The organism is Proteus faecis (assembly GCF_030286765.1).
GTDB classification, from domain to species: Bacteria; Pseudomonadota; Gammaproteobacteria; order Enterobacterales; family Enterobacteriaceae; genus Proteus; species Proteus faecis.
The window spans coordinates 57,672-173,014 of record NZ_JASVWV010000005.1 but is presented as its reverse complement, the minus strand read 5'-3'; the positions used below and the strand labels follow the sequence as shown (position 1 = coordinate 173,014).

Genomic DNA, 115,343 nt, shown 5'->3' with positions numbered 1-115,343 from the left:
CTGAAGTTGCCCGTAAGCAAAGTGCGAATATGTTAGTGTCTATTCATGCAGACTCTGCACCAAATCGTAGCGCAAGAGGTGCTTCTGTGTGGGTGCTTTCTAATCGACGAGCAAACAGTGAATTAGGTAAGTGGCTTGAACAAAGTGAGAAACAATCTGAATTACTCGGTGGTGCAGGTGATGCATTAGATGGCGCGGATCCTTATTTAAGTCAAACCGTGCTTGATTTGCAGTTTGGTAATTCACAGCGAGTCGGTTATGACGTTGCCGTTGCTGTATTGTCCGAATTAAGAAAAGTGGGGTCATTACATAAGAAAACACCAGAGCATGCGAGCTTAGGTGTTTTACGTTCACCTGATATCCCTTCAATTTTAGTTGAAACTGGCTTTATCAGTCATGCGTCAGAAGAGCAGTTACTGATTTCTGATGTTTATCAAGAGAAACTTGCGGCATCTATTCACGCGGGTTTAAGAAATTATTTTCTGGCTCATCCTTTACAAAACGCGCCTAATTGATTGAGTAGAATGGAATAAAGGTAATGGCAATAAATTTATTACCTCCTCAGCTTGCAAACCAAATTGCCGCAGGGGAAGTTGTTGAAAGACCTGCCTCTGTTGTTAAAGAGTTGCTGGAAAATAGTTTAGATGCAGGCGCGACCTCAATTGATATTGATATCGATAAAGGTGGTGCAAAGCTTATTCGTATTCGTGATAATGGATGTGGTATCAATCGTGATGATTTGAAGTTAGCACTTGCTCGCCATGCAACTAGCAAAATATCAAGTCTTGACGATCTCGAAGCCATAATGAGTATGGGGTTTCGTGGAGAAGCATTAGCGAGCATTAGTTCTGTTTCCCGTTTAATTCTGACATCGCGTACTCAAGATCAAGAAGAAGCATGGCAAGCTTATGCAGAAGGCAGAGATATGGCAGTCACCGTTAAACCTGCCGCTCATCCAGTAGGAAGTACTGTTGAAGTGCTTGATCTCTTTTATAACACGCCGGCAAGACGTAAATTTTTACGGACTGAAAAAACAGAATTTGCACATATCGATGAAGTAGTGCGCCGCATTGCGTTATCGCGTTTTGATGTCACTATCAATCTTACTCATAATGGCAAACGTGTTCGGCAATACCGTGCGGTAAAAGATGAAAGTCAGCAAAATCGCCGTTTGAGTGCGATTTGTGGTAATAATTTTGTTAATCAATCAATGCAGTTATCGTGGGAACATGGTGATTTAGCAATAAAAGGGTGGGTAGAACATCCTTTATCGCCAGTGCAAAGTAGTGAAATTCAGTATTGTTATGTGAATGGACGAATGATGCGTGATAGATTAATTAATCATGCTATTCGCCAAGCTTACGAAGGTTATTTGCAAGGAGAACAGCAACCTTCTTACATTTTGTATTTAAGTGTTGATCCTCACCAAGTCGATGTTAATGTCCATCCAGCTAAACATGAAGTTCGCTTTCATGAATCTCGCTTGGTTCATGATTTTATCTATCAAGGTGTGTTGAGTGTTTTAAGACAAGCAACCCAAGAGCCTTTATCATTAACGTCAGATGATGAAGAAGAACACGAAACAGCGTTAAACTTCCCTGAAAATCGTCAAGTTGCAGGTGAAAACGTATTTTCTCAGCCTTATCAAGCACCAATAGCTCAAACTCCGCTAAATACATCATCACACCAATACAGCGAACGAGAGCAAAACAATAATTCACATCAAAAGCAAGCCTCTCACTTTGGAGGTCGCCATCAGTTTGGTGAAAGTTATCAGCGGACACAAGGCGCGCTTTATCAAAAAATGGTGCAAGAAAGTGTAGCAGCATCAAAAGATAAAGAGAAAATACCACTATTTCCTGAGCGTGCCCCATTGAATTTAGGTGAAATCGTTCATACAACTAATAATACTAAAAAAGATGCCATTTCGGTGATGCCTCGTTCTGTCAATGTGAAAGAGGGACAAAATGATTATACTTTTGGGCGAGTATTGGCAATTTATCAGCACAAATATGCGTTAATAGAATCTTCACAAGGTCTTGGGTTGTTATCATTGGAAGAAGCTGATTTTCTGTTAAAATGTGCACAATTACTGCCTAAAGATGAAACATTGAAGCCACAACCTTTGTTAGTGCCTTTAAAGTTAGCATTGAGTAAAGAGGAGATTAGTGTATTCAATCAGTTTCAATCACTAATCAGTCATTTCGGGATCGTTATCGAAATTTCTCACGGTAAAGCAACAATACATGCAGTATCGTTACCTTTGCGCCAGCAAAATTTACCCGTGTTATTGACAGCATTATTAACCTATTTGTCAGCAGAACAATCTTGTACCAAGCAACAATTAGGACAGTGGTTTGCAAAACAATTAGGAGCCGAGCAGGCGCAATGGACACAAGCTCAAGCAGTAGGGCTATTGGCTGATATTGAAAGATTTTGTCCTCAGTATGTCAGACAGCCAGCAAAAAACTTATTACAATTAATAGATTTACAACCGGTGGTAGTGGCATTAAATAATGAGCGATGTGAATACGCAAATAAAACCTAAAGCAATTTTTCTAATGGGACCTACAGCGTCAGGTAAAACAGCATTAGCAATTGCACTGAGACAGAAACTGCCTGTAGATATTATTAGCGTGGATTCAGCTCTTATCTATCGTGGTATGGATATCGGTACAGCAAAGCCGGATGCGAATGAGCAATCGCTTGCTCCACATCGATTAATTGATATTCTAGACCCAGCATTTCCCTATTCTGCTGCAGATTTTCGACGAGATGCATTAAAGGCAATGGAAGAAATTACTGCAGTTGGACGAATTCCACTATTAGTGGGTGGGACTATGCTATATTTTAAAGCGTTACTTGAAGGTCTATCGCCTTTGCCCAGTGCCAATTCGGATGTTCGTGCTGAAATAGAAAAAAAAGCAGCAGAGCAAGGGTGGGAGGCAATACATAAAGAGTTAGCATTAGTTGATCCTGTTGCAGCACAACGGATCCATCCTAATGATCCTCAACGGCTTTCTCGTGCGTTAGAAGTTTACCTGATTTCAGGTAAGACAATGACGGAATTGACAAAAATATCAGGCGAGTCTTTGCCTTATGATGTTTATCAATTTGCGATTGCTCCGAAAGATAGAAATGTTCTTCACCAACGCATTGAAGCTCGTTTTAAACAGATGTTAACGTGTGGATTTGAAGATGAAGTAAAATCATTGTATGAACGGGGCGATTTGCATGAAGATCTACCTTCTGTACGTTGTGTCGGTTATCGCCAGATGTGGTCATATTTATCAGGCGAAATAGATTATGATGAGATGGTTTATCGAGGGATCTGCGCGACCCGGCAATTAGCGAAGCGACAAATCACCTGGTTAAGGGGTTGGAATAACATTCACTGGCTTGACAGTGAAGATCCAAAACAATCTCTTGACACTGTTTTGCAGGTAGTTAGTGCATAGATGGTAGGTTTGTGTAAAATTGATAGTTGCCAAAGCGCAATTTTTGAGTAGTTCATTTTTCGAACCAATTAGGTTCTAATATAAAACAACAAAATAAGGAAAACATAGAATGGCTAAGGGGCAATCTTTGCAAGATCCTTTCCTGAACGCATTACGTCGTGAAAGGGTTCCCGTTTCTATCTATTTGGTAAACGGCATTAAATTGCAGGGTCAGATCGAATCTTTTGACCAATTTGTTATTTTGCTGAAAAACACAGTAAGTCAGATGGTATATAAACATGCTATCTCTACCGTGGTACCTTCGCGTCCTGTTTCTCATCATAGCAACACAGGCACGAACCAAACGGGTACAGGCTACAATGGTGGCACTGCTCAGCAGGATGAAGTTGCAGAATAATAAGCCAATATTATTCTTGATATAAGAAAAACATAGGTAGGGAGACTTTACCTATGTTTTTTCCTGTTTTTATAAAGTCTAAGAGGTTTCGCCTTTGTTTGATCGTTATGAAGGTGGCGAATTAGCCGTTTTAGTGCACGTATTCTTTTCTCAAGAAAAGGACGTTGAGGATTTGCAAGAATTTGAATCTTTGGTGACATCTGCGGGTGTTAAACCAGTTCAAATTATTACAGGAAATCGTAAAGCACCTCATCCTAAATATTATGTGGGTGAAGGTAAGGCAGAAGAAATTGCCGAAGCTGTAAAAGCAAGTGGTGCAGATGTTGTTTTATTTAATCATGCACTGACACCTGCACAAGAACGAAATCTGGAAAGACTTTGTGAATGCCGAGTGGTTGATCGCACGGGAGTTATCCTTGATATTTTTGCTCAAAGAGCAAGAACCCATGAAGGAAAATTACAGGTAGAACTCGCCCAGTTACGTCACTTATCAACCCGTTTAGTCAGAGGGTGGACTCACCTTGAAAGACAAAAAGGGGGGATCGGGTTACGAGGACCAGGTGAAACTCAGCTAGAAACAGACCGTCGCTTACTCCGAGGTAAAATTAGTCAAATTCTAATGCGATTGGGTAGGGTTGAGCGTCAGCGTGAACAAGGACGACAAGCGCGGAGTAAAGCTGATATTCCAACATTATCTCTTGTTGGTTACACGAATGCGGGGAAATCGAGTTTATTTAATCATATTACCTGCTCTGATGTATATGCAGCAGATCAGCTCTTTGCAACATTAGATCCGACACTAAGACGTATTCAAGTCGAGGACGTGGGAACGGTTGTATTAGCCGATACTGTTGGATTTATTCGACATTTACCTCATGATCTTGTTGCTGCTTTTAAAGCCACTTTGCAAGAAACACGAGAAGCAACCTTACTTCTTCATGTTATTGATGCAGCAGATAGCCGTTTTGAGGAAAATATTCATGCAGTTGAACATGTATTAGAAGAGATTGATGCTCAAGAAATACCAACACTGCATGTTATGAACAAAATTGATCTTCTTGAAGACTTCACTCCAAGAATTGATCGAAATGAAGAAAACTTACCCGTTAGGGTTTGGGTTTCTGCACAAACAGGTGAAGGCATTCCTCTGTTGTATCAGGCGTTGACAGAACGTCTTTCAGGTGAGATCGCACACTTTGAATTACGTTTACCGCCAGAAGATACAGGGCGATTACGTAGTCGTTTTTATCAATTACAGTCAATAGAACGTGAATGGATTGAAAAAGACGGTAAAGTTGGGCTAATCATACGTATGCCTATGGTAGACTGGCGCCGCCTTTGCAAGCAGGAACCAAATTTATTGGATTACGTGGTCTAATATTCGGCCATAATAAAGAACATTAACTGAGAGCTGGCGACGAAATCGGCTCTTAAGCCTGATAAATCTAATCATAATAATGGAGCTAGAACATGGCGTGGAATCAGCCCGGTAACAACGGACAAGACCGCGACCCGTGGGGTAACCGAAACAGCGGCAATAATAATGGCGATGGCAACGGTAACTCTAACGGTAATCAAGGAGGTCGGAATCGTGGAGCATCAGATCTCGATGATATGTTCCGTAAACTGAGTGAAAAGCTTGGTGGTTTCGGCGGTAAAAAAGGTGGAAACTCCTCTTCTGGGCAAAATGGCGGTCCTCGTAGCAATGCTGGAAATCTTTTGATTTCTCTTGCGTTAGGTGCGGTTGTCGTGGTTTGGGCTGCGAGTGGTTTTTATACCATCAAAGAGGCAGAGCAAGGCGTAGTGACGCGTTTTGGTAAATTTTACCAAATCGTTGAACCTGGTCTGAACTGGAAACCAACTTTTATTGATGAAGTTCAGCCTGTTAACGTAAAAACTATCCGTGATTTAACCACGGGTGGCATGATGTTAACGTCAGATGAAAACATGGTTCAAGTTGAGATAAACGTGCAGTATGTTGTCTCCGATCCAGAAACATTTCTGTTTAACCTGACAACACCAATTAACAGCTTAGGTCAGGCGACTGACAGTGCAGTACGTGGTGTTATTGGTCGTTCAGAAATGGAAAAAATTCTGACTTCTAACCGCTCAGAAATTCGTGACCAGACACGTCAAGAATTAGAAGAGACGATTCGCCCTTATAACATGGGTATTTCGATTGTGGACGTCAACTTCCAAGTTGCTCGCCCACCAGAAGCGGTAAAGGCAGCATTTGATGACGTTATCGCTGCGCGTGAAGAAGAACAAAAAACAATTCGTCAAGCTGAAGCTTATAAAAACGAAGTGTTACCGTTAGCAAAAGGTAACGCACAACGTATGATTGAAGAAGCGACTGCTTATAAAACCAGTGTGGTAATGAAAGCAGAAGGTGAGGTAGCAAGCTTTGCTAAAATCTTACCTGAATATCGTGCTGCTCCTGAAATTACTCGCGAACGTCTTTACATTGAAACGATGGAAAAAGTGCTATCAAAAACACGTAAAGTCATCGCTAATGATAAAGGTAATAGCATGTTAGTGCTGCCTTTAGAGCAAATGTTACGTCAACAATCTCAAGCGACTACACCATCAAATAAGTTTGAGGCGCCTGCTCGTATCAACACACCCGCTCCAACTGTAAATCCAGCACCGGCACAAAAACCAGCAACAACGACTTATGGTAATGGTGGATATGGTAGTAATAATGGCGGTTATGGTCAGCCTTATGGCAATAATCAAGGAGGACAATAATCATGCGTAAAGTTATCGCTGTTGTTGCAGTTATTATTTTAGCGTTGTTGTACTCTTCTGTATTTGTCGTTCAACAGTATGAGCGTGGCATTATTTTACGCTTTGCGAAAGTTGTGCGAGATGCTGAAAATAAACCCGTTGTTTATGAACCGGGTCTTCACTTTAAAATTCCATTTATTGAGAATGTGAAAAAACTGGATGCGCGTATTCAAACTATGAATATCCAGCAAGACCGTTTCTTATCAGGTGAGAATAAAGACTTATTAGTTGACTCTTATCTGAAATGGCGTATCAGTGATTTCAGCACCTACTATCTGGCAACAGGTGGTGGTAACACAATGCAGGCTGAAACTTTACTGCGTCGTAAATTCAGTGACCGTTTACGTTCTGAGATTGGTCGTATGAGCGTAAACCAAATTATTACGGATTCTCGTGGTCGTTTAACCATTGATGTTCGTAATGCGCTGAATGAAGGTACGCCATCTCGTGATTCAAGTGCTGCTGATGATGCAATCGCAATCGCTGCTAAAAAAGTCGCTGAGGAAACTAAAGGCCAAGCTCCAGCTATTAATATGAACAGTATGGCGGCTTTAGGTATTGAAGTGATTGATGTTCGAATCAAACAAATCAACTTACCTATGGAAGTTTCTGAAGCAATTTATCAGCGTATGCGTGCAGAGCGTGAAGCTGTTGCTCGTCGTCACCGCTCACAAGGTCAAGAGCAAGCTGTGAAAATTCGTGCAGCTGCGGATAAGACCGTAACAGAAACACTTGCGGAGTCTGAGCGTGAATCATTACGTCTTCGCGGTGAAGGTGATGCTCAGGCAACTAAACTGTTTGCTGATGCGTTTAGCCAAGATCCAGACTTCTATGCTTTCATTCGTAGCTTACGTGCTTATGAGAAAAGCTTTAACCAAGATGGTAATGACGTCATGGTATTAAGCCCAGATAGCGATTTCTTACGCTATATGAAAGCACCAACAAAAGCGCGGGCAATTGAAGAGTAATTTCCAAACGTATTAAACCGTTTGAGTAAATTATAAAATCCTCCACCTTAAAAAGTGGGGGATTTTTTTTGGGATATTAATAAGTTAATGCTAGTAATCAAGCTAAGAAATAAATAATTGTGCATAAAAAGATGAAAATTTACGCTTAATGGTTTCCAAAATGGTTTTAGCTGGGATAGTATAAAGTGAAAATTGCATTTCAAGATAAACCTTCGGCAATTCCGAAGCGTATTCTTCGCCATTTTCACTTTTATGTCACTCTGCTTCCTGTTTTTGCGATCAAAACTGTTGATAAAATTCACAATGCGTTTGTGATGCGGATTTTTGGGGCGAAAATATTGACAATGGCAAGATTATCTATTGCTTAAAGGCGGGGATGACATAATTAGATAAAATCTACTGTAACTCTTGAATTGAGATGGTAGAATCCTTTTTTAAGCAACCGAGTGTATTTTGAAATGAGTAATAACGTTGTCGTATTGGGCACCCAGTGGGGTGACGAAGGCAAAGGCAAGATAGTCGATTTGCTGACAGAACGCGCTAAATATGTTGTTCGCTACCAAGGTGGACATAACGCAGGCCACACTCTAGTCATTGACGGTGAAAAAACCGTTCTTCATTTGATCCCATCAGGCATTCTCCGTGAAAATGTTGTTAGCATCATAGCAAACGGTGTCGTGTTATCACCGGAAGCACTGATGAAGGAAATGACCCAACTTGAAGATCGTGGCATTCCTGTTCGCTCTCGTTTACTTCTGTCTGAAGCTTGCCCATTAATCCTTCCTTATCACATCGCATTAGACAATGCTCGTGAGAAAGCACGTGGCGAAAAAGCTATCGGTACAACAGGTCGTGGTATCGGTCCTGCATACGAAGATAAAGTTGCTCGTCGCGGTTTACGTGTTGGCGATCTGTTTGATAAAAAAGCGTTTGCACAAAAACTCAAAGAAATCATCGAATACCATAACTTCCAACTGGTGAACTACTACCAAGTTGAACCTGTTGATTACCAAAAAACCTTAGACGATATCATGGCAATCGCTGATATTCTGACAGGTATGGTTGTTGATGTTTCTGACTTACTGTACAAAGCAACACAAAACGGTGAGCTAGTGATGTTTGAGGGTGCACAAGGCACTTTATTAGACATCGACCACGGTACTTATCCGTATGTTACCTCTTCAAACACAACCGCTGGTGGTGTCGCAACAGGTTCAGGTTTAGGCCCTCGCTATGTTGGTTACGTATTAGGGATCATCAAAGCTTACTCTACTCGTGTAGGTGCAGGTCCATTCCCAACTGAATTGTTTGATGAAGTGGGTGACTTCTTACGTGAGAAAGGCCAAGAGTTTGGTGCAACAACAGGTCGTAGCCGTCGTACTGGTTGGTTAGATATCATCGCTATTCGTCGCGCGGTTCAAATCAACTCACTGTCCGGTTTCTGCATGACGAAACTGGATGTGTTAGATGGTTTGAAAGAAGTGAAACTGTGTGTAGGTTATCGTTTACCAAATGGTGAAGTGATTGATACAACACCTTTAGCTGCCGATAATTGGGAAGGTATCGAGCCTATCTATGAAGCAATGCCAGGTTGGAACGAAAGTACTTTTGGTGTGAAAGATTGTGCTCAATTGCCACAAGCAGCGCTGAACTACATCAAACGTGTAGAAGAGTTAACTGGCGTTCCTGTTGATATCGTTTCTACTGGTCCAGACCGTTCAGAAACCATCATTCTCCGTCATCCATTTGATGCTTAATCTGCATTAAATTGGTTTGATGTGAAAATCGTCCCTGAAAATGACAGGGGCGATTTTTTCGTATCTGTTTGCTGGTGAAATTAAGATAAAAATACGCGTTACACACATAAGATAAGACAGCTTTACACTCGGTTTTGCTTCTGTTTTATCCGTAATGAGTAGAAAACAATAAGACAATGTTATTGTTGTAATGTCAGAAATAGAAAAGCGATCTGTTGAAAATCGACAGTATCGCTTTTTCTTTGTCTGTGATGTCGCTATTATTTTGTTAATAACCAAGTGAGCGGTAGCAATAACTCACTTTTGAGTATATCTTTGATAAATGTCCAAAAATTAAACATAATATTGCTTAATAAAATGATATTCTCATTAATAATTACTTATCCCTTAACGATTTTAATAGGGAAAACCACTTTTCAGAGGTCATTGTGCAATTAACCAGTTTTACAGATTATGGATTGCGGGCATTGATATATATGGCTTCATTGCCAGAAGGCAAAATGACGAGTATCACTGAAGTGACTCAAGTTTATGGTGTCTCGCGTAACCATATGGTGAAAATTATTAATCAACTTAGTCATTTAGGTTTTGTTGAGGCTATTCGTGGTAAAAATGGAGGGATCCGTTTAGGTAAGCCTGCAACAGACATCATTGTGGGTGAGGTTGTTCGTGCTTTAGAGCCACTTTCATTAGTAAACTGTAGCGCTGAGTTTTGCCACATTACCCCTGCGTGTCGACTAAAACTGGTCTTGAATCAGGCAATTGAGCAGTTTTTGAAAGAGTTAGACCGTCACACACTCGCTGAGCTAGTTGAAAATAATAGCTCCTTATATAAATTGTTATTAGAAGATGTTTGAGTCTACTATTTCATCAAATCTGATAGCTTGGAGGTCATAATGTCAAAAGATCCTTTTCAGGATAGAGAAGCAGAAAAATACGCCTCTCCAATTGCTAGTCGCGAATATATTTTAGAAGAAATGAAAAAACGCACGGCACCAATGAGCCGTGAAGATTTAGCACAGGCGTTAAAAATTTCAGGTGAAGAAGACTTAGAAGCGTTACGTCGTCGTTTAAGAGCGATGGAGCGTGATGGTCAATTAGTTTTTACCCGTCGCCAGTGCTACGCATTACCTGAACGCCTTGATTTATGGAAAGGGAAGGTAATCGGTCACCGTGATGGTTATGGTTTTTTACGTGCAGAAGGCCAAAAAGATGACCTCTATCTTTCACAAGATGAAATGAAAAAAACTATGCATGGCGATGTTATCCTTGCTCAACCTTTAGGTATGGATAGAAAGGGACGCCGTGAAGGTCGTGTTGTTCGAGTGATAGAGCCACGAAATAACCAAATTGTAGGTCGCTATTTTATTGAGTCAGGTATGGGATTTGTTGTACCTGATGATAGCCGTTTAAGCTTTGATATTCTTATTCCTAAAGAAGATATCATGGGCGCACGAATGGGAAATGTGGTTGTTGTTGAAATCACAACAAGACCAACCCGTCGCACTCAAGCTGTAGGCCGTATTGTCGAGATTTTAGGTGAAACGATGGGAACGGGTATTGCGGTGGAAATCGCATTACGTACTCATGAAATTCCTTATACATGGCCTGCGAAAGTTACAAAAGAAGTGGCTGATTTAAAAGAAGAAGTACCAGAGTCAGCTAAAGAAGGACGTGTTGATTTACGAGACTTACCTTTAATTACGATTGACGGTGAAGATGCGCGAGACTTTGATGACGCTGTTTATTGTCAACGTAAAAAAGGGGGCGGCTGGCGTTTATGGGTTGCGATTGCTGATGTGAGCTATTATGTACGTCCACAAACAGCATTAGATACAGAAGCACGTAGCCGAGGAAACTCTGTTTATTTCCCTTCTCAAGTAGTACCGATGTTGCCAGAAGTTCTGTCTAATGGATTATGTTCATTAAATCCACAGGTTGACCGTTTGTGTATGGTCTGTGAGATGACGGTTTCTGAGCAAGGACGCCTTTCTTCTTATAGATTCTATGAAGCGGTGATGAGTTCTCATGCTCGAATGACTTACACCAAAGTGTGGAAAATCATTCAAGGTGATGAAGAACTGCGTGCGCACTATAAGCCTATCGTTAAAGATATTGAACATCTGTATGAGTTATACCAAGCGTTAGACAATGCACGTAAACAACGTGGTGCGATTGGTTTTGAATCAGAAGAAGCGAAGTTTATCTTTAATGCAGAGCGTCGTATTGAGCGTATTGAGCCAGTTATTCGCAATGATGCACACAAATTGATTGAAGAGTGTATGATCCTTGCTAATATCGCAGCTGCTCGCTTTGTTGAGAAAAACGAAGAACCTGCGCTTTACCGTATTCATGATAAACCTAAAGAAGATAGCGTTTTGAATCTACGCTCTGTCTTTAATGAATTAGGTTTAACGTTGCCAGGAGGCTTAACGCCAGAGCCAGCAGATTATGCACGAGTCATGAAAGAGGTTGAAGATAGACCTGATCGTGAAATGCTGCAAACCATGATTTTGCGCTCAATGAAACAGGCAATTTACGATCCTGAGAATCGTGGACACTTTGGTTTAGCATTAAAATCTTATGCGCACTTTACTTCACCAATTCGCCGTTATCCTGATTTAGCCCTTCATCGTGCAATTAAATATCTGATTGCTAAAGAAAAAGGCCATGGTTCACAACGTTGGACACCAACTGGTGGCTACCATAGTGATATGGACACCATGCTACAATTAGGTGAACACTGTTCTCTAACTGAACGTCGGGCTGATGAAGCTACACGAGATGTGGCTGATTGGCTGAAATGTGATTTTATGCTGGATCAAATTGGTCAACAGTTTACTGGTATAATCACCAGCGTAACGGGTTTTGGTTTCTTTGTTCGCTTAAATGATCTGTTTATTGATGGTCTGGTACATGTTTCTACATTAAATAATGATTACTATCAGTATGATAATGTAGGACAACGCTTAATTGGTGAGTCTTCTGGGCAAGTTTATCGCCTTGGTGATGAAGTGGAAGTAAAAGTTGAAGCAGTGAGTATGGATGAACGTACTATCGACTTTTCTTTAATTTCAACAACACGCACTGCACGTAATCCGGGTAAAACAGCCCGTGTTCGTGGTTTAAAAGGTGAAAAAGACAAGAAAAATGCAAGTTCTAGCAAGTCTCGTCGTCGTGATGCAAGCAAGGATAAAAACTTTGAGCCAGATAGTGCCTTCAAAAAAGGTAAATCATCAGGTCGAGGTAATGCGAGCAAAGATAAAGCCGTAAAAGACCAAGTTGCGAAAGATAAAGCAAGTAGCAAACGTAAGAAAGCATCATCACAAACCAAAAAGATAGAGGCAAAGCTTAAAGCTAAACGTGCAGCCAAACGTGATAATGCATAACGTTTTGTTCTTCTGATCTTTTTTAAAGGCGGCGATCCCGCCTTTTATCTGTTTTGTGCCTTTTATTTTTTAATGAGTAAGCACCGCTATGAGCGAAGAAATTATTTATGGTATTCACGCAGTAACCGCATTACTTGAGCGTGACCCTGTACGTTTTAAAGAAGTTTATGTATTAAAAGGGCGAGAAGATCGCCGTTTAACCCCTGTTATTCATGAATTAGAAGCTCAAGGTATTTTGGTTCAAGTGGCTAATCGTCAATGGTTAGATAGCCAAACAGAGGGGGCTGTTCACCAAGGTATTATTGCAAAAGTTAAACCTGGTCGTCAGTATCAAGAACAAGATTTACCTGACTTGTTAGCTAAAGTCGATACACCTTTCTTATTAGTGCTAGATGGTGTTACTGATCCCCATAATTTAGGGGCTTGTTTGCGTAGCGCAGATGCAGCCGGTGTACATGCTGTTATCGTGCCGAAAGATCGTTCTGCACAATTAAACGCAACAGCTAAAAAAGTGGCTTGTGGTGCAGCAGAAAGCGTGCCTTTAATTAAAGTGACTAACCTTGCTCGTACATTACGTTTCCTGCAAGAAGAGAATATTTGGATTGTTGGCACGGCAGGCGAAGCAGATCATACTTTATATCAAAGCAAACTTACAGGCCCAATGGCATTAGTGATGGGGGCTGAAGGTGAAGGTATGCGTCGTTTAACACGTGAGCATTGTGATGAACTGATCAGTATCCCGATGGCGGGTACAGTATCTTCACTCAACGTTTCTGTAGCAACTGGCGTTTGTTTATTTGAAGCGATGCGTCAGCGTATTACTGTGAAATGATTGCGTGAAATAATCTCTGAGTTTATTTTATTCTCTATACTCCCTTGAGTTTTATTGGCTGCGGGGGTATAGTTACGCGTCAATTTTTTCAGTCACAACTTAAACAAGTTCCTTGCCTCCATGGGTGGTGACTGACCCTGACAGGAGGCTGATAAATCCGTAAGGAGCAATATCAAATGCGTCATTACGAAATCGTTTTTATGGTTCATCCTGACCAGAGCGAACAAGTTCCGGGCATGATCGAGCGTTATAAAACCGCTATCACTAATGCAAATGGTCAGATCCACCGTCTAGAAGACTGGGGTCGTCGTCAATTAGCTTATCCAATCAACAAACTGCACAAAGCACACTACGTTCTGATGAACGTTGAAGCTCCGCAGGAAGTGATTGATGAACTGGAAACTACTTTCCGTTTCAACGATGCCGTTCTCCGCAACATGATTATGCGTACTAAACACGCAGTAACTGAAGCTTCTCCAATGGTTAAAGCAAAAGACGAACGCCGTCGTGATATCGCTGATGACCTCGATGAAGAAGAAGTTGATGATGTAGCAGAGGATTCTGAAGAGTAATTAGTGCTGTGACGGCTAATAATCATTTGGTGCTAACTGGCACAGTGTGCAAAGCATTAATTCGAAAAGTTAGCCCCGCTGGGATCCCGCACTGTCAATTTGTTATTGAACATCGTTCGATACAAGAAGAGGCGGGATTAAAAAGACAATCGTGGTGCCGAATGCCCATTATTGCTAGCGGGAAAGCGTTACAAGCAGTTACTCACAGTATAACGGTCGGCAGCCAAATCACCGTTTCTGGATTCATTAGTAGCCATCAGGCACGAAATGGATTGTTTAAATTGGTGCTTCATGCCGAGCAGATTGAATTGATAGATTCTGGAGACTAGCCATATGGCACGTTATTTCCGTCGTCGTAAGTTCTGCCGTTTCACAGCAGAAGGCGTACAAGAGATCGATTATAAAGATATCGCTACGCTGAAAAACTATATCACTGAAAGTGGTAAAATTGTACCAAGTCGTATCACCGGTACTCGTGCAAAATACCAGCGTCAGCTGGCTCGTGCTATCAAGCGCGCACGCTACCTGTCTTTATTACCTTATACTGATCGTCATCAGTAATAGGTATATAGTCCATTAATGACTTGTAGAGGATAAGGTAATGCAAATTATTCTGCTTGATAAAGTAGCGAATCTGGGTAGCCTGGGTGATCAGGTTAACGTAAAATCGGGCTATGCTCGTAACTATTTAATCCCACAGGGTAAAGCTGTTTCTGCGACTAAGAAAAACATCGAGTTTTTCGAAGCGCGTCGTGCTGAGTTAGAAGCTAAATTAGCTGAAACTTTAGCAGCAGCTGAAGCTCGTGCAGCGAAGATCAATGCACTGGGTTCTGTCACTATCAGCTCTAAAGCGGGTGACGAAGGTAAACTGTTTGGTTCAATCGGTACTCGTGACATCGCTGATGCAGTAACTGCAGCTGGCGTTGAAATGTGTAAGAGCGAAGTTCGCCTGCCAAATGGCGTTCTGCGTACTACTGGTGACCACGAAGTTCACTTCCAAGTTCACAGTGACGTATTCGCTGAACTGAATGTTATCATTGTTGCTGAATAATCTTCGATTAGACAGTTAATGTTGATAAAGAAAAACGCCAGCTTAGCTGGCGTTTTTTTTGATAAGTAAATGTTCTTCTTACTATGGTGTACGGTAATAACTTCCATCACTTAAACGAGTGTAAGTGATAACAGTACCGGCGCTATTTGTCACTTCTAGCATACTAACATCACCTTGCGGATTGCGCTGTAGACGAATAGTTTGCCCTGAGCGTAATTGACTTAATGATTTTTGTTGGTCTTCTGATTTCGCCATAGAAAATGCATCATTGACAGGAAGTTGATTGTCTCTAAAAAGTTGCGCTAAGGTTTGCCCTTCTTTGATAGTGTAGGTTTGCCATGTTTTTTGCTCAGGTGTTGATTGAGTGTCTTGTGGCGGTGTTGCTTGAGCAACATTTCCCACGGGAGCATTTTCCGTTGTTGGGTTATCTATTGATGGAGAAACCTCGGGATCGGCATTTAAGCTCTCTTGTGCTTGAGGGATCGGTGTTTGATACACTGGATCATTGGTAGACGCTATTGGTACAGGAAGATCATGCGTCGATGATGACGGTTGAGGTGGCTCACCATTATTTTCACTTGTAGGCCAAAAAAACACGACCAATAAAACAATAGCAATAACGAGTATTGCTCGACGATGTAAGCCTGGGAATTTGCCCATATTCACCTCATTATTGATCTGTGAATCAGTATTATGAATTGCTGTAACATCTTTTTTATTCCTTGTAGCCATACTAGCACGAACCATGATCCTAACCTGCTCCCTGAATTCTTTTCAGAATTATCTATTCGTTCTAACCGTTAATGTTCTTTATTCCCTTGATGGTTAACTAGAAATAGCTTCATTCGGTGATACACATTTTTATCAGTTTCTATGGTTAAAGCCTGCGTTAATTCCCCATAAAGGTCATGAGGTAATAATGTGTCAGACCATGTTGAAAGAACATTTAGTGCCATATTTCTATCACGCAATGTTGGACTGCGTAATTGTCTTTTGATAAGTGACCAGCCGATACCAGGAAAACCACCAAGATCTTGCATAATATATTCAACGGCATGATGAGATTGATATTCAGAGTAGGTAGTTATTAATGGATCATCTGTGCTATCTAATGCTGTTAATGCAATTTGTTGTTCTGCAAGTTTAACTACTCTTTCTATTTTGTGAGAAGCATCTGTTTGCATTAATTGGTGCCACCAATCCGCATTGGGATTATCTTTTTGTAGTGAAAAGAGCAACTCCCAAATATCAAGACGAAGAGATTTAGCGACAAGGCTTGCTTGGTAATTTTTTGAGCGAGAAGGGCTTTGTAATGCTTCGATGATGAGTGTTGACCACTCTGGCTTTTGAATAATATTTTGTGAAGTAGAGATAATTTGTTGTTGGCAATGATCGTTCCAGCCAAATGACTCGAGTAATAACCAATCCTCACCACTATTTTGCACAAAGTCGGCGATTTCACAGACGCAATAAAGAAGTTTTAATTCTTTTGGTGGCAAAGAATTGACCTGTGAAATAAAAGTATTACACGCTTGGGCACCCTCTACATAATCATAGATATCTTTTGCAGGGCCTCCATTAAGCAGTGCGCGTAAAAGATCACTACAACCAAGCAATAACTCATTATCTAAAGGATGCGTCTTCAACATCTCTAATAACGCGCCTTTTGTGGCACAGTCATAGGCCACATACTCTGTCATTACATTATTTTTATACCCTTCTGTCAGTAGCCAATAGCGATTATTAACAGACAGTGTTGACGGTAGATGTTCGATAAATTGGATGCGTCCCCAGCCTTTGGTTCGTTGACCAAGGGAATATAAAAAAGGCTCTAATTCTTCGCAAGAAAGACGCTGTTTTAGCGGACGGATAGCATAAAGTGTAAATTCAGGATGAAGAGCAAACAATAAAAGTAAACGTTGAGAAGTACTATCATTAAACGATCCTAATAGCCCTAAGGCAATTTTGATAGGATTCTTATCAGGACTTAGCTTCAAGATCCACAAGATTAATTGAAAATAGGTTTCATGATTAATCACTGTTTCATCTTGTTCTATTTTATCTATCAGATATGAAAGATAGGTAATAGGAGCGAGTTTATCTTGGCAGGCCATTGCATAAAAAGAATCGATATGCTCTTTATCAGGCAAAAGAATGACATGTTTTATTGCATGATAGAGTGATAATGCAAACTCTTCAGATACTTTTTGAGGTGGCAACTGTTCAATCGCTCGACCTATTCGTTGGTGTAAAATTATTCCTTCACGAGCGCCTGCTGACCAACTAAAAGGTATTGAATTATCAACAGGTTTTAGCTTTAGATGTGCCTCTGACAATAGATTTAATTCATCAGGTAAAGGTGTATCACCTATTTCATAAGGTGTTAATTGTGAAAGAATTGAAGGAGTAGAGGAATGACAAACGCTAGGAAAGTCTATTGTGAGGTCGATAGACAGAAGTGACTTACTGAAAAGCTTATCGCGCCAATTAGTCATAATAAATCCTATTTTTTTTGCCACCTTAGTATAACTTTAGCGGAAAATAGGAAAGCTGGATAAAAAAAGCCAGAAAATCCATTTAGATCACTTAAGAAATCCCTCTCAAAAGCATACTTTCTTTCTTGAAATAGAAAAACAAATCAAAAAAAAACTGGTCAATAAAATTAAAAAGCGGTACATTAGCAAAATTACAAATTGTTATATTATAACATATCAATAAATGGGGTTTATTATGAAACTAAACATTCACCCTCAATATCGAACAGTGATTTTCCATGACACTAGTGTAGATGCTTATTTTAAAGTGGGGTCAACCATTCAAACGGAAAAGACAATAGAGTATGAAGGGCAAATATACCCTTATGTGACATTAGATGTCTCTTCACAATCACACCCATTTTATACCGGTAAGCAAAAGACACATTCTCAAGAAGGTAATGTGGCACGCTTTAATAAACGTTTTGGTCAATTTATTAAGTAAGGAAAAGATAATGCAGGTATTAAGTTCATTGAAAAGTGCTAAGCAGCGTCATCCCGATTGCAAAGTGGTGCGTCGTCGTGGTCGGCTTTATGTGATTTGTAAGTCCAATCCACGTTTTAAAGCCGTTCAGGGGTAAAGTTATGCAAAAACCAGTTATTTCTTGTGTTTTGATTATGGGATTGTTGGGTAGTGCGATGTCTGTTTTAGCACATAGCCACCATCATGAAAAAGTGCAAACACAAGCCCAGAAAGATGCTGCTAATGGAATTTTTGAAAATAAGGATGTGCTTGATCGCCAACTCAGTGATTGGGAAGGGGTATGGCAATCTGTAGAGCCTTATCTTCTCAGTGGCGAGTTAGATGAAGTTTTACAAAAGAAAGCAGAAACAAAAAAAGATAAAACGGTTGAAGAGTACCGTGCTTACTATACACAAGGCTATAAAACTGATGTAGATATGATTGGTATTGAAAACAATATTATTGAGTTCCATCGAGGTGAGAAAGTAGATAGCTGCGAATATCACTATGATGGTTATCGTGTTCTACATTATGAGTCTGGTAAGAAAGGCGTACGTTATCTTTTTCGTTGTGATGATGCTAAAAGCCAAGCGCCTAAATTTATTCAATTTAGCGATCACATTATTGCACCAGAGAAAGCAGGGCACTTCCATTTATATATGGGCAACATATCGCAAGATGAATTACTTAAAGAACTAAGCAATTGGCCCACATATTACCCTTATTCAATGAAAGCAGATGATATTGTTCACGAAATGCTTTATCACTGATAACTTCTTGATAAGAATATTGAGCTGACACCTTATACCCTTGGTTATTATCGAGGGTATTTTTCTTTAAAAAGATAATGATAAAAAAAGAAAAAGCAGTAGCATCCATGCTGACTTACTTTTATAAATAGCGTTAAAGATTATTATAATCCTTGGCAGAGATACTTCATCTCCATATAGTCTTCAATGCCGTGCTCAGAGCCTTCACGACCTAAACCTGATTGTTTAATACCACCAAATGGTGCAACTTCATTAGAAATTAACCCTGTGTTAATACCTACCATGCCGTATTCTAAATTTTCAGCAACACGCCAAATACGCTGTGGATTTTCACTATAAAAATAAGCAGCTAAACCATAAATGGTGTTGTTGGCTAAATGCACCACTTCATCTTCATTTTCAAAAACCACTAAAGGTGCGACAGGGCCAAATATTTCTTCTTCAAGAATATGGCTATCAGTAGGTACATTACCAACAACGGTAGGTTGGAAAAAGTTTTCCCCTGCTTTATCACTTTCCCCACCACAAAGTAGTGTTGCGCCACGTTTTAGCGTGTCGGCAAGTAATGATTGTGATTTTTCAACGGCTTTGCGGTTAATGAGTGGTCCAATAGAGACACCTTCTTCAAAACCATTTCCCACTTTGAGCTTTTTAACTGCATCAACAAAGCGCTCACTAAATTTTTGATAAACATCTTTATGAATATAAAAACGGTTAGCGCAAACACAGGTTTGTCCTGCGTTACGGAATTTTGCTCCCATAGCCCCTTCAACCGCTCTATCAATATCAGCATCGTTAAACACGATAAAGGGTGCATTGCCACCTAATTCTAAAGAGACTTTTTTTACGCTATCTGAGCATTGGCGCATTAATAAACGTCCAACCCCCGTAGAGCCTGTAAAACTTAATTTGCGAACACGGTTATCAGAGGTAAAGACTTCTCCAATTTTAATGGCATCACCTGTGACAATATTAATAACACCCGCGGGGATACCAGCTTGAGCGGCTAATTCGGCTAAAGCCAATGCGGTATAAGGCGTTTCATTGGCAGGTTTAATCACCATCGTACAACCCGCAGCTAATGCTGGAGCAGCTTTGCGGGTGATCATAGCCGCAGGGAAGTTCCAAGGTGTAATAGCAGCACAAACACCAATACCTTGTTTAATCACCATCAAACGTTTATCAGCAGAAGGCGAGGGAATAATTTCACCGTTGACTCTCTTACCTTGCTCTGCAAACCACTCGATAAACGAAGCTGCATAAGTAATTTCACCTTCAGCTTCAGCAACGGGTTTGCCTTGCTCGAATGTCATTAATTCAGCAAGTTTTCTTTTGTTTTCAATAATTAATTTAAACCAATTTTGCAATAATGCTCCGCGCTGATGTGCTGTCAGTGCACGCCATTTTGGTAACGCTTTTTGTGCAGCATCAACAGCCATTATTGCTTCTTGTGTTGCCATATTCGGTACCGTACCAAGTAAAGCACCCGTGGCAGGATCGATAACATCAACAGTTTCGTTGTTTTTAGCATTACACCACAGACCATCAATATAGCCTTGTTCACGGAAATAGGGATTTGCAGTTATTTTCACTTAATACCTCTCTGAACATCTCTGTATATTGATATTTAGCTCTAGATTAACAGAGCTAGGCAGTTTTATGCCTATGTATAAGTATATGCCTGTGTTGCAGTGTTGTGAAAATAAGTATGACAAATACCAATAAAAAAACGTCAAAATATGGTGAATAAGGTCAATTGACTACGTTTTTAATGAATAATCCGCATTACTCAAGACTGAAGGTTTACGCTGTACCTTACCACTGTTATTCTTGGATCTAACTTTCATAAAAAACAGGTATTTTTTCATGTCAAAACCATCATTTGATTCTATCGAATCACAGGCAAGTTACGGTATTGGTCTGCAAGTCGGTCAACAACTGACTGAATCAGGTCTTCAAGGATTAGAGCCCGCAGCACTGTTAGCTGGCTTGACCGATGCATTAGAAGGTAATGCACCTTCTGTACCTGTTGAAACATTACACAATGCCTTACGTACTATGCACGAGCGTGCGGAAGCTGTGCGTCAAGAACGCCAAGCAGAGCTGGCTGAGGCTGGTAAAGTTTTCCTAGAAGAAAATGTGAAAAATGAAGGTGTTCAAGTTACAGAGTCGGGCTTACAGTACAAAGTACTGACAGCCGGTGAAGGTGCAATTCCTGCGCGTACAGATCATGTTCGCGTTCATTACACTGGTCGTTTAATTGATGGTACTGTGTTTGATAGCTCAGTTCAACGTGGGCAACCGGCTGAATTCCCAGTAAATGGCGTTATCGCTGGCTGGATTGAAGCATTAACATTAATGCCAGTTGGTTCAAAATGGGAATTATATATTCCTTACCAATTAGCTTATGGCGAACGTGGAGCTGGGGCGGCTATTCCTCCATTCGCAACATTAGTATTTGAAGTAGAATTATTAGAAATTTTATAATTTCTTATTCTGCTGTAAATCAGAGTAAAAAATAGCCGGTTTTGCCGGCTATTTTGGTCTCTGGACTAAAATAAATAGACAGTAGGGTAATTAATTTTTATAAGAGAAGTTATCTACTTATAGAAATAAGCGAGGTGCATGATGTTAGAACAAGTCAGCAAATTAGCCCGCCAAGCAGGTATGGCGATAATGCAAATTTACCAGCAATCAGAGCCTATTCAAGTACAGGAAAAAAGTGATCACTCACCTGTCACCGAGGCTGATTTGGCCGCTCATCAAATCATCAAACAAGGACTTGCTTCTATTGCCCCAGATATACCTCAATTATCTGAAGAAGATCCTCCTGAATGGGAAGTTCGTCGTTATTGGGATCGTTATTGGCTGATTGATCCTCTAGATGGAACAAAAGAATTTATCAGTAAAAATGGTGAATTTACGGTAAATATTGCCTTAATTGAAAAAGGTATTCCTGTTTTAGGGGTTGTCTATGCACCGGTTCAAAATGTGTTATATGCAGCGGCAAATAAGCAAGCGTGGAAAGAAGTATGTGGACAACGACTGCCTATCCATGCAAGTCGTGCTGAGCCACCCGTGATCGTGATTAGCCGTTCTCATCAAGATGATGAATTAAAAGAATATCTCTCACAGCTTGGTGCACATCAAACCGTTGCTGTTGGTTCCTCTTTGAAGTTTTGTTTAGTTGCTGAAGGTAAAGCACAGCTTTATCCTCGTTTTGGACCTACGCATACATGGGATACTGCAGCAGGCCATGCTATTGCGATTGCAGCGGGCGCACATGTTACAGATTGGAAAGGGGTAACGTTAGATTACTCTCCAAAAGAGTCGTTAATAAATCCAGGATTTCGAGTTTCTATCTTTTAGTTGTACTACTTTATTAAATTGGAGCCCTTTGTTTTAGAAGGGCTCTGATTTAGAAATTATTCTTTAATTAAGTCATTGATGAGATTGATAGCAGATGTAATTTCCGCACCGCTTAATACGCCTTCTTTGACGAAACGGACTTTGCCTTGTTTATCTAAAACAATAATCGCTGAACTCTCTTTTTCTAATCCCCAGCCTTTTAATGCGACGCCATCGGCATCAACAATAAACTGTGACCAAGGAAATTCTTTTTTACTGTCTTCAACGCTACCACGAACGAATGGGCCTGTGCCAAATACCGCATCATCAGTATTAATAATCGTAGTCGTTTGATAATTGGCATGTGGGAATTTAGCTAGTTTTACCGCTTCAATAAACGGTGCATTCATCTCCTTAGCTTTGCTACGTCCTGCTATATGTTGAACAGTACGTACTTTTCCACTGAGCAGACCACTATTCCAATTTTGGTAGCTAAACTTATCTTTGGTTGTGTCATAAAGTAGCTCACCTTTGTCATTGATTGTGACAGCAGGAAGGACTGTATTTTCAGTGATATTATGTGCGAATACCCATGTAGATGTGCTAAGTAAAAGAGCAGCTAAGGTTATTTTGTGCATAGCCATTGTCCTATTATTGAAATCGACGTTAGATTCTATCTAAGCATAGAAGCTAGTGAAGAATAATACCTCATCACTGATACATTTATTTAACATTGAGTGGGTAAGATAAGGCACATGCTATCTTTATTTATATTCTTTACTGTCAATAAATGTAAAAATAGATAAGAAAACTAAATAAGTGGAACCTAGTACTTATAATTAGGTCTTTAAATTTGATATATAAAGATTAGTCTTTATGACTTATTAAACTCAACAACGAGCATGGGAGACAACTGAAAGATGAAAATCTTCAATCGCTATAACCCTGAAAAAATTGCTCTCTACGTTAAGACGTTATTTCGTGGACGGTTTTATATCAAAGGAATGGGTGCATTTGAATTCGATTACGGTAAAATTTTATTACCAAAAATAAGAGATAAGCTACATTTTAATGTCATGAGTGAAGTGAATCAGCAGGTCATTTTATTGAAAGCAGAAATGGGCTAACTTTTATCTGATAGATAACTGAGTCTTTTTCTCTGATAAGTTAGATAAGACTCAGTTATTAATTGAGTTACGTTACTAATTAATCGGCTACTTTATTATTCTCATTTTTTTGAGTTTCAACTTCTGTTGTAGTCGTCTGTGTAACAGGAACATGTTCTTGTAAAACAGGTTTAACAGGAGGGATATCATCAATTTTTGTTACAAGCAATTGATCTATCTTGTAATTATCAATATCGACAACCTCAAACTTGTATCCCGAAAACTTCACATAATCAGTGCGTTTAGGAATTTTACGTAAACGATACATCATAAAACCAGCGATTGTTTCGTAGTTACTTGAATCAGGGAAATCGTCGATATCAAGTACACGCATCACATCATCAATTGGCGTACCGCCTTCAACTAACCATGAATGCTCATCACGGCTCACAATCTGCTCTTCTTGTCCCGGTCCAATCAAATCACCCATCAAGGTTGTCATCACGTCATTTAGTGTAATAACACCCATTACCATGGCGTATTCATTAAGGATAATGGCAAAGTCTTCACCGGATGTTTTAAAACTTTCCAACATATCTGAAAGTGTTAATGTGTCAGGAATAATCAGCGCTTTACGAATATGAACACCCTCATTGAGATTTAGGCTTTGTCCGTTAATAACGCGATTAAGAAGTTCTTTAGAGTCTACATAACCAATAATATGGTCAATATCCCCTTCACAAACTAAAAATTTAGAGTGGGGCTGAGTAGCAATTTTTTCTTTGATATCGCTTTCAGTCTCTTCACGATCAAAATAGACCACATCTTCTCGTGGTGTCATGGCGGATGGTACAGTACGAGATTCTAATTCAAAGACATTTTCAATCAACTCATGCTCTTGTTTACGTAAAACCCCAGCAACAGCACCTGCTTCTACAATGGCAAAAATATCATCAGAAGTAATGTCTTCATTTCTGACCATTGGGATTTTAAATAACTTGAAGATGAGATCTGCCATACCATTAAATAACCACACCAAAGGGCGGAAGAAGGCAAGGCAGAAACGCATTGGGTTCACAATTCTTAATGCGATAGCTTCAGGTTTTATCATACCAATGCGTTTTGGTGTTAAGTCAGCCAATAAAATGAACATGGATGTGACAATAATAAAGGAACAAACAGATCCAAGCTGTTGTGCTAACGGCTCTTCAAAAAATTGGAGGTAAAAGTTTTTCAACGAAGGAGAGAAGGCTGACTCACCAACGATACCCGCCAAGATTGCGACGGCATTTAATCCAATTTGTACCACGGTAAAAAACATGCCCGGCATTTCTTGCATTTTTAATACACGTGCGGCGTTAATATTGCCCTCATCAACAAGTTGTTTGAGTTTAATTCGACGAGAAGCAGCAAGAGAGATTTCAGACAGCGAAAAAAAGGCGCTGATAGCACAAAGCAAAAGCACAATGAGTAAACTATTAAGCATATAAGGCTCACACCACCCTAAGTATTTAATCCAAAGGGCAATACTAGAATGTTAAAAATAGAAGATAAATCAATATATTGTGATGTAATTATTCACAAAGAAAGATAAGAGGGCGTAATTATATCATCGCCCTGCTATTTTCTGCTAGTTTTACTTTTCAGGAGGATAACAGATACCTATCCCGCCTAATCCACAATAACCTTGTGGGTTTTTGTATAAATATTGCTGGTGGTAATCTTCTGCAAAGTAAAATGGGCCCGCTGGCTGAATTTCTGTGGTAATTGTTTCAGTCGCACCTTGGGTATTCATCGCTTGTTGATAACGTTTTTTGGACTCAATAGCTTGCGCATATTGCTCTGCATTGACAGTGTAAATGGCAGAACGATATTGGCTACCAATATCGTTACCTTGGCGCATACCTTGTGATGGATTGTGGTTTTCCCAGAAAAGTGCCAAAAGTTGTGAATAGCTAATGATCGAAGGATCAAAAACAATTCTCACCACCTCACTATGGCCAGTTAAACCTTGGCAAACTTGTTGGTAGGTTGGATTTTCTGTTACACCACCGCTATAACCCGCACTTGTCGAGTAAATCCCCTGTTGTTGCCAAAATAGACGTTCAACACCCCAAAAACAGCCCATCGCAAAATAAGCAATATCCATATTATCTGGAATATCATAAATAGAATGCCCATTTACTGCGTGATTAGCAGATATTTCTAATGGTATCGAAGTACCCCTTAAGGCATTCTCTGGTTGGTAAGCTTTGTGTTGCAAGGTAGACTCCAATTTTTATATTTGTAAACGCTTTACTATGGTAAAGGTTTAATATTGTTATAAACTAAATCTACAATAAAGCTTAAAACAGTTTGTCGTCAATTTATCTCATGGATTAAATAATATTGAGGAGAAAACGTGCCGAGATACTCCGTTATCTACGTTCTCTGTCTGTCTTTTATCGCACCTGTTGCTTATGGGGCAAATTTGCGTTTAAAAGTAGAAGGTTTAGAAGGGCAACTCGAAAAAAATGCACGAGTCCAGCTATCAAACATTACAACAGAAGAAGTTGCACCTGACGGGCGTTTTCGTGCGCGTGTTGAAAAGGCAATTCAAGAAGGCCTTCGCCCTTTAGGTTATTATCAGCCTAAAGTGACATTTTCTTATCAAGAAAATACCCCTCCTGCACGATCTGTATTAACCGCTAAAGTTGAACCCGGTATTCCTATTTTACTGAAAGGCGTCGATATTGTTCTCGAAGGTGGTGCTAAAACAGATAGCCAATATGCGAAAGTCATTAAAGAGAATACGCCTCCTCTTGATAGTGTTTTAAACCATGCGGAGTATGAGAAACTCAAAGGCTCATTAACAGGGCTTGCAATTCGTCGTGGCTATTTTGATGCTGAAATGCAAAAAAGTCAGTTGGGGGTTTCTTTAGATAATCATGCCTCATATTGGGATTTTGTTTTCGATAGTGGAGAACGCTATCGTTTCGGAAAAGTGAATTATACAGGATCTCAAATCCGTGAAGACTACCTACAAAATATCGTTCCTTTTAAAGAGGGACAATATTACTCTTCAGAAGATCTGGCTGAATTTAATCGCCGTTTAGCTGCAACAGGGTGGTTTAACTCTGCGGTTGTGACACCCGATATTGCTAAAGCGCGTGCAGAAGGCTCTTATCTGTTACCTATGAGTGCAGTTGTAACTCCTCGCTCTCGTAACTATGTTGAGCTTGGTGGTGGTTATGCTACTGATGTTGGCCCTCGCCTTAATATGCAGTGGGATAAGCCTTGGATGAATTCACGAGGTCATAGTTTAACCTCTAATATCAGTGTTTCTCAGCCTGAACAATCTATTGGTGCCAACTATAAAATTCCACTGAAGGTCAATCCATTAGAGCAGTACTATGGTGTTCAGGGAGGGTTTAAACGAACAGATTTAAATGATACTCGCTCGGATACCACAACACTAAATGTGTCTCGTAACTGGGATATGTCGACAGGCTGGCAATACAGTGTGAATACACGTTGGAGTCTCAGCCACTTTACCCAAGGTGAAGTCACAAATACAACCATGTTGCTTTATCCAGGGGTAACAGCCAGCCGTGTACGCCAACGTGGTGGTATGATGCCAACTTGGGGGGATAGCCAACGTTATACTTTAGATTACTCCAATAAAATATGGGGTTCTGATGTTGAGTTTGCTGCATTCCAAGCACAACATGTTTGGATACGTACACCATGGGATGGTCATCGCTTTGTGGTAAGAGGCAATTTTGGTTGGATTGAAACCAATGCGTTTGAGCAAGTACCGCCTGAATTACGTTTCTTTGCCGGTGGTGATAGAAGTGTTCGTGGTTTTAAATACCAAAGCATTTCTCCAGAAGATAGCAAAGGAAATTTAACAGGGGCATCAAGGATGCTAGTAGGCTCATTAGAATATCAATATAACGTTACGGGCAATTGGTGGGGGGCTGTCTTTATTGATAGTGGTGAAGCGGTTAACGACTTTACTCGTAGTGATTTTAAAACCGGTGCGGGTGCAGGTGTTCGTTGGGCATCCCCAGTGGGCCCAATTAAATTTGATTTAGCATTACCTGTGAGCGACGTTGATAAGCGTAGACTCCAGTTTTATATCGGGTTAGGAGCTGAGTTATGATAACAAAGTGGTTGAAATGGATTGCACTAACACTCCTTATCATTATTTTGCTTACATTCGGTGCAGTTGCTTGGATTTTAGGTACTCAATCAGGTTTACATTTCGCGGTTAATAGTGCAGCTCGTTGGGTTCCTGGCTTAGTTATCAAAGATGTTAATGGTGGTTGGCAAGACCTGCGTTTAACGGGGATTGAATATCAAATGCCCGGCGTTGATGTGAACGTGGGGGAGTTATCATTAGGATTACGTTTAGCATGTCTGACCGATAAACAAGTTTGTGTTGATACATTAGGCACACGAGATGTTGTTGTTAATGTTGATACTAGTGCTTTTCCCCCTTCTGAAGAAACACCTCCGTCAGCGCCTTTAACCGAGCTTAATGCACCATTACCTATCTATTTAAATTCTCTTTCATTAGAAAATACGCATGTGAAGATTGACGATATGGCAATCTCACTCGGTGAGTTTAAAACTGGCGCACAATGGGAAGGTCGTCAAGTTACATTAAACCCAACACTTATTAATGATTTGCTGGTGGCATTACCAAAGACACCAGAAGAAGGAACTATTGAAGCAACGGCTCAAGATGTAAAAGAAGCCGTAGCTGTCAAACCTCAAACGGAGATGACAACACAAGAAGAAAAAGAACAGGCTTTAGCTGAAACAATTAAAGCGATTTTTGCTAAACCATTATTGGCCGAATTACCTGAGATTATTATTCCTGTTGATATCAATATTGAAGGAATTGAAGGTAAGCAATTACAGATTAGCGGTGATGCACCCGTTACGATTAATCAATTATTGTTTGAAGCAAAGACTCAAGGTCAGCAAGTTAATCTCACTAAATTAAATGTTGATGCACCAGAAGGTGAAGTGAGTTTAAACGGGGGAATTACCCTAGATAAACAGTGGCCTGTTCATTTAGATGTGAATGCGACTATTCGCGATGTTGCAGGGCTTGAAGATTTTAAAGATCAAAAAGCGACGCTTTCTTTGCAAGGTGCATTACTTGAAGAACTGAAATTAGCACTCTCTTTAACAGGAACGGTTACAGCAACTTTAGACGCACAAGCTGAATTGGCAAAACCTCATCTTCCATTAAAATTGACACTCGAAAGCCAGAAAGTTCGTTGGCCATTAACGGGTGATGTTCAGTATCAACTTCGCGATACACGATTACGCTTGAATGGTCAGACGGATAATTATGATCTTTCATTACGCTCTGATATTGAAGGTCAGGAGATCCCGCCTGCAAAATTAACGCTAGATGCAAAAGGGAATGAAGAGAAAATAGAGCTAACGCGTTTACGTTTAGCTGCTTTGCAAGGTCATGCTGATATTACGGGGGTTGCTGATTGGAGTAAGGCAATTAGCTGGAATGCATTGCTCACTATTTCGGGAATTAATACGGCAAAACAGTACCCTGATGTGCCAGCAAAATTAGATGGGCGCATTGCAACAACAGGTAGTCTATATGGTGGAAGTTGGCAATTACGTGTTCCTGAAATTACCTTAGATGGCAATATCAAAAACAATCTTATTAAAGCGAGAGGTAATGCTTACGGTAATGATTCTGGCCAATGGAATATCCCTCAATTAAAACTTATTCTTGGTAAGAATAACCTCGATATTGAGGGGCATTTAGGTGATAAATGGGCATTGGATGCCAATATTAATGCTCCAGGATTAAATGGTTTAGTGCCAGGATTAGCGGGAGTAATTAAAGGTAAGGTGAATATTCGTGGTGATATGAACACACCTAAGATTATCGCTGATATCAATGCACAGGGTATTAAATGGCAAGATCAAGTCAGTGTTGAATCGATCACTATCAAAGGTGATGTTCAATCGGACAAAGAAATTGGTGGCAAGCTAGCTATTACTGCTCGTCAGCTAAAACAAGCCGATTTAGTTATTCGTAATTTAACGTTGGATGCTGCTGGCACCGAAAAACAGCATAAACTGACGTTAAAAATGGATGGTGAGCCTGTTTCTGGAGGACTGACATTAGCGGGTTCATTCGATAAAGAAAAACAGCAATGGAAAGGAACGCTAAATAATACAGCATTTGATACGCCGGTGGGTGAGTGGCGTTTAAATAAAGCCATAGCGTTGAATTTATTGGCAGAAAAGCAACAAGTCACCATTGGTTCTCATTGTTGGATAAACCCAAATGCACAAGTGTGTGTGCCTAAAGCGATAACGGTGGGGGAAAGCGGATCGGCGGCAATTACATTGACACGTTTTGATCTCGCTATGATAAAACCTTTCTTACCTTCAGAAACTTCTGTTCAAGGTGTATTTACTGGCGATGCGATGGCAACGTGGAACTCAAAAGGCGGTTTACCGAAAGCATCAGTCAACCTGAAAGGGCAAGGTGTTGCTGTAAAACAGAATATTGAAGGCACTATTTTACCGATTGATTTTGATGCTATCACCTTAAATGCAGGCGTTAACAATGGTAAAGCGACATTACAATGGCTGATTAGTATCGCGGGTAATGGTGATATTAAAGGTAATGTGCATGTCGCGGATCTTGAGAAGAAACGCCTGCTATCAGGTACGGTGGATATCGATAACTTGACATTAGATTTAATCAAGCCGTTTTTAGGTAAAGGTGAAATTGCTCAAGGTCGTGTCGGGGCGCAATTACGTTTAGGCGGAAACGCTCAATCTCCACTGTTATTGGGTCAATTTGGCATTAATCAATTAAAAGTGGTTGGGCATTGGATCCCGTTTGATATTACGAAAGGGAATGTTGATGTTCAATTTAATGGTGCGACGTCTGATCTAAGCGGTAGAATTGAAACTCCAGAAGGTTATTTAAATCTTACTGGTAATGCCGATTGGCGTAAGTTAGATGAATGGCACGCAGTAGTGGCAGCAAATGGTAACAAGCTACGTGTTGCATTACCTCCGATGGTACGTATTGATGTTAATCCTGATTTAGTGTTTGAGGCTAGCCCAAATTTACTGAAATTAGATGGGCGCATTGATATTCCTTGGGCACGTATTGTTGTTCAAGATTTACCAGAGTCTGCGGTCTCCGCTTCTTCTGATGAAGTGATGCTGGATAAAAACTTACAGCCAATTGCTCCAAAAGAGACATCGATTCCAATTCAAAGTGATTTAGCTATTAATATTGGCGATGATGTGACACTGGACGCATTTGGGCTTAAAGCTAGATTGACGGGAGCTCTCAAAGTCAATCAGAATAAACAAGGACTAGGTTTAAATGGCCAAATAGATATTCCAAAAGGCCAATTCAAAGCTTATGGGCAAGATCTACAAGTCCGTAAGGGACAAATTTTGTTCTCAGGGCCAGTTGATCAACCTTACTTGAATATTGAAGCTATTCGTAATCCTGAAAATACGGCAAATAATGTGATTGCTGGTGTCAGGGTTACAGGGCTTGCAGATAAACCTAAAGTTGATATTTTCTCTGAACCCGCATTTACACAGCAAGAAGCGTTATCTTACTTGCTAAGAGGTGAAGGGTTAGATAAAAGTGGTGATGCGGATTCATCACAAATGACAGCAATGCTGATAGGATTAGGCGTTGGTCAAAGTGGTCAGCTTGTAGGACGCATTGGTGAAACCTTTGGTGTTTCGGATTTAGCGCTTGATACACAAGGTGTGGGAGATAGCTCACAAGTTGTGGTCAGCGGTAAGATCACCAACGATCTACAAGTGAAGTATGGAGTGGGTATATTTGATTCGCTAGCGACGTTAACCTTACGTTATCGCTTGATGCCCAGGTTGTATTTACAAGCAGTGTCTGGTATGAATCAGGCAATAGATCTGCTTTATCAATTTGAGTTTTAAATTATATGCGAATTATTGTTTATGGTAGTTTACGGCAAAACCAAGGTAACCATCACTGGATGACCTATGCACAACTTTTGGGTGAGCATAAGTTAAAGGGATATAAACTCTATGATTTAGGGTTTTACCCTGCGGTTGTTGAAGGTGAGGGTGAAATAGAATGCGAAGTCTATCGGATAACGCCCTCTATCTTGACAGAGCTTGATGAACTGAAAAAGAACGATCAAGATTACAAGCGCCAACTGATTTCAACGCCTTATGGCAGTGCTTGGATCTATCTTTATCAAAAGCCTGTTGATGGCTTACGTGAAATAAAGTGTGGCGACTGGTTAAAACGTCACGAAGAAGAGTAATCAGTAACCTTCTGTTTTTAATTAAAATTAACTAAAAATGGCTCGATAATAATATCGAGCCATTTTTATATTTAGATAAGGTGACGTTTTTAATTCAATCTTGTATTTTGATAAGTTAATAAAAGTCTTATTTCCTGCATTAATAAAAAAATAATTAATTAAAATACTATTATTTTCACTTTAATTAATAACAAATACTTTCTTTATTTTTTATTTATATTGATATGAATTTTATTAATGGCTGAACCGTTGACAATAAAATTTAATTAATGCTAAAAAGATAAAAGAACATTTTAGTTAAATAATGAAACTTACTGTTATTATTTTTTAAATATTAAATTGAAAGGTGATCTTATGCGTAAATTTAATGATGTTTCATTGCTTTATAAAAGTCAGCCGGAAAGGGTTGAAAAAAATACAGAGAGTCATCCTTTTACTGATATGATATTACAAACAAAAACAACAGAGGTGTTAGATAAACTAGCTTATCTTGCTGGCATTAAAAATGCACCTGCTGATGATAAATATTTAAAATTGCATACATCTAATTTAAATGCTCTTATTGAAAGCGCTAAGTCATTAGGTTATGACATCGAATTAGTTAGTGTTTAATTAAAAAAAGCAGCCAAAAGGCTGCTTTATTCACTTAGGAGAAAATAGTGAATAAGGATATTATTGAGTTAAATAAAAATATTAATATAGCAGGATTACATTGGATTTCTCGTTGGCGAGTTAACAATGGAAAAAAGGATTCTTATGTTGTTCCTTTTGCTACAACCTATCCTATTAATATTATTTATCATGGAAAAAGTAAATTTAAATATGGGCAGTATGGTATTCATCTGGGTCAGAAAGATACACTAACTTTCTTAGGTAATAAAAATAAAAAGATACTTGCTAAATTTATTGATTGTCGAAAATACTCTCCGACCTTTAAATCAGTATTAACAACCCACACATCACACGCCAAAGTCCATTGTTTTATATGATAAAAATAATAAACCAATTAAAGTGTTAATTAAAGAAAAGGTCTAATTTTCATTATGCGCATTATCTTTTTTTATATGCTTCTGGGGGTATTAACTGCTGATGGATTAATGGTATTCCTTACTCCTGTTATTGTTTATCAATTAACAACAAGCATTGAATATGCAGGATTGACATATGCATTATGGTGGCTGCCTCGACTTTTTTTAATACCGCTTATTGGAAAATATATTGATGATCTTGGTGTTCGTCCTATCTCTATTATTTCTGATAGTTGTAAAATAATAGGATGTTTATTTTTATTACTCACATATTTTACATCTGATTTAATGATAGCGATAAGTTTTGGTTTAGTGGGGAGTTTGATTTCTATTGGAAATTCACAAACATTAATTTCTTATGAAAAAATTATTGCATTGATAAGTCATAATAGAGAACATCATATTAATATAATGTCTAGAATAGATTTTTTAGGAATGATTATAGGACCATTAATTGGGATTGTTTTTATTGATTTTGGCTATCAATATTTAATTATTATACCTTGTATGTTCTATTTTATTAATGCTATTTTCTTTTTGTTTTTTTATATAAGGACAGATATTAATAATAAAAGTAATCTAGAGGAAGGAGTGATTTTTACTAAAAAATTTATTTATATTATTTCTTCACCCATACTGCTATTTTCTATATTTATTGATATTGTGGCGGGTATCTTTGGTGTATTAGGAACATATTTATACAGCTATTTAAATCAATATATAAGTAGAATATTGTTAATTATTATTTCAATTTCCATTATTACGATAAGCTCTTCTTTACTTGTTTTTTTTCAAAGCTCAATAACTATATTTATCATTTGCTATGCTATTTCAATTATTGGAAAAGTCTTTTCAGGTAATATATTGAGATTATTAAGGATAGAAATTATTCCTATCAATCAACTTGCGAGTATTTCATCACTGATGATTTTATTAAATCAGATGATATTGCCCATTGTTGGTGGGCTTCTGTTTTTCTCTACTGGTGAAATCACCTTTATTTATACATTGATGATTATCGCGATAGGGATAACTTTGATAAATGGTATCTTGCTTGTCATATGCTTGAAAAGAAGCACAATATCATCATAAAAAAAGCCCTTCAATAAAATGAAGAGCTTATTTATCAGTAAATTATTAAGTAATAACTCACTTAGTTATTCTGAGTGGGTCAGAATTATTTTTTAGCGCGCTCGAAAGAAGAAAGAATTTCAGCTTTAGCTGCTTCTACGCCTTCCCAACCGTCAACTTTAACCCATTTGCCAGTTTCTAAATCTTTATAGTGCTCAAAGAAATGTTTGATCTGTGCTTTTAACAGCTCAGGCAAGTCGTTCACATCTTTAATGTGATCGTATTCTTTGCTCAGTTTTGTGTGTGGAACTGCAACCAGTTTCGCATCTTCACCTGATTCGTCAGTCATTTTCAGTACGCCAACAGGACGGCAACGAATAACTGAACCTGGTTGTAATGGATATGGAGTTGGAACCAGAACGTCTACTGGGTCACCATCTAAAGATAACGTGTTGTTAATGTAACCGTAGTTGCATGGGTAGAACATTGCAGTTGACATAAAACGGTCAACAAACAGTGCGCCACTTTCTTTATCAACTTCGTATTTGATAGGATCAGCGTTTGCTGGGATTTCAATAACAACATAGATATCTTCTGGTAGTTCTTTACCAGCAGGAACATGATTCAGGCTCATAAAAAATTTCCTATAAAAAATAATTTTACGTGGCCTTTAGTATAGCGAAAAGTTTTTAACAATACCCGTTTTTTGCCAAACCTGTTGCGTTATGATGCAAAAATAAGCAGTAAATAAAAAGAAGCTCTATTATTAAAGATGAAAAAACCGGACGAAAGAGAAGCCCGGTTTATCTATATGGCGACTAAGCCAATGAATTATTCTTCGTCAGGATATTGCGCCATAAAGCTTTCAGCTTGTTCAACCATCGATTTAGTACCTACAAAGAAAGGCATACGTTGGTGAAGTTCTTTGGGCTCGATATCAAGAATACGTTCTTTACCGTTACTTGCTTTACCGCCAGCCTGTTCAGCTAAGAATGCCATTGGATTGCATTCATACAGTAAACGTAATTTACCAGTAGGGTGGCTTGCTGTACTTGGGTAAATATAAATCCCACCTTTTAGTAAGTTGCGATGAAAATCAGCAACTAAAGAACCGATATAACGTGTGGTATAAGGGCGATTTGTTGCCGCGTCTTGTTCTTGGCAATACTTAATGTATTTTTTTACACCTAATGGGAATTTGATGTAATTACCTTCGTTGATTGAGTACATATTTCCTGTTGGTGGGAATTGTACACTTTCATGAGATAAACAGAATACACCTAAAGAAGGATCATAAGTAAAGGCATGAACACCACAACCTGTTGTATAAACTAACATGGTTGATGAGCCATAAACGACATAGCCTGCCGCTACTTGACGATGACCTGGTTGTAAGAAGTCATCTAAGGTTACTGATTGGCCAATAGGTGTAATACGGTGGTAAATAGAGAAAATAGTACCGACGGAAACGTTTACATCAATATTCGAAGAACCATCTAATGGATCCATTAACACGACGTACTTAGCATTTTCAGCACGATCACCTTCAAAGATAACAATATCATCTTCTTCTTCTGATCCGATACCCGCAACTTCACCACGTGCTTTTAATGCAGCTTTGAGTTTCTCATTCGCGTAAAGATCCAGTTTCATCTGGGCTTCACCTTGAACATTAGAAACACCGTTAGTACCAAGAATATCGACTAACCCTGCTTTGTTGATATCACGGTGAATAATTTTAGCCCCAAGCTTAATTGCTGAAAGTAATGCCGTAAGTTCGCCAGTTGCATGGGGAAAATCTTGTTGTTTCTCGACGATAAATTCGCCTAATGTTTTCATGACGCAGGTCCTGAATGTGAGTGGGTAAAGTAAAAAAGGAGGAAAAACTCCTTGGTGGTGGCAAGTTTAGCCAAAGAATCGGATGATTCAAAGGTTAATCCGTTTCTTATCTGCTTTTTGATCGTTAGAATAGTGACCAACTTCATGCTATTGGACAGAAATTCATGCACATTCATATTCTTGGTATTTGTGGCACCTTTATGGGAAGTCTTGCCATTCTAGCTAGAGCGAAGGGACATAAAGTCACTGGCTCTGATGCTAATGTCTATCCACCCATGAGTACTTTATTAGAAAATCAGGGAATTGAACTGATTGAGGGATATGACCCAAAACAATTAGAACCAGCTCCGGACATGGTGATTATTGGTAATGCGATGACACGAGGAAATCCTTGCGTTGAAGCTGTACTTGAAAAAGGTTTGCCTTATACTTCAGGTCCACAATGGTTACATGATTATATTTTACCAGAACGTTGGGTGTTAGCTGTTGCTGGAACCCATGGTAAAACGACAACAGCGGGAATGTTGGCTTGGGTTTTAGAAGATTGTGGTTATAAACCCGGCTTTTTAATTGGTGGTGTACCAGGTAATTTCCAAGTGTCAGCACAGTTAGGCGAAAGTCCCTTCTTTGTGATTGAAGCTGATGAGTATGACAGTGCTTTCTTTGATAAACGCTCTAAATTTGTTCATTATTCTCCACGCACGCTGATTTTAAATAACCTTGAGTTCGATCACGCCGATATTTTTGATGATTTAGCCGCAATTCAAAAACAATTCCATCATTTAGTTCGTATCGTCCCTGGCTCAGGGAAAATCATCATGCCTGACAATGATATGAATTTAAAACAGACCATCAGTATGGGATGTTGGAGTGAACAAGAATTCACGGGAGAAACTGGGGATTGGCAAGCTAAAAAACTCAGTAATGACAGTAGTCATTTTGAGGTATATCACAAAGATGAGCGAGTCGGAGAGGTGTGTTGGGGACTTTCTGGTGAACACAACATGCAAAATGGTTTAATGGCGATTGTTGCAGCGCACCACGTTGGCGTTTTACCTGCTGATGCTTGTGAGGCATTGAATAAGTTTATTAATGCGCGTCGTCGCTTAGAACTACGTGGTGAGGTTAACCAAGTCAGTGTTTATGATGACTTCGCACATCATCCCACAGCGATTTTGGCAACACTTGAAGCGTTACGTAGTAAAGTCGGCGGAACAGCTCGTATTATTGCGGTGTTAGAGCCTCGTTCAAATACCATGAAAATGGGCATTAGCAAGGATGATATCGCTCCAGCATTAGGTCGTGCTGACGAAGTCTTTTTATTCCAGCCACCTAATATTCAATGGTTAGTGAGTGATATTGCAGAGCATTGTATACAACCAGCCCGTTGGAGTTCTGATCTGGATGCGTTAGTTGATATGATTGCGAAGGAAGCTCAAGCGGGCGATCATATTTTGATTATGAGTAATGGCGGCTTTGGTGGTATTCATGAAAAGCTGCTTGCAAAATTAGCACAGCCTAAAGATCTTGATAACCCGTATTAAAAATAAGTAAGCCACTGAAAACTCAGTGGCTTACTTTTTGAAGCTGCAGAAAGACTAATTATAATTCCTGATCAAAAAGATTCAGAATAGCGTCTCGTAATTCTTCTGTGGAAAATCCCGGTGCTGGTGTTGAAAAAATAGTATCATCACCCGCAATACTGCCAAGGATCCCTTCTGCTTTGCCTAATGAATCGAGTAAACGTGCAATAAGTTGTGCCGCACCTGGACTCGTTCTTATCACCACAACAGAGTGGTTATGATCGATATCGAGTACCAGATTTTTTAATGGGCTACTTGCTGTTGGTACGCCAAGCTCAGTAGGAAGGCAATATACCATTTCCATTTTGGCATTACGGGTTCTTACTGCACCAAATTTTGTTAGCATACGAGAGATTTTGGACTGATTAATATTATCAAATCCAGCCTCTTGTAATGCAGTCACAATCTCGCCTTGTGAACTGAATTTTTCTTCTTTCAGCAGGGCTTTAAACGCTTTAACCAAGTCTTCTTGCTTAGAAGGAACGCGCATAGTTCACCTTTAGTGAGTTATCAATAACCTGTGTATTATGCAGAGAAGTGAATTTTTATGCAACATAAGACGAAAGAAGGTGAGTGATAGCCTCCTCAAAATTGTAAATCAGAATGTATTGCAAAAAAATTTTATTTACAGCGTGTGAATGTGATAATTTAAGTAAAGTAAAATATTTGTTAATCAAATGATAAGCTTAAATGATTATCACAAGGATGATGGTGTACTTAACACTTTATCATATTTATTGAAATTATTTATCAAAAGAGTGTCCGCTATCTCATTAACAGATAAGCAATTTGTTTAGAATAACCAAAGTATTATTTTTCACTGAAAATGCCTTATTATGCAATATTGCTGTTAAATAATTGTTTTTTAAAGGTGAATTGCGTAATAGTGAGTATCTCGAAGGCGTTCCACTATCTCGTAAACTAAGGAGTATCAGAATGAAAGTAGCAGTTCTCGGTGCAGCAGGCGGTATTGGTCAGGCACTGGCGCTTCTTCTTAAAAATCAGCTTCCCGCTGGTAGTGAACTCTCTTTATATGATATCGCTCCCGTCACACCGGGTGTTGCAGCTGACTTAAGCCATATCCCAACTCAAGTTACTGTAAAAGGTTTTGCGGGTGAAGATCCTTCCCCTGCGCTAAAAGGCGCTGATGTTGTTCTGATTTCTGCGGGCGTTGCTCGTAAACCAGGCATGGATCGTTCTGATCTTTTCAATGTTAACGCTGGTATCGTGCGTAACTTAATTGAAAAGGTTGCACAAAATTGCCCGAAAGCACTTATTGGTATCATTACTAACCCAGTGAATACAACGGTTGCTATCGCAGCAGAAGTGCTTAAGAAAGCAGGCGTTTACGATAAGAAACGTCTTTTCGGTATCACTACACTCGACATTATTCGCGCCAATACCTTTGTTGCAGAACTAAAAGGTAAAGATCCACAAAAAACCAATGTTCCTGTGATCGGTGGACACTCTGGTGTGACTATTCTTCCTCTACTCTCTCAAGTTGACGGTGTTTCATTTAGCGATGATGAAGTCGCGGCGTTGACTAAACGTATTCAAAACGCGGGTACTGAGGTTGTTGAAGCAAAAGCGGGTGGTGGATCTGCAACATTGTCTATGGGTCAAGCAGCCGCACGTTTTGGTCTTTCATTAATTCGCGCTTTAAATGGCGAGAAAAATATTATTGAATGTACCTATACAGAAGGTGACGGAGAATATGCCCGTTTCTTTGCACAACCTATTCTTTTAGGTAAAAACGGTGTAGAGGAATATTTATCTATTGGCAAATTAAGTGATTTTGAAAAGCAATCTCTAAATGGTATGTTAGATGTATTGAAAAAAGATATAATTCTTGGTGAAGAATTTATTAATAAATAAAGAAATACTTTTTTTGCTATAAAAATAATGCAAATTTAAATAAAAACCGCTGGTACTATATCAGCGGTTTTTTTTATTAATTATAATGTGTGTAATTATTAGTTAATTATTAGTTTTGGTACGAATCTTTCGTTCAAGTAATTCTCCTGTTTCAGGATGGAAATAACGGCTAGGCCAAATTTCACTAGGAGCAACACCAAGATAATCAGCAATGATTTTCTCTCCTTTAGGCCAAGGTCGTGACAGTGCATTAGCGAGAGTTGAAGAGCTTAACCCTGCTTTGCGAGATATGGCAGCAAGTGTTGTTCCTCGTTTTCTAAGTGCGGCAATAATATCGGCAGGATGCCAATCAGATTTCCTTGAAATCATTTTTAATCCTTTTTCTATAAAATTGATTGCTGTGTTAGTGGTATAAATAACAGTTTATTAGAAATGTCCTAAAGCATTTAAACTGATTATTTAGAAAATAAAATAACATTATTTTTCTAAAAAGATTTCTGATTTTTTTCTTAATAATTTCTTTTTTGAAGTTGATAACAATTTTAGAGAAACATAATGAAAAAAGAGTGGTATACGGCAAAGGAATTGACGGGTATAGGTGGATTACCTAAATCACCACAAGGGGTAAATTCAAAAGCGAGACGAGAGTCTTGGCAAAAACAGAATGTAAAAAATAAGCAAGGTAATGGTGTTGAATATCATTATTCTTGTTTACCAGAAGAAACATTAATTGCTCTAGAACTTTATGAGCCATTAGCACATTACAAACTAAATAAAAAAGAGGAGCCACTCGTTATCTGGGTGAAAGCATTCCAACAACTAAATGATGGTGAACAAAAAACATTAACAGAGCTGATATTGCGGGATGGTATTAGAAGTTTTTTAGAAAAAGTCGTCAATGATTAGGCGATTTTAAAGAATCTATTATTGCGTTATCCGCAACAGATATCTATCTGACTAACCTCTTAGTTGAATGTGAGATGAGATCATGAAAAAAGAATGGTATACAGCAAAAGAATTAGTGGGGCTTGCGGGGTTACCTAACTCCCCGCAGGGAGTTAACTTGATGGCGCGTCGTGAAGGATGGGAAAACCGTCGTAAACGTGGCGTTCAGGGTAAAGCTGTCGAATATTCCGTAAAAAGTCTGCCTGATGAGGTGATTAGTGTGCTCGCTGCACATGAACCCCCAGCAGAGTATTTATCTAAACGTCAGGATGCCTTTTTGATTTGGGTTGAAGCCTATTATCAACTGACTAAATCAGAACGAGAAAAGATTGTGAAATTCGTACTGCGCGAAGGGCTAGCAAAGCTCATTAGCTATATTGATGCGGATAATCAAGATGCTATCGAACGAGAAAATGAAGAAGTTCTCAATAAATTAAAAAGCCCACCAGAATCGATGTAGTCGCTCTAGCGGGCTTCTTTACATAACTAGTGTTTATGATACTAATGTTATGATTGACGTTGTACAGCGACGTGAGCAAGCCCAATAAGCGCATCTTTATACGGTGAGTTAGGTATAATTGATAAAGCTTCAATCGCTTTGTCTGCTTCTTCTTCTGCTTTTTGACGGGTATATTCCAAAGAGCCACACTGTTTCATCGTATTTAAAACAGTATCCAATAAATGGCGGCCATTACCTTGCTCAATGGCTTGGCGAATTAATTTGGATTCTTCTTCATTGCCATTATGCATAGCATGAAGTAATGGCAACGTAGGTTTACCTTCATCAAGATCATCACCAGTGTTTTTACCTAACTGGTTGTTATCTGCATCATAATCAAGCAAATCGTCGATGAGCTGGAAAGCAGTCCCAAGATAACGACCATAATCTTGGAATGCTTTTTCTTGCTCAGGCGTTGCACCCGAAAGGATTGCTGATGCATGAGAAGCTGCTTCAAAAAGACGAGCTGTTTTGCTGTAGATAACTTGCATATAGTCATCTTCAGAAATGTCAGGATCGTTACAATTCATTAACTGTAAAACTTCACCTTCAGCGATCACATTGGTGGCGCTAGACATTAATTTTAGTACACGCATCGAATCAAGATCCGTCATCATCTGAAAGGATCGTGTATAAATAAAGTCGCCAACAAGTACACTAGCAGCATTTCCAAAGACAGCATTTGCCGTTTGTTTTCCTCTACGCATATCAGATTCATCAACAACATCATCATGTAACAATGTTGCAGTATGAATAAATTCGATCAGCGCTGCGACCGAGATATGTTTGTCACCTTGATAGTCCAATGCTCTTCCAGTGAGCACTGCGATCATTGGTCGGATCCTTTTACCACCACCACTAATGATGTAGTAACCAAGTTGGTTTATCAAAGAAACATCTGAATTAAGCTGGTAAAGGATTGCCTCATTTACCGCAGTCATATCAGCGGATGTTAGTTTTATAATAGATTCTAAATTCATGTTTTTTCGACTTTGGCTCGCCAATGAGCGCGTTATTATTAATAAAAAATGATCAGGCCATAGATTTTACTCTTATATAATTTAGATTGTACTTTAAAAATGGCTGAAATAAATATCGTGTAAAAAACTCTTTTTTTTAACGCTAGTTTGCGATCTGTACTTGTCATCGGCACTAAATTTGCGTAGAATTCGCGCCCTATGTGAATATTTTAATTGTGCACTCAAATTATACATATTGGGAGTGTGCGGAAAGCGGAGTTTATATGTACGCGGTTTTCCAAAGTGGTGGTAAACAACACCGAGTCAGCGAAGGTCAAACTATTCGTTTAGAGAAGCTGGAAGTAGCTACTGGCGAAACAATCGAGTTTGATACTGTAATGATGGTCGCTAATGGCGATGACATTCAAATTGGCGCTCCAATCCTTGCGGGCGTTAAAGTTAAAGCGGAAGTGGTTGCTCACGGTCGCGGCGATAAAGTTAAGATTGTTAAGTTCCGTCGTCGTAAACACAGCCGTAAACAACAGGGCCACCGTCAGTGGTTTACTGATGTTAAAATCACTGGTATCGCTTAAGGTTTAGGAGAGTAGTTCAATGGCACATAAAAAGGCTGGCGGCTCGACTCGTAACGGTCGTGATTCCGAAGCAAAACGTCTGGGTGTTAAACGTTTCGGTGGTGAAGCTGTATTAGCAGGTAGCATCATCGTTCGTCAACGTGGTACTAAGTTCCATGCAGGTACTAACGTTGGTTGTGGTCGTGATCACACCCTGTTTGCATTAGCTGACGGAAAAATTAAGTTCGAAGTTAAAGGTCCAAACAACCGTAAATTTATCAGCATCGAAGCTGAATAATTACTGGTCCTTTAAGCACCGAGTCAAAAGCCCTGCAAATCTGTTGCGGGGCTTTTTATATTTAAAAAAGGCCATCTCTGGGTAATTTCGGCCATCCAGCACGTTAATGGCTACTATACGGAGTAAAATCATGAAATTTGTTGATGAGGCCAAGATCCTAATCGTCGCGGGCGATGGTGGTAACGGCTGTGTAAGCTTTCGTCGCGAAAAATATATCCCTAATGGCGGGCCAGACGGTGGTGATGGTGGTGATGGTGGTGATGTCTACATGATTGCAGACGAAAACCTTAACACCTTAATTGATTATCGTTTTACAAAATCTTATCGCGCAGAACGTGGTGAAAATGGCCACAGTCGTGATTGCACTGGTAAGCGTGGTCAAGATATTACTATCAGTGTTCCTGTCGGAACACGTGTCCGTGATTTAGCTACAAATGAAGTGATTGCTGACTTGACTGTCCATGGTCAAAAGCAAATGGTTGCTAAAGGTGGTTTCCACGGCTTAGGTAATACTCGTTTTAAATCGTCGGTTAACCGAGCTCCACGTCAACGCACAATGGGAACGCCGGGTGAATCTCGCGAAGTTCTATTAGAGCTTATGTTATTAGCTGATGTGGGTATGCTTGGTATGCCAAATGCAGGTAAATCTACATTTATTCGTGCAGTATCAGCAGCGAAACCTAAAGTTGCTGATTATCCATTTACCACGTTAGTACCAAGTTTAGGTGTGGTGCGTATGGATAATCACCAAAGCTTTGTGGTTGCAGATATTCCCGGATTAATCGAAGGCGCTGCTGATGGTGCAGGTCTTGGGATCCAATTCTTAAAACACTTAGAACGTTGCCGTGTTCTATTACACTTGATCGATATTGATCCTATTGATGGATCGGATCCTGTGGAGAATGCACAAATTATTGTCTCTGAATTAGAGAAATACAGCGAAAAATTAGCACAGAAGCCACGTTGGTTAGTGTTCAATAAAGTTGATCTTCTGGATGCTGAAGAAGCAAAAGAGAAGGCAAAAGCAATTGTTGAAGCACTGGGTTGGGATGAAAACTATTATATGATAGCAGCCATCAACCAAGAAGGTGTGAAAAAACTTTGCTGGAATATCATGGAATTCCTGAATGTGACTCCGCGTGAGCAAGATGTTATTGCAACAAATGCAGAGCCAGGAAAAGTTGACTTTATGTGGGATGATTACCACAAAGAACAGCTTGAAAACCCTGATTTCGAAGAAGATGATGACGATGATTGGGATGAAGAAGACGATGATGGTATTGAATTTATCTACCAACGTTAATGATCATTCTGATTATGATTAAAATAAAAAACGCCTGATTATTAGGCGTTTTTTATATCTGTTGCTTATATTGTGTAAATCTAGCGATTATTGTACATATCTTTATATAGATTCGTTTCAAAGCGCACTAAATAAGCGCGTCCAGCATTACGATTTTTTGTAGGAGGGGAATACGCTGAAACGTACTGTACAAACGCAACTTTTTGCCCATTTGCCGTGGTCATAAAGCCAGCAAGATTGTAAACTCCTTTTAATGACCCCGTTTTGGCAGAAACTTTGCCATCAACTCCCGCTTCATGAAAACCCCCTCGATATTGTAATGTACCGTCATGTCCAGCAAGGGGAAGCATAGTGATAAAATTTAATTCACTTTCATGTTGTCCAATATATTGAAGGACTTGCATCATGGTGGCAGGTGAAATGAGGTTATGGCGAGAAAGACCAGAACCATCAACCATAACGGTATTGCCTAAATCAATTCCGGCTTTTTGTTTTAAAATAGCACGGGTTGCCTCTGCGCCAGATCGCCAAGTACCTGCAACGCCATAATACTCACGACCAATAGTTCTAAAAACGGTGTCTGCAATCATATTATCAGACTCTTTTAGCATAGTAGTCAGTAAGTTATGTAACGGTTTTGATTGTGTCTGTGCAAGTATAGTAACAGGTGGCTTTAGTTGAGAGCGACGTTTGATATATCCATCAAGCTCAATATTGGCGCGCTGTAACTCTTCTTTCAAAATTGTACCGGCCCAATGAGCTCCATCTTGAATAGAAAACATTAAAGGTACAGCATCGTCACGTTTAGGAATACAACCTGTGATTACATAAGTATTTAAGTCACGAACAGTGACGTCTAATTCACAAAAACGGGTCCGCGTTGATCCTTTTTCATAAGTTTCAACTTCACTTAAAACAGTTACAGGATAGAAAGAAGCTTTACGTATTGTGGCAATATCACCTTCTTTGTTGCCACTTTGCAATAAAACGGAAAAGCAGTTCTTATCAACAATGGCGGCACTAGGAGGGGCACTAAAGCATTGTGTTAGATCATTCCAAACCCAACCTGGTGCTTTATCGTGGCTTGAAAAAGCAGAAGTATCAATAAGTAAATCACCCTGTACTTTTGTAACACCGGATTGCTTTAATACGGCAACCATTGCTCTTAATTGCTGGCGACTTAATGTAGGATCGCCGGTAAAACGAAAGATTAAATCACCATTAAGCTGATTGTCTTTTATTTTACCTTCTGTTTCCATTGTTGTGGTGAATTGATAATCTCCCCCTAATTGAAGTAATGCGGCAAGTGCAGTCACTACTTTCTGAGTACTTGCAGGAAGTGCTAATTGATCGGCATGATAGTTAAGATTAGGAGAAGCAGCGCCAACGGGTTGAGTTATTAAACCCACTTGTGTTCCTTCAGGAAGAAGGGATGTATAGTTTTCAACAGGTATCGCTTGGGTTGAAAAACTGATGATACTTAATGTGTAAAGTATCCGTCGAAATGTTGATAGTAAGCGCATAATTTCTCTATCTGTGACTATAGCGTGTAACGTTACAGTATTGATTGCCAGAGGCTAATACTAAAGGGCAATGAGGGCAAAAGTAAACGGTAACAAGCAGGATTAGCTCATTATCAGAAAAAGTCTGTTTATCTCTTCATAAAGAGAGATAAGGCGTGAAGCAATGCTTCTGTTGTGTTAGATTTAGTTTTAAGTATGGGTGGTTTAGTTTACGTCCCAATAGCACATGACTCGGGAATATAATAGCGCCCCTCATTCACCGAATATACGTAGAGACAGGCCCAATTTAAGGTTGCCTGTGTCTTTTTTTGTCTTGAGAAGAGTAAATAGATCCTTTTCTCTGTGTTGTTAGTATAAAAAATCAGGATGATACCTATTTTTTATTAGGAATAGTATTGAGGTATTAACACATGAATCAGATCCCTATGACAGTTCTAGGTGCAGAAAAATTACGCGAAGAGCTGGAATATTTAAAAAGTATTCGTCGTCCCGAGATTATTGCAGCTATTGCAGAAGCTCGTGAACATGGAGACTTAAAGGAAAACGCGGAATATCATGCTGCAAGAGAGCAACAAGGTTTCTGTGAAGGCCGTATACAAGAAATTGAAGCGAAATTATCAAATGCTCAAGTCATTGATATTACTAAGATGAATAACAATGGCCGTATTATTTTTGGTTCAACAGTTACGCTGTTAAATGTTGAAAATGAAGAAGAGCAAACTTACCGCATTGTTGGTGATGATGAAGCTAACATTAAAGAAAACTTAATTTCTGTTAATTCACCGATTGCACGTGGATTAATTGGTAAAGAGTTAGATGATGTTGTTGTTATTACTACACCTGGTGGACAAGTCGAGTATGAAGTTTTAAACGTAGAATATATTTAATTTATAATTTTACGTTTCTATAGAAAACTAGAGTGCCATCCTGTGGTAATATAAAAAAGGCCTTAAAAGGCCTTTTTTGCCATAGAGTTAGTTATGGCATTTTTATATAAAGATACGAGTTTTATTTCGGTAAAATAATCTTACGTGCTTCTGAAGGACGATAAAGAACAAGAATTTTTCCGATAACTTGTACATTCTGTGCACCGCTTTCGCGTACAATCGCTGCCACGATCAAGTTTTTAACATCTCGATCTTCGCCTGCGATTTTGACTTTGATAAGCTCATGGTGTGCCAGAGCGAGTTCAATTTCTGCAAGAACGCCTTCAGTCAACCCGTTGTTACCAATCATAACGACTGGATTTAGGTGATGAGCGAGCCCTTTCAGGTGTTGAATTTGTTTTTTGTTAAGAGTCATCATTAATTTTTGCTTTGTTGGGATTGAAAACGATCTATTCTAACGCCATCTCTCATTTATCACCATAAAATGTCGTTAATACGGGGTTAAATGAGTGAAAGAGTAAAAATATTGATAGCTAAGTGTATGATAGTTGGAAAACGCAATGGCCAATAAAAAACGTTCGGCAAGCTCTAGCCGCTGGTTACAAGAACATTTTAGTGATAAATATGTTCAGCAAGCACAGAAAAAAGGGTTTCGCTCTCGTGCTTGGTTTAAGCTGGAAGAAATTCAGCAAAGTGACAATATTTTTAAACCAGGTATGACCGTTGTCGATTTAGGGGCAGCCCCAGGAGGGTGGTCTCAATATGTTGTACAGAAGTTAGGAAGCAAAGGTCGAATCATCGCATGTGACCTTTTACCTATGGATCCTATAGTCGGGGTCGATTTCCTTCAAGGCGATTTTCGTGATGAACTTGTGTTGAAGGCATTGCTTGATAGAGTAGGTGAAAACAAAGTCCAGGTTGTCATGTCTGACATGGCTCCAAACATGAGCGGTACACCCGCGGTCGATATTCCTCGATCCATGTATTTAGTAGAGTTAGCGCTTGATATGTGTCGTGATGTACTGGCTCCCGGGGGAAGTTTTATTGTCAAAGTATTTCAGGGAGAAGGCTTTGATGAATACCTGGGGCAAATACGCTCCCTGTTTACGAAAGTGAAAGTTCGTAAACCAGACGCTTCGCGGTCTCGTTCTCGTGAGGTATATATTGTAGCCACAGGGCGTAAACTTTAGTACCCTAAAGCTATTTGTTAACACAGTTGTAATATGAGGTTAATCCCTTGAGTGACATGGCGAAAAACCTGATCCTCTGGCTAGTTATTGCAGTCGTTTTGATGTCATTATTCCAGAGCTTCGGACCCAGCGATTCGAATAGTCGTAAGGTGGATTACTCTACCTTTATCAATGAGTTAACTAATAACCAATTACGCGAGGTCAGCATAAGTGGTTATGATATTAATGTAACTAAAACAGATAACTCAAAGTACAGCACGTATATGCCTATGCGTGATGACAACCTGCTGACCACTTTAATGAACCGTAATGTAAAAGTAACGGGCGAACCACTTGAAGGCCAAAGTCTTCTGACTCAAATTTTTGTGTCTTGGTTCCCAATGCTATTACTAATTGGTCTTTGGATTTTCTTTATGCGCCAAATGCAAGGTGGTGGCGGTAAAGGTGCGATGTCTTTCGGTAAAAGCAAGGCACGCATGTTGACAGAAGACCAAATCAAAACAACCTTTGCTGATGTAGCGGGTTGTGATGAAGCGAAAGAAGAAGTAAGCGAATTAGTTGAGTATTTACGTGATCCCGGTCGTTTCCAGAAATTAGGGGGTAAAATCCCTAAAGGTATTCTGATGGTGGGGCCTCCAGGTACAGGTAAAACATTATTAGCAAAAGCCATCGCGGGTGAAGCGAAAGTTCCATTCTTTACCATTTCAGGTTCTGATTTCGTTGAAATGTTTGTGGGTGTGGGTGCTTCTCGTGTTCGTGATATGTTTGAACAAGCTAAAAAAGCAGCACCTTGTATCATCTTTATCGATGAAATCGATGCGGTTGGTCGCCAACGTGGTGCCGGTTTAGGTGGTGGTCATGATGAACGTGAACAAACACTGAACCAAATGCTTGTTGAGATGGATGGTTTCGAAGGTAATGAAGGTATTATTGTTATTGCGGCAACTAACCGTCCTGATGTGTTAGACCCAGCATTACTTCGTCCGGGTCGTTTTGACCGCCAAGTGGTTGTTGGTTTACCTGATGTGCGTGGACGTGAGCAAATCCTTAAAGTCCATATGCGCCGTGTGCCTTTATCACCAGATGTTGATCCAGCAATTTTAGCGCGTGGTACGCCAGGTTTCTCTGGTGCTGACTTAGCTAACTTAGTTAACGAGGCTGCTTTATTCGCTGCACGTGGTAATAAACGTGTTGTCTCAATGGTCGAGTTTGAGAAAGCGAAAGATAAGATAATGATGGGCGCAGAGCGCCGTTCAATGGTGATGACTGAAGAACAAAAAGCATCAACTGCTTATCATGAAGCGGGTCACGCAATTATTGGCCGGTTAGTACCTGAACATGATCCTGTGCATAAAGTGACGATTATTCCTCGTGGACGTGCATTAGGTGTGACTTTCTTCTTACCTGAAGGCGACCAAATTAGTGCGAGTCGCCAGAAGTTAGAGAGCCAAATTTCAACACTTTACGGTGGCCGTTTAGCTGAAGAAATTATCTATGGTGCAGAACATGTTTCTACGGGTGCTTCTAATGACATCAAAGTGGCAACCAATATTGCACGTAACATGGTGACACAATGGGGCTTCTCTGAAAAATTAGGGCCATTGCTGTACGCAGAAGAAGAAGGTGAAGTGTTCTTAGGTCGTTCTGTTGCTAAAGCGCAGCATATGTCTGATGAAACAGCTCGTACAATTGACGAAGAAATTAAAGCTATCGTTGATCGTAACTATGTTCGTGCTCGTCAGATCTTAATGGACAACCTTGATATTCTGCACTCAATGAAAGATGCACTGATGACTTATGAAACTATCGATGCGCCTCAAATTGATGATTTAATGAATCGTCGCGATGTTCGTCCACCTGCGGGTTGGGAAGGCAATAATGGCAATAGTGGTACAACTACTGCCCAGCCAGCACAAGCGCATGTAGCGAGTGAGCCAAAAGATAAGCCAGAGTCAGAAAGTGATACACCTTCTGATAAAAATACTCACTAATCCTTATTGGGTTATGCACATTGAGTAAGCTATAAATACAAACCCCAGGCTTCTGGGGTTTTTTTTTGAAGGTATCAATGAAATGAAATTAATGGCGAGAGGAACAGAACTTAACTTATCAACACCTCAAGTTATGGGGATTTTGAATGTTACTCCAGACTCTTTTTCTGATGGTGGCACTCATAATTCACTTAATGATGCAGTTGATCATGCGGCAAAATTAATCGCTGAAGGGGCTTCTATCATCGATATTGGTGGTGAGTCAACTCGACCTGGCGCAAGTGATGTTTCTATTGATGAAGAGTTGCAGCGTGTTGTTCCTGTTGTTGAGGCTATTCGTCAGCGTTTTGATATTTGGATCTCTGTTGATACATCCAAAGCTCAGGTCATTACTGAATCAGCAAACGTCGGTGCTTCAATTATCAATGATATTCGCTCTTTACAAGAGCCGGGAGCACTTGAAGCAGCAGCTAAAACAGGTTTGCCTGTGTGTATTATGCATATGCAGGGCAACCCTAAAACTATGCAACAATCGCCACATTATGAGAATGTGATGATGGATGTTGATCGTTTTTTACAAGAAAATATTCAGCGTTGTGTTGATGCAGGGATCGAAAAAAATCAAATTATTCTTGATCCAGGATTCGGCTTTGGTAAAAATTTAGCGCATAATTACCAATTATTAGCACACTTAAGTGAACTTCATCACTTTGGTCTACCTATACTTGCCGGAATGTCACGCAAATCAATGGTTGGACAACTATTGAATGTGCCACCACAAGAGCGTGTTGCTGGTAGCGTGGCATGCGCAGTTATTGCAGCGATGCAAGGCGCACAAATTATTCGTGTACACGATGTTAAAGAGACTGTTGATGCGATGAAAGTCGTACAAGCGACTCTTTCTGCAAAGGAAAATAATGAATGAGCGAACGTAAATACTTTGGAACAGATGGTATCCGTGGAAAAGTAGGTGATAGTCCAATTACACCTGATTTTGTATTAAAACTAGGTTGGGCTGCGGGCAAAGTATTAGCACGTCATGGCTCTCGCAAAATCATTATTGGTAAAGATACTCGTATTTCAGGCTATATGCTGGAATCAGCATTAGAAGCGGGTTTAGCGGCTGCAGGTTTATCAGCCTCATTTACTGGACCAATGCCAACACCGGCTGTTGCTTATTTAACGCGTACATTTCGTGCTGAAGCAGGGATTGTTATTTCAGCTTCTCATAACCCTTATTACGATAATGGGATTAAATTCTTCTCTATTGATGGTACAAAATTACCAGATGAAGTAGAAGAAGCTATTGAAGCTGAAATGGAAAAGCCAATTACTTGTGTTGAATCCGCAGAGCTTGGTCGTGCAAATCGTATCGTGGATGCGGCAGGTCGTTATATTGAATTCTGTAAAGGGACTTTCCCGAATGAAAACAATCTTAATGGTCTAAAAGTGGTTGTCGATTGTGCTCATGGTGCAACATACCATATCGCGCCAAACGTATTTCGTGAACTAGGTGCTGAAGTGATCACTATTGGTTGTGAACCAACGGGTATCAATATCAACGAAGAGTGTGGTGCAACAGATGTTCGTATGTTGCAAAAACGCGTATTAGAAGAAGGCGCTGATGTTGGTTTAGCTTTTGATGGTGACGGTGACCGTATCATCATGGTTGACCATCAAGGTCTAAAAGTTGATGGTGACCAAATTCTCTATATTATTGCGAGAGAAGCATTACGCCAAGGTCAATTACGCGGTGGTGCTGTTGGTACTCTAATGAGTAATATGGGATTAGAGATTGCACTTAAACAACTGGGTATTCCTTTTGTCAGAGCAAAAGTGGGTGACCGCTATGTGCTTGAAAAACTACAAGAGAAAGGCTGGCGTTTAGGTGCCGAAAACTCAGGCCATATTATTTTATTAGATAAAACAACGACAGGTGATGGTATTGTTGCAGGTTTACAAGTTTTAAGTGCAATGGTGCGTAACCATATGAGCCTACATGATCTATGTAGTGGCATGAAGCTATTACCGCAAGTGTTAGTGAATGTTCGCTTTACGGGTAGCCACGACCCGTTACAAACATCTGAAGTTCAGCAAGTCGCCAAAGCAGTTGAAGACGAGCTGGCTGGTAAAGGTCGTGTATTGTTGCGTAAATCAGGTACAGAACCTTTAATTCGTGTCATGGTTGAAGGTGAAAATGAAGAGCAAGTTACTGCGATGGCAAATCGTATTGCTGACGCAGTCAAGCACGTGGGTTAATTGATGATTTTTTCTTCAATCAATCACTTTGTAGTAAAATAACCTTGCTTGTCAGTTCAGCTTTGGTTAGTATTCACACCCGCTTAGTAAGGTCTTGAACTAAAGCGGGTGAAGCAATCGAAGGTTATCGTTAAGACGATAAGTTCCATAGAAAAGGTAACGCAAATGTATACGGCACTCATTGTTATTCTTATCATTGTAGCAACAGGGCTAGTTGGTCTGATCCTGTTACAGCAGGGTAAAGGTGCTGATATGGGCGCTTCTTTTGGTGCAGGTGCTTCCGGTACAGTATTTGGTTCAAGCGGTTCAGCTAACTTTATGACCCGTATGACCGCTGTTTTAGCAACAGCTTTTATTGTACTTGCCCTTATTTTAGGTAATCTAAGTGCCAATAAAACTGTGCGTGAAGACAGCAAATGGATGTCTATCGAGCAGACTACAGAAGAAGCTAAAAAAGCTGAGCAGTTAGCAGCGCCTGTAGCGCCAGCAAATACAGATATTCCGCAGTAAACTAAGTAAAGATTTAAATGAGATTGTTAATATTTACGCAGTAACAGTCTCATTAAGTGCCGAGGTGGTGAAATTGGTATACACGCTACCTTGAGGTGGTAGTGCCTATAAAACGGGCGTACGGGTTCAAGTCCCGTTCTCGGCACCATTATTCCAGATAGCTTGCGTTTTGCTTGTTATCAGCGTAAAATTTGCCACGTTTTTCGAACGCGGGGTGGAGCAGCTTGGTAGCTCGTCGGGCTCATAACCCGAAGGTCGTCGGTTCAAATCCGGCCCCCGCAACCACTTCTAACAATACAGCACTTTTCTCATTAATCATCTTGTTGAACCGATTATGATCCTGAGTGGAATGTGCCGTAAGAAGAGGTTATTCTCGAATGGCAAGTTACAGGGTCCAGTTGCATAAAGCCCCGAATTTCGGGGTTTTTTGTTATCAGAGAATAGAATACTGGGCTATAGGCCCTTTTTTTATGCCTTGGGGGTGGGTTTGTCCACATTAGAGCAAAAATTAACAGCGATGGTTTCAGCACCAGTAGAAGCATTAGGCTTTGAATTTGTCGGTCTTGAGTTTATTCGTGGCCGAGAATCAACATTGCGCATCTATATTGATAGTGAAGACGGTATCACTGTTGATGATTGTGCTGATGTTAGCCACCAGGTCAGTGCTGTGCTGGATGTTGAAGATCCAATTCAAACAGTTTATAACCTTGAGATTTCTTCTCCTGGTTTAGAACGACCTTTATTCACTGCAACGCATTATGAGCAATTTATCGGTGAAGAAGCCGCTATTGTATTACGAATTGCAATGCAAAACCGCCGTAAATGGCAGGGCATTATTAAGTCTGTCGCTGGCGAAATGATCACGGTTACTGTGGATGGTAAAGACGAAGTGTTCGCACTGAGCAACATCCAGAAAGCTAACCTGGTACCCCACTTTTAAGTTTTGAAGAGGCAACTAGGATGAACAAAGAGATTCTGGCTGTTGTGGAAGCGGTCTCTAACGAAAAATCTCTTCCTCGTGAAAAGATTTTTGAAGCACTGGAAACCGCACTAGCGACAGCAACTAAGAAGAAATACGAGCAAGAGATTGACGTTCGCGTTTGTATCGACCGTAAAACTGGTGACTTTGATACATTCCGTCGTTGGGTTGCTGTTGATGAAGTGACTCAACCAACTCGTGAAATCACACTTGAAGCAGCTCAATATGAAGATCCTAGCATTGAGCTAGGTGGTTATATTGAAGATCAGATTGAATCTGTCACTTTCGACCGTATTACGACACAAACCGCTAAACAAGTTATCGTACAAAAAGTACGTGAAGCTGAAAGAGCAATGGTTGTTGATCAATTCCGCGAACAATTAGGCGAAATTATCACGGGTGTTGTGAAGAAAGTGAACCGTGAAAATATCACTTTAGATTTAGGTAATAATGCTGAAGCGGTTATTTTACGCGAAGATATGTTACCGCGTGAAAACTTCCGTCCAGGTGACCGTTTACGTGGTGTTTTATACGATGTACGTACAGAAACCCGTGGTGCACAACTTTTCGTGACACGCTCTCGCCCTGAAATGCTGGTTGAACTTTTCCGTATTGAAGTACCAGAAATTGGCGAAGAAATCATTGAAATTAAAGCTGCAGCGCGTGATCCAGGTTCCCGTGCCAAAATCGCAGTAAAAACTAACGACAAGCGTATTGACCCTGTGGGTGCTTGTGTTGGTATGCGTGGTGCACGTGTACAAGCCGTTTCCAGCGAATTGGGCGGCGAGCGAATTGATATTGTTTTGTGGGATGATAATCCTGCACAATTCGTCATTAATGCAATGGCTCCGGCAGATGTTGCTTCTATTGTTGTCGATGAAGACAAATGCACAATGGATGTTGCAGTCGAAAGCAGTAACCTTGCACAGGCAATCGGCCGTAATGGTCAAAATGTTCGTCTGGCAGCACAGTTACTGAAAAAACATCGTGGTGATGACAAGTGGGAATTAAACGTCATGACTGCTGATGAACTGAATGCAAAACATCAGGCAGAAGCAAACGCAGCCATTGAAATATTTACTAAGCATCTCGACATTGATGAAGACTTCGCAACTGTTTTAGTTGAAGAAGGTTTCTCTACCCTTGAAGAGTTAGTTTATGTGCCAATCAGTGAACTGCTGGCTATTGACGGATTAGATGAAGACACCGTTGAAGCTCTACGTGAAAGAGCAAAAGCTGCACTAACAACGATTGAGTTGGCTCAAAAAGAAAGCCTAGGCGATAACCAGCCAGCCGAGGACTTATTAGCTCTCGAAGGCTTGGAGCGCTCTTTAGCATTTGATCTAGCTGCCCGTGGTATCTGCACACTGGAAGATCTTGCCGAACAGGGTATCGATGACCTAACTGATATTGAAGGTTTAAATAGTGAGCGCGCAGGCGAACTCATTATGGCCGCACGTAATATCTGCTGGTTTGGGAATGATGCGTAACAACTGAGCAGGAAGGAACAGAATGACAGATGAAACAGTAAAATCACTGGCAGAAGAGATTCAGACACCGGTTGAACGTTTGGTACAGCAGTTTGCTGATGCCGGTATTAAGAAGACCGTCTCTGATTCTGTCTCCCAAAAAGAGAAAGAAACCTTACTGGCTTGGTTGAATCGTGATAAAGGCGTATCAACCAACCAACCAGAAAAATTAACGTTACAACGCAAAGTGCGTAGTACGTTAAGTGTTCCTGGTACAGGTGGCAAAAGTAAATCAGTAGCCATCGAAGTCCGCAAAAAACGCACTTATGTGAACCGTGACGCCGTTGAAAAAGCGCAAGCGGATGAGCAAGCTCAGCGTGAAGCGGAAGAAAAGGCGCATCGCGAAGCCGAAGAAAAAGCCCAGCGCGAAGCACAAGAGAAAGCACAGCGCGAAGCTGAAGAAAAAGCAAAACGTGAAGCTGAAAAGGCGAAGAAAGACGCCGAAGAAAAAGCGAAACGTGAAGCTGAAGAAGCAAAACGTGAAGCAGCGGAATTAGCTAAGCGCGAAGCAGCGGAAAAAGATAAAGTGAAACAAAACGATAAACCAAAAGCTGATAAAGCAGCAGATCAGGAAAAAGCACGTCGCAATGCTGAACAGGCTGAACTGAAGCGTAAAACGGAAGAAGCACAGCGCCGTAAAGCGGAAGAAGAAGCACGCATAGCAGCAGAAAAAGCACGTCGTTTAGCTGAAGAAAATGCTGAAAAATGGACTGCTGAACCTAAAGCACCAGAAGCTGAAGGCTCAGACTATCATGTAACAACATCACGTTATGCTCGTGATGCAGAAGATGAAAGTGATGCTGAAGTTGAAGGTGGCCGCGGTCGTGGTCGTAATGCTAAGGCTCCTCGTCCTAAGAAAAACAACCGCCATTCTGAAAAAGCAGATCGTGAAGAAGCACGTGCTGCTGGCCGTACTAACAAGAAAGGTAAACGTAAAGGTAGCGCATTACAGCAAGGCTTTAATAAGCCAGCGGCTGTTGTAAACCGTGATGTTATTATCGGTGAGACTATTTCTGTTGCTGAACTGGCTAACAAAATGGCAGTAAAAGGGTCTGAAGTTATCAAAACTATGATGAAAATGGGTGCTATGGCGACCATTAATCAGGTTTTAGACCAAGAAACTGCGCAGCTTGTTGCTGAAGAAATGGGTCACAAAGTTATCTTACGTCGTGAAAACGAGTTAGAAGAACAAGTCATGAGCGATCGTGATACTGGCGAAGAAAGCGCAGTATCTCGTGCTCCAGTTGTGACTATCATGGGTCACGTTGACCATGGTAAAACATCATTACTGGACTACATTCGTTCAACGAAAGTAGCATCAGGCGAAGCGGGTGGTATCACCCAGCATATTGGTGCTTATCACGTTAAAACTGACAAAGGTGAAATCACCTTCCTAGATACTCCAGGTCACGCCGCGTTTACTTCAATGCGTGCTCGTGGTGCTCAGGTTACGGATATCGTTGTTCTGGTTGTTGCGGCAGATGATGGTGTAATGCCACAAACTATCGAAGCAATCCAACACGCAAAAGCAGCAAACGTACCGGTTGTTGTTGCAGTGAACAAAATTGATAAACACGAAGCTGATCCAGATCGCGTTAAAACTGAATTGTCTCAATATGGCATTCTGCCAGAAGATTGGGGTGGTGAAACTCAGTTTATCCATGTATCTGCAAAACAAGGTTTAGGTATTGACGAACTGCTAGATGCTATTCTTTTACAAGCTGAAGTTCTCGAACTGAAAGCAGTTAAAGAAGGTATGGCAAGCGGTGTTGTTATCGAATCTTACCTTGATAAAGGTCGTGGTCCAGTTGCAACTATTCTTGTCCGTGAAGGTACGCTAAATAAAGGTGACATCGTTCTGTGTGGTTTCGAATATGGTCGTATTCGTGCAATGCGTAACGAATTAGGTCAAGACGTTCAATCTGCTGGCCCATCAATGCCAGTTGAGATTTTAGGTCTGTCTAATGTTCCTTCTGCGGGTGATGAAGCAACGGTTGTTCGTGATGAGAAGAAAGCGCGTGAAGTTGCATTATACCGTCAAGGTAAATTCCGCGATGTTAAACTGGCTCGTCAGCAGAAATCTAAACTGGAAAACATGTTTGCTAACATGGAAGAAGGTAAAACTTCTGAACTGAATATCGTTCTGAAAACTGACGTTCAAGGTACTTGTGAAGCGATTACTGATGCATTAGTTAAACTTTCTACTAATGAAGTTAAACTGAAAATCATCGGTTCAGGTGTAGGTGGTATCACCGAAACTGACGCAACATTAGCGGCCGCTTCTAACGCAATCATTCTTGGTTTCAACGTTCGTGCTGATGCATCTGCTCGCCGTATCATTGAACAAGAAAGTGTTGATTTACGTTACTACTCCGTTATTTATAGTCTGATTGACGAAATCAAACTGGCAATGAGCGGCATGTTGGCACCTGAATATAAACAAGAAATCATGGGTCTTGCAGAAGTCCGTGATGTGTTTAAATCACCTAAATTCGGTGCGATTGCGGGCTGTATGGTGGTTGAAGGTAACATCAAACGTAATAACCCAATTCGTGTTCTACGTGATAACGTGGTTATCTATGAAGGCGAACTTGAGTCACTACGTCGCTTTAAAGATGACGTCAACGAAGTGCGTAATGGCATGGAATGTGGTATCGGTGTGAAAAACTACAACGATGTCCGTGTTGGCGACATGATTGAAGTCTTCCAAGTTATCGAAATCAAACGTTCTATTGATTAATTTAGTACGTCTTGTTTTAAAAGGGAGCTCAAGGGCTCCCTTCTTATTCCTTTCTTTGTTGTATTCTCCTCTTATTTTCTCTCCATTTTTCAATATAACCGAAATAGATTGCCTTTCAGTAATTTATGAAAGTGAAATAACAGGGTAAAATAGCACCAAAGAAACATTTTATTTCTAAAGAAAGAAATCAGAGAAAGCGGTTGTTAAATACCACTTCATGTATACTCTTTAGATATCATTGATTTTAGATTTGAATTAATAATGACAAGCAGGGCGATACCCTATTGTCAGGGAGAGATAAAATGGCAAGAGATTTTAGCCGTAGTCAGCGCGTTTCTCAGGAAATGCAAAAAGAAATCGCCATCATTTTACAACGTGAAGTCAAAGATCCACGCATTGGAATGGCCACGGTTTCTGGCGTTGAAATTTCTCGTGATTTGGCTTATGCCAAAGTGTTTGTCACCTTTTTAAACTTATCTGGTGGTGAAAAAAGCGAAGAAGAAATGGTTGCAGAGGGTTTAACTGCACTTAATGAAGCCGCTGGTTTTATTCGTTCTTTATTAGGCAAAGCGATGCGTTTACGCATTGTGCCTGAGCTGACATTTGCTTATGACAACTCATTAGTTGAAGGTATGCGTATGTCTAACTTAGTTTCTAACGTCGTTAAAAGCGATGAAGAGCGTCGTCATAAAGAGGACAAATAATGGGGCGTCGTCGTAAGGGGCGTGAGATTAACGGCGTATTGCTACTCGATAAACCCCAAGATATTTCATCTAACGATGCACTCCAAAAAGTCCGCCGTATGTTTAATGCCAGTAAGGCTGGGCATACAGGGGCACTGGATCCTTTAGCAACAGGTATGCTCCCTATTTGTTTAGGTGAAGCAACGAAATTTTCACAGTTTCTACTGGATTCTGATAAGCGTTATCGTGTTATTGCCCGTTTAGGGCAACGAACCGATACTTCTGATGCGCATGGCGAGGTTATTCAAGAGCGCCCTGTGCAATTTACACAGAAAGCTTTAGATGATGCCTTGGATAGTTTTCGTGGCGAAACATTGCAAGTCCCTTCAATGTACTCCGCCTTAAAACATCAAGGTAAACCGCTTTATGAATATGCCCGACAAGGTATTGAAGTTGAGCGTGAAGCAAGACCGATTACCGTTTATGAACTTCAGTTTATTCGCTGGGAAGGTGATGAATTAGAGCTGGAGATCCATTGTTCTAAAGGTACTTACATTCGAACAATTATTGATGATCTTGGTGAGAAATTACAATGTGGTGCTCACGTTATTTTCTTACGTCGACTAGAAGTTGCAGATTATCCTAAAGAGCGAATGGTAACGTTAGAGCAATTAAGCGCGATGATAGAGAAGGCTCAAACTGCACAAGAAGATCCTTTCTTGGCGCTTGATGCGCTGTTATTGCCTATGGATACTGCAGTTGCACATTTTCCTGTTGTGAATCTGACCACGATTATTGCGGGTTATCTTAAGTTGGGACAACCTGTTCGTGTGAATCATGACATCAGTGAAGGTGAATGGGTAAGAGTAACTGAGGGTGATGAAAAAAAATTCATTGGCCTTGCTATCATCAAAGATGGCTTAGTTGCACCGAAAAGAGTTGTTGTAGACTATAGCGCACAAGATAACACTTAATAGCAATCTTGCGCTAAAGGTGTTTGAAGCGTAGAATAATGCGGCTATCTGTTTAGGTGGCTGAGTTGGATAGCTGAATTAGAGATTGGCTATCTGAAAATTTTACTTAATTTGGAGTTTATTATGTCTCTAAGTACTGAAGCGAAAGCACAAATCGTTGCTGAATTTGGTCGTGATGCTAACGATACTGGCTCAAGCGAAGTTCAGATTGCACTGCTGACTGCAGAAATCAACCACCTGCAAGGTCACTTTTCAGAGCACAAAAAAGATCACCACAGCCGTCGTGGTCTGCTGCGTAAAGTTTCCAGCCGTCGTAATCTGCTGGACTACCTGAAACGTAAAGATGTTGCTCGTTACTCTGCACTGATTGAACGTTTAGGTCTGCGTCGCTAATCAAGAGAGTTTCACTGGAAAGGGGCCTGTTGGCCCCTTTTCTACTAGAAAGTGCTATTTTTAATATTAGTCGTTATGTTTTAATGTGGTGATTGTTATTTAGTCTCTCTAGTTACGACAATTCGCGCGGCTAATGAAAGTATTTCTCACTAAGTGGTTAATATTTTCATTAGTCGCGAGGGGACGTAGCGGAGAAAAGATCATTCATCGTCGCTAAACATCTGGCGACAATAAGATAAAGGATATTATTTTGCTGAATCCTACAGTTCGTAAATTTCAATACGGTCAACATACTGTTTCATTAGAAACAGGCATGATGGCTCGTCAAGCAACAGCTGCTGTTATGGTTGACATGGACGGCACCGCTGTTTTTGTCACTGTTGTTGCAAAGAAAAAAGTTAAAGCTGGACAAGATTTCTTCCCATTAACAGTTAACTATCAAGAGCGTTCATACGCTGCTGGCCGTATCCCTGGTAGCTTCTTCCGTCGTGAAGGCCGTCCTGGTGAAGGCGAAACGTTAATTGCACGTTTAATTGACCGTCCTTTACGCCCATTATTCCCAGAAGGTTTTTTAAACGAAATTCAGATCGTTGCTACTGTTGTTTCAGTTAACCCACAAGTTAACCCAGATATCGTTGCAATGATTGGTGCTTCTGCGGTATTAGCGCTGTCAGGTGTTCCATTCAATGGCCCTATTGGTGGTGCTCGTGTTGGTTTTATCGATGGACAATATGTTTTAAACCCAACTGTTGATGAGCTGAAAGTCAGTAAATTAGACTTAGTGGTTGCCGGTACGGCAGGCGCAGTCCTGATGGTAGAATCAGAAGCTGATTTACTATCAGAAGAAGAAATGTTAGGTGCAGTTGTATTTGGTCATGATCAACAACAAGTTGTTATCGAAAACATTAATGCATTAGTTGCAGAAGTGGGTAAAGAGAAATGGGATTGGGCGCCAGAAGCTATCAACCAAACTTTACATGACCGTATTGCACAATTAGCTCAAGCTCGTATTGGTGATGCATATCGTATCACTGAAAAACAAGAACGCTATGAACAAATCGAAGCTATCCGTGATGAAGTTATTGCGACGCTAGTCGCTGAAGATGAAACTTTAGATGAAGCCGAAATCAGTGAAATCTTCTCAGGTCTTGAGAAAAACATCGTTCGTGCTCGCGTATTAGCTGGTGAACCACGTATTGATGGCCGTGAAAAAGACATGGTACGTGCATTAGATATTCGCACTGGTTTATTACCACGTACTCACGGTTCAGCACTATTTACTCGTGGTGAAACTCAGGCTCTGGTAACGGCAACATTAGGTACTGCACGTGATGCTCAAACCATTGATGACATCATGGGTGAGCACACTGATACATTCTTACTGCATTATAACTTCCCTCCATACTCTGTTGGTGAAACAGGCATGATGGGTTCACCAAAACGTCGTGAAATCGGCCATGGCCGTTTAGCAAAACGTGGTGTGTTAGCTGTAATGCCAACAATTGAAGAATTCCCATATACTGTTCGTGTGGTTTCTGAAATCACTGAATCAAATGGTTCATCTTCAATGGCATCTGTTTGTGGTGCTTCTTTAGCGCTGATGGATGCAGGTGTGCCAATTAAAGAATCTGTTGCAGGTATTGCAATGGGTCTAGTCAAAGAAGGCGACAACTTTGTTGTTCTTTCCGATATCCTGGGTGATGAAGACCATTTAGGCGATATGGACTTTAAAGTTGCTGGTAGCCGTAACGGTGTCAGCGCATTACAGATGGATATCAAAATTGAAGGTATCACTCGCGAAATCATGCAGGTTGCATTAAACCAAGCGAAAAGCGCACGTCTACATATTTTAGGCGTAATGGAAGATGCAATTAGCAAACCTCGTGCTGATATTTCTGAATTCGCACCGCGCATTCATACAATCAAAATTAATCCAGACAAGATCAAAGACGTTATCGGTAAAGGCGGTTCTGTTATCCGTGCATTAACGGAAGAAACTGGTACAACTATCGAAATCGAAGATGATGGTACAGTGAAGATTGCTGCAACAAGTGGTGATCAAGCAAAACAAGCTATCGCTCGTATCGAAGAGATCACGGCAGAAGTTGAAGTGGGTCGTATCTACAACGGTAAAGTAACTCGTATCGTAGATTTCGGTGCATTCGTTGCTATCGGTGGCGGTAAAGAAGGTCTGGTTCATATTTCTCAAATCGCAGACAAACGCGTTGAGAAGGTGAGTGACTACTTGGAAATGGGTCAAGAAGTGCCAGTTAAAGTACTGGAAATTGACCGTCAAGGCCGTATTCGCTTAAGCATGAAAGAAGCTCAAGCTAATCAGCAGGAAGCAACAGAAACTTCTTCTGAAGATTCTGCTAATTAATGATACTCTACTACCGATATCTAGACATGGGTATCGGTAGAGACTTATTATGATTGACAAGTAGGACGTCTAGAACGCTTTTTGTTGAAAGGTCTGACTTTGGGAGTGAGAAATGAAAACATTTCTGCGCGGTTGTTCTATTGCTGTTTTCATCTTTATTTCCGGATGCAGCACTAGTCCAGAGTGGCGTCAGAATGCGATTTTTGCCACACCATTGCAGCCTTCTTTACAACAAGAAGTGATATTGGCTCGTATAGAACAAATCCTAGCGAGCCGCTCATTAACCGAAGATGAATACGCACAGCTTTTATATGAGCGTGGTGTGCTGTATGATAGCCTCGGTTTACGAGCTTTAGCGCGTAATGATTTTTCAATGGCGCTATCAATACGACCAGATATGCTAGAAATTTTTAATTTTCTAGGTATCTATTTTACGCAAGCAGCGAATTATGATGCTGCTTATGAAGCGTTTGATTCTGTTTTAGAGCTTGATCCAACTTACAATAATGCGCGTTTTAATCGTGGTATCGCTTCGTACTACGGTGGCCGATTGAAATTGGCGCAGGATGATCTGCAGGCGTTTTATCAGGTCGATCCAAATGATCCCATTCGTTCGCTTTGGTTATATCTTGTAGAAAAAGAGATAAACACTGATTTGGCTAAACAACAGCTAAAACAGCGATACCAGCAGGCGGATAAAACGGGACAATGGGGATGGAATATAGTTGAGTTTTATTTAGGCGACATTAATGAGAAAACATTAATGTTGAAACTAAATGAGGCTTCAACCGATAACACTTCGCTCGCTGAGCATCTTAGTGAAACTAACTTCTATTTAGGTAAGTATTACCTAAGTCTGGGGGATACGGATAGCGCAGAAGCGTTATTCAAGCTGACGGTTGCCAACAACGCACATAACTTTGTTGAGCACCGCTACGCATTGTTGGAATTAGCACTGTTAGGCCAACAAGAAGACCTAGCGGAATCGGACCAGCAATAGCTGACGAACATTTCTCTGATCAGTTTGAAAGCCATCATCTACACAGGATGAGGGCTTGTTTGTTCGTTTAATAATATAATTTGAGCCAGTTCACATTTTAGATGATAAAGACCGACAAACCATGCGGTATGTTATGTCAACTGGCTGCCATAATGAATGAGGCACAGTGACATGACTACTGAAACCGATATGACTTTTGCTGATCTAGGTTTATCAGCACCTATTTTGACTGCACTGAATGACTTAGGCTACGAGAAGCCTTCTCCAATTCAGCAACAATGTATTCCTTTCCTTTTAAACGGTAATGATGTTTTAGGTATGGCACAGACGGGTAGTGGTAAAACTGCCGCATTTAGCCTGCCGTTATTACATAATCTTGATGAATCATTAAAAGCACCACAAATTTTAGTTTTAGCACCAACTCGTGAACTTGCGGTTCAGGTTGCTGAAGCAATTGAAGATTTTTCTAAGCATTTACCAAAAGTAAATGTTGTTGCTCTGTATGGTGGTCAGCGTTACGACGTTCAATTACGTGCGTTACGTCAAGGGCCACAAGTGGTTGTAGGTACACCAGGTCGTTTATTAGACCATTTAAACCGTGGCACATTAGACTTATCTAAATTAAAAGGTTTAGTCTTAGATGAAGCTGATGAAATGTTACGTATGGGCTTTATTGAAGATGTTGAAAACATTTTAAGTAAGATCCCAGCAGAACACCAAACTGCACTGTTCTCTGCAACAATGCCAGAAGCTATTCGTCGAATTACTCGTCGTTTTATGAACGATCCGAAAGAAGTTCGCATCCAAAGTAGCGTAACAACACGTCCAGACATTAGCCAAAGCTATTGGATGACATTTGGCGCGCGTAAAAATGAAGCGTTAATTCGTTTCTTAGAAGCAGAAGATTTTGATGCGGCAATTATTTTCGTTCGTACTAAAAACGCAACATTAGAAGTAGCTGAAGCTTTAGAGCGTAATGGTTATAACAGCGCAGCGTTAAATGGTGATATGAACCAATCACTGCGTGAGCAAACATTAGAACGTCTGAAAAATGGTCGTTTAGACATTTTAATCGCGACTGACGTTGCTGCTCGTGGTCTTGACGTTGACCGTATCAGCCTTGTTGTGAACTATGATATCCCAATGGATTCAGAATCTTACGTTCACCGTATTGGCCGTACAGGTCGTGCAGGTCGTGCTGGCCGTGCAATTTTATTCGTTGATAACCGTGAGCGTCGTTTACTGCGCAATATCGAACGTACAATGAAGATGACTATTCCTGAAGTAGAGCTGCCAAATGCAGAACTTATCAGCCAACGTCGTCAGGAAAAATTTGCACAGCAAATTGCGCAACAATTAGAAACTAGCAACCTTGACCAGTATCGTGCTCTGTTACCTAAATTAGCTCCACAAGGTGAAGAAGCGCTGGATATGGAAACACTGGCTGCGGTATTGCTGAAGATGGCTCAAGGTGAGCGCGCACTTATTCTGCCACCTGATCCCGTTCGTCGTCCTCGTCGTGAATTTAACGATCGTGACGATCGTCGCCGTGATAACGATCGCGAGCGTTCTCCTCGTCGTGAACGTCGTGATGCTGGCGAAATGGATTTATACCGTATTGAAGTGGGTCGTGATGATGGTGTTGAAGTTCGTCATATTGTTGGTGCGATTGCTAACGAAGGCGATATCAGCAGCCGTTACATTGGTAATATCAAGCTGTATGGTTCTCACTCAACCATCGAATTACCAAAAGGTATGCCAACAGATTTATTAAGCCATTTCACACGTACGCGTATTATGAACAAACCACTGAATATGCAATTAGTGGGTGATGCACAATCTCAGCCTTTCCGTGAGCGTCGTAATAACAGTCGTCGTGATGGTCAGCCACAAGGTGGTCGTCGTTTTAGTAACGGTGATCAACCACAACGTCGTGGTAATAACGATCGTGGTGGTGAACGTGGTAACTTCCGTGGTCGCAATAACGAAGGCACACCTCGCCGTCGTAGCAGCACTCATAACCAATAAGAGTTGGTAATTAACTTAATTTTAAATTAAGTTGATGACAAAAATAAAACCAGTCAACGAAAGTTGGCTGGTTTTTTTATACTTATTTTAATGATATAAAATTTGTCACGACCGACTTCCATTAATCATAGGAAAGTTCATGCAAACCAATCAATTAGAATTACGTTGTATTCAGCAAGATGCTGATACTCAACGTACAGACTTCAATTTTTATATTGATGGTATAGCATTGGATAAATGGTTGGGGTTTGAGAAACAAACAGATTTACGCTTTTCAGATTTTGACTTGGATTTTTTCGTTGTTGATAAAGCTCGTTTCCCGAATTATGACCGTCATAAAATTATTCGCAGTAAAATAGAGCAATATTTAGGAAATAAACCTGTTTATACTCAATTAGATAATAATCGATTGGTGTTGTACCGCTGTCATTGTGGTAGCGATTATTGCTCTGTGATCGCTTGTGATTTAGAAATTACAGAAGATCAGGTGAAGTGGAATAATATTGCTTATGAAGATGGGTTAGATAAAGAAGACGCACTAGAACTTGATGAACATGGAATTACGCCTATTGAACAGCTTATTTTTGATCGTAAGCAGTATCAGCAAGTTTTTAATGAGTATTTAGAACAATACTTATGATTATCTAAATACCCATTTATTACAGAGCGTTATTAATTAGCTTAAACCAATCGCTTCTTTTAATGGTTTTAGATATCGGCGACTAACAGGAATTTGGCTATTATTGTGTAATATCAATTCTGCCTGCCCATTATCACCAAAAATAATCTCATTAACATAATCCATATTCACTAAATATTGGCGATGGCAACGAACTAATTGTGTACGTGTTTCTAATGTACGTAGTGTTAATTCAGTAAAGCCTTCCTGGCCTTGATTATTGGTAACATAAACACCACTGAGTCTTGATGTTGCAAATACAGCCTCATCAATGGGCATTAACCAAATACGGCTATGACCTGTACATGGAATGCACTTTAAACGCTCTTCAGGCGGTGTTAAGAGATCAATATTCTGTTTCTTACCTTGGCGTAAACGATTTAATGTTTTCGTTAATCGCTCTTGCTCTAATGGCTTGAGTAAATAATCAAAAGCGTGCTCTTCAAAAGCCTGAATTGCATACTCTTCAAATGCAGTTAAAAAGACAATATAAGGGCGATGTTCAGGATCAAGCATTGTGACCATTTCAAGGCCAGTAATACGAGGCATTTGAATATCCAGAAAAACAACATCAGGCTTTTTACGATGTATTTCTCCTATAGCTTCAATCGCATTACTGCATTCACCAACAATATGAATATCCTTTTCAGTTTCAAGTAAACAACGTACATTTTCACGAGCCAACGGCTCATCATCAACGATTAATATATTCATTGTTATGTAACTTTATCCATGCTTTTTTCCAGAGGTAAGCAAATTTTCACCTTTGTATATTTATCGGCTTGGCATTCAACTAAAACACCATAAAGCTCGCCATAGCGTAATTTTAATCGTTTATCCACTAGTCTCATGCCTAAACCTAATTGATGCGATGGGCATTGATGACGGTAAAGTCCGGCATTATCACAAATTTCGATAATGATTAAATGATGCTCTTGATATGCTCTAATTGTAATCTTTCCTGTGTCCAATAACTGTGATGTTCCATGTTTAATTGCATTCTCGACCATGGGTTGAAGAGAAAATGCTGGTAAGCGTGCATTAGCTAAGTTTTCGGGTATTTGAATATCAATCTGTAACCGTTCCTGAAAACGCGCTTTTTCGATTTGTAAATACGCATTCACATGTTCAATTTCGTCACTTAATGTCACCACTGCCTCGGGTCTTTTTAAATTCTTACGGAAGAAAGTAGAGAGAAATTGCACTAATTGCTTTGCTTGTTCGCTATCACGTCGAATAACCGCTTGTAATGTATTAAGTGCATTAAAAAGAAAGTGAGGATTAACTTGAGCATGTAAGAGTTTAATCTCAGATTCTAAAAGAGATTGCTTATTTCGCTCATATTGTCCTGCCAAAATTTGTGCAGATAATAGACTTGCGATACCTTCACCTAAGGTGCGATTAATAGAACTAAATAGGCGATTTTTAGCCTCATAAAGTTTAATTGTGCCAATGACTTGGTTATTTTCACCTCTTAGTGGAATAACTAAGGTTGAGCCTAGTTTGCAATGGGGAGAAAGGGTGCAACGATAGGGCGTTTCATTGCCATCAGCATAGACTACTTCATTATTATTAATGGCTTGTTTGGATTGAATGGATGAAATAGGGGTTCCTGGTAAATGGTGATCAGCGCCAATACCAATAAAAGCCAGCAGCTTTTCTCTATCTGTAATAGCAACCGCACTGACTCTTAATTCCTGATAAATGACTTTTGCTACACGGGTACTGTTATCTTGGTTAAATCCTTTACGCAAAATACCTTCAGTACAGACAGCGATTTTTAATGCTTGTGTTGAGAATGCACTGGTATATTTTTCAAATATAGCGCGTCTATCTTGTAATATTCGAATAAACATTGCAGCGCCAATGGTATTAGCTACGATCATAGGGGCAGCAATATCTTTAACTAAAGAAAGTGCTTCATTAAACGGACGTGCCAATAATAAGATGATGCTCATCTGTATTATTTCAGCAAAGAAGGTCACTGTTGCTGCCGTCCATGGGTTAAATATTCGATGCATCTGCCCATGTTTTACGTAATAACGATGAACTAACCCACCAATTAATCCCTCTGCAATAGTCGATACCATACAGCTAAATGCAGTCATACCACCTAGTGAATAGCGGTGTAAGCCTCCTGTAAAACCCACAAGAAAACCGACGTAAGGGCCTCCTAGCAATCCACCTAAGACAGAGCCAATAGCACGCGTATTAGCAATAGAATCATTAATATGTAGTCCAAAATAGGTACCCATAATGCAGAAAATAGAGAATATGACGTAGCACATCAATTTATGTGGTAGTTTTATCGTGACCTGTAAAAGTGGCGTAAATAGAGGTGTTTTACTTAAAAACCAAGCAATAATTAAATAAACGCACATTTGCTGTAATAACAGCAAAATAAGATCAAATTCATACATAAGTATTGAGTACCGTTCTCTTTTCTATCTGATATATATAAAAAGTTCAGATAAAACGGGGATATTAATTAGACGATAAAGTTTGATATAAGAATAACTTAATCGCACTATCAAAGAAAATATTCCTTTGCGTCAGTGATCTGGCGCACAAAATTCTTAAAGAAATTCTGAGTTATTGTGTAATATAACTCTGTCAGTGAGTGTTCTACTTCACTATTAAGGTCTAATCGTTATATGAAAAAAAGAGCCATTTATCTTATTTTATTAATGCTAATACTAATTGCATTAGCCGTACTTTTCCGCGCGCATAATCAATATTTATTATTGCAAGGAGAAGTCGATGCGCCAGAAGTGATTGTTGCCTCTAAAGCAAAAGGTCGTGTTATAGAACGTCATATAGAGCGAGGTGATGATGTCAAAAAAGGGCAATTGATGATCACATTAGAAAGCCCCGAACTTAACGCACAAGTTGCAGCACTTGAGGCTGCTAAAGCACAATCTCAAGCTCAATTAGATTTGTCATTACATGGCACAAGAGAAGAGAGCATTCGTAATCTAGAAGCGGTGCTATCTCAAGCTAAAGTAGAAGCAGCAAATTCAGCAAGAGACTATCAGCGCATTAGTGCCGTTGCCAATAAAGGCTATGTTTCTGCAACAGAATTGGATAATGCGCGTCGTAGCCGTGACGTTGCTTCACAACGTGTAAGAGCGGCGCAAGCCGAATTAGATGAAGCCAAAAATGGCGATCGCATTGAGTTACGCCATAAATATATGGCAGCAGTACAACAAGCTGAACAACAATTAATTGAACTAAAAATTCAGCAAGATGACTTACAGGTGAAAGCCCCTGTTGATGGTGAAGTTGGTCCTATTCCTGCGGAAATAGGTGAACTTTTTAATGCCAATAGTCCGCTCGCTACCCTTATTCGTATTCCTGAAGCCTATTTTGTTTATAACCTTCGTGAAGATATTTTAGCGGATATTCGCAAAGGTGATCGCATTACGATCACGGTTCCTGCATTAGGTAATAAAGAGGTAGAAGCTGAAATTCGTTATATCGCTCCAATGGGTGACTACGCAACCAAAAGAGCGACAAGAGCAACGGGTGATTTCGATTTAAAAACGTTTGAGATCCGACTGTATCCTGTGACGCCAATTGAAGGGCTTCGCCCTGGCATGAGTGCATTATGGCGTTGGGATAAATAAGGATAAATAATGAGAGTAAAGGCAGCTTGGCGTGGCTTTAGTAGCGCATTTTCACGAGAAACTCATATGGCAGTTCGTAGCCCGGTTTTTCACTGGCTAAGCTGGTTATTTCCATTAATGTTGTTCACGTTAATTAGTGCTAACTTTTCTGAAGGTACATTGCTGAATTTGCCAGTTTCAGTGATCAATAATGATAATAGCCCATTATCGCGAACACTGGTTAGAGACTTAAATGCAGGCTCTCATGCGCAATTAAATACGCTAGATGGTAATCCTCGTACCGCAATGGAACGGCTTGGTAGCGCAAAAGATTACGCAATACTCACTATTCCTCGACACTTTGAAAGTAAGGTATTAGCAGGAAAACAACCTACTACACGTATGTATTACAACGGGTTGTATTATGCTGCAGGGAGCTATGCAATACAGGATTTTAGTGGACTAATTGCAGAACTTAATGCGCAATATCGCACGGTTTTAGCGCAAGAAATGAATAAACCTGTTCCCCCATTGGCAAAAGTGACCTTCTCTTATGACAGTTTGTTTAATGCCAGTGGTAGTTATATTTATTATCAGCAATTTGCGGCTACGATCCATATGCTCCAACTATTTGTCGTGACCTGTACGATTTATTCATTGTCGCGCGGTAATATGCTATTGAATATTAAGCCCTTCACATTTGCACTTATTGGTAAGCTCACGCCTTACACGCTGTTTTTCTTAACCTTATTAATTGTTGAATTAGCAGCATTAGTGCATTTTTCGGGGGCGAAAGTGAATGGTAATCCGCTCTATATGGTGTTAGTGGGATTCTTCTATATTATTGCAGCTCAAAGTGTGGGGTTGCTACTTTTTGCATTTACCAATAGTGCGATAACGGCATACAGTATGATAGGTATGTTGGTGAGTATAGCATTGGCATTTTCAGGCATGGCTGTACCTGAACTTTCGATGATCTTACCTGCAAGGATCATCTCTAACTTAGAGCCATTAACCCACGCCTTAAATGCGATGTTTGATATCTTCTTAAGAGAAGTATCACTACAAGGTATTTTATATGTTTGTTCACTCTTGCTGATTTATCCTTTTGCTATCGCCTTATTAGTTCGCAAACGTATTTTTAAACGGTTGGAATTACAGGTAGGTGTGGCATGATGCAGATGTACTTCCAAACCTTTAAGCGTGTTCTATTGGGTATGTTAGAAAAACCCATGTGGATGTTACTTATCGTTTCCCTATGCATTATGAGTTTGGTATATGCTAAACCTGTTTTATGGGATTTACCTGTAGCAGTGATTAATCAAGATCATAGCCCCGCAAGTTATTCACTGATCCGAGCATTAAACTCGACACCTAAATTAAGCATTAAGAACTACGATAATTTGGATGAAGCTCGACACGATATGATTATGCGTGAGCTTTTTGCCATTATTATTATTCCGACTGATTTTGAAAAGAAATTACTCAATGGTAAAGATGTCACCGTGCCGGTTTTTGGTGATGCAACAAACCGTCTTGCCAGCGGGCAAATTCAGCAGGAATTAATGTTGGCTTATCAACAGTTATTAGACTCTTACAATGGGCGCATTTTACAAAATGCAGGCTTTAGTGTTGAGCAATCAAAAATCCTATTAAAGCCTATTCAGGGTGAAACCATTGCGATGTATAACCCCGGAGTAAGTTTTGCTGCGATTATTTTCCCAGGCTTATTAGTGATGTTATTACAACATTCCCTTTTAATTGCCTGTGTGCGTGTCAGTATTGCCGTGAGAAGTACACCAAAAGGAAAGCCACCATTAGCGGTTTATTTAGGGGCGTTATCGGCACTTATTCCTATCTGGTTATTTTTATCTGCCGTCTTCTTTGCATTATGGCCTTGGGTATTAGGTTATCGACAAGAGGCTCCGCTTTACCAAATATGGATGCTCACTTTCCCATTCCTATTGGCAGTATTAGGTCTTGGTAAGCTAATTACAGAATGCTTACGCAGTGTTGAGATGATTTATCTGACCCTAGCATTTGTCACCACACCCGTGTTCTATATTTCTGGCACGATCTGGCCATTACAAGCAATGCCTGACTGGGTATTTGCCATTTCATCTGCATTACCTTCTACATGGGCAGTAAATGCTATGGCAGGCATAAATCAAATGGGATTATCATTCCAAAGTATATTGGGTGATATCGTGATGATGTTAGTTTTAGGCGTGATTTACACCGTGTTAGGTGTGCTGGTGGGGATGTTGCGTAATGGTGAGTTAAGACATATTACACACCAACTTAAGCAATGGTTACATTATCGTGGTGAGTCAAAATAAAAAGCCCTGATGGGCTTTCTATTTCATTACATTATGATTTGCTAAAATATTTTTACTCTACCAATTCCAATCCAGCTAGCTTACGCCAATAGCCATTACAGTCATGGTGATGAACGGTTATCAGTGGCTGTTGACCTTGTTCATTTTGGCGAAATTGTTTCAAGGTATCAAAAATTGCATCAGATTCAGGCGAAAGGCGAATAATGTCTACTAACCCTGTCATTGATGTTTGATCGTTACCCAAGTTATAACAGTAGCCACTTTGTGTTTGAATACCATTGAGCACAAATACTTGTTGGTTCTCTTGTGATAATACTTCACGACCTTGAGGGTATTTTTGACAGCAGGTTTCACAATCATCTTTAGAACGATTTTCAGAACGGGCAGTAAAACAACGAGCAGAATAGGCTAAAGGAAGATGTCCATAAGCCAATACTTCAACTTCAAATTTATTGCGAATGCCTAATTCTTCACATTGATTTAAAAGATTATTTAACCACTCACGAGAAAGCTCAACAGGCATACACCAACGTATCATGCCTTGCTTATACAATAAACGTAGTGCATAAGCGTTGTAGCAATTTAATCCGTGACCTGCGACAAAAGGAAGATGGCGCTCATAAAGCATATTGATCACGCCAAAATCATGTGCTTCAACTAAAAATTCACCGTTATCAACTAACTTAGCAATTTCTTTTAATTCAGAAGGTGCTTGTAATAACGCTAAGGTAGAAAGAACTACTTGTTTACCGCTTTTAGCGACTTCTTTGGCTAGACTTATCCAATCTTGAGGCTTGATTTCTCTGCGCTTACTACAAACTGTTTCACCTAAATAGATAATATCAGCATCACACTGTGTTGCTTTTTCATAGAACGCTTCAAGTGTCTCTTTTTGCCAATAATAAAGTACAGAACCTAATGCATATTTCATTTTTATATCCTTATTATTGCCATTTGCGGTGATAAGCACCTAAAGTTGTTTGCGTTCCTTCTGATATTTTTCCTAATGCATTCATCCAACGTGGGTTGGTACTAAAACCTTGAGGATCTTTCTTGCATTGATCAATTGCAGCGCGCCAAACTCTTGCGACCTCTGTTACATAAGCTGGGCTACGTTGACGGCCTTCAATTTTGACTGATGCAATATTCATCGCCATGAGTTCAGGTAATAGAGACAGTGTATTGAGACTTGTTGGCTCTTCTAATGCATGATAACAGTGGTTATCAACAAAATAGCGCCCCTTGCATAATGTTGGGTAACCTGCATTTTCATTGGGTGAATAGCGGTCGATAAGTACATCATTAAGACGAGATTCCATACCTTGTGGTGTCTGCTGCCAACGTACAAAACGAGCAGGAGAACACGCACCAACGGTATTAGGAGATTCACCTGTTAAATAAGAAGAAAGATAGCATCGACCTTCAGCCATAATACATAAGCTACCAAAGGCAAAAACTTCTAAAGGTACTGGACTCGTTTGCGCTAATTGTTTGACTTGATGAAGAGACAGAACACGAGGAAGAACAATACGAGCCACATCGAAATTACGTTGATAAAACTCAATAGCTTGTGTATTGGTTGCTGAGGCTTGTACTGAAACATGACGTTCAATATGAGGATAACGCTCTGCAGCGTACTCTAACATGGCGATATCTGCCAAGATAAGCGCATCCGCACCTAAAGATGCTGCCATATCAACGGCTTTTTGCCAGCGTTCAAATCCATCAGGATGAGCAAAGGTGTTTATTGCAATATGCAATTTTCGCTGGTGGCGATGAACATAATTAACCGCTTCTTGTAACTTCTTTTCTGTGAAATTTAAACCAGCAAAATGTCTTGCATTAGTATCATCTTTTAAGCCGATATAAACCGCATCTGCACCATTATCTATGGCCGCTTTTAAGGCAGGTAAATTACCTGCAGGGCACAGCAATTCCATCTTCACTTCCCTTTAGAAATTAAGAATGATCAGAAATTGTAATGAGCAAGATAAAAAAAGGTTTTGATTTAGGGCAGAGAACTCTGTTTTTTGCTTAAGTAAAATCAAAGAACTCAAAATGTGAACAACGGATTAACTGAATATTGATATAGGATCGCAGAATAACTGTCTATATCTGGCACAATAGCCCATAATTTTATTTATAGGAGTCCGAACGTGTTTAACAAAATTCGTACCCATTTGGTTAAAGAGGGGCCTCGTTTTTTACGTTACCCTTTACAAGTTACTCCATTTGCTTTGCAACGCGATATCTTAGAACAGTTTTTAAGTTGGCAGTTTCGTGAATCATTAGCCGAAGGCGATTTACACTTCTTAGAAGATAAGTGGCTAAAAGTTGAGATAAGAGACTTACATTTACAGTGGTTTATCAGTGTTCGTGATGATAAATTAGTGGTCAGTCGCTTAGAAAAAGAAGATGTCAGCTTTAGTGGAAACGCTAATGATCTTATTTTAATTGCTGCACGCAAAGAAGATCCCGACACCTTATTTTTCCAACGTCGTCTACAAATTGAGGGTGATACAGAACTCGGGTTATATGTTAAGAACCTGATGGATGCAATTGAATTAGACTCAATGCCATCTGTGTTGCGTTTTGGTTTATTACAACTGGCTGAGTTTGTAAAAAGTGGGCTTCAAGAAGAAAAAGAAGACACGCTACACAGCCATGAACTGAGCTCAACTTCATGCTAATACGTGTTGAAATTCCCGTTGATATTCCTGCAATTGATAGCCTTTTACGCCAAGCGTTTCCGACAAGTGCTGAAGCAGATTTAGTCGGACACTTACGTGAAGAAGGGTTATTAACATTAGGCATGGTGGCAATTAGCGATGAGGGCCAATTGATTGGCTATATCGGTTTTACACCTGTTGATATTGATGGAAAAGATTGTCAGTGGGTAGGGCTTGCACCACTTGCTGTTGCGCCTGATTTCCAAAACCAAGGTATTGGACGTCAACTGATAAATGAAGGATTAGATAGTCTAAATGAATTTGGTTACGGTGCTGTTGTGGTGTTGGGTGATCCTGAGTACTACCAAAAATCAGGTTTTATTCCAGCTAAATCACAGGGCTTACATTGTAAATGGCCGGATATAGAAGAAGCTTTTCAGCTTTATGCGTTAGAAAATGGCAATGTTGATGACATTCATGGTTTAGTCAATTATTCACCATTGTTTGACCAGTTTTAACTAAATTTATTTATCTTGTCTTAAATACAATGCAATGTCTGAAGGCTGGTCAATGATCAGCTTTTCTTTTTGCATCTTTTTCAACTGCTTTAATTGGTATTCTAGTTGAGAAGCACGTTGTCTATTCCCTACCTGACAATAAAACTCTAGTAATAAAGGGCCTTTCCCTTTCAGGGCTTTAGCACCAGTTCCATTCTGATGTTGTTGAAAACGCCGCTCAACATTTGTTGTGATCCCTGTATAAAGAGAACCGAGACGATTTCTAACTATATAGAGTGACCACATTGTCTCTGTCATCATTTTTTCCTTTTTGTGCTACTTTTTCTTTTGATAAATAATATTTCTTAATTTTTTAAGTGAGTAATTTATCGTTTTATCAAAATGAAATCTATTAGATATATCAATATGTTGTGAAATATTTGTGACAGTAGATTCTATTATTTAAAAAATAATATTCAAATTTTTTGAAAATGAACAGCAATTATTGCTAATTTTAAAGTTAAACTAAAGCGCATAATATGATCTGCATCACAGAGAGACACTCCGCGATACTTAGCAAAATTAGAATATATTTGGAGTTTATTATGAAAAAATCTACATTAATCGCTGCCACATTAGCTTTAAGTGCTATTTCATTCGGTTCAATCGCATCTGATAGTGTATCAAAAAGTTCTTCGATGAATGGTGAGTATATCACAATCACAGGTAGTGATACTTTAGATGGTTTAACCGCTAAGATTGCCCAAATCGCAAAAGATGAAGGTGCAAAAAGCTTTAAAGTTGTCGGTGCAACAGGTGATAATTACCTCACAGTAGATGCTGAAATTTATCGTTAATATTAACTATTTCAGATAAATAACCTGTAATAAGAGACACTCGGAAAGACGCTGGTTTTGGTGATATAATTATCAACTAAACAGCGTCTCTTTGTGTATCTATACAGGTATATTATGTCTCCTTCAGACTCGATCAAAATAATTAAACAATACATACGTGATAACCACGTATTTACCTTATGCACAACACGTTCATTGAGTGATGTTTGGTGTGCTAATTGTTTTTATTGGTTTGATGAAAATCAGATGAGGCTTGTTTTTCTTTCTGAAAAGAAAACACGGCATGCTCAAATGATGCAGGAAAATTTATTAGTTGCAGGAAGTATTAGCACGCAAGAAATGGTTGTCTCAAATTTACAAGGGATCCAATTTACTGGCACGGTTTCTTTACTAACAGGTAAGGACGACATCAACGCAAGAAAACATTATTGTTTACGTTTTCCTGTCGCATTAGCCGCCATTCATGTACCTTTATGGGCGCTACAATTGCAAGAAATTAAGATGGTGAATAATCAATTAGGTTTTGGTTCTAAGCTCTATTGGCAACGTAATTAAACGCGTTTTTTCTTAACTTTCAGCTATTCCCAAAAATAATGATTTTTTTGTTCCCACCCTTTTAAAGACATGCAAGAAGTGTAGAAGCTTTTTCTGTCTTCTTGATTAATGTCTTCAACATAGCTTTCTGTCATCGGTACACGTTCAGTGTAGGTTTTTTTATCACCACAGTGGTCTTTATCATCTTTGCGACATGTCTTTTGTACATCACGATAAACGGTACGTTGTAGCACTTCTTTGCGAATAGGGTAGCGAGTATTCGCATCAAACTCACAAAGCATTTTAGCTTCCTGTAATGTGTAATCTGATGCACCTTTGGGTTCCCAAGTAGTGCTGCAACCAGAAAGTAAAATCATTGAAAATACAGAGAAGAGGGCTAATTTCATATCAAATATCATCGTAAAAAGAATAATTAAGAGTGTTAATAATAAAACAAAACTAATCACTTTGACTATCTTTTTTGAAAATGATTCGCATTTGATAACAGGTGTGATTAAACGGGTGGCTTAATAGTGAAGTGACCCCTAATCGTTAGATAACAATTAGGGGCCTTTAGGGGTTACTCAAATGATGAAAGATTTTTTTCTATCTCTGCATCTATTTCAGTGTGTTGAAGATGTTTAGCACCGAGTTTCTTTTTCAATTCAGTGCCTAGCTTCACGAGTTGTTCTCGATTCGCTTTAGACTGCTTCTTACCCCATTTTTTTAAATGGTAGTTCAGTTCATGATCTTCAGAAAAGCTTACATATTTATTATCACTTAAAGGCATACATCCTCCAGTTAATTCAATGTGTATTACTTCAATTTATGGATCACCTGATTACTACTACCGCGCCACAGTAATGCGGGATCATAAAGTTCTTGGACGAACTTGCCATCAATCAGTACGTCAATATGGTTAACGACTTCTTGCTGTTCTGGGGTTAAATCAGCCAGTAGGTAGCCTGTCCAAACCCAAATATCTTTTTCAGGGCATTGCGTTTTAATACGTAGTACCAATTTTAATATAGCAGAAAGATTTTGAGGGTGTAGGGGATCTCCCCCTGAAAGTGATAATCCTTGTCGTTTGATTCGACTGTCTTGAAGATCGGCAATAATCTGATCTTCCATCTCTTGTGTAAATGGCTTGCCTGACGTTAATGACCACGTTGATTTGTTATAACAGCCTCGGCATTGATGTATGCACCCTGAAACAAACAGGGTGCAACGAGTACCTGGACCATTGACAACATCAACAGGATAATATTGATGGTAATTCACACGGTTAACCTAACTGACCATTTGCCAGATGTTTCACACGACGCTTAACTTCTTCTTGCTTACCCGCATTAAATGGACGTGAATCTGGGCTACCTAAATATCCACATACACGGCGAATAACAGAAACTCTCGCTGGATTGTGATTACCACAACGTGGGCAAGTAAACCCTTTGCTAGTACAAGAGAATTCACCGGTATAACCACAGTCATAACACTCATCAATCGGCGTGTTTGTCCCGTAATAAGGAACTCGGGTATAGCTGTAATCCCACACATCTTCTAACGCTTTGAGGTTATGCTGTAGGTTAGGATATTCGCCATAACAGATAAAACCGCCATTAGCTAAAGGAGGATAAGGCGCTTCAAAGTCTAATTTATCGTATGGGTTTACTTTCTTTTCAACATCTAAGTGGAAGCTATTGGTGTAATAACCTTTATCTGTAACACCAGGAATAATGCCAAACTCTGCTGCATCTAAACGACAGAAGCGATCACATAAGTTTTCACTTGGTGTGCTGTAGAGGCTAAAGCCATAACCAGTCTCTGCTTTCCACTGATCTGTTGCTTCACGTAGACGATTGATAATCGCCACGGCTTTTTCTCTTAAGGTCTCGTCGTCAAAAACGTGAGTTTGAGTGCCAAATAGTGCATTAATGGTTTCATGGACACCGATATAACCTAATGAGATTGATGCTCTGCCATGTTTAAAGATTTCAGCTACATTATCATCTGCTTTTAAACGAACACCACAAGCACCTTCCATATAAAGGATTGGAGCAACACGCGCTTTGACGTTTTCTAAACGAGCAATACGTGTCATCAGTGCTTTTTTCGCTAATTCAAGGCGAGAGTCAAGTAGTGACCAGAATGTGGCTTCATCACCTTGTGCCTCAATAGCAATACGCGGTAAGTTTAGGCTGATAACACCCAGATTATTACGACCTTCATGGATCATCTCACCATTTTCTTCGTAAACACCTAAGAAGCTACGACAACCCATTGGTGTTTTAAATGACCCCGTTACTTTAACGACTTGATCGTAATTTAAGATATCGGGATACATGCGTTTACTTGCACATTCAAGAGCAAGTTGTTTGATATCGTAATTAGGATCACCAAATTTATGGTTTAAACCATCTTTAATGGCAAAAACGAGTTTGGGGAAAACCGCCGTTTTGCGGTTTTTTCCTAAGCCAGCCATACGATTTTCAAGAATAGAACGTTGAATTAAACGTGCTTCTTTTGAGGTGCCAAGGCCAAAACCAAAAGTGACAAATGGTGTTTGCCCATTAGCGGTATGCAGTGTATTAACTTCATACTCTAAAGATTGGAATGCGTCGTAACACTCTTTTTCTGTGCGCGCATTAGCATAAGCTTCTTTATCAGCAATTTGCCATTCTTGCGCGACTTTATAGTGTTTGTCATAACTTGATTTTACAAACGGCGCCAATACTTCATCGATACGATTTATCGTTGTACCGCCATAAATATGGCTTGCCACTTGTGCAATAATTTGTGCAGTTACTGCTGTTGCTGTTGAAATAGATTTTGGGGGTTCTATTTCCGCATTTCCCATTTTAAAGCCATTGTTTAACATGCCCTTAAGGTCAATTAGCATACAGTTAAACATAGGGAAAAACGGTGAGTAATCGAGATCATGATAATGAATTTCGCCACGCTCATGAGCGAGTACCACATCTCTTGGCAGGATATGTAATTTTGCGTAATGTTTAGCCACAATACCCGCAAGTAAATCACGCTGGGTAGGGATAACCTTACTGTCTTTATTCGCATTCTCATGAAGAATAGAGACATCACTTTGTTCGATAAGACCTCGGATTTCCTGAGTTAGTCTTCCACGTTGCTCACGAGCAACATCTCGGTCATGACGGTATTCAATATAGGCTCTGGCAACATCTTTATGTTTGCCAGCCATCAGCTGATTTTCTACGGCGTCTTGGATCTCACGGATATCGACATTCGAACGTCCTGCGAGAGATTGTGAAACAGATTGAGCGACAGATACGCAATAATCATCATCAGTGATCTCACAAGCTACGGCGGCTCTTTTGATAGCATCACTGATGCGGGTTTGGTCAAAAGAGACTTTACATCCGTCTCGTTTTATCACTATGGTTTTCACAATCTTGCTCCTTAACTATTTATCCACAGGCTCAAATCCCATAAAAACAGGTGATGGCACAGCATTCAGGCTTATTGTGGATAAGATGTGTATAATTACTATATGTTGTATATCGGTATGTATTAAAGCACAATATATAGTAATTGAAAGGGAAATAATCTTCATTAAAACTGATCTACATCAAGGTATTTTTGCTACATCAGGCATCAAGAGGGATTGGTAGAATTGTAAATATGTGCCAAAAACAGAAGTGATAAATTATTCATCAAAAAGTGAGAACATAAAAAAAGCAAAGTGCTCATAAAGAGACCTTTGCTTTTTTATGGCTTGCTATTGAGACGAAATTAACGGATAGCGATAACTTCGATTTCTACTTTTGCATCTTTTGGTAAACGAGCAACCTCAACACAAGAGCGGGCAGGGAATGCAGCGTTATGCTCTTTGAAGAATGCTTCATAAGCAGCATTGATTGTACCGAAGTCATTTAAATCTTTTACGAAAACAGTGGTTTTGATGATATTAGCAACCGTTAAACCTGCTTTTTCAATGATTGCTTTTACGTTTTCTAAAGATTGACGAGCTTGTTCTGCTGCATTATCAGAAACAAACTCACCAGTTGCAGGATCAACAGGTAATTGACCTGAAGTGATCACTAAATTGCCTAAATCAACACCTTGTACATAAGGGCCGATCGCTGCTGGGGCTTTATCGGTATTAATTTCGTAAGACATGTAGAGCTCCTGTTTTTATAAGATTAACGCTAACATTCGATTAGTGTGGCGCTATTATAGCCAGTGCTTTAGGTTAGCAATATGACAGATATCAGGCTTTATCATAAAGTCTCTATCGATAAAAAGAAAATGAATGTAGAGTTATACGGCGTATTGACGCTGCTTTTAGTCCATAAAAATAGTGAGATCGTAGTAATATTTTTTATAAAAAAGAGGAAATAGACTAATTCTATTTTTAGTAAAAATAGTCTTGGGGCTTTTAAGAGATAATTATTCTTTTTTTATAAAAAACTATCTGCCCTTGCGAGCAGATAGTTAAAAGAATTAACGAATAACCGCGTGGCGCTCGAACTCTTTTTCACAGTATTTGCAGGTTAATACAACATCTGAGGCCAGTTTTTTGACTCGGAAACTGCTTTGTACTGGCTCGTTATGGCTAATACAGTTGCTATTAGGACAAGGCACCACATCTTCAAGTAGTTCAGGCAAGCTTAATGCCATCTTATTAACGACTTGATAATCATCGATAATATTGACCGTTGCTTGAGGTGCATACATTGCTAAACGGTTTGCTTGCTCAGAGGTTAAAAAGACATTTTCGATTTTAATTAAGTCTTTCTTACCTAAATTTTCTGAAGGCAAATTAAAACCAACGGTGATTCTTTCGTCCGTTTCTGTTAAGCGAAACAGTGAAAGAATTTTAAAGCCCACCTGCGCTGGAATATGATCAATAACAGTCCCACGTTTGATAGCTTCAACTTTTAGTTTGTGATCATGTGTCATGGTGTGCTCCTTATTAAAGAACTAAGTTTTTATTCAGAACTAAGGCAAGTAATGCCTGACGTGCGTAGATACCATTGCCTGCTTGTTGAAAATAATAAGCGTAAGGTGTTTTATCTACATCGGTCGTAATTTCATCAATACGTGGCAGTGGATGTAGGATTTTGAGGTTCTCTTTCACATTCACCAGATCTGCAGTGGTTAAGATAAATTGTGCTTTAACATTCGCGTATTCAGAGGGATCTAAACGCTCTTTTTGTACGCGTGTCATATAGAGAATGTCTAGCTCTGGCATGACTTCATCTACTGTTTCATGCTGGCTATATTCAACACCATTTTCTTCCAGTAAGTGAAGAATATGCTCTGGCATGGCGAGTACTTTAGGGGCGATAAAATAGAGATGATTGCCTTTAAATTTCGCTAATGCTTGTGCCAGCGAATGCACTGTTCGGCCATATTTTAAGTCACCGACCATCGCGATATTGAGATTATCTAAACGACCTTGTGTCTCTTGAATAGTAAATAAATCAAGTAAAGTCTGTGTTGGATGTTGGTTTGCGCCATCACCTGCATTGAGTACCGGAATATCGCCAGCAAATTCAGAAGCTAAACGCGCAGCACCTTCTTGAGGATGGCGAATCACAATAGCATCGGCATAAGTGCGAAGAACCGAAATAGTATCCGCTAATGTTTCACCTTTCTTACCCAGTGACGTGTTGCTTCCATCAGAAAAACCAACAACGGATGCGCCGAGGCGGTTGATTGCTGTCTCAAATGATAAGCGAGTCCGTGTTGATGCTTCAAAAAAGCAACTCGCAATCACTTTGTCTTTTAACAATTCGTTATTAGGTTGCTGTTTTAGTTTATTAGCAACGTGAAGAACAGACTCCAAATCTTCCCTGTCCAGATCATTGATGGAGATAATATGCTTTTGGTAGAGCGGATTAGTCATTAGAGTTCTCCTTTGCGATGAATTGTGCAATAGATGGTTTTCTATAGGCCAAAAAAAACCCCTCAATAAGAGGGGTTTTAAAAAATAGGACTATTGGAAAAAAGAGAATGCGCTTGCGACCAGTTAAGGTGCTTGTTTTTGTTACGAATTGGAATAGGCGCTGTTTCATCTTTCCTCCTGACAAATTGTGGCGCATTATACGCATCTTAAAGTTGTGCGCAAGCGTTTGCTTTTGTTTTTTGCTAAAAAAATTTTTTTAATTTAAAAATCAATAAGCTTGAGATAAAACGAAAAAAACACCTATTTTTTTATCAATAAAAAAGAGGTGTTTTGCATGAATATGTATTTTAGAACGGATTTGCAAGGGTCGCGACCATTACCGCTTTGATGGTGTGGAGACGATTTTCTGCTTCATCAAACACAATGCTGTGTTTTGATTCAAAAACCTCATCAGTGACTTCAAAGCCACCATATAGGTTAAATTCTTCAGCTAATGCTTTACCCATTGTTGTCTCTTCGTCATGAAAAGCGGGTAAACAGTGAAGGAATTTAACGTCTGGATTCCCAGTTAATTTTATAACATCCATATTGACCTGATAAGGCTTAAGTAAAGCAATCCGCTCTTTCCAAACTTCTTTCGGTTCGCCCATAGAAACCCACACATCGGTGTAAAGAAAATCAGCTTTTTTAACTCCTTCTGCTACATTTTCAGTGAGTGTGATATTTCCACCATTTTTCTTGGTAATGTCTTGGCATTGAGCAATTAATTTTGCTTCAGGCCAACATGCTTTGGGGGCAACTAAACGTAAATCCATACCAGTTAATGCTGCCGCTTCTAGCATGGTATTTCCCATATTATTACGTGCGTCACCAAGGTAAGCAAAGACTGTTTGTGATAAAGGTTTAGTTTGGTGCTCAGTGATAGTTAATAAATCTGCTAATAACTGTGTTGGGTGAAATTCATTAGTTAAACCATTCCAAACAGGTACACCTGAATATTGTGCAAGTGCATCTACCGTTTTTTGTCCGTAACCCCTGTACTGAATACCATCATACATACGTCCTAATACTCGAGCGGTATCTTTTATCGATTCTTTATGCCCAATTTGGCTTCCGCCCCCTAAATAAGTCACTCTTGCGCCTTGATCAAATGCAGCAACTTCAAATGCACAACGGGTACGTGTTGAGTCTTTTTCAAAAATCAGTGCGATATTTTTTCCAGTAAGATACTGAGTCTCTTGGCCTGATTTTTTGGCTTTTTTCAATTGTGCTGACAATGCCAGTAGTTGCTGAATTTCTGCAGGTGAAAAATCAAGTAAGCGTAAAAATGATTTTTGATAAAAAGGGTTCATAGAGTGATATCCTATTATTGAATTTATATTCAATTTATATCAATAAATATTCATCATCAACCCCTAAAGGAAAACTTTTAATTTAAACAGTATGCGATAAGGGCATCATATTAAGTATGGAGTGTTGATCCTGCCTGTGGGAGAATGAACAAGATACCTTTTCAGACTATTGCGGAGCATGATTATGGCGGACAGCAAAGAGTTAGCAGAACAACGTGAAGAAACACGTCTTATTATTGAAGAATTACTGGAAGATGGCAGTGATCCTGATGCACTGTATACCATTGAGCACCATATCTCTTGTGAAAATTTTGAAACACTAGAAAAAGCAGCGGTTGAAGTCTTTAAATTAGGTTACGAAGTAACGGAACCTGAGGAAATTGAAGTTGAATCTGGTGAGATCTTAGTTTGCTTTGATGCGGTGAGTGAGAGTGGTTTGAATGCTGAACTTATTGATGCACAAGTTGAGCAATTAATGAATTTAGCTGAAAAAATGGGTGTCTATTACGATGGTTGGGGGACTTATTTTGAAGATCCTGACGCAGAGTATGATGATGAAGAAGGTGAAGACGACGAAGAAGAGTCTGATAAGTCATCACGTTTACATTAATTTTTGCTAAATGTTGTCCTTTTGTACCTGATTTGTCAGTGCAATATAACACCAGCCACAAAATTATCGCTTTGTGACTGGTGTTATTGTTTTTAAAGTAATGTCATTAATTCATGACACCAAATTTACCAGTGTCATAATCATAAAAAGCTTGTTGTAGCTCTTCTTGCGTGTTCATCACAAAAGGTCCCTGACCTGCAATAGGTTCATTAATTGGTTCACCTGTTAGAATTAAAACAATGGTGTCACCCATTGATTCTAATATCAACGTATCGCCATGATTATCTAACATCACCATATCGTGTTGGCGCGCAATTTCACTGTCATTGATATGTACAGCACCTTTTACCACAAACAGCATTGCATTATGACCTTCAGGAATACTGTGATGTGAAACACCCGCGCGATTTAAACGCAGATCCCACACATTTAGCGGTGAGTAGGTCATTGCCACTCCTTGTGTATTGGCGTAATCACCGGCAATGACTCTGACATAGTCTTGGTTATTAGGTAATTCAACATGGGGGATGTCCTCTGCTTTCAGTGCCTGATAACGAGGCTCTGTCATTTTGTACGCTGTTGGCAGGTTCACCCAAAGTTGCACCATTTCTAATACGCCACCTTCTTTGGTCATTTTTTCAGAGTGATACTCTTTATGCAAAATACCAGAAGCAGCAGTCATCCATTGCACATCGCCTGCGGTAATGGTTCCTGCGTGACCTTTAGAGTCATGATGAGAAACCTCACCTTGATAAGCGATTGTCACGGTTTCAAACCCACGATGAGGATGCGCACCTACACCACGGGCATTGGTAACAGGTTTAAACAGTGTTGGTTCAGCATAATCCATCAGCAGAAACGGGCTATGTTTCTCACCGTTTTCCTGATAGGAAAATAAGGTGCTGACTGGAAAGCCATTGCCTACCCAGTGTGAATTTGGCGCCGAATAAATATGATTAATCTGTCTGATAGTCATGATTGTTCTCCAAGTTAAGGAAAGAAACCGCAATAACCAAGACACAGAAGGAGGTAATACAGATTATTGCGATTTCTTAATGAAGCTGATCATAAAGTGTTCGCGAGATGAACAAAATAGGGGGATTTTGTTGATGGTATTCAAAAAAAATGAATAACTTGAGCGGATAAAAATAAAAGACATGTAATACATGTAATAAGGAAAATAGAAACAATAAATAGGTTATATTTGAACAATTGAGTGACGATATTTTAATTGAATAAATTTAATTATTATTTTTCTAGTAAATAGAAAAAAACCACATTCTTTCTTAGCAACAATAAGTCAGAATGTAGTTTATTAATATGATTGTTTCTTAAATCTTATTTGTTTGTGTCGCCACAACCACCAATAATTTTAGAAACAGAAACTGCTGGGTGCAGTAAGTAGTCATAGTTACAGTCTTTTTCTTTATTGTATACGCTACCAGTACAGCCAGTCATTACAGTAATCACAGAAGCAATAAGTGCAATTTTAACAAAGTTTTTCATGGAAAAATTCCTTTTAAATTTTAGAGTTATAAAAGCCAATACATGACTTTATCCGTATAAAGATATTAAATTAGCTATAAATAGCAATATAAAAAAATCTTTTTTTTTAAATATAAAACAAGATAAATAATATTTTATTTAAGAGGGGAAATATAATTATCTAGAGTGAAATGAAAAAAAATTTAAACTTGTGAGTTTTAATAATATTTAAGATAAGACTTTCATTAATAATTTTTTGATAATAGTTAATTAAGAAATTAATTATGAAAATAAGCATAAGAATATACTGTATTTATATCATTCTAATAAATAGGATTTGTGTTAATAGATGCTATTAGGGCTAATAAAAACCCGCATAAGAAATGCGGGTAAAGTAGAACTTATTTTATTTATTGTATGACGTAGGGAACAGCAAGAACGCTTAAAGTGGCTTCACCATACGGATCTCACAATCACTATGTCCAGTGTTACCTAATGCTTCATCAATAAATTCGAATCCTAGTTTTTCGTATAAACCGACAGCCGCTTTTAAGATATCTGTGGTTTCTAAATAGCAACGGCTAAAGCCTTGTTCTTTACCAAATTCAAGAGATTGTAAAACGATTCTTTTCGCAATACCTTTGCCTCGTAGTTTGGATGAAAGGTACATTTTTTGTAATTCACAAGTATTGCCATCACCACCAGCCAGTGGTGCGACACCGCCACCGCCAACAACTTCTCCATCCATTTCTACAACCCAGTAAGCACTGCGTGGTTGATGATAAACTTCATAGAGGGTATCTAAAATAGGATCGGCAACAGCAAAGCCTTTATCGGCAGTTAAACCATGTTCTGCTGAGACTTCACGAATAACGCGTGCAATACCTGCGTTGTCTTTTTCTTCAATAGCTCGGATAACAATATTTGGGGTTATAGTTTGGATTGCAGTCATAGTTGCACTCATCGTTTCACTTATTAGTAAAATATTTTTTGATTATTTATTGAGAGAGCACCGGAAAGGAACTTCTTCATTGAAAGTAGCACGGATGGCTACAAAAACTATCTTAATTGATTAAGCGTGTTTGTAAACCGTAAACCTTTTTTCTTTGCTTACTTACTCTCTTTATTTCTAGCGTTATATTTTAGTGGATGATTAAATTTAAGAGAAAATAAGTAATAGAAATACATATTGACGAGAATAGAACCGAGAATAATAAGAAATAAAGTGAAAAATGGTTTTATTTTTTGACTGAAAGAAGCTAAGTAAAAACCCGCGATAAAACGCGGGTTTTCATTATTAATCTCTGTGTCTTTAAAGCGATAGTGCTTATAAAGAGGCGATAGAGACTTTCTGCGCGATCAGCTTCTCTTTTGCACTTAAGCATGTTGCTAAGCGTTCACGCTCTTTAGCTACAACTGTTTCTGGCGCACGGCTGACAAAACCATCGTTAGATAATTTGCTGTCTAAAGTTGTGATATCTTTCTCTACTTTTTCAATTTCTTTATCTAAACGTGCAAGTTCAGCATCTTTATCGATAAAGCCGGCCATTGGGATCAGCAATTCTGCACCGCTAACCAGTTTAGTCACTGATAATGGTGCTTCTTCACCTTCTGCTAATGGACGAATATCAGCCAAACGACCCATAGCTTTTAAGAAACCAATATTGTCACTAACACGGCGTTTAGCATTGTCATCAGCGCCACGTAAGATAACATCAAGTGGTTTACCTGGTGCAATATTCATTTCAGCACGGATGTTACGAACGGCAACAATCACTTCTTTGATCCACTCAAGATCGTTAAGTGCTTGTTCATCTACCAGTGAAGCATCGAACTCAGGGAAAGCTTGTAGCATGATGGTTTCACCTTCAATGCCTTTCACTTCCTTCACTCGTTGCCAGATGGTCTCTGTGATAAATGGAATAATTGGATGAGCAAGACGTAGTAAGCCTTCTAACACCTCAATCAGTGTATGACGTGCTGCGCGTTTTTGTGCATCATTACCTTTGTGTACCGCAGGTTTAGATAGCTCAAGATACCAGTCACAGAATTGGTTCCAAGTGAACTCATATAAAATACCGGCAGCGATATCGAAACGATAGTTGTCTAACGCTTCTCGATAGGCTTTAACGGTATTGTTAAATTCAGCTAAGATCCAACGGTCAGCGAGTGAGAATGTCATTTCGCCACCTTGGTAACCACAATCTTGCTCTTCTGTATTCATCAGAACAAAGCGACTTGCGTTCCATAACTTGTTACAGAAGTTACGGTAACCAGATAGACGTTTCATATCCCAATTAATATCGCGACCTGTTGATGCTAATGCCGCTAAGGTAAAGCGCAGGGCATCTGTACCATGTGCTTCAATTCCTTCTGGGAACTCTTTGCGAGTACGTTTAGCAATTTTTTCAGCCATTTGTGGCTGCATCATATTACCAGTACGTTTTTCTAACAGGTTCTCTAATGAAATACCGTCGATCATATCCAGAGGGTCAAGTACGTTACCTTTGGATTTTGACATCTTCTGGCCTTCTTCATCACGAATAAGGCCTGTCATATAAACCGTATTAAATGGAACTTGCGGTTTACCGTCCTCATCTTTGATAAAGTGCATGGTCATCATGATCATGCGAGCGATCCAGAAGAATATAATATCGAATCCACTGACTAAGACATTCGTTGGATGGAATGTTTTCAGTGCTTCAGTATTTTCAGGCCAGCCTAATGTTGAGAATGTCCATAGTGCAGATGAGAACCATGTATCCAGTACGTCCTCATCTTGGCGTAATGCGACATCAGCTGCGATATTGTTTTCACGACGAACTTCTTCTTCGTCACGACCAACATAAACGTTGCCTTGGTTGTCATACCACGCAGGGATACGGTGACCCCACCACAGTTGACGAGAAATACACCAATCTTGGATATCGTTCATCCATGAGAAGTACATGTTTTCGTACTGTTTTGGTACAAATTGGATATCGCCATTTTTAACTGCTTCAACGGCTGGTTTCGCTAAAGGTGCCGCACGAACATACCATTGGTCTGTTAATAAAGGCTCGATAACTACGCCACCACGGTCGCCGTAAGGTACAGTTAAATCGTGAGGTTTGATCTCTTCTAGTAAACCTAGACGTTCAAATTCAGCGACTATTGCTTTACGGGCAGCAAAGCGTTCCATACCTTGGTAGGCTGCTGGAATTTCAGTGCTGTAAATATCAGACTCAACACCATTAGTATCTAATACTTCTGCACTTACACGGATATTGCCGTCAAAATCCATGATATTAATCATTGGTAATTGATGACGACGTCCAACTTCATAGTCATTAAAGTCATGAGCTGGAGTGATTTTTACGCAACCTGTACCTTTTTCCATATCAGCGTGTTCGTCCGCTAAAATAGGGATACGACGGTTAACGATTGGCAGAATAATTTCTTTACCAATTAAATCTTTATAACGAGGATCTTCTGGGTTAACAGCAACACCAGTATCACCTAACATAGTTTCAGGACGTGTTGTTGCAACAATCAGGTAATCTTTACCTTCCGCTGTTTTTGCCCCATCGGCTAAAGGATAACGCAGATGCCACATCGATCCTTTAACTTCACGGTTTTCGACTTCAAGATCAGAAATCGCGGTGTGTAACTTAGGATCCCAGTTTACAAGGCGTTTGCCACGGTAGATAAGATCTTCTTTATGTAAGCGGACAAAAGCTTCTTTAACAGCTTTAGATAACCCTTCATCCATTGTGAAGCGCTCACGTTCCCAATCAACAGAGTTACCTAAACGACGCATTTGGTTAGAGATGTTACCGCCTGATTCGGCTTTCCATTCCCAAATTTTATCGATAAATGCATCACGACCATAGTCATGACGATTTTTACCTTCTTCAGCGGCAATTTTACGTTCAACAACCATTTGCGTTGCGATACCTGCATGGTCAGTACCTGACTGCCATAAGGTGTTTTTGCCTTGCATGCGCTGATAACGGATCATGGTATCCATAATGGTCTGCTGGAAAGCATGACCCATATGTAGGCTACCTGTGACGTTTGGCGGTGGGATCACGATACAGAAGCTTTCTTTCGTTGTATCGCCATTGGCTTTGAAATAGCCATTTTTTTCCCAATGCTGATACAGAGGTTGTTCAATTTCTGTTGGATTATATGTTGTGTCGAGCGATGGCTCTTTCGGTGCGGATTTATTTTCCATATTCTTTACGTATTCAATAGGTTGGCGGCGTAGCCATTGTCAAAGTAAAGCCGACGCTACGATAAATTTTATATCGTTCACGCGCCAACTGTTTTAATTGTTCATCGATAGGCACAAAGTCTATCACTTCATGGAAAGCTGTGGCAAAGTCTACGAATTGAGATTGTAAATTAATCAAGAGATCACGAGGTGCATTACCACGTTTTCCAGGCCAGCATAATTCAACAGGAGAACCATAACGAGGACCTTCACCTGCAAGATTATGAGGAACAAACTGATGTGGTTCTCTTGCCCATAATGCCTCATCAAGCAATTCAGCTTGAGCTTGAGACTCACAAACCAACAAAATACGTTTGCCTAATCGCCAATGTTCAGCGGTAAGTTGACAGGCAAGCCACTCATGAGCCTGTAAATCATCGTGTATTGATGGTTGTTCCATTAAATAAAACGTGGCGTTTTTCATGATATCCCGATAACAGAAGGGTATTGCGTTGCAATACCCTTCTTGGAGTCTGCTCTATTTACCATAATAATAGGGTAATACCTTAACCCTGATAATTATGCGGTATTACTCGTCGCTATTCAAACCCGCGCGATTAAGTAAGAACTGAGATAATAAAGAAACAGGACGGCCTGTTGCGCCTTTTGCTTTACCAGAACGCCATGCTGTACCTGCAATATCTAGGTGAGCCCAGTTATATTTAGTCGCAAAACGAGCTAAGAAACAACCCGCTGTAATTGCGCCACCTAAACGGCCCCCTGTATTTGCTAAATCAGCAAAATTAGATTCGATTTGTTCATAGAACTCCTCACCTAATGGTAAACGCCAAGCGCGGTCACCTGCTTGCTCTGATGCATTCATTAATTCATGTGCTAATGGATTATGATTAGACATTAATCCGCTGTAGTGATGTCCTAAAGCCACCATACAAGCACCAGTTAATGTAGCGATATCGACAACTAATTCAGGCTCAAAGCGTTCAACATAAGTTAACGTGTCACATAGCACTAAACGACCTTCAGCATCGGTGTTTAATACTTCAACGGTTTGGCCTGACATGGTTGTTAAAATATCACCCGGGCGATATGCTTTTCCACCTGGCATGTTTTCACAACCCGCAAGTACACCAATGACATTGATTGGTAACTGGAGTTCAGCAACAACACGCATCACACCATAAACCGTTGCAGCACCACACATGTCGTATTTCATCTCATCCATGCCGTCAGCCGGTTTGATGGAAATACCCCCTGAGTCAAATGTCAGCCCTTTACCTACTAACACAATTGGACGAGCTTCAGGATCTTTATTGCCTTTATATTCGATAATCGACATCAAAGATTCATTTTGAGAGCCTTGTCCTACTGCAAGGTAAGCATTCATATTTAGCTCTTTCATTTGCTCTTCGCCAATAACACGCGTAGAGACATTTGAAGATGAGTCTGCTAATTGACGAGCTTGAGATGCCAAATAAGCGGCATTACAGATATTTGGTGGCATGTTAGCTAAATCTTTACATGCTTTAATGCCTGATGCGATGGCTAAACCGTGTGCAATTGCGCGCTCACCACTTGGTAGTTCACGACGAGTAGGTACATTAAAGACCATCTTACGTAATGGACGGCGTAATTCTGTCTTATTGCTTTTCAGTTGATCAAAGGTATAGAGGCAGTCTTTTGCAGTCTCAACCGCTTGACGTACTTTCCAGTAATTATTACGACCTTTAACATGTAACTCAGTCAGAAAGCATACGGCTTCCATTGAGCCAGTTTCATTGAGCGTGTTAATGGTTTTTTGAATGATCTGTTTATACTGACGTTCATCCAATTCACGCTCTTTACCGCAACCAATCAGTAAAACGCGCTCAGAGAGAACATTAGGTACATGATGTAACAGCAGTGATTGTCCAACTTTGCCTTCCAGTTCACCTCTGCGTAACAGGGCGCTGATATAGCCATCACTGATTTTATCAAGTTGCTCCGCGATCGGAGATAAACGACGAGGCTCAAACACCCCCACGATAATACAAGCGCTGCGTTGTTTCTCTGGGCTGCCGCTTTTTACATTAAACTCCATGCGTTCTCCTGAATATTAAAGACAAAAACGGAAAGTATCGTTTAGAATAGTGATCCGCATTAATCTACCCCATAGAAAGTTTACTTTTTATGTTAAGCTAAATGCATTAATTGAATACAACTAATTTAGCTAACTTATAAGCTTGTTCTTATTGGGAACCTGTTTATAGCATGTTTTGATATCATTTGGGCTGCAAGAATGTCTAACTGAGATGCACAAATGATAGATATACAACGAAGTTAGCGATTTTCCTGCAAAAAGACAAGTTTTCACAGGCATAACTAGCGTGATTATAATTCGATATTTAGCTCGGGAAACCCTTAAAAGTCAGATAGCCATCTTATTTATTTTGATGCTTATCTTTTTTAGCCAGAAATTGGTTGAAATTTTAGGGGCTGCTGTTGAAGGTAACATTCCTACAAACCTCGTGATTTCTCTGCTGTGGCTGGGAATTCCTGAGATGGCACAGCTTATTCTTCCATTAAGCCTTTTTCTTGGGCTTCTGATGACTTACAGCAAACTTTATGTTGAAAGTGAGATAACCGTCATGAATGCGTGCGGAATAGGTAAGAAAGCATTAGTGCAAGCAGCACTGTTGCTCTCATTACTGACCAGCGCATTAGCCGCAGGAAATGTCATTTGGCTTATTCCTTGGTCTTCAGTGCATCAAGAGCAAGTCCTTGAGGATGCTAAAGCAAATCCAAGTTTAGCTGCGTTGATGGAAGGGCAATTTAAAATGTCCAGTGACCGCAATATGGTACTTTATCTTGGTAGTGTAAAAGGAAACCAATTCCAAGATGTGTTCCTTGCACAATTACGTCCAACGCAAGATCAGCGTCCTTCTGTCGTGGTGGCAGATAAAGGCTATACCAAAGAATTACCTAACGGGAATCAGATAGTCGTATTGAGTGAGGGAACTCGCTATGAAGGTACGGCAGTACTCCGTGATTTTCGTATTACCGATTTTAATGACTACCAAGCTGTTATTGGACACCGTGAATCGACCATTAGCAGTAATCGCGTAGAACAAAAGACAATGTCTGAGCTTTGGCATTCTAATGAAACAGAGTCTATTGCTGAATTCCATTGGCGCTTAACCTTGATTTTCTCTGTTGTCATTATGGCGGTGATGGTCGTGCCTTTAAGTGAGGTAAATCCACGTCAAGGTCGCGTATTAAGTATGTTACCTGCCATGTTGCTTTATCTGGTGTTCTTTTTATTACAAAGCTCATTGCACTCTAATGGTGAAAAAGGAAAAGTGGACCCCCTCATTGCAATGTGGAGTGTTAATGGCGTTTATCTCGCCTTGGCAATCTTATTGAATGTTTGGGATACCTTACCTATGCGGAAATTCCGTGCGCGCTTTAAGAAAGGAGTTGCCTGATGTTTGGTGTATTAGATAGATATATCGGGCGTACTATTTTACAGTCAATTTTGATGACACTGTTTTTGCTGGTTTCACTATCTGGCATTATCAAATTTGTCGATCAACTTCGTAAAGTAGGGCAAGGCGATTTCACCACGCTGGATGCGGGTATTTACGCCATTTTAAATATCCTTAAAGATGTGCAGATTTTCTTTCCTATGGCTGCCTTATTGGGGGCGTTATTAGGACTAGGTGCATTAGCAACGCGCAGTGAGTTAGTGGTGATGCAAGCATCGGGATTTACCCGTTTGCAAATTGCAGGCTCTGTGATGAAAACCGCTATTCCGTTAGTACTGTTAACGGTACTTATTGGTGAATGGGGTGCACCACAAGGTGAACAATATGCACGTAACTATCGTGCTGAAAAAATCATGGGTAACTCTTTAGTTTCTACTAACCGTGGTATGTGGGCTAAAGATGGCAATCAATTTATTCATATCAATCGAATAAAGAGCCAAAATGAGATGCAAGGCATCACGCTCTATGATTTTAATAATGATAGAAAACTAGAAACGGTGCGTTATGCATCAAGTGCAACTTACGATGTGAATAAAAAAACGTGGATGTTGAAGCAAGTCGAACAGTCAGACTTGACGGATCCACAAAAAATCACAGGTAAAAAACAGGTATCACTTGAATGGCCAACACGATTAACGCCAGAAAAGTTAAGTGTTGTGGCATTAGATCCGGATGCATTATCGATCAGTGGGCTCTATCAGTACGTAAAATATCTAAAACAGAGCGGGCAAGAATCAGCAAACTATGAATTGAATTTCTGGAAAAAAATCTTTGCTCCAATCTCTGTTGCGGTAATGATGTTAATGGCACTGTCATTTATCTTTGGCCCATTACGTACTGTACCAATGGGATTAAGAGTTCTAACAGGGATCTCTTTTGGTTTCCTGTTTTATATCGTCAATGAAGTTTCAGGACGATTAAGTTTGGTTTATGGCATACCTGCCGTGATTGCAGCATTAGTACCAGCAATATTATTCCTAACATTGAGTCTATGGTTATTGATGAGACGTAATCGCTAGGTAATATCTACTTCAGCCAGAAAAACAAAAAGCGCCTTAAATAAGGCGCTTTTTTTATCGTTATAGTGTTTGCGATCACTGATAAAAATCTTTTGCTAATGCTCGAACAAGCGCATTAGTCCCCTGAGTCACTTCACTAAATTTAGTGCCATTAGGTTTGCGAGTGATCACCACAAATACACCGATATTTAATTCAGGAATGGTTGCCATATAAGTATTAAATCCACCGCCACCGCCTGTTTTTTGGTAAATTGCCGGGATACCATTGGCGGGAGCCATATAAACCCAGCCTAAGCCTAAACCATCAGCACGACCCGCAACATCCATTCCTTCTACTGAAGAGAGTCGATTACGAGGAAAGTAGACAGATTGCTCTTTGCTTGCCGTTGCTTTTCGCATGGCATTATGAGAAGTCAAAAAGCCTTGCATCCAACGTTGCATATCGGCAGGCGTCGAGTACACACCTCCACTTCCTGCTGCTGCAAGGGTGTTAGAACATGGACTGGGTTTATATCCCACGAGTAGCCGTTGACATTGTTCTGGCGTCGGCGTCAACGTGGTATTGGTCATACCGGCAGGTTGAGTAACATATTGTTGTAAAAGTTGAGGATAACTTTTGCCGGATGCTTTCACTAAAGCATCTGCTAATAGATCGTAAGCTAGGTTTGAATACGCCGCTTGCTTCCCTGCTGTGGATGTCAGTGTCGCTTTTTTCAGCCAGTTCCAGCGGTCGCCATGTGTTGGCCATATAAAAACAGGTCTTCCCCATTTTCCGCCGGGTTGTTCTCGTGGAAAACCACTAGTGTGGCTTGCTAAATGATAAAGACGGATAGGGGATTGAGCGCTGACTAAGGGGATGTTGACACCATAGTAGCTATATTTTTGCAGTGGATCTGTGACTAATAATTTTCCATCATCTTGTAATTTTAACATCACTTCACTCGTCATCAGCTTTGTGATAGATGCGATACGGATCAGTGAGTTCATTGAGGGGGCATTACGGCTTTCAGGTGTTGTTGTCCCAAAAGAACGATTCAAGGTCTGAGAGTTATTGATCATAACAATAACCATGCCTTGAGGATGACTCTTTTGATAAATTTGTGATGCGTATTTATTAAACAGCGCACTTGCATTGCTTGCATTAGGGCTTAATGCTGTAGGCCATTGTGTTAATTCAGGCACACTGTTCTGTTGATTTAACATAGAAGGTTGTGTTGCTGGTGGTAATGACGAACGTTGGCTACACGCATTCAATGTCAGTAAAGCGACGGGGATCATAAGATATTTTAGAAAATGTTTTTTCATTTTTACTTTCAACAGAAGTCAGTGAGGTGAAAGGAATGCGATCAACATAAAATGATTTATGTTTTAATTTGGTGCCTTTCTTATCGCGCTATTTTTTCTTTATCATTTTTAATACGGCCCCTAAGATAATACCAACAAATATACCTGTTATAATCCAGCCAACAATGCCCATAACACCGCCTTCTAATCCGATTTAAACCAAATTTTGATTATATTATCAGAAATAAGAATGTCTATCAGTGCAAGAGACAGTTATCAAAAAGTTGGCATTAAATGTGTCAAATTGTCTCTAAGAAAAAGATAGTGAAGAAAAATTGCATCATAAAAAGACATTTACCTCATATTTCTTCTCTAAAAATGAGGTAAGTATTACCGTTAAGTTACAATCTCCGATAATTTCCCCTGTTTTTAACCTAATTATTAGCTTTTCTTTATTATTAAGTTAGGATGTGTATATCAAGAAATTGTTAATGAATGGTGTTACAATCTTTATTATTGCGTTTTTATGGATTATTATTCTTATTTTTATCTTTGATTGATTTTTTGTTAGATATTTATAAAAATAATATAAGGGTGTGTCATATTTTGTAATAATTTACTGATTGTGGGATTGTACAATTAAACTTATTATAGCTTCATCAAGTCGAGAGACTGAAAATATAAGCGTTACAGCGCAAAGATAACACAGCAATAATAGAGTGAAGTAATAAGAAGGCATATTATAAAATGGCCTCTTTAATAATAAATAATTTATATATTAGTTGTAATATTTCAACACCATTATATTAAAGAGTAGTATCTTCGTTATAGTAGTAAATAAATACCTTTATATTAGATAGTAGTACCTGATTTAAAGTAATAAATCTTTTATATCAATAAAATGTAGTATAGATAAAGAAGTACATTATATTAATAAAACATAATTACTTTCTTCCTCACACCAGGGAAGAGAAGGGCAGTGACGCTATAAAAACAACTTATAGTCATTAAAATAAAACTAAGCCCTCGTTTAGCAGTACTGTCGGATCAAAACACTAACCCAAGTTTTGATCCTTTTTTTATTTATCGCTATATATATTATAATATATCGATTAAATAAGTTAGTTCTAATGAGTTTATTTAATGACGATGTAATCTTTAAAAGAAAAAAGGTAAGAAAAAGCATAAATAAGGTAAAAATAAACTTAGATACAAAAACAACAAGATAATTGATTTATTGATACAACATGATTAAAGCATTAACGATAGATACCTCGATGTAACCTATCGGCCATGTTTTATGATAGCAATAAAACCTTAAATGCACTTTTTTTCGCCAATCAAACTGAAAACTAACAATAATTGTTGCGGGGGTTCTTTACGCAAGTATAATGGACAGGTTTTCCAAACACTTCAGTGCCGGAGTGGCGAAATTGGTAGACGCAGTTGATTCAAAATCAACCGCCTTCGGGTGTGCCGGTTCGAGTCCGGCCTTCGGCACCATAAGAACATCAATGGACGTCAACGGACGTCTTTTTTGTATCTGAAATCCCAGTTTTACAAGGCTTTTCCCTCGTTTTCAGTCAATGCATGTCAACTTAACTCAACCCACATCAACCTCCGAGTGAGTATATAACTGAGTATAGACGTCGCTTCGATAATGAATGTATACTCGTCATACTTCGAATTACATGGGTGTTGGCTTCATTCAGCTATCCTAGTCACATAGTTATCTATGCTCCTCAGCTATCTTCACTTGTCGCCTACATGTAATCATGAGCTGATCTTTATCGGCGATCACAATTCTAGAAAACCAATGAGTGAGAACACGATTAACAACGCATTATATTGACCTAACGTGTAGTAGATATCTTTATTCAATAATAAAAGAAGGTGATAATATTTTTGTTTATTCCTTTCACCGTATTCTCGTACTTAAACATAATGTAATGGATTATTTAAGCGCCTACCCGTCGCCAGCACAACATGCTTTGGCACAAGCTGCACTCATATATCGTTATGGTGAAGAGCATCAACCTATTACGGAAGAATAGGTATTACAGCCACGTCGCTGGGAGGATAAAAAGACGACCTTTGGACCATCTACCAACGTTTGCAGGAGAATTTAATCAAGGGGGGATTGCCTGGTCTGAACGCTAAAGGTAAGTGAGCTCGCACACGTTTAGTGAATGGCATTGATGGTGATATTAAATTGAATAAGGCACTGTGGGTGATGAAGGAAAAGATGTATGAGCATTTTGGCTGTAGCTAGTTTACTTAAGCAAAACTTTATTAGTGGGCAGGTTACGGATACTAGCTACTCAGCTAGCATCACAATTTTTATGGGCGAAGGATAATACTAAACACATTTTTATTCGATGTTAAGTCGTCTTCTGGAGTGGGTGAAAATTGTGTTTTTTCAATTAGTTCCATACCTCTAATGCAAAGCTTTTTATCATTGTTACTATTTTTCTCATTAGGGATAGCTGAAATTAATTTTCCATCTTCGTTGAGAGTAATCTTAATTTCGCACTCTTTTCCCTTATAAAGGTCTATATCATAAAACCGACTTTGAATGGATTCTTTTAAATTTAAAGCATAAATATCCATTGGATGCTTACTAGCTGGGGTCGCGTTTAAATAAGCAGGAAAAAGAATGACAAAAAAAAGAATGTAATTTTTTAAATTAATGATCATTTAATCGTTCTATATTTAATAAATATAATTTACTTCAATATTTTACGAAGTAAAAAATCAGCTGCATATGCAACTATAGGAATTAAAAATACACCATGTATTACGTAAGAAGTCATGAATATGTGACCAAATACCCCAGTGGTTGAACCATTACTGGAGTACTGACTTGGATTAGCAATATAAATATTAATATACCAAGCAATTACAGAAAGTATGTACGGTAAAACGATGTAAAATAAAAAACGATAACCATTATTCATTTTATTTTTAATACAAAAAAAGAATAAGGGGGCTATAGATAAAAGGTAAATAGTAAAAATGAGACTCAATAATTTTTGATGTTGAAATATAGGTACAGTATTCATTGCCTTCGGATAAAGTCTGAAAAAAAATTCATGAACCATTTCAAGGTAATAGAATAAAATGCTTAAAGATAATGAAATATAAGATATTTTAGTAGGCACCTGATATTACTCCACCTCGGCTAGGGTAGTAAATATCTAATAGCTGTTTTTTTAGCTCCCAAGGCGAACGCAACCAAAAAGGTTCTTTCAATTCACTAAAAATTCCGCCACTTTCATGTAATACAGTATAAATACGTTTGGCACATTCCATGATCCCAGCACCACCATATTCAAAGACTAAATTACGTAAGTGCTCTGCTTGTTTTTCAGGGATAACAAATTCAATTATGGCAATATCCTCACCATCGTCTCTCTGATAAGCTAAATAGTCATTCCAATCATAATTTGGATATTCAAAGAATTCACCTGAACCCCGGTGTATAGTTACCCCATCTTCACATTGTCTTTTGTAACATCCAGTATATGAGCCAGCAGGGTCATATAACAAAGAACCTTCACCTTCACCAATAACCAACCCAACATGGCCTATCCATTCGTTATTTATCATCACATATATTTTGACGGGGTTTTCGATGAGTGAATCATTGATTGGAATTGGATTAGTGATAACGGGAATATTTAAATTATTGCTAAAAACATTATTGACGGTTGATGGTGGCTTCGGTGTCGCAATTAGTTGTTTTTGTTCTGCTTCAACGAAAGATCTTGCTTTGGCTGGCTCATCTTCTTTGCTATAGCAATCAGTGATGGAGTTTATTAGTCCTGCTTTGCATGGGCAGGAACTAAAGCTATCCAGTGTTCCTGCCATCATTCTACCATTACCCCATACATTGCTAACGCCACCAAGTATGTTGTATGTCCCAGAATGTTTTCCACAGGTAACTAGATCGCCCTGACGTGCAGCAGATCTTCCATGAAATATAAAAGTATTATCTCCAGTTAAAATCTGGCCGCCACATGTTGTTTTATCGCCAACGCGTAAAAAATATCCTATAGTCATATCTGTCCCTAAACGAAATTGAACTTAAGTTAAATGTTATTGTTGACCGGTGTTAAGCAATTGACAAGTTATTTTTAACAATTACTAAGGGTTACAATGGATAAGAGTAAGGGGGAGTATTTTAATAATATCCAATAAAAATGATAAAGATGCTATTATGACAATAGTTTATGTAAGAGGGGGGATGGTGCTAATTAATCCAGTTTTCAAACCTCAAACCACCTAGTATACATTTAAGTATACAAAAAATTATCTTTAAATTTATATCAAACAAAAACAATGCATTGTCTGTTAAAAGCGAGTCCGGAATTCGCACCAAAAATCAGACGCTAAAAGCGTCTTTTTTTATGCCTGAAATCCCCTGTTTTATAAAGTTTTCCCCCTAGTTTTAGAGTCGATATAATTTAACTCATATCATATGATTGTTTATGTCTTTGTAAGATAAGATAGATCGCAGGTGATTAATAATAAATGGTGTATTGGCTACAAAGGAATATAAGCCATAAGCTATTTTTCTTGTGCAAGAATAAATAACTCACAATTATCTATTGTTCAAATTTATTACAATACATTTCATTAAATAGCTTTTACGCCACAAAAAACCTCAGCCTTTATGAACTGATCCCAGTTTATTGGGCAGAGGTTTTTTATTTTTAATCTAAATGTCTGTTATCTCAACAACATCACTTAAGAGATCATCCGCTTGTGCGAAAATAAACTGTTTTAAAAACTGTTCAATACGCATATTTAGCTTAAACGGAGGGAGTGCCACACCATCTTGTTTATCAAAATAGGCTTTGGCTTTTGTTTTATCTACCGAATCTTTTAAGGCATCGAAGCGACCAAAGTTATTAAGGTTTTTCTCGCTTACGTTATCAGACATTAATGCAATAAGCAGTCCTTTATCTAAACCAAGTGTATTAACGATGGCATTTAATTGTGCGTTTTCAGCGTTATCTTTATAGGTATTGATATAGTCCCTAAAAGTATGACCTTCAATTAATTGCGCATCACCACGCTGTAAGTCATGTAAGAAAAGCTTGGCATATTTCTGTTCCCCTTGTGTCAGCGATGCAAATGACTTATGCAGCTCGTTTAATGTGGTTTCAATACTTGCAACGTCTTGAGGATCATTAAGTTCTTTTAAATATTTATCAAAGCGACTGTTCATATAGTCCGCATCGATTTTTCCAGTATCTATCTCAGTTAAATAACCGCTAATATCAAAAGGAACATCTCCACCATCAGAACCACTCCCATCCGCTTTACTGACTAGCTCTTTGTAACGAAGAACGAGGCTTAAATAGGTTTGTTCATTTATGGACAGTGTGACTTCATGTTCTTTATCGTTTTCAATAAATGAATAGACTAATTGATCCCAATGTAAACCTTGTACTTTGGCTGCTTCTAAATGTTGGTTAAAGGTATTAAATAATTTAGCGAATTTGGCACAAGCTTCGATATCATCAGGTAATTTTTCAAAATCATTAACGCCAGCGTTGACAAATAGTTCTGTAATATCCGCCGTTAATGCATTTATGGATTTAAGATTGCTTTCTAATCTATCAACAAATAGGCCAATCGGCTTGTCACCAGAGTAGAGTTTTACGGCATCGTTAATGTGTTGCTCCATGGTATGTGGGTAGCGGTAATAACGAATGATACCGTGGGGTTTATCAGGGCCAAATAAGCGATTAGTGCGTGAGAATGCTTGAATAATATTTTGATATTTAATGACTTTATCTAAATATAACGTATTTAGCCATTTAGAATCAAAGCCTGTAAGCATTTGATCTACAACAATCAATAAATCTAATTGTTTTGTTGGCTCGGTATGAATGCGTTCATAAGGTTTTTTATGTGCAAGACGAGCAGCTAAATCTTTCTTAAAAGCAGCGTGGCGAGCAAAATCAAAATCTTGGCCATAACGAGCATTATAATCGGCCATAATTTCTTCTAAGCCATCACCTTTAAATGTAGGGCCTCGGTTGCCACTACCGTCATTATCAATATGGGGATCAAATAGGGCTGATACTTTAAGTTCAGGGTTAGCTTTTTTTAAACGACGGTAATAATCAATGGCTTCGGCGATACTATTAGTGGCTAAAATGGCATGGAATTTATTACCTTGGCTAAGGACATCCCACTTATCCAATATGTCACTTACCACTTTTTCTTGATGGGCATCGGTTAAATATTGGCTTTTAGGAATATAGTCTTCAATCCCTTTATGATATTTACCTTTGGCATCTTTGTAGCCAGCCATAGGAACATCATTCATAAAATAATTAAATTTTTTCTTTTTGGCCGGCTCACCCATAACCTCTTGTACGGAGTTAGCTTTAGCTTGCTCTAATGCGACAGCCTTTCTTATGTCGCTGTCTTTAAACGTAGGGACTTTGTAAGGGTCAAAACCCAGTACGTTGCCATCGCGTATTCCATCAGCAATGCTATAGCGATGTAGCTCGTTGCCAAACACATCAGTAGTAGTATTGTTATTAACTTGATTTTCTTCATGAATCGGTGTGCCAGTAAAACCAAAAAAGAGTGCTTTGGGAAATGTTTTTTTAACCCTTACCAACATGCCTTCTTTGTTTTCTTTACCACCACTCATTGTCGAGCGGTGTGCTTCATCAATAATAAACACTAAGCGCTTGGCGCGTATTGTTTCAATATCTGCTGAATTTGTGGCTGTTCCCTCATCATCAACTTCCTCAAAAATATTGCTCATTTTCTGAATGGAACTCACAATTAAGGTATCAGCTGGATTATTGCTTTTTAATTTAGTAATAAGAACATAGGTGTTTTCAGTGGCTTGTACGTCTTCGCCATCTCCTGCAAAATTACGATATTCGGCAAGCGACTGAGTTCCTAATTCAATTCTGTCCATTAAAAAAATAACTTTATCGGCATCTTTGGATTGTGCAATCAACTGTGCTGATTTAAAGCTGGTCATGGTTTTACCCGAACCGGTGGTATGCCATACATATCCACCAAGGCGATCAGGATTATTTGTTGCACTACCCAGTTGGTGCCAATGAGTTTTAGCAACTTTATCCGATATCGCATTGGCGGCGTAATATTGATAACTACGCATCACTTTAAGGATACCGTCAGTATCATCGGCAACAGTGTAAAAACCAATTAATTGGTGTGCCATGGGAATAGAAAGCAAGGTCGATGCGATATCTTTCCAATGATTCATCGGCTCGTTATTAAAATCGGCCCAGTTAAATTGATAGTTGGGGTTAAATTTACCGTCCATTCCTGGGTTAGCAAAGTATTTGGTTTCGTTTGGCTCCATTGCCACAAATACTTGGATCAGTGAAAACAGTCCGCTAAATATACCTTCTGCACTGTATTTTTCGATTTGATTGACGGCTTGGCTAACAGGAATACCACTGCGTTTTAGCTCAACATGAATGACAGGCATGCCGTTGATTAGTAATAATACATCACCACGCCTATCGTTACGCAAAGGGCTACCCCGTTCAAATTGAGGTTGCTGTGCAATTTGATAACGACTTTGGCCGGCGGCAATTTCTTGGCGATCGTAAATTTTTAAGCTGATTTCTTTACCAAGATGCAAGGTATCGTCAGGGTTATCGCGCTTAATGGCGATAGTTTTGCCATTAATTAAACCGTTTAATTTGATTGGCGTTTTTAGCTCTTTTATTTGCTCAATAATCTGTTGCATTTCGCCATCAGTTAATGGCACATCGTTGAGGCGATCACGCTGGCGATTATTCTCAAATAAAATATTTGCCCAATTTTGCAGTAAATCCGCTTCGGTTCTGTTTTTCAGTATTTCAGGCTCCCACCCTTTTTGGGTGAGAATGTTAATAAAAGCCTTTTCGAATTCTGCTTCAGTTTTAAACGTTGTCATAATGGCACTCCCTGCTAGATAAACATTTTGCTTAAGCAAGCTTGCTTGATATTGTTAAGTTTAGTGATCTGTTGTTGGTGTTGTTCGATCAGTGTATCGAGTTTTTGAAAATAATTGCCGATGGCGGTTTGTTCTTCTGAACTCTTTGGAAATGTAACATTCGTGGTCTGTATTGTCGCTTTTGATATTGATAATACTTTTGTGCCCTGCATCAATGATAAAAGCTGATCATGGTATGATGATGAATTTAAGTAGTAACCAAGATATTTAGAAGCAAAAGATAAAGTAGGTCTAACAGCAATCGTATGCAATCCAGAAACAATCGACTGCCCATTTATATTAAATAACTCGGTACACTTTCCAACCATACTATCTTCAGCAGCATCTGCAATGATTACATCACCATCACGCAAGGTGGCATGTTTTAACTTATTGGCTATGTCATCATTTGTAATAAAAGGCAAAATCTCATTAGTTGCATCCAGAATTTCACCAAATTTAATTAATATATCGCCATAGTGAATATTTTTTGTTATTCCATTTTCATAGTTCAGATTAGCTCTAGAAAGCGAATTGTTAGGGATATTGGCAAAACAAACTCCAAATGGTTCAATCTTCCACGCCCCACTAAACCCTTTAAAGCGAATTTCTGGCACTGTTTCGCCTGGTTTAGGAAACATTTTTTCTAGCATGGCTTTTTTAATATTGCTGAGTTTGTCATACTTTTGTTGGTGCTGGTTGATTAGGTTATCGAGTTTTTGGAAGAAGAAACCAATTCCATCAGATTCCTTCTTGTCTGATGGGCAGCTAACTGCAATCTGCTTAATTTCATTTATATTAATTTTTTTTGGAAATGCAATATGAAGTGTACGCAGCCATATGTTTTTTTGTACATAAGGTGAGGCAATTGAGTTTTTTAAAAAATACGGACTAAGTTGCTTATATTTCAATAATGCTAGAGTCACGTAATAAGCTTTATCATCATCATTTTCAACAACGTTTGCAGTACCTACATCGCCTATTCGAGTCATAAGTACATCATTTTTTTTGGGGAATATCTTAAATTCATTCTTAAATGCTTCCTCTGAAATGAATTTAGTTGAAGTTAACGTCTTAATATTTTCTGCTGAAAGAAACATTATCCCGTTTTTAGTATATGCTGGTGTTTGATGAGTACCATCATAGACCTCAGTAATCTGGCTTAAATTAAAACTAGCCCACTCCCCACTAAACCCCTTAAAGCGAATATCAGGTACTTTCTTATCTGCGCTCATCTTATTCACCCTTTAATAAGCTAGCGAGTTCATCTAATCCCTGCATATCAAACTTATTACCCGTCAGTTCGCCCATCATGTCAGCCAACTCTTTTTCAGTGGTTTTTATTTCATTGGCGACTTGTGAATAAGTCACGGCATATTTATCGGCTAATGCTTGCACTTGATGGGTTAGTTGGGTAATAACGGTATTTGGCAAAGTTAAAAGCTCATTACACAGAGGGGTAATCCATTTAAGGTGTAACAGCGTATTGACTTGCTCATCACTTAACGCTTCGAGGGTCGCCTTTGTTTTTAAATGAAGCGCGATGCTTGCGTCTTTTACCGCTTTTTTCAGCGCTTTTTCTTTATCGATAAGCTTACTTGCTTCAATGATTTTTGCTTCATAGCTCTCTGGCGCGAATTTGGTTTTTGTCTCTTTTTGCTCTTTTAAGAAGACTTTAGCTGCTTTACCCACTTCCGTATTCGCAAAGCCATCTTTACTTTCTTTTACTGTCTCTTGCTCTTTTTCTTCTTCCGTCAGTGATTCAAAAATCTCTTCTAAGGCGCTGGTGATTTCTGCTAACCGTGTTTCTTGAGCCGTCAGAGCCTGTAAATCATCGCTTAAATAGGTTTGTTGTACTAAATCAAACGGCAGTATATGACCCTTCCAACCGTCTTGTACTTCGATATCTTTGCCATTTTTTTTCTTTATCACCATATTGGGATCGACTTTTTTAGTGGCACTAAAGTCTTCCGTTTGTATCATTTCTAAATCGGCGCTAATTACCTGCCATTGGTTATTAAGAAATTGATAAGCTTGGTATTTGTCGATTAAGGCAATCGGCGCTAAGCGAGTAAACAGTTCAGCACTGAGTGCTTCTTCTTGCTGATTACGATTAACGTCTTTGTAGTTTTGTATTAGCTGGTGGTTTAGATGATCATCAAAACCATTAAAAGCTTGATTGTAGTGTTTGATAAACGCTAATACTTCAGCATGTTGACTAATAAACGCATTAACCGCTGATTTTTCAATCGCAAGCTCGCTATAAGCCTCTGATTTTGGAGTAAACAACGCATGGTGTAATTGTGGGAATGCTTGCCAATACTGATGTAGCGCTGCAATTTCACTGTTAGGAATACCACCTAGCATTGTGGCATGTAAATCCCAACTTTCTGGCGTTTCTGAAGAGTCAACATAGCGCGGAATATTCAGGTTGTAGCCGTTATCTTGGAGCGTTTCTTTACTCACCACGTGTGAAAATTTATCAATACTTTCACGGTTAATCACTGCATCAGTAATGCGTTTGATATCACTGGCTTGTAACTTATTGTTTTTACCTTCTTTTATAAAATGCTTGGAAGCATCGATGATTAATACATCTGTATTTTCACGTTTTTGTTTAAGAACCAAAATGACGGTAGGAATACCCGTACCAAAAAAGATATTGGCGGGTAAACCGATAATGGTATCAATGTGATTTTGTTCAATCAGTTGTTTGCGAATTTCACCTTCTTCACCACCACGAAATAAGACCCCATGGGGTAATACGATGGTCATAATCCCCTTAGGCTTTAAGTGATAGAGATCGTGCAGTAAAAATGCAAAATCGGCTTTCGTTTTGGGAGCGAGACCAAAGCGTGAATAGCGGGGATCGTTACCTTTATCTGTGGGTTCCCAATTTTGAGAATAGGGAGGATTAGACACCACCGCATCGACATACAATGTTTCGTATGAGCCTTGTGGATCGTTTTCATCAAAATATGGCCAATCGTCTTCTAGCGTATCACCATTACGGGTTTTAATATTACTGGCTTTGATACCGCGCATAATTAAGTTCATACGGGTTAGGTTGTAAGTGTTCGCTTTTAATTCTTGGGCGTAATAGGTGATGCTATCTTTATTTTTAGCATATTTCTGAACTGCTTCACCGATATTGATTAGCAAAGAACCGGAGCCAGAAGTGGGGTCATAAATTTCAATATTATCTTTATCTTTTAATGCATGAGCGACAATATTTGACATCAGTACAGAGACTTCATGTGGAGTATAAAACTCACCCGCTTTTTTACCCGCATTAGCGGCAAATTTTTCAATCAAATATTCATAAATATAACCCAGTACGTCATATCCTTGATTGGCATTCATTGGAATGCTTTTGATCAAGTGTAATAAATCACTGATAGCTTTGGTTCGTTTACCTGCACTTTCCCCAAGTTTGCTTAAACCTGTTTCTAAGGTAGTAAAAATACCTTCAAAGAGTTTTTTGTAGGTAGGTGAAATTAAGCGGTTGAAGGCAGAAAGCGCATCACGCACGTTAGATTCATCAAATTCAAATTTTGGATCAACCCATGTAGAAAAAAGATTGTTATAGGAAATAAAGTAACCTAAGTTGTTTTGCACATATTGAACGATATCGGTGTCTTCTTCATTGAGGTTTTTGATATCTTCGGCTGTCATCCCTTCTTTGGTGACAAACTGTACTAGTTGGTCGCTTAGGTATTTGTAAAAGATAAAACCAAGTATGTAATCTTTGTATTCGTTAGCTTCAATTTTAGAACGCATTTGGTTAGCCGATTCCCAAATCTTTGCGGCTAATTGTTGTTTATTCATAACCTACTCTAATAATTAATTATTTGTTTGTGATTGAGCAATGCGCGTAAATGTAAATATGGCAAAGCAAGTACCGAAATTAGGCTTTTTTATATTAAACACTATTGGCGTAAAAAAGTCTGCAACCCATTGTCATTACTCAAAATAATCCATATCCAGCTTTGGAAGTTTAACCACTTGTGAGCTTACACCAATTTCGTTATCCATCATCAAGTTAACTAAACGATTACCATCAATAAGTACTAATCCTTCCACGGATTTGGCAAAATCAATGGCTTGAGCGCTATAACCCGATGTGGTAATAAAAATACCTCGTTTAGCTTTTTGCCCAGCAAGAGCGCCATAAAAGGCTTGTAAGTCAGGGCGACCAACAGTGCCTTGCCAGCGTTTTGCTTGTACATAAATTCGCTCTAATCCAAGTTTATCTAACGAAATGATCCCATCAATACCACCGTCACCTGTACCACCAACACGTTGTAAATCATCACGATGGCTACCATAACCTAATTTATGTAGTACATCTAATACAATGAATTCGAATCGAGTAGGGGAAACTTGAAGTAAATTTGCCAGTAAATCAATGGCGACAGATTCACGAATTTCTTTTAATGCATCGTTTAGACGTTCGTCTGGGCTTCGTACTTGTTGGGGATTGTCCGGGACGTGAGGTGTATCTTGATCGAGTAACACGACATCAGGATTAGAGTTAAGTTTTACATCAACAAAATCAAAAGCTAAGTGATCGATTTGTTCTTTAGTAAGAGGAAATGGATTATTTTTGATCCATTCAAAACCAGCTTTTGTTAGGCACCATTTCCCTCTAGATAAACTTTGTGATAGTCCAGCTCGTTTTAACCTATCATGAGCCCAGCCTGCACGATTTTTATAGACTAATTGACCACTTGAAAGGAGTTCAGCACACTGATTATCATCTAATTCTAATATGTTGGCGACGTTTTCGTGAACATCTTTCGCCGCGATACCTTCAGGATGATGCGTTAAAAAACGTAAGACAGGTTCAATAAATTTATCGTAAGTTGGGACTGCCATGGAAATCCTCTATAAGAGATGTTTAGCATGAATTTCTATACTATGGCACTGAACTTCACGGATGTTAAGTTAGAGATTGAGTGTATTATGAATGCCAATAATTAGGGGGCATTATAAATTTAAATAATCATGATTATCTTATAATTTTAGATCTCCTTCTTTTTCTATTTTTGTTTTTATCCGTTCGATAACTTCAATTCGATATTCTTGATGTCCATACATTGCTCTTGGATGGGCGATACGAAAGCATGTTGCGTTTGCAGCCCTAAATTCCCATAGTTTTTGGTGTATTACTGGTGCTGACGTTTCATAACCACCTAAATATTGATTACATAATTCTTTTATAATCGTATCAATACGAGAAAAGCCTGTAGCAAAGATAATAAAATCTGGTTTTAAATAATTAATTTGGGTAGCCAATAGCTTTATGGAAATGTTTTTTATTTCTTGAAACTCATTATCAGGTCTATTTAAAGGTGTTTGTTTGTTATAATCCCAAGCAAAAAGGTTTGCATAGAAAATAGATTTAGGATCAATATTTATTTCTCGAGCTAGCTTAAAATAAAACTGTTTAAAGCGACTCTTAGATTTAGTAATTATTTTTTGTCTGCTATCTGATTGTAAATGTTGTTTGTATCGATTTATTGCTTCATCGATAATTGTATAAATATTATTATTTTCGACAAAGTGAGAAATACGCTTTAATGTATTTTTATGATTATTGGTATTCCAACCGGCAGTTTCTCGTCCAACTAACATAATTTTAGGTTTAGATAACCAATATTCATCGAAGGGTATAGGTAAAAATATGCCTGAATATTTATCTTGTACATAAGAGAATTTCGTGAAATTAATTTCATTAATTATCTCAGAATACTGATTTAGCAAATATAACATTGTATTTTTCTTCTATTTTTATTAACCCAGTACTCCAAGTATTTGGTAGGTACCAGAATGTTTAGCATAGGTAACCAGCTCGTCCTGATATCCAGTGGATCTTCCATAAAACTTAAACGTATCATCACCTATTATTATTTGATCACGACAGGTAGTTTTATCACTGATCCATAGAAAATATCCTATAGTCATGTAAATTTCCTTTTTTGATTAATGGTATAAAACACATAGTAATAACTAATTAAACTCCAATACAAAGTTTGCGGAGGCACTGAGTTTGCCTGGCTTTACTTCATCACTATAACGATAATATTCTGCTTTTAATGGAACGTTATTGATACCACTCGCTAAATCCGCAAGTTTTACAAACTCATTATTAATTAATACGGTATTGCCACTGGAAGGGGCTGAAACCACAAATCCTACACCTTTAGCATTATTACTGTCGCCTTCGTTATCAGGTTTTATAATAGTCTTTTGTCCCTCATAACTTGTTGTGTTATGCGCCATAAGTTTGATTTTAGCGGAAGCATTACCAGTACAATTAATTCTTAGATGATCTTCAGCATATTGATTATCACGAGGAAATCCGATATCAGAGAATGCAGTAATAGGCATCTTAGGTAAATTCATCTCAAGTTCTGTATTTTCAGCACTGCAAGATATTGGTGCGCTAATAATATTGACTGATAAACGATAACTAAAACCAACAGCTGTTGTGCCACCACCTGAATTAAAGCGATTAATTAATATTGAGCCAATATATTGAGTCGTAAAACGCTGTGATTTAGGGTTATCTTTAGTGGAGTAAATAATAACGGTAGCATCTCTTGTATTAAGTTTAGGGCTGTTAACAGGAACTTCTTGTCCAGGCTGACTTCTAAATGAAAGGCCTGACTCGTTTTCAATGAGAACATAAGCATAATCATCTAAACCTGTAATATGGCCATTGCGTACAACATAATAAGCCGGTCTTCCATCGATATCCATATAATAGGTTGGCATTACACCACTGGCTTCGCTATATGTAGCATAAGCATAGAACTCAGCGCCATCTGGGCAATCCGCGACTGCGACATCAGAGCCATCGCGCTTAAATGTAAAACGTGCTATCTCTTGATTTTTTTTAATCATTCCTTTTAGTTCAATGGTGCCACCTTTTGCATCCATTGTGCCATGTTTAATACCGCCATTATTGACACAATCTGGCGCAGCATAACTGTAAAAAGAGAAGGTAGATAAACTAAGAATAAAAATTAGAAATAATAATTTGTTCATTTTATTTTTTACGTTAGTCATTTTATTTCCTTATTTACACTCAGTATCTAAAATATATAAGCCATTAACAGGCGTTTTATTATCAATATTATAAGTTGCATGGCAGCTTTTTTGCTCACCGTTAATTATCCATGAAACTTGAATATTGCCTTGTGGTTTATTAGCAACAAAATAGAGTTGATGGAAGCTTGCGACTAGTTGCGTATCATCGTTATCAATTTCAGCTTTAGCACCCATAGGGATGGTACTTTTATCTGGTGTTTGTAATGTCAGTAGGAATTTAAAGCCTTTTTTAGCATCGAAATCAGCCAACACTAAAGCGCCTTTGGTCGGAATAATATTACTAATAATGTTATTCGAAATTTCAGTATCACTTGGAATAGAATTGGTATTAACACTAATGCTATTTTTTTGGTAAGGCGACATTCCAGAAATAACCGCTAACCCACTATTATTTGTTTTAATAGATTGACCATTAATGATTTCCACTCCTGAAGTATCTTTAGTCAGAATTAACGCATTCGTTTGTTGTAATGAAGGTGTAAATACCGCTCCATACTGTGTTGCAACTAACGCGCCATTAATACCGTAGTTGATGTTTTGTTTATCTTGTGTATATGAATAGCCTGCATTAATGACGGCACTTTGTGTTTTATAAGAGCCATTTACGCCACCACTATAGTTAACACCTTTATTGCCATATCCTTGATAAATATCCCAGTTAGCTTGGTTTTTATCACCATAGGTTCCACTTAAACGTGCGGTTTGTAATACTTGGTTATCATTGTTGGTCGAAATACCGTAATTAGCCCAAATGTAATTCTCATGCCATGAAAAAGGAATACTGACATTCATACTTAAATCATGGCTATTTTTATTATTATCGCTATAGCGATTGCCATCGTAATAAGTGTAATAAACGCTATAGTTAACTTTATTAATTGAGCTATTAAATCCCGCATTATAAGAATGAACAGTTTTACCATTAACATATTTATAAATAACAGAATTTAAATTAATTGAAGCATTATTAGAAAACAAAGGTTGGTTAATAGAGAGTGTATACTCATTTTTTAATCCATTGCTTGGATAGTATTTTCTGTCTTTGTGTTCCATCGCTTGAGTAAAATTGAGAAAATTGGCATCAAAATGACGATAACCGACTAACGAAAGCGTTGTATCTGTTATTGATATATTTTTAGAGTAATTAACTCTAAATGCATTGCCATGTAATGGATCATTGCCATTATTAGTAGAGGACTTGGCGTATAGTAAATCAGTGGTGATCGCGCCATAGCTACCTAAATTTACCCCAGTGCCCACACCAACAGATTGATATTTTTCACCAACAAGTATGCCGCCATAAAGGGTGACATAGTCAGTTAAACCATAAAAAGCTTCGGTCTGAACAATATAAGCTCCATCCCCGCTATTATTACCGTCGTATTTACCCGTGGAGAAGCTATATTTTAATTCACCTTTTCTTTTTAGATTGGCAATAGAAGAGAAAGGCACAATAAAACTCTTTTCAGAGCCATCTGCTTCAGTCACGCTGACATATAAATCTCCGCCACTGTTCATCGGATAATAATCAGTAATATTAAAAGGTCCAGCAGGCACGCTACGCTTATAAATTACTTGTCCGTTTTGGGTGATAGTGACAATAGATTCTGTATTAGCAATACCTGAAACACTAGGAGCATAGGTTCTATTCTGTGTTGGTGTCATTAGTCTATCAGTGACTAATTTAATACCTCTAAATTTTACTGAATCAAAGAGTTGTGAAGAAGAATAGAGATCACCAATCATTAATTCACTATTAATGCGGGTAATTGCTCTAGAAATAACATTACTTAATGTATTCCATTTTTTATCGCCATTTTCATTTTTCGTCCATGTTGAATAATTATTGAAGCGCCAAGGCCCTAAATTAATTTGGGTTTGAATATTGCCATAATAACTATCTGTTGTATTCCCCTGACTACGACTATTAAATGAAGACAATGCGTAATTCACTAATAATGCAGGAATACCTGAATCCCAGTTTTTTATTTCATTTTCTTTCAATCTATCTTCGTTAACATATAACTGTGGTAATGTTAGAACATATTGTTTTCTATTTAAATCTAAATAACCGTTTGCATTATTGATCTCGTTGAGATTAATAAAATCATTATTTTTGCTTTTATTAATTACATCATAAGGAAGATCAATGCCTGCTTTATACCACTCTTCTGCTGAAAGACGAGGAGCTAATATTTTATTATTATTCTTATCTTCCATTAGAATAAAATCGAATTCACGGGTTTCTATACGATTGTTATTGACAAAAAGTGTTACTGTATAGTGACCTGGGGCAATATTATTCTCTCTAAAGACATTAAGATCCTCATTCGTTACTTGTTGAGTACTTCCTTCAATATTTAATAGATTGGCAGGATAATAGTCATTTGCTGATATATTAAAAGAAGCGAATAAAACGCCAGCAATAAATAAATTAATTGACGGTTTATTAATATAATTATCCATTATCTTTTTCATATTGAATAACATCTCTTATTATAACGCGAATTCCATTGGCAGACTTTTTCCAAAATCATCGATATAAAATAGTTTTATTTTTTCTTTTCCAGACAGTGTTTTATTTACATTTATGGTTGTTTCTGATTTTGGTGATAGAAAACTAGGTATTTTCTCAATCTCGTTTCCATCAACAATAAGTTTCCCAATATTAATAAAATAGGGAGAACTGTTTGATACCACTAAACTTGTATTTTTTACGCTCCATCTTAATTCTTTGATTTCTTTTTCAATATTCACATCTATAAGAGATTGAGGTCTATAAATTAACTTGATCCTATTGGTCATGGAATAGCGAAGAACATTTTCTAAGTTTTCATTGCTTGGTGCGACAAATTTAACATTGATCCAATACATGGATTCAATATCATTAGGTAATGTTGTATTTTTAGTGACTTGTAATGTATTTTTTTGTTGTGCCATTAATTTAATTAATGGTGGGGTAATCACAAAATCTTGAGTGAGTTTACCATTAAGATCTTCAACCCAAGATTGTAATAAATAGTTTGTGTTTTTATCGCTATTAAAGGCGACAAAACCTTCATTATTATTACTTTCATTATAAACAACACGAGTTGTCTCTAAACCAAATCCGGCAAAGCTAGATGTAATTGAACTAAATATTATGCCTAATCCTAATAGTATTTTTTTTAATTTCATCGATAAATACCTTTTTAATAAAAGCAGGTTAATACTATTATTAACCTGCTATTTTTTATTATTGATAAGTTAATGTGTAATTCAATGTTGCATCAGCACGACCTGCTTCTACATCATCAGAAGTGCTGACATATTTAGCAATGAATGAAAGTGTTTTTGATTTAAGATCACCTGTATCTTTGATATCGTATTCAGTTGAAAGATTAATATGGTAAGGTGTACTTGGATCTTGCTCGCTATAAATATGAATACCGACATTTTTTGCTGTATTCGAATTATCGGGATTATCTAAAGCTAAAATTTGATCAGAGCTACTGTCTGTTTTACCTTCTAATTTTAATTTGACTTTCCCTTGTGGTGGACAATTAATTAAAGAGATATCTAGTTTTCCATTACCTGATTTTCCACCGACTTCGCTGCCTGTACCGCCAAATTCACTGGTCGCATAACGACCCATATTAACGTTACCGTCAGAGCCAGTACCATTAATATCAATAGTACAAGTTGATGAATAAATTAAACCGGTAAAAGAGATTTGACCAGATTGCTCTTCAGCAGAAACTGTAGCACTTGCCGTTATCACAGAAATAACGAAAGCCATTGGAAGTAATTTTTTTGTTAAAATAGGCATTTTGACCCCTAGTGATTGATATAAATAGTATTTAATAAGTCATATTAAGTGCTATTTATTCTAAGATTAGTTTATTATCACAGCTTATAAATCGACTAAAGGCACCAGAAAATATAAGCATTTTAAATAGATAAATCTAATAAAAATATAATCTTAAATAAAAAAGCTCTTACTGTTAATTATAAAAAACTTAATCAATTTTCATTGTTTTAATTTTTATAATTAACATTAAATCTTGATATTGAAATTTACTTGAATTTATTCTCAAACGGATTCTATGTATTTTATTTAATTTTGTCTTATGGACAGTGTTACAAAATTTTCTTATGTAATTTAGAAAAATCATTAATAAGATAATGAAAATGAAATAATTTATGATTATTTATCATATGGTTAGTTTTGGATGTGTTATCGGGAAGAAAAGAAGATAGTTTAAATTTATTTTATGGAAAATATATTTTGTTACAAATGACATTAAGTTTAAAATATTATAATGGCCATGCTTGATAAAAAATAGTCATTAAAAGAAGTATTTTTAATAATCTAGATGAAATAATTAATAGAAATAATTTTCATTAAAGTTTTCATGCTAATTTAAATCTATTGATTAAGTTATTAATATTTAAAAATTCATCTTAAATAACTTTTATCATATTTTTATTTTTCTATATAAAGTGGCAATACTTATTCCTAAGATTTCTGCTGCTTTCTTCTTTCCTTCCAATGTTGTTCCTGTTTTTTCTAATAGGTTCATAATGGTTTGATACTCTGATGTTAGGCTCTGAGATTTGAGATGTTCTTGTGTATTTAATGGCTGAATTTTCTCTTTATTATCTGTTTTAGCTTCTGTAGGGATACGACTGTTTTTATCCTTTTCTAAAGAAGCAGAATGCGATGTTTCTAACAAATAAGGTGGAAGGTGACTAAGGTTTAAATCAACAGTATCGCCTTGCATAACATACATATATTCAATGACATTGCGTAACTCTCTGATATTACCGGGCCAATCGTAGGAATATAAATAGTTAATAATAACGTTGGGGATCTTCGTCGCAGGTCGCTGATAGGTTAATGCTAAATCGTCGGC

The 115,343-nt window shown here is 38.9% G+C and carries 106 protein-coding genes, 3 tRNA genes and 1 pseudogene (2 of these 110 cut by a window edge); 65 read left to right on the top strand and 45 right to left on the bottom strand.

Annotated features, from left to right (window positions below):
* The 16 genes from QSH13_RS09155 to rplI form a co-directional block, all read left to right on the top strand.
* Positions 1-515, top strand: the 3' portion of a protein-coding gene (locus QSH13_RS09155; protein ID WP_109396651.1) for an N-acetylmuramoyl-L-alanine amidase. Its footprint begins 814 nt before the window's first position; 515 of the gene's 1,329 nt are visible here — the last part of the coding sequence; its start codon lies off the left edge, out of view; its stop codon occupies positions 513-515.
* Between the two features lie 23 nt (positions 516-538).
* A complete protein-coding gene (mutL, locus tag QSH13_RS09150; protein WP_286039063.1) occupies positions 539-2,548 on the top strand; it encodes a DNA mismatch repair endonuclease MutL in 2,010 nt (669 codons plus the stop codon).
* Positions 2,517-3,458, top strand: coding sequence for a tRNA (adenosine(37)-N6)-dimethylallyltransferase MiaA (gene miaA, locus QSH13_RS09145; protein WP_109396655.1), 942 nt, complete (start codon positions 2,517-2,519; stop codon positions 3,456-3,458). Before mutL ends, miaA begins: the two co-directional genes overlap by 32 nt.
* 109 nt (positions 3,459-3,567) lie before the next feature.
* Positions 3,568-3,855 (top strand): RNA chaperone Hfq, encoded by a 288-nt coding sequence (hfq, locus tag QSH13_RS09140; RefSeq protein ID WP_109396656.1) that lies wholly within the window; start codon positions 3,568-3,570, stop codon positions 3,853-3,855.
* 94 nt (positions 3,856-3,949) lie between these two features.
* Complete coding sequence (gene hflX / locus QSH13_RS09135; RefSeq protein ID WP_109396658.1) at positions 3,950-5,233, top strand: ribosome rescue GTPase HflX; 1,284 nt, start codon at positions 3,950-3,952, stop codon at positions 5,231-5,233.
* Positions 5,234-5,325: 92 nt separating this feature from the next.
* Positions 5,326-6,603: an FtsH protease activity modulator HflK gene (hflK, locus tag QSH13_RS09130; protein ID WP_109396660.1), complete on the top strand. Its 1,278-nt coding sequence runs from the start codon at positions 5,326-5,328 to the stop codon at positions 6,601-6,603.
* 2 nt (positions 6,604-6,605) lie between these two features.
* Entirely contained in the window at positions 6,606-7,610 is a 1,005-nt protein-coding gene (gene hflC, locus QSH13_RS09125; protein ID WP_109396662.1) for a protease modulator HflC, read from the top strand.
* 185 nt (positions 7,611-7,795) lie between these two features.
* Positions 7,796-7,978, top strand: a complete 183-nt coding sequence (locus tag QSH13_RS09120; RefSeq protein ID WP_109396664.1) for a hypothetical protein — start codon at positions 7,796-7,798, stop codon at positions 7,976-7,978.
* A gap of 90 nt (positions 7,979-8,068) precedes the next feature.
* A complete protein-coding gene (locus tag QSH13_RS09115) occupies positions 8,069-9,367 on the top strand; it encodes an adenylosuccinate synthase (protein WP_286039062.1) in 1,299 nt (432 codons plus the stop codon).
* Positions 9,368-9,795: 428 nt separating this feature from the next.
* A complete protein-coding gene (gene nsrR, locus QSH13_RS09110; protein WP_036914714.1) occupies positions 9,796-10,224 on the top strand; it encodes a nitric oxide-sensing transcriptional repressor NsrR in 429 nt (142 codons plus the stop codon).
* A gap of 39 nt (positions 10,225-10,263) precedes the next feature.
* Positions 10,264-12,756, top strand: a complete 2,493-nt coding sequence (gene rnr / locus QSH13_RS09105; RefSeq protein WP_109396666.1) for a ribonuclease R — start codon at positions 10,264-10,266, stop codon at positions 12,754-12,756.
* A 100-nt stretch (positions 12,757-12,856) separates the two neighbouring features.
* Positions 12,857-13,588: a 23S rRNA (guanosine(2251)-2'-O)-methyltransferase RlmB gene (gene rlmB, locus QSH13_RS09100; protein WP_162556446.1), complete on the top strand. Its 732-nt coding sequence runs from the start codon at positions 12,857-12,859 to the stop codon at positions 13,586-13,588.
* A gap of 176 nt (positions 13,589-13,764) precedes the next feature.
* Positions 13,765-14,160 (top strand): 30S ribosomal protein S6, encoded by a 396-nt coding sequence (rpsF, locus tag QSH13_RS09095; RefSeq protein ID WP_064718598.1) that lies wholly within the window; start codon positions 13,765-13,767, stop codon positions 14,158-14,160.
* A gap of 8 nt (positions 14,161-14,168) precedes the next feature.
* Positions 14,169-14,489: a primosomal replication protein N gene (gene priB / locus QSH13_RS09090; protein ID WP_006535746.1), complete on the top strand. Its 321-nt coding sequence runs from the start codon at positions 14,169-14,171 to the stop codon at positions 14,487-14,489.
* Between the two features lie 4 nt (positions 14,490-14,493).
* Positions 14,494-14,721, top strand: a complete 228-nt coding sequence (gene rpsR, locus QSH13_RS09085) for a 30S ribosomal protein S18 (protein WP_000135199.1) — start codon at positions 14,494-14,496, stop codon at positions 14,719-14,721.
* 40 nt (positions 14,722-14,761) lie between these two features.
* The gene (gene rplI / locus QSH13_RS09080) at positions 14,762-15,211 is read left to right on the top strand and encodes a 50S ribosomal protein L9 (protein ID WP_023583606.1); all 450 of its coding nucleotides are present in this window, start codon (positions 14,762-14,764) and stop codon (positions 15,209-15,211) included.
* 81 nt (positions 15,212-15,292) lie between these two features.
* Here the strand turns inward: rplI and QSH13_RS09075 are convergent, their stop codons facing one another.
* Positions 15,293-15,958: a LysM-like peptidoglycan-binding domain-containing protein gene (locus QSH13_RS09075; protein ID WP_109396669.1), complete on the bottom strand. Its 666-nt coding sequence runs from the start codon at positions 15,956-15,958 to the stop codon at positions 15,293-15,295.
* A gap of 53 nt (positions 15,959-16,011) precedes the next feature.
* Positions 16,012-17,706: a hypothetical protein gene (locus QSH13_RS09070; RefSeq protein ID WP_286039061.1), complete on the bottom strand. Its 1,695-nt coding sequence runs from the start codon at positions 17,704-17,706 to the stop codon at positions 16,012-16,014.
* Between the two features lie 235 nt (positions 17,707-17,941).
* On the opposite strand from QSH13_RS09070, the gene QSH13_RS09065 reads away from it, so the two are divergent.
* The 3 genes from QSH13_RS09065 to zinT are packed head-to-tail and all read left to right on the top strand — an operon-like array spanning position 17,942 to position 18,978.
* Positions 17,942-18,190 (top strand): type B 50S ribosomal protein L31, encoded by a 249-nt coding sequence (locus QSH13_RS09065; RefSeq protein WP_109396672.1) that lies wholly within the window; start codon positions 17,942-17,944, stop codon positions 18,188-18,190.
* A 10-nt stretch (positions 18,191-18,200) separates the two neighbouring features.
* Complete coding sequence (ykgO, locus tag QSH13_RS09060) at positions 18,201-18,326, top strand: type B 50S ribosomal protein L36 (protein WP_006535739.1); 126 nt, start codon at positions 18,201-18,203, stop codon at positions 18,324-18,326.
* Positions 18,327-18,330: 4 nt separating this feature from the next.
* Positions 18,331-18,978, top strand: a complete 648-nt coding sequence (gene zinT / locus QSH13_RS09055; protein ID WP_286039060.1) for a metal-binding protein ZinT — start codon at positions 18,331-18,333, stop codon at positions 18,976-18,978.
* A 143-nt stretch (positions 18,979-19,121) separates the two neighbouring features.
* Here the strand turns inward: zinT and QSH13_RS09050 are convergent, their stop codons facing one another.
* Positions 19,122-20,570, bottom strand: coding sequence for an NAD-dependent succinate-semialdehyde dehydrogenase (locus QSH13_RS09050; RefSeq protein ID WP_109396675.1), 1,449 nt, complete (start codon positions 20,568-20,570; stop codon positions 19,122-19,124).
* Positions 20,571-20,844: 274 nt separating this feature from the next.
* On the opposite strand from QSH13_RS09050, the gene bamJ reads away from it, so the two are divergent.
* Complete coding sequence (gene bamJ / locus QSH13_RS09045; RefSeq protein WP_109406879.1) at positions 20,845-21,465, top strand: BamJ family beta-barrel-assembly machinery protein; 621 nt, start codon at positions 20,845-20,847, stop codon at positions 21,463-21,465.
* Between the two features lie 141 nt (positions 21,466-21,606).
* On the top strand, positions 21,607-22,347 hold the full coding sequence (cysQ, locus tag QSH13_RS09040; protein WP_109396679.1) for a 3'(2'),5'-bisphosphate nucleotidase CysQ: 741 nt from the start codon (positions 21,607-21,609) through the stop codon (positions 22,345-22,347).
* A 56-nt stretch (positions 22,348-22,403) separates the two neighbouring features.
* On the opposite strand, the gene QSH13_RS09035 is transcribed toward cysQ, so the two are convergent.
* Positions 22,404-22,964 carry a YtfJ family protein gene (locus QSH13_RS09035; RefSeq protein ID WP_109396680.1) on the bottom strand — a complete coding sequence of 187 codons (561 nt, stop codon included), beginning with the start codon at positions 22,962-22,964 and terminating at the stop codon, positions 22,404-22,406.
* Between the two features lie 282 nt (positions 22,965-23,246).
* On the opposite strand from QSH13_RS09035, the gene QSH13_RS09030 reads away from it, so the two are divergent.
* Positions 23,247-23,453 carry a DUF1107 domain-containing protein gene (locus tag QSH13_RS09030; RefSeq protein ID WP_069369866.1) on the top strand — a complete coding sequence of 69 codons (207 nt, stop codon included), beginning with the start codon at positions 23,247-23,249 and terminating at the stop codon, positions 23,451-23,453.
* Between the two features lie 79 nt (positions 23,454-23,532).
* On the opposite strand, the gene paeA is transcribed toward QSH13_RS09030, so the two are convergent.
* A complete protein-coding gene (gene paeA / locus QSH13_RS09025) occupies positions 23,533-24,918 on the bottom strand; it encodes a polyamine export protein PaeA (protein ID WP_109406877.1) in 1,386 nt (461 codons plus the stop codon).
* 150 nt (positions 24,919-25,068) lie between these two features.
* Positions 25,069-25,695 (bottom strand): peptide-methionine (S)-S-oxide reductase MsrA, encoded by a 627-nt coding sequence (gene msrA / locus QSH13_RS09020; protein ID WP_235375983.1) that lies wholly within the window; start codon positions 25,693-25,695, stop codon positions 25,069-25,071.
* A gap of 138 nt (positions 25,696-25,833) precedes the next feature.
* Here msrA and tamA point away from each other — a divergent pair, with 138 nt between their 5' ends.
* The 6 genes from tamA (at position 25,834) to QSH13_RS08990 (ending at position 33,873) form a co-directional block, all read left to right on the top strand.
* Complete coding sequence (gene tamA, locus QSH13_RS09015; RefSeq protein ID WP_109406875.1) at positions 25,834-27,576, top strand: autotransporter assembly complex protein TamA; 1,743 nt, start codon at positions 25,834-25,836, stop codon at positions 27,574-27,576.
* Positions 27,573-31,400 (top strand): autotransporter assembly complex protein TamB, encoded by a 3,828-nt coding sequence (tamB, locus tag QSH13_RS09010; RefSeq protein ID WP_286039059.1) that lies wholly within the window; start codon positions 27,573-27,575, stop codon positions 31,398-31,400. Before tamA ends, tamB begins: the two co-directional genes overlap by 4 nt.
* A gap of 5 nt (positions 31,401-31,405) precedes the next feature.
* Positions 31,406-31,753 (top strand): gamma-glutamylcyclotransferase family protein, encoded by a 348-nt coding sequence (locus tag QSH13_RS09005; protein WP_109396688.1) that lies wholly within the window; start codon positions 31,406-31,408, stop codon positions 31,751-31,753.
* Positions 31,754-32,107: 354 nt separating this feature from the next.
* Positions 32,108-32,365 carry an XRE family transcriptional regulator gene (locus QSH13_RS09000; RefSeq protein WP_109406874.1) on the top strand — a complete coding sequence of 86 codons (258 nt, stop codon included), beginning with the start codon at positions 32,108-32,110 and terminating at the stop codon, positions 32,363-32,365.
* Positions 32,366-32,412: 47 nt separating this feature from the next.
* Positions 32,413-32,742, top strand: coding sequence for a hypothetical protein (locus QSH13_RS08995; RefSeq protein ID WP_228407197.1), 330 nt, complete (start codon positions 32,413-32,415; stop codon positions 32,740-32,742).
* Positions 32,743-32,796: 54 nt separating this feature from the next.
* Positions 32,797-33,873, top strand: coding sequence for an MFS transporter (locus QSH13_RS08990; RefSeq protein ID WP_286039058.1), 1,077 nt, complete (start codon positions 32,797-32,799; stop codon positions 33,871-33,873).
* A gap of 85 nt (positions 33,874-33,958) precedes the next feature.
* Here the strand turns inward: QSH13_RS08990 and ppa are convergent, their stop codons facing one another.
* Together ppa and fbp are read right to left on the bottom strand one after the other, a co-directional pair.
* Positions 33,959-34,486: an inorganic diphosphatase gene (ppa, locus tag QSH13_RS08985; RefSeq protein WP_006535717.1), complete on the bottom strand. Its 528-nt coding sequence runs from the start codon at positions 34,484-34,486 to the stop codon at positions 33,959-33,961.
* A 197-nt stretch (positions 34,487-34,683) separates the two neighbouring features.
* Positions 34,684-35,691: a class 1 fructose-bisphosphatase gene (fbp, locus tag QSH13_RS08980; RefSeq protein ID WP_006535716.1), complete on the bottom strand. Its 1,008-nt coding sequence runs from the start codon at positions 35,689-35,691 to the stop codon at positions 34,684-34,686.
* A 164-nt stretch (positions 35,692-35,855) separates the two neighbouring features.
* Between fbp and mpl the strand changes: the two genes are divergently transcribed.
* The gene (gene mpl / locus QSH13_RS08975; protein WP_109406873.1) at positions 35,856-37,235 is read left to right on the top strand and encodes a UDP-N-acetylmuramate:L-alanyl-gamma-D-glutamyl-meso-diaminopimelate ligase; all 1,380 of its coding nucleotides are present in this window, start codon (positions 35,856-35,858) and stop codon (positions 37,233-37,235) included.
* Between the two features lie 58 nt (positions 37,236-37,293).
* On the opposite strand, the gene argR is transcribed toward mpl, so the two are convergent.
* Entirely contained in the window at positions 37,294-37,764 is a 471-nt protein-coding gene (argR, locus tag QSH13_RS08970; protein WP_006535714.1) for a transcriptional regulator ArgR, read from the bottom strand.
* A gap of 446 nt (positions 37,765-38,210) precedes the next feature.
* Here argR and mdh point away from each other — a divergent pair, with 446 nt between their 5' ends.
* A complete protein-coding gene (mdh, locus tag QSH13_RS08965) occupies positions 38,211-39,149 on the top strand; it encodes a malate dehydrogenase (protein WP_185901571.1) in 939 nt (312 codons plus the stop codon).
* Between the two features lie 102 nt (positions 39,150-39,251).
* Here mdh and QSH13_RS08960 read toward each other — a convergent pair whose 3' ends face one another.
* A complete protein-coding gene (locus tag QSH13_RS08960) occupies positions 39,252-39,518 on the bottom strand; it encodes a helix-turn-helix domain-containing protein (protein WP_023583585.1) in 267 nt (88 codons plus the stop codon).
* A gap of 186 nt (positions 39,519-39,704) precedes the next feature.
* On the opposite strand from QSH13_RS08960, the gene QSH13_RS08955 reads away from it, so the two are divergent.
* Both QSH13_RS08955 and QSH13_RS08950 read left to right on the top strand, forming a co-directional pair.
* Positions 39,705-40,055, top strand: a complete 351-nt coding sequence (locus QSH13_RS08955; RefSeq protein WP_109396697.1) for a DNA-binding protein — start codon at positions 39,705-39,707, stop codon at positions 40,053-40,055.
* 82 nt (positions 40,056-40,137) lie between these two features.
* Positions 40,138-40,554 (top strand): DNA-binding protein, encoded by a 417-nt coding sequence (locus QSH13_RS08950; protein WP_006535709.1) that lies wholly within the window; start codon positions 40,138-40,140, stop codon positions 40,552-40,554.
* Positions 40,555-40,601: 47 nt separating this feature from the next.
* Here the strand turns inward: QSH13_RS08950 and ispB are convergent, their stop codons facing one another.
* The gene (ispB, locus tag QSH13_RS08945) at positions 40,602-41,573 is read right to left on the bottom strand and encodes an octaprenyl diphosphate synthase (protein ID WP_006535708.1); all 972 of its coding nucleotides are present in this window, start codon (positions 41,571-41,573) and stop codon (positions 40,602-40,604) included.
* A gap of 263 nt (positions 41,574-41,836) precedes the next feature.
* Here ispB and rplU point away from each other — a divergent pair, with 263 nt between their 5' ends.
* The 3 genes from rplU to cgtA all read left to right on the top strand — a co-directional run bounded on the left by rplU (position 41,837) and on the right by cgtA (position 43,725).
* Positions 41,837-42,145: a 50S ribosomal protein L21 gene (gene rplU / locus QSH13_RS08940; protein WP_006535707.1), complete on the top strand. Its 309-nt coding sequence runs from the start codon at positions 41,837-41,839 to the stop codon at positions 42,143-42,145.
* A 19-nt stretch (positions 42,146-42,164) separates the two neighbouring features.
* On the top strand, positions 42,165-42,422 hold the full coding sequence (gene rpmA / locus QSH13_RS08935; protein ID WP_006535706.1) for a 50S ribosomal protein L27: 258 nt from the start codon (positions 42,165-42,167) through the stop codon (positions 42,420-42,422).
* Between the two features lie 130 nt (positions 42,423-42,552).
* A complete protein-coding gene (gene cgtA, locus QSH13_RS08930) occupies positions 42,553-43,725 on the top strand; it encodes an Obg family GTPase CgtA (protein ID WP_109396699.1) in 1,173 nt (390 codons plus the stop codon).
* Positions 43,726-43,805: 80 nt separating this feature from the next.
* Here the strand turns inward: cgtA and dacB are convergent, their stop codons facing one another.
* Entirely contained in the window at positions 43,806-45,248 is a 1,443-nt protein-coding gene (dacB, locus tag QSH13_RS08925) for a serine-type D-Ala-D-Ala carboxypeptidase (protein WP_109396701.1), read from the bottom strand.
* Positions 45,249-45,658: 410 nt separating this feature from the next.
* Between dacB and greA the strand changes: the two genes are divergently transcribed.
* Complete coding sequence (gene greA / locus QSH13_RS08920; RefSeq protein ID WP_109396703.1) at positions 45,659-46,135, top strand: transcription elongation factor GreA; 477 nt, start codon at positions 45,659-45,661, stop codon at positions 46,133-46,135.
* Between the two features lie 121 nt (positions 46,136-46,256).
* On the opposite strand, the gene yhbY is transcribed toward greA, so the two are convergent.
* Positions 46,257-46,550: a ribosome assembly RNA-binding protein YhbY gene (gene yhbY, locus QSH13_RS08915; RefSeq protein ID WP_036914752.1), complete on the bottom strand. Its 294-nt coding sequence runs from the start codon at positions 46,548-46,550 to the stop codon at positions 46,257-46,259.
* 145 nt (positions 46,551-46,695) lie between these two features.
* Between yhbY and rlmE the strand changes: the two genes are divergently transcribed.
* The 17 genes from rlmE to QSH13_RS08830 all read left to right on the top strand — a co-directional run bounded on the left by rlmE (position 46,696) and on the right by QSH13_RS08830 (position 65,431).
* Positions 46,696-47,325, top strand: coding sequence for a 23S rRNA (uridine(2552)-2'-O)-methyltransferase RlmE (gene rlmE, locus QSH13_RS08910; RefSeq protein WP_006535698.1), 630 nt, complete (start codon positions 46,696-46,698; stop codon positions 47,323-47,325).
* A gap of 47 nt (positions 47,326-47,372) precedes the next feature.
* The gene (gene ftsH / locus QSH13_RS08905) at positions 47,373-49,316 is read left to right on the top strand and encodes an ATP-dependent zinc metalloprotease FtsH (protein ID WP_162556662.1); all 1,944 of its coding nucleotides are present in this window, start codon (positions 47,373-47,375) and stop codon (positions 49,314-49,316) included.
* A gap of 82 nt (positions 49,317-49,398) precedes the next feature.
* On the top strand, positions 49,399-50,241 hold the full coding sequence (gene folP, locus QSH13_RS08900) for a dihydropteroate synthase (protein WP_109396706.1): 843 nt from the start codon (positions 49,399-49,401) through the stop codon (positions 50,239-50,241).
* Positions 50,238-51,575: a phosphoglucosamine mutase gene (gene glmM, locus QSH13_RS08895; protein ID WP_072064554.1), complete on the top strand. Its 1,338-nt coding sequence runs from the start codon at positions 50,238-50,240 to the stop codon at positions 51,573-51,575. Before folP ends, glmM begins: the two co-directional genes overlap by 4 nt.
* A 165-nt stretch (positions 51,576-51,740) precedes the next feature.
* Complete coding sequence (gene secG, locus QSH13_RS08890; protein WP_036914692.1) at positions 51,741-52,085, top strand: preprotein translocase subunit SecG; 345 nt, start codon at positions 51,741-51,743, stop codon at positions 52,083-52,085.
* A 58-nt stretch (positions 52,086-52,143) separates the two neighbouring features.
* Positions 52,144-52,233 (top strand) — tRNA-Leu (locus QSH13_RS08885).
* A 60-nt stretch (positions 52,234-52,293) separates the two neighbouring features.
* A tRNA-Met gene (locus tag QSH13_RS08880) sits at positions 52,294-52,370 on the top strand.
* Between the two features lie 202 nt (positions 52,371-52,572).
* A complete protein-coding gene (gene rimP / locus QSH13_RS08875) occupies positions 52,573-53,025 on the top strand; it encodes a ribosome maturation factor RimP (protein ID WP_036914691.1) in 453 nt (150 codons plus the stop codon).
* Positions 53,026-53,045: 20 nt separating this feature from the next.
* Complete coding sequence (nusA, locus tag QSH13_RS08870) at positions 53,046-54,554, top strand: transcription termination factor NusA (RefSeq protein ID WP_006535691.1); 1,509 nt, start codon at positions 53,046-53,048, stop codon at positions 54,552-54,554.
* 22 nt (positions 54,555-54,576) lie between these two features.
* Positions 54,577-57,333, top strand: coding sequence for a translation initiation factor IF-2 (gene infB, locus QSH13_RS08865; protein ID WP_286039057.1), 2,757 nt, complete (start codon positions 54,577-54,579; stop codon positions 57,331-57,333).
* Positions 57,334-57,635: 302 nt separating this feature from the next.
* The gene (rbfA, locus tag QSH13_RS08860; RefSeq protein ID WP_006535687.1) at positions 57,636-58,037 is read left to right on the top strand and encodes a 30S ribosome-binding factor RbfA; all 402 of its coding nucleotides are present in this window, start codon (positions 57,636-57,638) and stop codon (positions 58,035-58,037) included.
* Positions 58,037-58,990, top strand: a complete 954-nt coding sequence (gene truB / locus QSH13_RS08855) for a tRNA pseudouridine(55) synthase TruB (protein WP_109396710.1) — start codon at positions 58,037-58,039, stop codon at positions 58,988-58,990. The genes rbfA and truB overlap by 1 nt, the downstream gene beginning before the upstream one ends.
* A gap of 123 nt (positions 58,991-59,113) precedes the next feature.
* Entirely contained in the window at positions 59,114-59,383 is a 270-nt protein-coding gene (gene rpsO, locus QSH13_RS08850) for a 30S ribosomal protein S15 (RefSeq protein WP_023583571.1), read from the top strand.
* A gap of 250 nt (positions 59,384-59,633) precedes the next feature.
* Positions 59,634-61,763: a polyribonucleotide nucleotidyltransferase gene (gene pnp, locus QSH13_RS08845; protein ID WP_036914690.1), complete on the top strand. Its 2,130-nt coding sequence runs from the start codon at positions 59,634-59,636 to the stop codon at positions 61,761-61,763.
* Positions 61,764-61,875: 112 nt separating this feature from the next.
* Positions 61,876-62,763, top strand: a complete 888-nt coding sequence (nlpI, locus tag QSH13_RS08840) for a lipoprotein NlpI (RefSeq protein WP_109396712.1) — start codon at positions 61,876-61,878, stop codon at positions 62,761-62,763.
* 171 nt (positions 62,764-62,934) lie between these two features.
* Positions 62,935-64,791: a DEAD/DEAH family ATP-dependent RNA helicase gene (locus tag QSH13_RS08835; protein ID WP_109396713.1), complete on the top strand. Its 1,857-nt coding sequence runs from the start codon at positions 62,935-62,937 to the stop codon at positions 64,789-64,791.
* Positions 64,792-64,930: 139 nt separating this feature from the next.
* Positions 64,931-65,431: a hypothetical protein gene (locus QSH13_RS08830; RefSeq protein ID WP_286039056.1), complete on the top strand. Its 501-nt coding sequence runs from the start codon at positions 64,931-64,933 to the stop codon at positions 65,429-65,431.
* A 36-nt stretch (positions 65,432-65,467) separates the two neighbouring features.
* Here QSH13_RS08830 and btsR read toward each other — a convergent pair whose 3' ends face one another.
* Positions 65,468-66,184, bottom strand: coding sequence for a two-component system response regulator BtsR (gene btsR / locus QSH13_RS08825; RefSeq protein WP_109396714.1), 717 nt, complete (start codon positions 66,182-66,184; stop codon positions 65,468-65,470).
* 2 nt (positions 66,185-66,186) lie between these two features.
* Positions 66,187-67,890, bottom strand: a complete 1,704-nt coding sequence (locus QSH13_RS08820) for a sensor histidine kinase (RefSeq protein ID WP_109396715.1) — start codon at positions 67,888-67,890, stop codon at positions 66,187-66,189.
* A 234-nt stretch (positions 67,891-68,124) separates the two neighbouring features.
* On the opposite strand from QSH13_RS08820, the gene QSH13_RS08815 reads away from it, so the two are divergent.
* From QSH13_RS08815 to QSH13_RS08805, 3 genes are read left to right on the top strand one after another with little or no spacing between them, the layout of a single operon-like run.
* Positions 68,125-69,096 carry an HlyD family secretion protein gene (locus tag QSH13_RS08815; RefSeq protein ID WP_109396716.1) on the top strand — a complete coding sequence of 324 codons (972 nt, stop codon included), beginning with the start codon at positions 68,125-68,127 and terminating at the stop codon, positions 69,094-69,096.
* Positions 69,097-69,105: 9 nt separating this feature from the next.
* Entirely contained in the window at positions 69,106-70,251 is a 1,146-nt protein-coding gene (locus QSH13_RS08810) for an ABC transporter permease (protein ID WP_109396717.1), read from the top strand.
* Entirely contained in the window at positions 70,251-71,414 is a 1,164-nt protein-coding gene (locus QSH13_RS08805; RefSeq protein WP_109406868.1) for an ABC transporter permease, read from the top strand. The genes QSH13_RS08810 and QSH13_RS08805 overlap by 1 nt, the downstream gene beginning before the upstream one ends.
* Positions 71,415-71,466: 52 nt before the next feature.
* Here the strand turns inward: QSH13_RS08805 and QSH13_RS08800 are convergent, their stop codons facing one another.
* On the bottom strand, positions 71,467-72,345 hold the full coding sequence (locus QSH13_RS08800) for a U32 family peptidase (protein ID WP_196544123.1): 879 nt from the start codon (positions 72,343-72,345) through the stop codon (positions 71,467-71,469).
* Positions 72,346-72,358: 13 nt separating this feature from the next.
* Positions 72,359-73,354, bottom strand: a complete 996-nt coding sequence (gene ubiU, locus QSH13_RS08795) for a ubiquinone anaerobic biosynthesis protein UbiU (RefSeq protein ID WP_109396720.1) — start codon at positions 73,352-73,354, stop codon at positions 72,359-72,361.
* A 216-nt stretch (positions 73,355-73,570) separates the two neighbouring features.
* Between ubiU and ubiT the strand changes: the two genes are divergently transcribed.
* Positions 73,571-74,104: a ubiquinone anaerobic biosynthesis accessory factor UbiT gene (ubiT, locus tag QSH13_RS08790; protein WP_006535669.1), complete on the top strand. Its 534-nt coding sequence runs from the start codon at positions 73,571-73,573 to the stop codon at positions 74,102-74,104.
* Positions 74,098-74,601, top strand: coding sequence for a GNAT family N-acetyltransferase (locus QSH13_RS08785; protein WP_286039055.1), 504 nt, complete (start codon positions 74,098-74,100; stop codon positions 74,599-74,601). Before ubiT ends, QSH13_RS08785 begins: the two co-directional genes overlap by 7 nt.
* A 6-nt stretch (positions 74,602-74,607) precedes the next feature.
* Here QSH13_RS08785 and QSH13_RS08780 read toward each other — a convergent pair whose 3' ends face one another.
* Positions 74,608-74,898, bottom strand: a complete 291-nt coding sequence (locus QSH13_RS08780) for a GIY-YIG nuclease family protein (protein ID WP_109396722.1) — start codon at positions 74,896-74,898, stop codon at positions 74,608-74,610.
* 287 nt (positions 74,899-75,185) lie between these two features.
* On the opposite strand from QSH13_RS08780, the gene QSH13_RS08775 reads away from it, so the two are divergent.
* Both QSH13_RS08775 and QSH13_RS08770 read left to right on the top strand, forming a co-directional pair.
* Entirely contained in the window at positions 75,186-75,437 is a 252-nt protein-coding gene (locus tag QSH13_RS08775) for a YdgH/BhsA/McbA-like domain containing protein (protein WP_072064542.1), read from the top strand.
* 114 nt (positions 75,438-75,551) lie between these two features.
* Positions 75,552-75,992: a YhbP family protein gene (locus tag QSH13_RS08770; protein ID WP_109396723.1), complete on the top strand. Its 441-nt coding sequence runs from the start codon at positions 75,552-75,554 to the stop codon at positions 75,990-75,992.
* Positions 75,993-76,015: 23 nt separating this feature from the next.
* On the opposite strand, the gene QSH13_RS08765 is transcribed toward QSH13_RS08770, so the two are convergent.
* From QSH13_RS08765 to argF, 8 genes are all read right to left on the bottom strand, one after another.
* The gene (locus QSH13_RS08765; protein ID WP_286039054.1) at positions 76,016-76,378 is read right to left on the bottom strand and encodes a hypothetical protein; all 363 of its coding nucleotides are present in this window, start codon (positions 76,376-76,378) and stop codon (positions 76,016-76,018) included.
* Positions 76,379-76,551: 173 nt separating this feature from the next.
* Positions 76,552-76,761, bottom strand: coding sequence for a hypothetical protein (locus QSH13_RS08760; RefSeq protein ID WP_023583554.1), 210 nt, complete (start codon positions 76,759-76,761; stop codon positions 76,552-76,554).
* Between the two features lie 26 nt (positions 76,762-76,787).
* Positions 76,788-77,252: an anaerobic ribonucleoside-triphosphate reductase-activating protein gene (gene nrdG / locus QSH13_RS08755; RefSeq protein ID WP_109396724.1), complete on the bottom strand. Its 465-nt coding sequence runs from the start codon at positions 77,250-77,252 to the stop codon at positions 76,788-76,790.
* A gap of 4 nt (positions 77,253-77,256) precedes the next feature.
* Positions 77,257-79,395, bottom strand: a complete 2,139-nt coding sequence (gene nrdD / locus QSH13_RS08750) for an anaerobic ribonucleoside-triphosphate reductase (protein WP_109396725.1) — start codon at positions 79,393-79,395, stop codon at positions 77,257-77,259.
* Between the two features lie 344 nt (positions 79,396-79,739).
* The gene (locus tag QSH13_RS08745; protein WP_006535650.1) at positions 79,740-80,126 is read right to left on the bottom strand and encodes a RidA family protein; all 387 of its coding nucleotides are present in this window, start codon (positions 80,124-80,126) and stop codon (positions 79,740-79,742) included.
* Between the two features lie 324 nt (positions 80,127-80,450).
* Positions 80,451-80,909, bottom strand: coding sequence for an aspartate carbamoyltransferase regulatory subunit (pyrI, locus tag QSH13_RS08740; RefSeq protein ID WP_006535648.1), 459 nt, complete (start codon positions 80,907-80,909; stop codon positions 80,451-80,453).
* Positions 80,910-80,922: 13 nt separating this feature from the next.
* Positions 80,923-81,858, bottom strand: coding sequence for an aspartate carbamoyltransferase (gene pyrB / locus QSH13_RS08735; protein ID WP_109396726.1), 936 nt, complete (start codon positions 81,856-81,858; stop codon positions 80,923-80,925).
* 347 nt (positions 81,859-82,205) lie between these two features.
* Positions 82,206-83,210: an ornithine carbamoyltransferase gene (gene argF / locus QSH13_RS08730; RefSeq protein WP_286039053.1), complete on the bottom strand. Its 1,005-nt coding sequence runs from the start codon at positions 83,208-83,210 to the stop codon at positions 82,206-82,208.
* A 184-nt stretch (positions 83,211-83,394) separates the two neighbouring features.
* On the opposite strand from argF, the gene rraB reads away from it, so the two are divergent.
* Positions 83,395-83,820 carry a ribonuclease E inhibitor RraB gene (gene rraB, locus QSH13_RS08725; protein ID WP_109406865.1) on the top strand — a complete coding sequence of 142 codons (426 nt, stop codon included), beginning with the start codon at positions 83,395-83,397 and terminating at the stop codon, positions 83,818-83,820.
* 106 nt (positions 83,821-83,926) lie between these two features.
* Here the strand turns inward: rraB and QSH13_RS08720 are convergent, their stop codons facing one another.
* The 6 genes from QSH13_RS08720 to pepA all read right to left on the bottom strand — a co-directional run bounded on the left by QSH13_RS08720 (position 83,927) and on the right by pepA (position 91,598).
* Positions 83,927-84,796 (bottom strand): pirin family protein, encoded by an 870-nt coding sequence (locus tag QSH13_RS08720; RefSeq protein WP_286039052.1) that lies wholly within the window; start codon positions 84,794-84,796, stop codon positions 83,927-83,929.
* A 362-nt stretch (positions 84,797-85,158) separates the two neighbouring features.
* On the bottom strand, positions 85,159-85,326 hold the full coding sequence (locus tag QSH13_RS08715; protein ID WP_006535641.1) for a YhfL family protein: 168 nt from the start codon (positions 85,324-85,326) through the stop codon (positions 85,159-85,161).
* 421 nt (positions 85,327-85,747) lie between these two features.
* Complete coding sequence (locus QSH13_RS08710; RefSeq protein WP_109396805.1) at positions 85,748-86,257, bottom strand: GNAT family N-acetyltransferase; 510 nt, start codon at positions 86,255-86,257, stop codon at positions 85,748-85,750.
* A 375-nt stretch (positions 86,258-86,632) separates the two neighbouring features.
* Positions 86,633-89,521 carry a valine--tRNA ligase gene (locus tag QSH13_RS08705; protein ID WP_286039051.1) on the bottom strand — a complete coding sequence of 963 codons (2,889 nt, stop codon included), beginning with the start codon at positions 89,519-89,521 and terminating at the stop codon, positions 86,633-86,635.
* A 13-nt stretch (positions 89,522-89,534) separates the two neighbouring features.
* Positions 89,535-89,984 carry a DNA polymerase III subunit chi gene (locus QSH13_RS08700; RefSeq protein WP_109396731.1) on the bottom strand — a complete coding sequence of 150 codons (450 nt, stop codon included), beginning with the start codon at positions 89,982-89,984 and terminating at the stop codon, positions 89,535-89,537.
* A 105-nt stretch (positions 89,985-90,089) separates the two neighbouring features.
* Positions 90,090-91,598, bottom strand: coding sequence for a leucyl aminopeptidase (gene pepA / locus QSH13_RS08695; RefSeq protein ID WP_109396732.1), 1,509 nt, complete (start codon positions 91,596-91,598; stop codon positions 90,090-90,092).
* 286 nt (positions 91,599-91,884) lie between these two features.
* Here pepA and lptF point away from each other — a divergent pair, with 286 nt between their 5' ends.
* On the top strand, positions 91,885-92,982 hold the full coding sequence (gene lptF, locus QSH13_RS08690) for an LPS export ABC transporter permease LptF (RefSeq protein ID WP_109396733.1): 1,098 nt from the start codon (positions 91,885-91,887) through the stop codon (positions 92,980-92,982).
* Entirely contained in the window at positions 92,982-94,061 is a 1,080-nt protein-coding gene (gene lptG, locus QSH13_RS08685; protein ID WP_109396734.1) for an LPS export ABC transporter permease LptG, read from the top strand. The genes lptF and lptG overlap by 1 nt, the downstream gene beginning before the upstream one ends.
* 75 nt (positions 94,062-94,136) lie before the next feature.
* On the opposite strand, the gene ampH is transcribed toward lptG, so the two are convergent.
* Complete coding sequence (ampH, locus tag QSH13_RS08680; protein ID WP_109396735.1) at positions 94,137-95,366, bottom strand: D-alanyl-D-alanine-carboxypeptidase/endopeptidase AmpH; 1,230 nt, start codon at positions 95,364-95,366, stop codon at positions 94,137-94,139.
* Positions 95,367-96,763: 1,397 nt separating this feature from the next.
* On the opposite strand from ampH, the gene QSH13_RS08675 reads away from it, so the two are divergent.
* Positions 96,764-96,848, top strand: a tRNA-Leu gene (locus QSH13_RS08675).
* A 467-nt stretch (positions 96,849-97,315) separates the two neighbouring features.
* Positions 97,316-97,617, top strand: a pseudogene (locus tag QSH13_RS08670) (DUF932 domain-containing protein); the annotation flags it as partial.
* Between the two features lie 68 nt (positions 97,618-97,685).
* Here the strand turns inward: QSH13_RS08670 and QSH13_RS08665 are convergent.
* The 12 genes from QSH13_RS08665 to QSH13_RS08610 all read right to left on the bottom strand — a co-directional run.
* Positions 97,686-98,042, bottom strand: coding sequence for a cell envelope integrity TolA family protein (locus QSH13_RS08665; protein WP_286039050.1), 357 nt, complete (start codon positions 98,040-98,042; stop codon positions 97,686-97,688).
* 453 nt (positions 98,043-98,495) lie between these two features.
* The gene (locus QSH13_RS18550; protein ID WP_336621758.1) at positions 98,496-99,407 is read right to left on the bottom strand and encodes a PAAR domain-containing protein; all 912 of its coding nucleotides are present in this window, start codon (positions 99,405-99,407) and stop codon (positions 98,496-98,498) included.
* 658 nt (positions 99,408-100,065) lie between these two features.
* Complete coding sequence (locus QSH13_RS08655; RefSeq protein WP_286039049.1) at positions 100,066-103,293, bottom strand: type I restriction endonuclease subunit R; 3,228 nt, start codon at positions 103,291-103,293, stop codon at positions 100,066-100,068.
* 14 nt (positions 103,294-103,307) lie between these two features.
* Positions 103,308-104,567 (bottom strand): restriction endonuclease subunit S, encoded by a 1,260-nt coding sequence (locus tag QSH13_RS08650; protein WP_286039048.1) that lies wholly within the window; start codon positions 104,565-104,567, stop codon positions 103,308-103,310.
* 1 nt (position 104,568) lies between these two features.
* Complete coding sequence (locus QSH13_RS08645; protein ID WP_286039047.1) at positions 104,569-107,160, bottom strand: type I restriction-modification system subunit M; 2,592 nt, start codon at positions 107,158-107,160, stop codon at positions 104,569-104,571.
* 135 nt (positions 107,161-107,295) lie between these two features.
* On the bottom strand, positions 107,296-108,210 hold the full coding sequence (locus tag QSH13_RS08640; RefSeq protein ID WP_286039046.1) for a restriction endonuclease: 915 nt from the start codon (positions 108,208-108,210) through the stop codon (positions 107,296-107,298).
* A gap of 138 nt (positions 108,211-108,348) precedes the next feature.
* Entirely contained in the window at positions 108,349-109,107 is a 759-nt protein-coding gene (locus QSH13_RS08635) for a hypothetical protein (RefSeq protein WP_286039045.1), read from the bottom strand.
* A gap of 237 nt (positions 109,108-109,344) precedes the next feature.
* The gene (locus tag QSH13_RS08630; protein ID WP_286039044.1) at positions 109,345-110,406 is read right to left on the bottom strand and encodes a fimbrial protein; all 1,062 of its coding nucleotides are present in this window, start codon (positions 110,404-110,406) and stop codon (positions 109,345-109,347) included.
* Positions 110,407-110,415: 9 nt separating this feature from the next.
* Positions 110,416-112,926: a fimbria/pilus outer membrane usher protein gene (locus QSH13_RS08625; protein WP_286039043.1), complete on the bottom strand. Its 2,511-nt coding sequence runs from the start codon at positions 112,924-112,926 to the stop codon at positions 110,416-110,418.
* Positions 112,927-112,944: 18 nt separating this feature from the next.
* A complete protein-coding gene (locus tag QSH13_RS08620; RefSeq protein WP_286039042.1) occupies positions 112,945-113,625 on the bottom strand; it encodes a fimbrial biogenesis chaperone in 681 nt (226 codons plus the stop codon).
* 58 nt (positions 113,626-113,683) lie between these two features.
* Complete coding sequence (locus QSH13_RS08615) at positions 113,684-114,256, bottom strand: fimbrial protein (RefSeq protein WP_286039041.1); 573 nt, start codon at positions 114,254-114,256, stop codon at positions 113,684-113,686.
* Between the two features lie 649 nt (positions 114,257-114,905).
* Positions 114,906-115,343, bottom strand: partial view of a sigma-54 interaction domain-containing protein gene (locus QSH13_RS08610; RefSeq protein WP_286039040.1) — the 3' end only. 1,362 nt of this gene lie beyond the right edge of the window; the window shows 438 of its 1,800 coding nt (coding positions 1,363-1,800); the start codon falls outside the window, past its right edge — the gene reads right to left on this strand; it ends in the stop codon at positions 114,906-114,908.

Coding starts and splice junctions, on each gene's coding strand:
- QSH13_RS09000 (WP_109406874.1), top strand. CDS start 32,108: ATGCGTAAATTTAATGATGTTTCATTGCTTTATAAAAGTCAGCCGGAA.
- QSH13_RS08620 (WP_286039042.1), bottom strand. CDS start 113,625: ATGAAATTAAAAAAAATACTATTAGGATTAGGCATAATATTTAGTTCA.
- QSH13_RS08990 (WP_286039058.1), top strand. CDS start 32,797: ATGCGCATTATCTTTTTTTATATGCTTCTGGGGGTATTAACTGCTGAT.
- bamJ (WP_109406879.1), top strand. CDS start 20,845: ATGTCAAAACCATCATTTGATTCTATCGAATCACAGGCAAGTTACGGT.
- cgtA (WP_109396699.1), top strand. CDS start 42,553: ATGAAATTTGTTGATGAGGCCAAGATCCTAATCGTCGCGGGCGATGGT.
- QSH13_RS08625 (WP_286039043.1), bottom strand. CDS start 112,926: ATGAAAAAGATAATGGATAATTATATTAATAAACCGTCAATTAATTTA.
- QSH13_RS09070 (WP_286039061.1), bottom strand. CDS start 17,706: ATGACTAATTGGCGCGATAAGCTTTTCAGTAAGTCACTTCTGTCTATC.
- QSH13_RS08830 (WP_286039056.1), top strand. CDS start 64,931: ATGCAAACCAATCAATTAGAATTACGTTGTATTCAGCAAGATGCTGAT.
- QSH13_RS09075 (WP_109396669.1), bottom strand. CDS start 15,958: ATGGTTCGTGCTAGTATGGCTACAAGGAATAAAAAAGATGTTACAGCA.
- QSH13_RS08615 (WP_286039041.1), bottom strand. CDS start 114,256: ATGCCTATTTTAACAAAAAAATTACTTCCAATGGCTTTCGTTATTTCT.
- infB (WP_286039057.1), top strand. CDS start 54,577: ATGACAGATGAAACAGTAAAATCACTGGCAGAAGAGATTCAGACACCG.
- QSH13_RS08780 (WP_109396722.1), bottom strand. CDS start 74,898: ATGACAGAGACAATGTGGTCACTCTATATAGTTAGAAATCGTCTCGGT.
- rpsR (WP_000135199.1), top strand. CDS start 14,494: ATGGCACGTTATTTCCGTCGTCGTAAGTTCTGCCGTTTCACAGCAGAA.
- paeA (WP_109406877.1), bottom strand. CDS start 24,918: ATGCTTAATAGTTTACTCATTGTGCTTTTGCTTTGTGCTATCAGCGCC.
- rpsF (WP_064718598.1), top strand. CDS start 13,765: ATGCGTCATTACGAAATCGTTTTTATGGTTCATCCTGACCAGAGCGAA.
- mutL (WP_286039063.1), top strand. CDS start 539: ATGGCAATAAATTTATTACCTCCTCAGCTTGCAAACCAAATTGCCGCA.
- rbfA (WP_006535687.1), top strand. CDS start 57,636: ATGGCAAGAGATTTTAGCCGTAGTCAGCGCGTTTCTCAGGAAATGCAA.
- mdh (WP_185901571.1), top strand. CDS start 38,211: ATGAAAGTAGCAGTTCTCGGTGCAGCAGGCGGTATTGGTCAGGCACTG.
- QSH13_RS08710 (WP_109396805.1), bottom strand. CDS start 86,257: ATGACTGCAATCCAAACTATAACCCCAAATATTGTTATCCGAGCTATT.
- nlpI (WP_109396712.1), top strand. CDS start 61,876: ATGAAAACATTTCTGCGCGGTTGTTCTATTGCTGTTTTCATCTTTATT.
- QSH13_RS08765 (WP_286039054.1), bottom strand. CDS start 76,378: ATGAAATTAGCCCTCTTCTCTGTATTTTCAATGATTTTACTTTCTGGT.
- QSH13_RS08655 (WP_286039049.1), bottom strand. CDS start 103,293: ATGACAACGTTTAAAACTGAAGCAGAATTCGAAAAGGCTTTTATTAAC.
- pyrI (WP_006535648.1), bottom strand. CDS start 80,909: ATGACACATGATCACAAACTAAAAGTTGAAGCTATCAAACGTGGGACT.
- ampH (WP_109396735.1), bottom strand. CDS start 95,366: ATGAAAAAACATTTTCTAAAATATCTTATGATCCCCGTCGCTTTACTG.
- QSH13_RS08700 (WP_109396731.1), bottom strand. CDS start 89,984: ATGAAAAACGCCACGTTTTATTTAATGGAACAACCATCAATACACGAT.
- glmM (WP_072064554.1), top strand. CDS start 50,238: ATGAGCGAACGTAAATACTTTGGAACAGATGGTATCCGTGGAAAAGTA.
- QSH13_RS18550 (WP_336621758.1), bottom strand. CDS start 99,407: ATGACTATAGGATATTTTTTACGCGTTGGCGATAAAACAACATGTGGC.
- zinT (WP_286039060.1), top strand. CDS start 18,331: ATGCAAAAACCAGTTATTTCTTGTGTTTTGATTATGGGATTGTTGGGT.
- QSH13_RS09030 (WP_069369866.1), top strand. CDS start 23,247: ATGAAAATCTTCAATCGCTATAACCCTGAAAAAATTGCTCTCTACGTT.
- QSH13_RS08960 (WP_023583585.1), bottom strand. CDS start 39,518: ATGATTTCAAGGAAATCTGATTGGCATCCTGCCGATATTATTGCCGCA.
- QSH13_RS08805 (WP_109406868.1), top strand. CDS start 70,251: ATGCAGATGTACTTCCAAACCTTTAAGCGTGTTCTATTGGGTATGTTA.
- rraB (WP_109406865.1), top strand. CDS start 83,395: ATGGCGGACAGCAAAGAGTTAGCAGAACAACGTGAAGAAACACGTCTT.
- hflC (WP_109396662.1), top strand. CDS start 6,606: ATGCGTAAAGTTATCGCTGTTGTTGCAGTTATTATTTTAGCGTTGTTG.
- QSH13_RS09065 (WP_109396672.1), top strand. CDS start 17,942: ATGAAACTAAACATTCACCCTCAATATCGAACAGTGATTTTCCATGAC.
- folP (WP_109396706.1), top strand. CDS start 49,399: ATGAAATTAATGGCGAGAGGAACAGAACTTAACTTATCAACACCTCAA.
- QSH13_RS08715 (WP_006535641.1), bottom strand. CDS start 85,326: ATGAAAAACTTTGTTAAAATTGCACTTATTGCTTCTGTGATTACTGTA.
- QSH13_RS08775 (WP_072064542.1), top strand. CDS start 75,186: ATGAAAAAATCTACATTAATCGCTGCCACATTAGCTTTAAGTGCTATT.
- btsR (WP_109396714.1), bottom strand. CDS start 66,184: ATGAATATATTAATCGTTGATGATGAGCCGTTGGCTCGTGAAAATGTA.
- cysQ (WP_109396679.1), top strand. CDS start 21,607: ATGTTAGAACAAGTCAGCAAATTAGCCCGCCAAGCAGGTATGGCGATA.
- mpl (WP_109406873.1), top strand. CDS start 35,856: ATGCACATTCATATTCTTGGTATTTGTGGCACCTTTATGGGAAGTCTT.
- rpmA (WP_006535706.1), top strand. CDS start 42,165: ATGGCACATAAAAAGGCTGGCGGCTCGACTCGTAACGGTCGTGATTCC.
- hfq (WP_109396656.1), top strand. CDS start 3,568: ATGGCTAAGGGGCAATCTTTGCAAGATCCTTTCCTGAACGCATTACGT.
- QSH13_RS08665 (WP_286039050.1), bottom strand. CDS start 98,042: ATGATCATTAATTTAAAAAATTACATTCTTTTTTTTGTCATTCTTTTT.
- QSH13_RS08785 (WP_286039055.1), top strand. CDS start 74,098: ATGCTAATACGTGTTGAAATTCCCGTTGATATTCCTGCAATTGATAGC.
- QSH13_RS08950 (WP_006535709.1), top strand. CDS start 40,138: ATGAAAAAAGAATGGTATACAGCAAAAGAATTAGTGGGGCTTGCGGGG.
- QSH13_RS08650 (WP_286039048.1), bottom strand. CDS start 104,567: ATGAGCGCAGATAAGAAAGTACCTGATATTCGCTTTAAGGGGTTTAGT.
- QSH13_RS08645 (WP_286039047.1), bottom strand. CDS start 107,160: ATGAATAAACAACAATTAGCCGCAAAGATTTGGGAATCGGCTAACCAA.
- QSH13_RS08810 (WP_109396717.1), top strand. CDS start 69,106: ATGAGAGTAAAGGCAGCTTGGCGTGGCTTTAGTAGCGCATTTTCACGA.
- ykgO (WP_006535739.1), top strand. CDS start 18,201: ATGCAGGTATTAAGTTCATTGAAAAGTGCTAAGCAGCGTCATCCCGAT.
- pepA (WP_109396732.1), bottom strand. CDS start 91,598: ATGGAGTTTAATGTAAAAAGCGGCAGCCCAGAGAAACAACGCAGCGCT.
- truB (WP_109396710.1), top strand. CDS start 58,037: ATGGGGCGTCGTCGTAAGGGGCGTGAGATTAACGGCGTATTGCTACTC.
- QSH13_RS08640 (WP_286039046.1), bottom strand. CDS start 108,210: ATGGCAGTCCCAACTTACGATAAATTTATTGAACCTGTCTTACGTTTT.
- ispB (WP_006535708.1), bottom strand. CDS start 41,573: ATGAATTTAGAATCTATTATAAAACTAACATCCGCTGATATGACTGCG.
- rplI (WP_023583606.1), top strand. CDS start 14,762: ATGCAAATTATTCTGCTTGATAAAGTAGCGAATCTGGGTAGCCTGGGT.
- rnr (WP_109396666.1), top strand. CDS start 10,264: ATGTCAAAAGATCCTTTTCAGGATAGAGAAGCAGAAAAATACGCCTCT.
- ubiU (WP_109396720.1), bottom strand. CDS start 73,354: ATGGAATTGCTGTGCCCTGCAGGTAATTTACCTGCCTTAAAAGCGGCC.
- QSH13_RS08770 (WP_109396723.1), top strand. CDS start 75,552: ATGTCTCCTTCAGACTCGATCAAAATAATTAAACAATACATACGTGAT.
- greA (WP_109396703.1), top strand. CDS start 45,659: ATGAATCAGATCCCTATGACAGTTCTAGGTGCAGAAAAATTACGCGAA.
- dacB (WP_109396701.1), bottom strand. CDS start 45,248: ATGCGCTTACTATCAACATTTCGACGGATACTTTACACATTAAGTATC.
- rpsO (WP_023583571.1), top strand. CDS start 59,114: ATGTCTCTAAGTACTGAAGCGAAAGCACAAATCGTTGCTGAATTTGGT.
- QSH13_RS08800 (WP_196544123.1), bottom strand. CDS start 72,345: ATGAAATATGCATTAGGTTCTGTACTTTATTATTGGCAAAAAGAGACA.
- pyrB (WP_109396726.1), bottom strand. CDS start 81,858: ATGACTAATCCGCTCTACCAAAAGCATATTATCTCCATCAATGATCTG.
- argR (WP_006535714.1), bottom strand. CDS start 37,764: ATGCGCGTTCCTTCTAAGCAAGAAGACTTGGTTAAAGCGTTTAAAGCC.
- QSH13_RS08720 (WP_286039052.1), bottom strand. CDS start 84,796: ATGACTATCAGACAGATTAATCATATTTATTCGGCGCCAAATTCACAC.
- miaA (WP_109396655.1), top strand. CDS start 2,517: ATGAGCGATGTGAATACGCAAATAAAACCTAAAGCAATTTTTCTAATG.
- QSH13_RS08760 (WP_023583554.1), bottom strand. CDS start 76,761: ATGCCTTTAAGTGATAATAAATATGTAAGCTTTTCTGAAGATCATGAA.
- QSH13_RS09005 (WP_109396688.1), top strand. CDS start 31,406: ATGCGAATTATTGTTTATGGTAGTTTACGGCAAAACCAAGGTAACCAT.
- QSH13_RS09115 (WP_286039062.1), top strand. CDS start 8,069: ATGAGTAATAACGTTGTCGTATTGGGCACCCAGTGGGGTGACGAAGGC.
- QSH13_RS08705 (WP_286039051.1), bottom strand. CDS start 89,521: ATGGAAAATAAATCCGCACCGAAAGAGCCATCGCTCGACACAACATAT.
- QSH13_RS08635 (WP_286039045.1), bottom strand. CDS start 109,107: ATGTTATATTTGCTAAATCAGTATTCTGAGATAATTAATGAAATTAAT.
- QSH13_RS08815 (WP_109396716.1), top strand. CDS start 68,125: ATGAAAAAAAGAGCCATTTATCTTATTTTATTAATGCTAATACTAATT.
- QSH13_RS08745 (WP_006535650.1), bottom strand. CDS start 80,126: ATGTCTTACGAAATTAATACCGATAAAGCCCCAGCAGCGATCGGCCCT.
- QSH13_RS08955 (WP_109396697.1), top strand. CDS start 39,705: ATGAAAAAAGAGTGGTATACGGCAAAGGAATTGACGGGTATAGGTGGA.
- rlmE (WP_006535698.1), top strand. CDS start 46,696: ATGGCCAATAAAAAACGTTCGGCAAGCTCTAGCCGCTGGTTACAAGAA.
- ppa (WP_006535717.1), bottom strand. CDS start 34,486: ATGAGCCTGAATCATGTTCCTGCTGGTAAAGAACTACCAGAAGATATC.
- secG (WP_036914692.1), top strand. CDS start 51,741: ATGTATACGGCACTCATTGTTATTCTTATCATTGTAGCAACAGGGCTA.
- QSH13_RS09035 (WP_109396680.1), bottom strand. CDS start 22,964: ATGCACAAAATAACCTTAGCTGCTCTTTTACTTAGCACATCTACATGG.
- tamB (WP_286039059.1), top strand. CDS start 27,573: ATGATAACAAAGTGGTTGAAATGGATTGCACTAACACTCCTTATCATT.
- QSH13_RS08835 (WP_109396713.1), top strand. CDS start 62,935: ATGACTACTGAAACCGATATGACTTTTGCTGATCTAGGTTTATCAGCA.
- QSH13_RS08820 (WP_109396715.1), bottom strand. CDS start 67,890: ATGTATGAATTTGATCTTATTTTGCTGTTATTACAGCAAATGTGCGTT.
- hflK (WP_109396660.1), top strand. CDS start 5,326: ATGGCGTGGAATCAGCCCGGTAACAACGGACAAGACCGCGACCCGTGG.
- fbp (WP_006535716.1), bottom strand. CDS start 35,691: ATGAAAACATTAGGCGAATTTATCGTCGAGAAACAACAAGATTTTCCC.
- argF (WP_286039053.1), bottom strand. CDS start 83,210: ATGAACCCTTTTTATCAAAAATCATTTTTACGCTTACTTGATTTTTCA.
- QSH13_RS08630 (WP_286039044.1), bottom strand. CDS start 110,406: ATGACTAACGTAAAAAATAAAATGAACAAATTATTATTTCTAATTTTT.
- lptG (WP_109396734.1), top strand. CDS start 92,982: ATGTTTGGTGTATTAGATAGATATATCGGGCGTACTATTTTACAGTCA.
- rplU (WP_006535707.1), top strand. CDS start 41,837: ATGTACGCGGTTTTCCAAAGTGGTGGTAAACAACACCGAGTCAGCGAA.
- nusA (WP_006535691.1), top strand. CDS start 53,046: ATGAACAAAGAGATTCTGGCTGTTGTGGAAGCGGTCTCTAACGAAAAA.
- yhbY (WP_036914752.1), bottom strand. CDS start 46,550: ATGACTCTTAACAAAAAACAAATTCAACACCTGAAAGGGCTCGCTCAT.